A 115,343-nucleotide genomic window follows, 5' to 3' on the forward strand; every position below is an offset into this window, starting at 1 on the left:
GCATCATTGCTGATTTTTTTCTTCCTCCTCTACTGCATAACTCCTTACTTCTGTCAAATTTTCTGTTAAGAAAGATGTTTATAATGGATAGCTTATAAAGGGGGGAAACAGTAAATCCAGTTCCCTCCCCAATACATACCTCCGGTGTACACACAAGTCTTATAACCTAGCCCCACAAAGTTTTGATCCCCCCTAACCCCCCTTAAAAAAGGGGGGGAAAGAATCAAAGTCCCCCAATTTATCGGAGGATTTAGGGGGATCAAGCCACATTTTGCACTTAGGCATCATGTAAAAATAAGTTGTACAAAATTTGTTTGGAATAGCTTGCTAAATCTAGCTTTCACACAAAAATTGTTCAGGTTATTTTTACACAAATTCTTAGCACAAAGATGTGTGTACACCGTAGCTAATACATACGGGGAGGGTAGGGTGGGGTTCTTGTACCTCACAAGGGACGAGAACTGCTACATATCAAAATAAATAAAAATTGTATTCCTTTAGTTAGAGCCAAAAATACTGAGTCATAGATACTTTAAGGAAAGTAGAACATAGATTTAAGTGCCTGCGGAAAAGTTGATATTTGTAGGTACACAGATGAATCATATTTATCTGTGTCATTTCCTGTTTATATGCGGTTCAAGAGAAGGTAGAGGCTTGTCTCGCCTTGAAAGTCAAGAGTGCAAACATCGTCATCTAGTGGAGTTGCTATGTCTGAATTGCTGCAAGCAGTCTTAGATAGTGAAGAAAGAAGTGATTTGCGTTCCTTTATTAGTGAATTACGCCAACAAGAAAAGAAGTACTTGTTACGGAACGACATACTCAATGTATATAGTGAGTATTGCTCAAAATCCCAGAAACCTGAAGCTTTTTACACTTCCTCCGAGTTAGGCAAACTCATTTACTATACTCAGGAAATTATTCAGGAGGACTCCAACTTCTGTTTCATTATCCGTTCTAAGATTGCCAGCCAAGAAGTTTATTGGTTGACATCAGACTTGAGCATTCAGCCGATGACGGTGCAGGATCTGCTGGATTTGCGCGATCGCTTCGTCAATAAATCTCATCCTAATGACGGTGGCCTGCTAGAGTTAGATTTCGGGCCATTTTATGACTACACTCCAGTCATCCGCGACCCCAAAAATATTGGTAAGGGGGTGCAGTTTCTCAACCGCTATCTTTCCAGCCAACTATTTCAAGACTCCAAACAATTGCTGGACAGCTTATTTAATTTCTTGCGCCTGCACCACTACAACGGAGTTCAACTGCTAATCAACGATCGCATTCAATCACAGCAGCAACTTTCCGAGCAAGTTAAAAAAGCGATCGATTTTGTCAATAATCGTCCCAACGATCAACTATACGAACAATTCCGGCTCCCATTGCAAACAATGGGTTTTGAACCGGGTTGGGGTAACACCGCAGCGCGAGTGCGGGAAAGCTTAAATATTCTCGATGAATTGATTGATTCTCCCGACCCTCAAAGTCTAGAAGCCTTCATCTCTCGCGTCCCGATGATTTTTAAAATCGTCTTAGTGTCAGCTCACGGGTGGTTTGGACAAGAGGGCGTTTTGGGGCGACCTGATACTGGTGGTCAGGTAGTTTACGTCCTCGATCAAGCAAAGAGTCTAGAAAAGCAGCTACAAGAAGATGTCCTGCTAGCTGGTTTAGAGGGATTGAATGTCCAGCCAAAGGTGATTATTCTCACCCGCTTGATTCCCAACAGTGATGGCACCCTTTGTAATCAACGCCTAGAAAAAGTCCACGGTAGCGAAAACGCTTGGATTTTGCGAGTACCTTTACGGGAATTTAATCCCAACATGACTCAAAACTGGATTTCCCGATTTGAGTTTTGGCCTTATCTAGAAACTTTCGCCATTGACTCAGAAAGAGAACTCCGGGCAGAATTTCACGGCACACCTGACTTAATAGTTGGTAATTATTCTGATGGGAATCTAGTGGCGTTTTTGTTGGCGCGACGGTTGAAAGTTACCCAATGCAATGTTGCTCACGCGTTGGAAAAATCTAAATACTTGTTCAGTAACCTCTATTGGCAAGATTTGGAAGATAAATATCATTTTTCTTTGCAATTCACTGCTGATTTGATTGCGATGAATGCTGCCAATTTTATTGTTAGCAGCACTTACCAAGAAATTGTCGGCACACCCGATAGTGTGGGACAGTATGAATCTTACAAATGCTTCACCATGCCGGAGTTGTATCATGTCACCAATGGAATTGAATTATTTAGTCCCAAATTTAATGTCGTACCGCCTGGAGTAAATGAGAATTACTATTTTCCTTACTCCCAGACTCAAGATCGAGTGGATAGCGATCGCCAACGCCTTGCAGAAACACTATTTACCCTAGAAGATCCCGCCCAAATCTTTGGCAAACTCGACGATCCTAGTAAGCGTCCTCTCTTCTCAATGGCGCGTCTTGACCACATCAAAAACCTCACAGGTTTAGCCGAATGCTTTGGTAAAAGTAAAGAATTACAGGAGCATTGCAACTTAATTTTGGTAGCGGGTAAGTTACGTGTCGAAGAATCAGGCGACAACGAAGAACGTGACGAAATTATCAAACTCTACCAAATCATTGACCAATACAATCTCCACGGAAAGATCCGTTGGTTGGGTGTGCGTCTTTCCAAAACTGATTCCGGTGAAATTTACCGAGTCATTGCCGATCATCAGGGAATTTTTGTACAACCAGCTTTATTTGAAGCTTTTGGTTTAACGATTTTAGAAGCAATGGTTTCAGGATTACCGACCTTTGCCACACAATTTGGTGGACCATTGGAGATTATTCAAAATCAGGTTAATGGTTTTTACATTAACCCGACAAATTTAGAGGAGACAGCTACAAAAATTTTAGACTTCATCACTAAATGCGAACAAAATCCTAATTACTGGAATGAAATTTCTCAGGGAGGAATTGAGCGGGTTTACACTACTTATACTTGGAAAATTCATACTACCAAGCTGTTATCATTAGCACGAATTTATGGCTTCTGGAACTTTACCTCAAAGGAAAATCGGGAAGATTTATTACGTTATATTGAAGCTTTGTTCTATTTAATTTACAAGCCAAGAGCGCAACAACTATTAGAGCAGCATAAGCACCGTTAACAATTCCAACTCCTAACTCCTGTACAGACGCGATTAATCGCGTCTCTACTCCCAACTTCCAGCTCCTAAGCTAATCAGCATTTACAGCTATTTTCAGGTAAATAGACCACGCGGTAGGGGCACAGCAATGCTGTGCCCCTACGACAGATGTGGTTCAAATACACGAAAACTGCTGTAAGTTGCATAATCAAGGCGGGCAAGATGCCATTCAATACGGTTCGGTTAAGGGAAGAGACGCGATAAATCGCCGTCTCTACAAAGGACTGATTATTGTAAAGACGGCGATTTATCGCGTCTTTGTGATCTACGATCTGTCATGAAAAAACCTTATCCGAACCGTATTGAGATGCCATTGGTGTCAAGTTAAGCCAAAATCCCTTTAAAACCTCGTTTCCAGCCTCTGGCTGGAAATGCATCTCATTGGGCTGCCGCCTCAAGACTGGCGGCAGCAGCCCCAACGACGGGCATTCCCAGTCAGAGACTGGGAACGAGATAATCTCTAAAAGCTTGTTCTAGGCTGGCTTTCACGTTAAGTTGACACCAATGGCAAGATGCCCACCCCACAAGATGTTGAGAAAATTTTAATCTGCAAATTAGATGTGTTTTAGCTTAACTCCTAACTCCTAACTCCTAACTCCCCACTCTCTCACCGATACAGCCAAACCCGGAGTAGTGAAAGCAGTTGCTCAGGATCTACAGGTTTTGTGATGTAGTCAGAGGCTCCAGCTTGGATGCACTTTTCCTTGTCACCTGGCATAGCTTTGGCAGTTAAAGCAATGATTGGTAGTGAGCGAAACTGTTGTTGCAGGCGGATGGCGCGGGTGGTTTCGTAACCATCCATTTCTGGCATCATGATATCCATCAAAACGATATTAATTTCAGGATTAGCTTGCAGCGTCTCGATGCCATCTCTGCCATTTTCGGCAAATAGCACTTGCATTTGATAGCTTTCTAAAAAGCTGGTGAGGGCAAAAATATTTCGGAGATCATCATCGACAATCAAAATTTTCCGATTAGCCAGCACCGGATCTGTTTGATGTAGTTGCTCTAACATTTGACGCTTTGGTGGGGGCAAATTTGCTTGCACCCGATGCAAAAACAGGGCAGTTTCGTCTAATAACCGCTCTGGCGATCGCACGTTTTTAATAATAATTGTTTCTGCTAGTCCCCGCAATTGGGTTTCTTGTTGGCGGCTGAGTTCCTTGCCGGTATAGACGATGATCGGTAGTTTCAAAAGTCTGGGTTCAAGCTTGATCTGCTCAATTAGTGTAAACCCGGTCATATCGGGCAGACCGAGATCGAGTACCATACAATCAAAGTGATGCGATCGCAAAATCGAGAGGGCTTCTGCCCCCGTACCCACTGCTGTACTCTGAACATCGCCGTTACCAATTAGTTCGATAATACTTTGGGCTTGTACGGGATCATCTTCTACGACGAGGAGATTTTTTACTTGACGCTCAATAAAGCCTTTAATCTCAGTCAATACCTGAGTTAGCGCTTCTGGAGAAACAGGTTTTTGTAGATAGGTAATGGCGCCTAGCTGTAATCCCCGTTGCTTTCTTTCATCAACAGAAAGTATATGTACTGGTATATGTCTGGTATCTGGCTGATGCTTCAACCGATCCAGCACCGTCCAACCATCCATCTCTGGCATATAGATATCTAACATAATCGCATTGGGTTTAAACTGTTGTGCGAGTGCTAGACCTTGTTTGCTCTGTAAAGCAACAATCGCTTTAAAGCCCTGCTCACGCGCCATATCTAGTAAGATGCGGGCGAATTTATCATCATCCTCGATAATTAGCAAAGTGCGATCGCCCGGTTGAATTATTTCTCGGTCATCTGGAATTTCGCTGGGTAAGGTGGTAAGTACTTTCACGGATGGAGAAGTATCTAAAATCGTAGGTCTGCTTTCGACTATTGACACTTCTCTTATAGTCGATGCTGTGCGGATAGAGGTATCAAGGGATGGTGTAGTGAGAGTATTTTCACCATTTTTTTCCTGTCGCCTGGGCAAGAAAAGGGTGAAGGTGCTTCCCTGTCCTGGTTCGCTGACTAGTTCAATTCTCCCTCCCAACAGTTGAGCCAATTCGCGGCTGATGGACAAGCCTAAACCAGTTCCCCCATACTTGCGGCTGGTGGTGCCATCTGCCTGCTGAAATGCCTCAAAAATAATCTTCTGCTTCTCGGCTGCAATGCCTATACCCGTGTCGCTGACGGCAAAAGCAATCATCAGATGATCAACTTCGGCTATTCGTAACTTGACGCTTCCCTGTTCCGTAAACTTAAAAGCGTTAGCTAGGAGATTTTTCAGCACTTGTTGCAGGCGTTTGGAGTCGTTATAAATTGTCGGGGGTAACTTCTCATCCAGTTCAATAGTAAAACTGACTTCTTTGTTGTGGGCAACTTGTCGGAAAGTCTGCTCTAGAGATGTCTCCAAATCTGCAAAAGCAATTTGCTCAATATCGAGGGACATCGTACCCGACTCAATTTTTGCCAAATCTAGAATGTCATTAATCAACTCCAGCAAATCAGTACCAGCCGAGTAAATAGTCCGGCTGTATTCTACCTGTTTGTCGGTTAAGTTGCTAAGAGAGTTATCTGCTAGCAGCCTTGCTAAAATTAACAGGCTATTTAGCGGTGTCCGTAACTCGTGGGACATATTCGCCAGAAATTCAGACTTATATTTGGAAGACAACTCCAGTTGTTCAGCTTTTTCTTCCAAAGACTGCCTCGCCAGTTCAACTTCCTGGTTCTTGCGGGCAACTTCCTGATTTTGCGCTTCTAACAATTCTGCCTTTTCTTCTAGCTCCTCATTGAGTTGTTGTAATTCTTCGTTAGACTGCTTGACAAGAAATTGTGATTCCTCCAACTCCTGGGCCTGTTCTTCTAGCCGTTGATTGCTTTGCTGTAGTTCTTCTTGCTGGCTTTGCAGTTCTTCTGTTAAAGTAACAGACTCTTCAAGTAGTTGCTGGGTTTGCACTTGTGAGGCGATGTTATTTAAAAATACACCCAGATTTTCACTCAATTGCTCTAGAAATGTCAGGTGTAACTGTTTAAAAGTCCCGAAAGAGGCAAGTTCAATTACGGCATTTACTTCGGACTCAAAGAGTATAGGTAACACAATAATATTTAGCGGCGGAGCTTCTCCCAAGCCGGAACTGATGCGGATATAGTCACTGGGAACTTCCGTGAGGAGGATTCTTTGTTTTTCTAAGGCGCATTGTCCTACCAATCCCTCGCCCAAGCCAAACTGATTTGCTAAATTTTTACGTTCTTTATAAGCATAACTACTTAACAACTTCAGCACTGGTTGGTCGTTTGTAGAGTCCATCACATAAAAAACGCCTTGGGATGCTCCAACCAGTGGTGCTAAATTCGACAAGATCGTTCGAGACATACTTTCCAGATTTCGCTGCCCTTGGAGCATCTGGGTAAATTCAGCTAAGTTAGACTTTAGCCAGTTTTGCTCTTCATTTTTTTGAGTTGTGTTTCGCAGATTAAAGATCATCTGGTTGAAGGTGCGCGTCAACACACCAATTTCATCTTGGCGATCGCTATCTGGTAAACTCACCGATAAATCCCCATCCGCCATTTTTTCTGCCAAATCAGAAACTCGCTTGAGCGGTACTGAGATATGTCTAGTCAGGGCGAATCCGATCAAACCTAAGAGCAAAGAAAATAAGGGAATACTACAAACAATACTCGCGATCGTTTGGTGTCCAGCAGCTTTTGCCTTAGCAGAGCGCTTTTCCAGCAGTGTATTCTCCTCGTTTTTCATTGCCTGGATAAGTTGCTGGATTTTATCCATCAGCTGCTTACCCTGGTCTGTCAGCACAGCTTTTTGGGAAGCTTCTAAGCCCTGGCTTTGCCGTAGCTCAATGACATCTTTCATTACAGCCATTCTTTCAGTTAGGAGTGGCTGTAAAATGTCAAGCCGATTTTGTTGGTTGGGGTTATCTGCTGTTAACCTCAAAAGTTCCTTGACTTTTTGATTCATTACTTGGATGGCAGCATTATAAGGTTCTAAATAGCGCTGTTCTCCAGTAATAATGTAACCGCGTTGCCCAGTCTCAGCATTTGTCAGTTGCAAGTTGAGGTCTTCAAGCTGACTTAACACCTGGTAGGTATGGCTTTCTTGGCGCGAAGTTTCAATTAGCTCATTGGTGCTTTGGTAGGAGATTAGACCAATGGTGGTCAGAGTTGCCAAACTCAGGGCAAAACTTACTCCAATCTTGGTTCCAATCTTCAAACGGTTCAGCATTCTTCCACGCAGGTATTCAAATTATTTCGGTTTTTGAGACTATTCTGATGGTTTTTTAACTATCCAAAACAGATTTAGGATATTTCATTTTTGTGGGATATGTCTAGTTTTTGCACCCCAAATATTATTTGTATCCTAATATATTTACAAATGTCACCTAAATAAGTATGTAAATATAGCATTTCCCAAGCTATTAAGGTACACCCGTAGGGGCACGGCACTGCCGTGCCCCTACACCTTGCGATATAATGTTGTACCTCATCTGAATGGGAACAGCTATAATCTATTCCTCTAACATTCTGATAATCAAAAAGAATAACCCTTTAGATAGCATAACTTCTTTCAAAAGAAGCAATAACCTTATTTTATAATTCAATCTTGCGGTGGATGATTAAATACTTATTCTTAAACTATAAAGAATAAATTGAACATCAGACTTTAGTTACTAAAAAATCGTGGCTTTCATTATATGAGTACAGTAATTAATTTAGCAATACCCAAATTCTGCAAATTGCAAAAGGTAGAATTTATCGGTGGCTTAGGAATTATAATATGTTGCGATCGCTAAATAACTTTGGGGCTTGACAAAAAGCCTGAATAGTAAAATACAACCTATACTCGGAGAATATGTAATTTATAGGATAAGTATATTCCTAAAACCTCTTGATATTAACTTGACGTTTAACTAGAAATTTATAATAATCTGGCGATCGCTTCTAGCTGCATCAAGTTCACATTGGCTATAGATAGTAAAATGCTGGATGTTGTTACTCTCTAAAATAGCCCTCGCACCTGCTATGTAAATATCAGTGCCTTTTATAACTATTACGTAATGGTCAAGGGTGAGATGATGATCGTAATATCTAGCTAAATCATCAGGAATCCCTAAATGAGCGTACTTATCTTGGGAGTTGGTGATATTTTCTGCATAAATATCACTTAGATTGCTTGTATTTTTAGCACCTATCGATACTTGATTCATCGGAAAGCCAGCAGTTCTCAGTTCAGTAAGCGCTCTTTCGGTATCTTGGTGCGTGTAAAAAACACCAAGTGCGTGTTTATAGCGACTATTTGGGGTGGAGTATGGCTCATAAACCCCCCACTGTTGAAGATCACGGTGATTAAAAATCCTCTTAGCAAGACGAGTTTCTATGTCTATGCCGGTTACTATCACCAAATAGTAACCTTTACAGACAAGATCGCTGTAACCCCGTGCTTGGTTTTCTGGAATTCCTAAACTTAGAAGAAAAGTAGGCAAACCACCTGCTAAAGTGGTAGCGATCGCAGTTGCTTCTTTCCCGGCTAGGATGACTGGACCGATACCAGGAATTACCCAGAGGACTAAACCACCTAAAGCACTACCAGTAAAGGCTCCAGCAAGATTCTTTTCAGATGTATTGCTAGTGTCCTCTTTAACTTCAACACCAGCAATATCACTTTGTTCTTCTGTTTTCCGTGCAATTACAGAAACTTTCTGCATCGGAAAATTAGAAGCTTTTAGTTCCTGAAGTACCAATTGTGCATCGGAACATTTAGCGAAAACTCCTATAGTTTTTCGCTCTTTTTCTAATGTCATTTTATCGGTTTATTGCAGCTAGAAGTGATTCCCAAGACTGTTAGCTAATTTGGGCTAATTACACAGCTCGACGAGTCAGCAAACCCCAAATGAAAATCAGTATCATAGCACCAAGAACAGCAAATAAAATGCTTCCAAGGGATAAAGCTCCTACAGATGCGGCGGCTGCGGAACTACTTCCTAGCAATACTTGACCCAAATAACCCCCAAATACGGCTCCAAGGATTCCTAATACAATGGTGGAGAGAATACCCCCACCTTGGGTTCCAGGATAAAATAATTTAGCTAATGCACCTGCAATTAAACCCAAAACCAGCCAAGCAATAATGTTACCCATGAAATTTCTCCTTTCTTGAGAATCTGCTTTTTTTGCTTTTGACTTTTTTATATTAAAGTTTGGCTACAAAATTTCTGATCTATCTAGAGAACTAATATCAAAAATCTTTAGAGGTTGTTTGAAAAGTCCTCTTCTTGGTAGCAAAACGTTCTAGATCCCCCTAAATCCATGCCACTTGATGCCAGTCCGCTCAAGTCGGGAAACCCGCCCACGCGGCTGGCTCCTCTACTTGGGGAGACACGCCAGATCCTCCACTTGGTGAGGCAGCCCGGTCTTGTTGCCCCAACAAAGAGGGACTGCCGAACCCGGAGGGGGAAACCCCAGACGCTCTCTACGAGACGCTAAAAGCGTAGCTTGCTTCCCTGTAAGGGTACGCGGACTCGCTAACGCTTTTAGCGTCTCCCCCTGGGACAAGACCGGACTGGCTCCCCAAGACCGCAGTGGCTCCCCGATAAATTGGGGGACTTCGATTCTTCCCCCTTTTTAAGGGGGGTTAGGGGGGATCTAGAAGTGCCTAAAATCACAGCTAAATAGTTTTCAAACAACCTCGTTAGATATCATTTGAATGTTTACCAGGTGGTGAAAGCTACAGATCCCCGACTTCTCAAAGAAGTCGGGGATCTGGTTTCGGGGATCTAGTTTCTCAGAAATAATTTAGGTGTACTCCAGTTCGATTTTTGGTAAATAATATTACGTTGTTCAAAAAAACAATTTGAATCGTGCTAGCTGGTTTTCAATTGTGACTGTGAGGATGTTATTCAGTTCTGTGGTGTCTTGGAATTGGAGAATTTGTTGTGTGGGTAAGTCGAAAGGAAATTGCCCTTCTAATTCTGGGCGTTGCATTTGCGCTAAGAGAATTTGTTCAGTTCGCTTACTTTGGATGGCATAGCCAATTTCAATACAGACATTGGGACTGGGAATTAGTTGAGGAGTTTCTTTACCATCAATGCTAGCAATGGCCGTGGTGTCAGCGATAAATAACAAACTCTTACGGATTTTTCGCATGACTGTGCGGTTAATTCGGACGGTAGCACCAGTGGGACGAGAGGATTCTACTAATGTTAGGGGAAGACGCGATCGCAAGTTTAAACTATCCAAACTTTTTCGTAGTTCTTCTCTGAGAATATTTGTCGCTGCAACATACTCAGTTTGATAAGATAAAAAAATCGTTGGTTCTAACTGAGCCAACACCGCCTGCTTGGTGAAATAAATTTCATGACTAATTAAGTCAATGTTAGAGACGCAATAACCGCCACTACCTTCAATATAAAATTCAATATTTTCCCCTTCCAGATAACGCCCAAACCAAGTTGATTTCTTAACTTCGTCACTTTCTTCCAAAAAGTCTGCTCGCAATGCTGACTTCAGCAGACTTTTTTTGCTTAAGCGAATGTCTGGCGGACGTTTTTCCAGTTCTGGAATCGGCTCATAATCCTGTAGATACCACGCCCTGAGCGCAATAATTGACATAAGACGCTATTTAAACTGTTTCTCGCTATTCAACTTCGTATAATCTTACACCTAGAGGAGTGCCTATTTCGGACTTATCTTGAAAATTGGGCATTGGGCATGAGGGAATAGCACTAAGTTAGGGACTTCCAAAGAAAAAAATATCCCAAAACTGACGCAAAAACCTCTGTATTTCTCCTCTCTCTGTGTTCTCTGCGCCTCTGTGGTTCGTTTATTTGCATAATTTATTTCTTGGAAATCCCTTAAGATGCAGCCCTTGCCCCAACTGGTTCCCAGCCTGGAGGCTGGGAACCCATTCCCTGAGGGCTGCCGCCTCCTCTTTTTTGACGAGAGGCAGCAGCCCATTCAGAATACGTTCCCAGCCTTCAGGCTGGGAACGAGTCTACATAAGTCTTTGGGCTTTACAAGCGTGCCATTCGGGCATGGGGCATTAGTTATTCTTGCCGTGCCTTCCCTGTTCCCTACTCTTCTACCTTTATTTAATTATTTTAGCTAAAGGCTTAATGGGAATCTCAATCCAGAACTCTGTACCTTTACCAGGTTCTGAAATGCACTCCATTATTCCCCCATGTTTTTCGACAATAATCTGATAGCTGATTGACAATCCCAATCCTGTACCCTTGCCCACAGGTTTGGTAGTGTAAAATGGGTCAAAAATCCGCGTTTTTACCTCTTGAGTCATTCCTGGTCCATTGTCACTAATCCGAATCAACAGACGAGAGTTGTCTGTTGAGACTTTAGTGGAAATCTGGATACTTGGAATTGGGCATAGCTTGTACTCCCTGTCCCCTTGTCCTCTTGTCTCCTTGTCTCCTTGTCTCCTTGTCCTGTTGTCCCCAGTCCCCAGCGATGCACTGAGTTTGTCGAAATGTCCCCAATCCTCAGTCCCCATTTCCCAGTCCTCATTCCCCATTACTAAGGCATCTATGGCATTGCTGAAAATATTCATGAATACCTGATTCATTTGGCCGGCATAGCATTGCACCAGTGGGATGTTGCCATAATCTTTGATTACCTCAATATCTGGAAATTTAGCATTTCCTTTCAGCCGATGTTGCAAAATTAATAAGGTGTTGTCAATGCCTTCATGCAGATCAACGCGCTTGTTGTCAGCCTCATCCAAGCGAGAAAAATTGCGTAACGACAGCACTATTGAGCGGATGCGTTCGCTTCCTACTTGCATTGAGGTAATGATTTTTGGGAGGTCTTCTACTAAAAATTCAAAATCAACTGCTTCGATCGCAGCGCTAATTTCACTATGGGGATAAGGATAGTGTAACTGGTAGAGACGTAAAATTTCTAGGAGTTGTTCGGTGTAGTCACTAGCATGACACAGATTACCGTAGATAAAGTTAACAGGGTTGTTGATTTCGTGGGCAACACCCGCCACCAACTGTCCTAAGCCAGACATTTTTTCGGTCTGAATCAATCTTGTCTGTGTTTCTTGAAGTTGATGTAGGGTATGCTCTAACTTGGCAGCTTGATTTCTGGCTTGAATTTCGGACTCTGAGGTTTGTTTGTAGAGTTGTGCTTGTTGAATAGCGATCGCAGCCTGATCTGCCAGCTGTTGCAATAAATAAATCTCTGCATCCTGCCAATTTCTGGGAGCGTTACATTCATGGGCAATTAATAAGCCCCATAGTTCCATACCGATATTAATTGGAACTATTAAGTTTGCTTGGACTTGCAGACTTAGCAAAAACTCTTGATGACAATCACTTAAAGAAGCAATTGAAACGTTATTAATTGCCCGTACCCTGTCCTGAGAGTATAGACGGGTATACTCATCAGGAAAGCATTGCGATGGTGCATTCACTCCCAAGACTGACTGCCAATCGCCATTAATCTCTTCTACAATCACCGATTTACTCTTCAGTTGGAAAATCACCACTCGGTCTGAATTTAGCAGTGAGCGAACTTCCCGAACAATAGTTTGCAGGGTTGTTTGCAAGTCCAATGTGCGGCGAATATGCTCTGTGATTTGCTTGATTACCTTGGTAAACAGTAATGATTTTTCGAGTTCAGCCGTTTGCTCTTGCACCCGCAGTTCTAGGTTGACATTGAGGGATTGTACCTGTTTATACATTTGCTGCTGCTCAATTGCCATTGAGAAATGCTCACATAAAGCTTGCGCTAATGATATCTCTTCGGGCTTCCACTCAGATGATTGCCCCTTTTTCTCCTCTCGCCAAACCTCAAAGGAAAGCTGAGGTAACAGTTGTCGCCGATTTTGATCGCATCGTCCCGCCCACAAGATTTCTGTTTCAAATTCAGAGCGAAAAATACTTAATACACCGATAAATTTTTCGCGGTAATGTAGGGGAATGAGCATCAGTCCGCGAATTTGAGTAGAACGGAACGCTAAAGCCAAAATTCGCAAATGTGGTTCTTTGTAGAGGTCAGTAGTTGCCCAAATATTACCTTGTTTGCACTCAGCCATCCACTTTTGCCACATCGGATGCTGTTCGATAATACTGTTATCTAACTCGTAAGGGAGTATCGGTTGGTCGCCCCAGGTGTACACTTCCCCAGCCTGTTCAATGTAAAGCCTGCCACCTATTCCACCAAAGGCAGTAATTACTGCTTCTAGCGCTCCCTGCAATTGGATTGTTGGCAGTTTATGCAATAGTGTGGTAACTCGGTTAATAGTAGCTTCTTGCTCTTGCTTGGCGCGGGCTGTGGCGAGTAGATCGCTTTGAGCGATCGCGATCGCTACCTGGTCAGCAACTTGCTGCAATACTTTCAATTCCGGCTTCAAAATCTCTCGCGGTTCGGTGTGGTGAGATACCAACAATCCCCACAGTTTAGGCTTTGCCGATTGTTCTTGTGGGTTGCAATGTATAATTGGTACTACCAACGATGACTGCACGCCCATTGCCTTTAGATATTGAATATGACATGGGTCTACCTGCCGATAGTGGATATTAGTTTGTAGACGTTTACCAGTTTCTTTTGACTGTAGAGGCGATAGCCCGATCTTTCCGTTTGCCACATCCACAATGGAACGTTGGCCAACTAACAAAAACATCTCTCTGGCGGCTTCTGGAATATCATGAACTGGGAACCGTAACCCCAATAAAGATGGTAGACGCTCCTCATGAATAGATTCTGCAATCACTTCACCACTACCATCAGCACCAAAGCGATACACTTTCACCCGATCTGCACCCAAAAATAAACGCACTTGGCTAACGGTAGTCGTTAATATTTCTTGGAGGTCGAGCGATCGCCTGATCTGGTTGATCATCTGATGCAGTAAACTTTCTTGGTCTAAGCTTTGCTGCAAACCCTTTGGTTTATCGCTAAGTGTCATCGCCTATATACACCATGACTGAAGTATGATTTTTTATAAAATTGTCCCTAATGAAAATTTTTAACTTAGCAGTACCTTGATCTTCATCCGATTTTAAGTCTAAAGTTACAAAAATTTTAGTCTTTTAATTATTGGCACTTCTTAATTTTATATTCTCAATCATTGAAATATTCCAGTAATTTTACTTAAATTAATGTCTGAATAATTTCATGAAATTAAAAATATTTTTTCCGATTTTTGCCCATGAATTCAATTAATTAAGATTTATTCAAATCAATAACTAAATTATTGGTAACTTTTTCAAATGGGGAATTTTCTTATTCCCCGTTTAACTACTGACTTTATGTTGAATGTAACTATTTTGATTAAATTATTCGTAAATTACTGTTAAAGATAGTAAATTACGAATTTCTTCACGGACACTCATGAGAGTTTTACCGAGATGGTTTTGACCGGCTTGGTTAGCACCACAGCCCCAAAAAGAATCGGTTGGGGAGTTTTCAACCAAAATCTCATCACCTGTCATTAGGAGAATCTCTCTAATATCAGCATGAGTGAGAAACTTTTTGAATACAGCTTCTCGCATAATTTGAGTTTTCACTAAATTCCAGTCTTGACGGCATTGGCGAGTGCTACATCTTCCCAAAGCGGCAGCTTCTTCTGGGGTGGCGGCAGTATGAATAACGGGTATAATTACCGCATCTGTGCTACCTACAAATTTTTGCGCTTGATAATAATGCTCAACTGTTTGCCAGTAAGTACCCTGAATGTGGATTCCGTGAGGAGAAAAGTTAGAAAAACAGCCATAAGGCTGCCAAACCTTATAAAAGTAAATGGTCATTTGAAAATTGCTCTTTTATATATCAACTTCACTCTAGCTGAGTAGGTAAAGCCTTAACAAACTCCCTAGATGTAAGCTGAACTGACTTTTCACATGGAAAAGCCGAAGAAAAACCTAACCCCCTTCTCGCGTCGGGAAGGGAGAAAATTCCAAGTCTCTCTCCTTTGAGGATGGGTTACTTTTATGTTCGCCGATTAACCAGGGTAGCGCTGGCTTGGTCAACAGGCATTAGTAAAACTTCATTAATATTGACATGGGGCGATCGCGTCACACAAAAAAATATCACATCAGCGACATCATCTGCTGTCAGGGGTGTAACTCCCTGATAAACGTTGTTGGCGCGTTCAGTATTTCCGTGAAAACGCACCTCGCTAAATTCTGTTTCTACCATCCCAGGATCAACGGAAGTTACACGTATCCGCGTCCCCAACAGGTCTTGTTTTAAACCTTCAGAAATTGCTCTCACAGCAGCTTTGGTAGCACAGTAGACATTGCCACCGGGATAGGTTTGATGTCCGGCTATGGAACCTAAATTTACCAGATGACCGCGATCGCGATTCACCATTCCCGGAACGACATAGCGTGAGACGTAAAGTAAACCCTTAACGTTAGTATCAATCATGTCTTCCCAGTCTTGAAAGTTGGCTTCGTGCAACTTGTCTAAACCACGACTTAAACCCGCATTATTAATGAGAATATCAATTTCAGACCAGGTGGGGGGTAGAGTAGCAATGGCAGACTCAACAGCGCGGCGATCGCGCACATCTAGCTGTAATAAATGAATTTCAGTACCAAATTCTTGACTGAGAGTATCTGCTAGCTGTTGCAAACGTTCTAACCGTCGTGCCGCTAAGATCAGTTTTGCACCCGCACCAGCGAAGATTCTTGCACAAGCAGTACCAATACCACTACTTGCACCAGTGATCAAAATAATTTGATTTTTTAAGGATATCATTGTTAGTCAAAAGTCAAGAGTTCAGTGCTAATTTAAATACAGAATTTGGTAATTTAGCAAGTTAGTGAAAGAGAAAATTTAGTATCCAATAGAGTTCAGTTCATCATATTTTGCTCAGGAAGATCCCCCCAACCCCCCGATAAATTGGGGGGCTTATAACCGTCGAACTGACGTATATTTACTAGAACTCTCCGGCTAAGGCTGCAACACACCGTTCGCAAATTAGGGGATGTTCTGCTGATTCTCCCACATGGGTAGAGTAGTTCCAACAGCGATCGCACTTTTGCCCATCTGCTTTCACCACACCAATTTCCCAGTCTTCCGTCTGCGCTGTGTATTCTAATCCTTTCAATCCTTCAGCAGAATCTAATAATTCCACTTGGGAAGTCAGCAATAAATACCGAAGTTCGTCAATCCCGTTACCCTTAACTGGGTTAAAGGCTTTGATAGCATCACCTAATTGTTTGTGAGGTATATGAATCAAAGTTTTCGCTTCCAGGGAAGAACCAATTAGTTTTTCTATCCTGGCTTGTTCTAACACCTTATTAACATCGGTGCGGAGTTGTCGCAGCGCCTCCCAAAATTCCGCTAACTCTGGATTACGCCATTTTTCCTCTACTTGCACCCAACCGGCTTCAAACACTGACTTGTAAGGTGTTTTGTAAGGGAGATATTGCCAGATATCTTCGGCGGTGTGGGATAATACTGGTGCGATCGCTCGTGCTAAATTTTCTAAGGCTATCTTCAGCACTGTTTGACAACTGCGACGGCGAAAAGCATCTTTTGCACTGATGTAAAGCCGATCTTTAGCCACATCTAAATAAAAGTTGGATAAATCCACCACGCAGAAATTCTGCACCGTTTGGAAAAAGCGGAAGAATTGGAAACTCTCAAAGGCTTCCGTCACTTCCTCAAATACCTCGCTGATGCGGTGCAGCATATAACGGTCAAGTTCGGGCAATTCCTCGAAGGGGACTGCATCTTTTTCGGGGTCAAAATCATCCAAGCTACCCAACAAAAACCGCGCCGTATTCCGAATTTTGCCTCTAACATCATTCATCTGCTTGATGATGTTTTTACCAATGCGGACATCGCCGGAGTAATCTACCGATGATACCCACAATCTCAAGACATCTGCACCATAAGCCGGTTCTACTTTTTGATTTTTCCCGCCTTCAATGATTATATTTGGGTCAACCACATTTCCTTCTGACTTACTCATCTTCCGCCCTTGTTCATCCAAAGCGAAGCCGTGAGTTAAGACAGTTTTGTAAGGTGCAACATCATTTACCGCTACACTGGTGAGCAAGCTTGACTGGAACCAACCGCGATGTTGGTCGGAACCTTCCAAATATATATCAGCAGGGTATCGTAACTCTGGACGCTGTTGGACGACAGATGCCCAAGATGAGCCAGAATCAAACCATACATCCATTGTGTCTGTACCTCTGCGGTACGACTTACCATTTTGCAGATAGGATTCTGGTAATAGCTCTTCAACCGAAAGTTCCCACCAAGCATCAGAACCAATTTCAGCGATAATTCCTTGGACGTGGTTGATAATTTCTTCATTCAGCAATACTTCCCCAGTGGCTTCGTCGTAAAAAACGGGAATGGGTACACCCCAAGCCCGTTGACGAGAGATACACCAATCGGAACGTTCCGCCACCATTGGCGTGATGCGATTTTCACCTTGGGCTGGAATCCATTTTACCGTGGCGATCGCCTTTAACGCTTCTTCCCGAAATCCTTCCACCGAAGCAAACCATTGTTCAGTGGCGCGGAAAATCGTTGGCTTTTTCGTCCGCCAATCATAAGGATATTTGTGGGGATATGGTTCTTCCTTCAACAAAGAACCAGCCGCATTTAAGGCATCAATCACCGCCTGATTCCCATCACCCAGCACATTCAACCCCGCAAACTCACCCGCTTCTTCGGTAAAATTGCCATTGTCATCCACTGGCGCAAGGATGGGCAAACCGTAGCGCCCACCAACGATGTAGTCTTCTTGACCATGACCGGGTGCAGTATGTACCAACCCAGTACCCGATTCAGTAGTAATGTAATCACCACCTATAACAATCGGACTTTCTCGGTCAAATAGAGGATGACGGTAAGTAGTATGTTCTAAGTCATTCCCCTTAAAGGTGGCTTTTAGAGTTAACTCAACTCCCAATGTCGAAGATAAACGTTCGACTAAATCAGCAGCAACAATGAGATAGCGAAACCTCACTCTTTCTGTTAACGGAGAATGAGAAGAAACTTCCTCACTCCCCCTCCCTGCTTGCGGGGAGGGGGTTGGGGGGTGGGGTTCTACTTCCACCACTGCATAATTCAAATCTGCATTCACCGCCACAGCCAAATTCGCTGGAATTGTCCAAGGTGTAGTTGTCCAGATAGCCACACCCAAATCTGACTGATATTCCGCCAACAGTGGTTTTACAGCTGACGCCAAACCTGTGATTGCAAAAGCTGCATAGATACTGCGGGAAATGTGACCTTCAGGATATTCCAACTCAGCTTCCGCCAAAGCAGTTTTAGAACTGGGACTCCAGTGAACCGGCTTCAAACCGCGATAAATGTAGCCTTTTAAGAACATTTGACCAAACACGCCAATTTGAGCCGCTTCATAAGCCGGTTTCAGAGTTAGATAAGGGTTATCCCAATCACCCCAAATACCGTAGCGTTTAAAATTTTGACGCTGGTCATCTACAGTAACTAAAGCAAATTCTTTCGCTTTTTGCCGTAGTTGTAAAGGCGTTAAATTTTGCCGTTCTGCTGACTTCATGTTCTGCAAAACTTTTAACTCAATTGGTAATCCGTGACAATCCCAACCAGGAACGTAGCGAACTTTACGCCCTTGTAGCAGTTGGTAGCGGTTAATAATATCTTTGAGAATTTTATTTAAAGCATGACCAATATGGAGTGAGCCATTAGCGTAGGGAGGCCCATCGTGCAGTATAAATAATTCGCCGGGGTTATTTTTGGAGAGGCGATCGTAGATTTTATTTTCTTCCCAAAATTTCTGGATTTCCGGCTCACGCTTGATGGCGTTTGCCCGCATATCAAAGTTAGTCTTGGGTAGGTTGACAGTATCTTTGTAACTTCCTGATTCGGTCACAGTCTCATGCCTAGAATTAGGTGTGCAGGTTTTATTAATTATAGAAGATAGCCTGAAAACCAAAATTCGCTATTTTATTCTCCTTTCAATAAACCTCTCCTTTAGTTCAAGTCTTTCCCTCTCCGACTCGGAGAGGGACGGTTTTACGTAGTAAAATCTTCTTAGAAGTCTTTTTTGCTCTAGACAATCAGGAATTTTGCAGAGGTTGAGAGTTAATCAACAGAAAGTAGTACAATTTTCTGGGTTCGCCTATTGCCTATCCAAAAATTTCGTTTAAAAACAAAGAATTTTGGGGTTGCTCTAATGCTAAGTCCTGTAGTAACAGTCAGTATTTTTCAAAAACAATCCGACCCTAAAGTATTTTCAGCAGGCCAAGTCATCTTTGAAGAAGGACAGTCTGGTGATGAGATATATGGCATTCTGGAAGGAGAGGTAGATATATTAGTCAATGGCAAAATTGTAGAAACCATTGAAACGGGCGAAGTTTTTGGTGCCGGGGTACTTGTAGGAGTAAAAAATAGAACTTACACAGCTATTGCCAAGGTGGATACCAAACTGGTTTTCCTTAATGAAGAAAGGTTTCTCTTTGCCGTTGAGCAAACACCTATGTTTGCCTTAGAGGTAATGAAAAGTTACTCAGAACGTCTGACTCGCTTGCAACATCTGGTCTAAGCTAATTCCAAAAAAAATTCTCCAATGTCTCGTTCCCAGTCTCTGACTGGGAATACTTAACGGGGGGCTGCCGCCTCAAAACTTGCGCCTATGCCGCAATGAATAGCAGCACTTCAGAATCGTCAAGTCGATTAGTGTTGTGAAGTAGAATCGCATCGATTCTGTAAAACCCAACAATTAATATTATTTGTCACCAACAGATATTTGACGACACCATTAACTACAGCACGGCAATATGATACACGCGATCGCTTAACCGAATGGCACTAAGTTAAGATACAGCCCTTGCGCTGACTGGAACAAGCCTCCAGGCTGGGAACCCATTCTGGGGGGGCTGCCGCCTCCTCTTTCTTGACCAGAGGCGGAGCCTCTCGGAATACATTCCCAGCCTGGAGGCTGGGAACGAGGCTACACAGGCTTTTGGGCTTTTCTTAGTGCCATTCATCGCTTAACCCAAGTGACAACGAAGAATGTCACGGGTACAATATTCTCGGACTTTAAATATACCCTTGATGCAATAGGTAATCTCCTACTCCCCAATTTAATCATGTGGACTCAAATCGACACCCATATTAGTCAGGTGACGGGCGAAAAATTCCAGAGTCAGCAACGGCGATCAGTTGGTGGCGGGTGCATCAACCAAGGTTATGCTGTCTCTAATGGTGAGAGAAACTACTTCGTCAAACAAAACCTTGCATCCCAAGTTGCGATGTTTGAAGCTGAGGCGTTGGGTTTAGAAGAAATGCTAGCAATAGGTAGTATTCGCGTTCCCAAACCAATTTGCTGGGGTACTGCTGATAATTCTAGCTACATCGTTTTGGAATGGTTGGAACTTGGTAGCGGTAACAGCAATTTATGGCAAGAAATGGGGCGCAAGTTAGCGGCAATGCATAAAGCTAGCAACAGTCAAGGTTTTGGTTGGAAAATTAATAATACCATTGGTTCCACGCCGCAAATCAATACTTGGACAGCAGACTGGACGGAATTTTATATTAAACATCGCTTGGATTATCAATTTCAGTTGGCAAGGCGACGGGGAGCTAATTTTCCTCAGCAAGACAAATTACTAGCAGCTATCCCTGAACTCTTGGCAGATCATCAGGTGCAACCTTCCTTAGTACATGGCGACTTATGGGGCGGAAATGCTGGGTGTACTGCGTCGGGAGAACCAGTGATATTTGATCCAGCAACTTATTTTGCAGATAGAGAAGTTGATATCGCCATGACAGAATTATTTGGTGGTTTCCCAGCAGGGTTTTATAAGGGTTATAACGACGTATTTCCGTTAGATGCAGGCTATGAGCAGAGAAAAACACTCTATAACCTATATCACATTTTGAATCACTTCAATTTATTTGGGGGTAGTTACGATTCGCAAGCCAATAGGATGATTGACCAGATTTTACGATAAGTAGAGGATGGTAGAAATATATGAACACAAGATTGGTCGATTCACTGCTGCAAATCATCACCTCCCTCACTCTGGAAGAACGTCTTTTACTGCAAGAACGCCTCAACAGTATGGCAGTTCAATTAACTCCAGGTGTTTGCGGTGGACAACCACGCATTCGCAACACCCGCATTCCCGTATGGACACTAGTAGCTTTCCGTCAGCAAGGAGCAGATGATGCAGAATTGCTGCGTAATTATCCCACCCTCACTAAAGATGATTTAACGGCAGCATGGGCATACTACGCACAGCACGAGGAAGAATTAAATGGTGTGCTGGCTGCTATCAATGAGGACGATAATGTTTAAGCTTTACTCCAATGAGAACTTTCCCACAGATATGGTGCTAGAACTCCGCCAGTATGGTTATGATATCCTCACCTCCCAAGAAGCCGGACAAGCTAATCAAGGAATCCCGGATGAAGATGTTCTCACCTTTGCAACCCAAAATCAGCGAGTCGTCATTACCCTCAATCGTGAGGACTTTATCGCCCTACACCGTAGTGCTATTTATCACCAAGGCATAATCATTTGTAAAACTGATAGAGACTATGCAGGGCAAATACACGCTCTCTACGCCTATCTGCAACAAACAGAAGACTTGAAAAATCGCCTCATTCGAGTTAAAAAGCAGAATCAGCCCAAATCTAGCCAACAAGTTTTCGTCATTCAGGAATATTAACTAAATAATTAATAGAGTAGGTAAGATGCCTAACCCACAAGACTTAACTCCTGGTTTCGATATCGTATAACTGACAGAGGGTGCGGAGTTTTTGTTTAAGGCGATCGCGCACATTGTCTGGTAATATCACGACACAATCTGGCGCATACTGCATCACTTCCCGCATAAACCAAAATGTACTAGATACTCGCCTGACAACTCGCCTAACTCGCGCTTTATCTGGTAGCCACTCATTAATATTGTCTTCTGGTTTAGCTTGATAGGCAAAAGCCAAGCCAGCAAATAGATGCATTTCCACTTCTATCTGGGCTAAATTAGCTCGCCACTCACCAGAAATTGGCATGACAGCAGCTTCTGTAATCCTGTCTAATCGTAAACTCCAGTTGTGAAGCAGTTCTGGGATATCAAAGTTTCCTTCTGTCTCTTCGCACCAGCAATCAAGATATTGCCGCTTTTCGTGGGGTGTAACTTTTGCATGGCGAACGGTAAAATTAAACACACGCTCTGCTGCATCTTGATAGGAAAGCTGAAAAGGCTGTTCGCGTAAGATGTAGCGGTCTATTTCTAAGCGCCAAGGTGGGGGCAAATTCTCTAAGAAACGTTCGATTTCGCCTCGCAGGGGTAATGATAGTTCGCTGCGTTCGAGAAGTAAGTTTGCAATGATTTGGGCTTGTTCAATTTGCCCGATGTCTGTCAACGCATTGATACATCTATGTAATGCTCTAATGCGTGGTTCTTTCCAATCGTTATTGTTACCGATGAGTAACTGACGTTGAGCGATCGCTTTAATTAACTTAGAGATATTAGGGTCTTCTCCCCACATCATACCGAATTCACGAGCGATCGCTTCTAGCTCGGCTTTATCACGTTCTGATATCGACAGTGTAATAGATTGACCTTTTCGACTCATATTTTATACGGACACTTTTATACGGATATATCTTGGCAACTTCTATTTTGCATGGCATTATAGGGAATAACAACGAGTTACGGACAGTTTTTAAGCAAAGTGAAAAACTCGCACCAATGGTGCGAGAAATAGCCTGGAGATGTTTTATACCCTTCTAAAAAACTGCAACCAATGGTTGCAGAAATTTGTGGGTGGTATTTAGCACATATATAAAACTGCCACCATTGGTGGCAGAAATTGCTTTGATTCATAAGTTTTCAACGTGGCACTTTAGATCAACTAAGCATTCGCAGGGAATTTTCAAGGATATGTCCGAAAATTACAGCATAAATCTCAAACCTGTTTATTCTCAAACCGTCCCTACACCTGACGGGGTAAAATTACCCAATAATTGGTCGCTTTCTTGGCATCAAGCAGAAACCTATCAAGCATTACAAGATCCAAATATTGATGTTGTCTTTAATAGAGCCATGACAGGCGATGGTAAAAGTTTGGCTGCTTATTTGTCAGCAATGACAAATCGCACGTACACTTTGGCAATGTATCCCACAAATGAACTCGCACGAGATCAAGAAAAACAGGTTCAAGGATACAAAGATAAATTTCAACCCAAGTATGAACCTCAAATTAATCGCTTAAATGCGGCTATTTTGGAAAAATATATAGCTACTGGTAAGCTGTCTTCCAAACGAGATGGGATAGAAGATTTTTCTACTAACTATGAAATTCTGCTGACGAACCCTGATATTTTCCATTACATCCATAATTTTTATTACTTGAGAGGAAAAATAGATAATCCTGACAGGTTATTCAGACGTATAGATGAAAATTATAAATTATTTATCTATGATGAATTTCATATTTTTTCATCTCCACAAATAGCTAGTGTGATCAATACAATACTTTTAATGAAACACACTGGTGATGCTCATAAAAAATTCCTTTTTCTTTCCGCCACACCTAATGACTTATTAAAGACTTTTCTAGAAAAAGCTCAACTTAGATATAAAGAAATTGCTCCAGAGCTTGTTGGAGCTTATAAATTTTCTTTAGATGATTCAAATGATGCTTGGCGGCAGATTAGTCAACCTATTAACTTATGCCTCCCTCAAGGAATAGAGCCTAATCTTAGTTCTAGCTATAAATGGATAGAAGAAAATGCCGAAACAGTGGTTTTAAAATTTTTTCAAGACTATCCTAACAGTAAAGGTGCAATTATTCTCAATTCCATTGCCGCAGTTAAAAAGCTAATAGACAAGTTAAAATCTATTTTTGAACCGCGATGGAAGGTTAGAGAAAATACTGGCTTAACAGGGGAAACAGAAAAATCTCAATCAGTTGCCGAAGCAGACTTACTTTTGGGTACATCTACAATTGATGTTGGCGTGGACTTTCGGATTAATTTCTTAGTTTTTGAAGCTGCTGATGCAGGAAACTTTATTCAACGCTTTGGTAGACTTGGCAGACATGAAGGTTTTGAAACCTATCAAGCTTATGCTTTAATACCTAACTTTCTTGTTGCAAGATTATTTGCAGATAAATCCCATCCTTTACAAGATGCTGAAACTTATGACCGCATTACTTTTAATAATGCCATTAATGAATTTTGGACATTTAAAAATCAGTTTGAGCGATATCCTCAACGATGGGGTGGTATACAGTCAGCTTATATCTATTCAAAGCTGCAAGGAAACTATCATATCAAAGAGAAATATCCAGAGGTAGCTAAGAAATTTGGTACTAGTGTTCAAAATGCTTTGGGAATTAGCATTAAACAGATGAATGCACAGTTTTATCGCTGTCAGAGTGAAGGAAAAACAAAAATTATTGATGAAGCTAGGAGTTTTCGGGGAAGTAGCCAGTTAGATTGTGCAATTTATGACTTAACTAATCCAGATGAGCCAGAAGCAGAAAGATTTAAAATGTATAATCTTCCTGGCATTTTCAATAACTTTATTTTCGAGTTATGGGATAAAAATAGCTTTATGGAAAAGGCCGAGAAAGCTGGAGTAATTACTACTCGCTTTGATAAAGCTTTGTGTTATTTAAAGTTCAAAGGCTATCGGGATGTGCGGGAAGATTGGCACTTCTATTATCCAGGAAATCTGAGAGAATTAGCTAAATCTGGTAAGGTGCAAGTTCTACCAGATAAACAACACGAACTACAAGGTTTAGAGATTTCACAACGACACGGCTACGGTATCAACCAAATTAGTGATGCTGTGAGTAGACGTAAACTAGTGTGCTTCATTTCAGACCGCGATCGCAACTTTTTACGCGCCACTCTCGGATTACCTATGCACTTTCAAGCTTACTCCCTCACCAACGAGCCAGAGGATAGAAGTCCTCGCTACACCATTACTTTTGGACAAGATGCGCTGTTGTTGGAAACCTTAACTTGGCATTGGAAGCCAAAAGACGATGAAGGATGGATATGTTGAAGTTGCTGTAAGCGGTTACAGCTGCCAATATAAGCTAAAGGAGCATCAAAGATGAATTGGCTTAAAAGGTTGAGGAGAAAGAAGTTAGCCCGAAATCAGAAGGCAACAGTGTTTCAATCCCTAAGAGGTATTATTTTAGGCATTAATGCCTATGCAGTACTGCACTGCGTTTCTTTCTCCTTATATATAGATTACACGATCCTGTGTCCGGTATCAGATGGCTACAGTGACATCCTTAGCCAATAAATAGTAGCTTAATCAATAGGCAACAGTAACTACTTGATTTTTTGTGAGGTAGATGCCAAGATGATGAGAACACACCTCATCAGGTATTTTTATGCACATTCATCTCAATGATGACGATATCTCTCGGATGCCAGAAAGCTTACGCCATTTGTTTTTAAACTGGCTTCCAGAATACTTAAAGACAAATAACTCGTGGTTTGAGCAAATACCAGTTAATCAGATACGTCAACCGGAAGTATCCTCAACGCAGTTATTTCTCAATCTCGAAAATCAAACTCTAGAAAATAAGGCAGACAATTCTCATGTGAGGTTAAGTCAGCTATTCGACGCAGGGATGACTAAGCGAGGAATGGCTGTTAGAGTCAAACTGAAGCGGGAAGAGGCTAAGAAAAGGGGTCGTGAGTATATTAATAGTCTAGAAATTTCTGCAAGAGGAACTATTGTTTACGACGGAGAAGAATTTGATAAACCAAGTCCCTTAGCTACAAAGGTAACGGGTGGTGCAGCTAATGGTTGGGAGTATGTTGAGGTTAAGAAGAACAACGAATGGATTTGTTTAGATAAATTACGCGAAATCTGGAGGACTACCAATGACTAAAGATAATCTGCTTTCTCGAATTTCCATCGACCCCAATATTTGTTTCGGTAAACCGTGCATTCGCGGACACCGTATTTGGGTATCACTAATTTTGGATTATTTAGCTGGTGGTACAACAATTGAAGAAGTTCTTGAAGCTTATCCAAGCATAGAAAGAGAAGATGTACTGGCTTGCATCGCTTACGGTGCAGAGATGGCGCGGGATGTTTTTGTGGAACTGCCTTTGAACAAAAAAAAAGAAGCAAGTGCATGAAATTAAAGCTAGATGAAAATATCGACTTGCGCGTTGTAACTTTATTGCAATTAGCAGGACACGATGTTGCAACAGTACCAGGACAAGGCTTAAGTTCTGCACCCGATCCCGAAGTTATTGATGTTTGTCGCCACGAAGGTAGATGTTTAGTCACTTGCGATCGCGGTTTCGGAAATCGTCTGAAATATAATCCCTCTAACTATTCAGGAATTGTAATTATTCGTCTACCCTCTCGCTACACATTTGCTGATTGGCGTGAAGCTATTGAAACATTAATTACTGGGTTAGAAGCCGCAGATGTTACGGGGAAGTTGTGGATAATTGGCAACGGCAATATTCAAGAGTATCAACCAATTGATCCAGAGGATAAAGATTCATGAACGAATTTGATAATGATTTACCGGAAGAAGTGCCAGATTTTGATTCAGCAAAAGATGAGGATGATGAATCGCCTGTTAAACGCGAACTGCTCACTATTCGGTTATTTAAAGAAGCTGTAAAAAAGACAAAAGGAAATGAAGGCGATCGCATCCTAGAAAAGTTTGCCGATTATGTGTTACCTAATTTAATTCGACAGCTAGCAGGTGCAACTGCTAAGGGTGGTAAATTCTTTGAAGTAACTGTAGAAATTATTAATGCCAAACGCGCAGCAGCAGGGAAAAAACCACTTCGTAGAGACAACGCTGGCGACCAATCTATACTTGCTCACTTACTTAATGGTCTATTTCCCAGCTATCGAATTTTGAAGAAGTTACAAGCAGAAGAAATAGGCACAAATCCAGTTAAGCGTAATTGTGAAGAGTTGCAATCCTCTGTATTTATTGTTTCCTACTTGTTGCATGACTATGAAAAATTTCCTGACTATCGAGATTGGTTAGAACAAAATTTAATCATTCGCAATTGGGAAGAAGAACCACCAAAAAAAGAAGATGCTCCGAATCTGGGACGTGGGTACATTACCAAAAAGATTTTAGATTTTGGCTTATACCACTTACTAGGCGAAAAATGGGAAGAACTTATCGATGACATCATTGAGATTAGCAGCAATGCAGGAGTTAAAAATGATGCAGATTTAGGTTTAAGTACTTGTGGCTTAAAACCTTTAAATGATGAAAGACTAGATAGCAGAATTAGACAGATTTTAATTGACTTAGTTTCACTATCTGATTTATTTGCTTCAGTTATTAAACATCCGAGAGATGTAGAAAATGGGCGTTTAGCTACATTGCTTGCAAGATTAAGCAATCATCAATTACAACTTACCTATCATTCCCTTTCAGAAAATCGCGGTGTTCTTACAAATATTTTCAATAATTCTTTAATTGCAGCACATCCTGAAGATTTTTATACACCTTTACTCTATCTACCTGATGGTGTTGTCTATTTAGCTACTGTTGATGCTCCTCTGATTAAAACTGATGGAATTCCTGAACAAGTTATTGCCAAAATAAAGTACTTATGTGCAGAAAAACTGAAGGAAAGACAGACAGGTTTTAATCGTGGTGGTAAGGGATTAAAATTTGCAGATTATTACTGGTTATTTTTTGATGTAGTTGAATTAATGGAAGTTAGCATTAATGCTACTTCTCGACTACTTCCAGACTCAAAACCTGCTTCTGCTGATAAGCGAGGCGAAAGCTTGCTAAATTATCAAGCACAAGGCGAACTATCAGCACAGTTAAATTTACAAATTTCTAATGAAATCCGCATCGATCGCTTGGCAGAATTTGGTGATGTTTTGTGTCGAGGGATTTGGGGTAGTTGGTGCGAAAAAGTTAATGATTGGCAGAAACAATTAGCAAAAAATCAGAGAAAAAGTATTCCTGATTTAGATTTGACACAAAAGCTAGCTGAATATTTGGAATTATCAGCAGAAATTCCAGCTATCAGAGAAATTCAATCTTTGAAAAAAACAGGTGGTGTACCTCTTGATTGGTATTACCTAGCAGCAAAATACTTTCGCAATCATTCAGGTTTAGATTTTGCTCAAATTCTGGAAGTTATGAAAGGGATGGTGAATCATGCTGCTGCTTTTATTAGACCAATTTTAGCAGAGTTTCAGGATATGCCCGATGGTTGGAATGATTTAAAAACTTATGTCAACCAAGTTATTTCTTTACCAACAGGCGCAGTTATAGAACCAAAGCCGGACTCATTTTTAGTTGAACTTAAACGCTATAATGCCGCCAAAATTACGGGTAGAGGACGAGAAAATGTTTGTGCAATTTCTAGTTCTTCATTTACTGTGACTGAACAGATGGAATCAGCGACTTTATTTGCTCCTCAAGTCTACAGTAATCGTCAGATTTTATTTAATGCTCAAGCTGCTAAACGGCAAATTTGCTCAATTTGGTCAATTGAAATTATGTTGAGACAAATTTTGATGAACCAAACAAATGCCGTAGGAGCAGATTTTGAAGGACGCAAATATCGCTATCTCTACCTTTACCCAACTTACTTTTTTACCCCAGAAACCAATAAGTTTTTGCAAAAAGCTTACAATCAATTTTCTCGAACTCGGTTTGATGCTGAAATGCGTAAGCATTTTATCGCAGAAAATCAAGTTGCAAAGTTTCAAATTGAAGATTACCAAAAAGTTGATTCTCTCTTGATTAAAGAAAATCTAAAGCCAGAAGATGACCGCACTTTCAAAATTAGCTTTCCAGAACATGAAACTCTGACCTTTTTCTTTTTAGGCTTACCGCCTGGAAGAGACGCTACAGATACAGAATCTTGGGTAACACCAGCTTGGTTAGCATTAGCGTTACCGCTTGTTCTCGATGTGAAAGTAGTTGCATCCGAATCACCTGTACCACCTTTCATTAATGGTGCTGATTTTGAACAAACAGTTTTAATTGATGGAGAACATCAAGCGATTCGTTCTTTGATTCAAAAAGATAACTATCGTTTAGATAGCATTCTACCTCGTAGTTCAGAAAAGCGTGAATTTTCTCCTCTCAATGCTCTCACTGCTGCTTACTCTATTCACCTGGAAGTTAACCGTAAAAAAGATGGCGATCCAGATTGGGGAAAGTTAGCAGATTTGGCACGTGATTTAGAAACTAGTCCTCTCTATGTCTTCCATTACCTTAATAAATGGTTGCGAAAGCAAGACAAAATTGATTCTGTCCCTATGGCGAAAGTTCGCCTATACTTGGATTTTTATCACTATTTTGAACCAGGAGGAAAAGCTGTGAATCAACTGCGTAAGTTAACAGAACTCTATCGTCGTTTTTATCGTTCTAAAAGTCAATATGCCAAAGCTAATGCAATTCTCAAACCAATTGATGAGGCTGCTGATGTAATTTTGAAAATTGATAAATCTATGGCTAGTGATACTGAATCATTAATAGATGTGGTAGCTGCTCGTTTATCAAAGTTGATGAATAATGTGCGACGTAAAGCTGCTGAAGGAAAACCAACATTAACTTTAGTTGATGGTAAGTGGAAACCTGCTTTAACTTCCGAAGAAGAACGTCAAGCAGTTTATGAGTTTTCTAAGTATTTTGTGAAAGAAATATTTGAGGGAAGTTTTAAAAGCGATCGCGCACGTTTAGCAGGTACTCAACTCAATTTAATTAGAGATACTTGTGAATACCTTTATCGCCTAGCAGATGATGAAGAACGTAAAGCACGTCCACAAGATGAACCTGATGATATTCCTGAATTAGAACTTGAAGCATCAGTCTAATTTATTCTTTTTTTCCAACTAACTAAATCGGAGCAATCAAATCATGAAATTCTTGAAAACACTTGATTCTAAATTTTTCCACGATGTAATCCCTGCTAAACCAATGGGGAAATATGTTCATTTCATTACTATTCGCGTTACCGAGTCTTATCCTTTATTTCAGACAGATGGTGAACTCAATAAAGCCAGGGTACGTGCTGGAATTGAAAACAAAGAACCTATTAGTCGCCTGGCAATGTTTAAGCGCAAGCAGTCTACACCAGAACGTTTAACAGGTAGAGAATTACTACGTAACTACAAAATTGGTGACTGGGAAAAATGCGACTATAACGTAGATTTCAGCAAAACTACTCCTGATTGTATTCTCTACGGTTTTGCGATTGGTGATTCCGGTTCTGAGAAATCTAAAGTAGTTGTAGACACAGCGTACTCTATTACACCCTTTGATGATTCTCACCTTAACTTTACCCTCAATGCACCTTTTGAAAATGGGACGATGAGCCGTCAAGGGGAAGTAACCAGCCGTATTAATAGTCAAGACCATATCTTACCTCAAGTCTTTTTCCCCAGCATTGTCACGCTGAAAGATCCTACTGAAACTGGATTTCTCTACGTTTTCAATAATATTCTCAGGACACGCCATTACGGAGCGCAGACTACCCGCACCGGTAGAGTGCGTAATGAGTTAGTTGGAGTCATCTTCGCTGATGGTGAGATTGTTAGTAATCTTCTCTGGACTCAAAAGATATATGACGTAATGAGCAATGCAACTCCAAAGCAAATTAATCCTCCTGATCCGCTCAATGAAGATGAGGTTTTAGAGGCGGCTAGACAAGCAATTACTGCTCTAATGTCTCAAGAGTGCATTTCTCATACTGATTTTGTTGGTGCATCCTTTACACAACTTTTGAATGAAGTTAAGTCTATCACCAGTGATGAAACTCGATTGCAAGAAATGTTGACTCAAGCAAATGCTGAATCATCTGTTTATGCTCAAACATGGGTTCTTAAATCAGGCAAGAAAGACGCTAAAAAAGATACCAAGGGTAATAAGAAAGCTGCTGCTGTAGCGGAGTAAGCAAGATGGTGTTTATTTATCGCTGTCAAATAGAACTTCATGACAGTCTCTATTATGCAACTCGTGAAATCGGGCGATTGTATGAAACAGAAGCAATAATTCACAATTATGCTCTCTGTTATGCACTGGGTTTAGTTGATAGTAAAATCCACTCTACTACCGTTGCTGAAGAACATTCCTATCGCTATTTTTGCCCTGAACAAGTGCCAAAATATGAGGAGCATTTAACGCCTCTCAATCAACAGCAAATTTACGTAACTCCGGCGCGATCGCTCAATCATTCTTCCATCCTCAACACCTGGAAGTATGCTAATAACAACTACCATGTTGAAATGGAGAAAACACAGAAAAATATCCCTAGTTTTGGCAGAGCAAAGGAAATAGCAGCAGAAAGTCGATTTGAGTTTTTTGTCATATCTCAAAAAGAACTCAAACTACCAAAGTGGATTCGCTTGGGTAAATGGATGAGCAAGGCTGAAGTGACGGTTGAACCATTACCGAAACCTAAAATTGCTGAAGGTATATTCACTTGTACACATCCATTAAATCCTTTAGATGTGATGTTCACTAATCAAGTGATTAGCTATGATGTTGTGAATATGCCTCCAGTGAGCTTAATCCAGAATGTCCAAATGCGAGGTCAATACTATCAATTTGATGGCATTCAAAACTTAAAAATTCCAGTTCGGATAGAATATCGGTTTCGGAGTTAATTACTTACCGAAATCCGAACTACGCTTTTTCTTTTTCCCAAGATCCTGTAAAACTTAGGCGTAATGGTGGAACTCCAGCAATCCTTACAGCTTGAAAAATAGACCTCTTGCATGAATAAAATTATGCCCTCAGACTGGAACTCTAGGGCTACTAAAATTTAACTCCTGGTTTCGATATCGTATAAATTGCATAGGGTGAGGAGTTTTTGTTTGAGGCGATCGCGCAGACTCTCTGGTGATACAATCACGCAATCTTCCCAATAAGGCGATACTTCTCGAATCAGCCAGAAGGGGTTAGCTACTCGCCGCACTACGTGACGCACATCATTAATCATGTCATCCTCAATATCATCTTTTTTCGGCTGATAGGCTTTGGCTAGCCAACCTCTAAAGTGTAATTGCACTTTTACATAATCAAGTTCACCTCGCCAATCACCACTTGTAGGTACAACAGACTTAATTCGCTCAAAGCTTAAGCAACGATTGTGCCAAAGTTCGGGTAATTCTGGAATATCGTTTTCTACGTCTGCTGTCTCTTCGCACCAGATCATCAGATAAAAGCGTTTCTCAAAAAAGCGCACCTCAGCGTGACGAACTTTGTAATCTAATTCCTGACCTTGAGAGTTGAAATAGAGAAGGTAGAAAGGCTGTTTTGCTTTCCTCAGTTCTTCTATCCTACTCCGCCATTCTTGGATAGGTTGACTAAGTTGTTTCATCAGTAATTGACGTAGAGGCGCTTCAATATTGCCACGTTCCAGCAAAAGTGCAAGTACAGTTTGCGCTTCTCCGATGTTACCTGCATCGTTCAAAGCTTTTATTGCTTGCTGTAAGGCATTAATTTGGTTAGAGTCAAGCGTGAAGGGCTTTCCGACCTCTAGAGATTGTTGGGCGATCGCTACTATTAAGCCCGAAACACTGGGTTCTTTGCCCCAAGTGATATTGAGTAGGCGAGCGATCGCTTCTAGTTGTTCCTTAGTTCCTGGCGGAATTGACAGTGTAATTGTTTCTTTTTTTCTCGGCATTTATAAAATGTAATTGCACTTTTAATTTACTTGTGCCATATTCATAGATGTAATTATAAATAGTCTGTTTGCAAAAAAGTGTAGTGACAGAACTTGAGGACAATATTCCTGATCCAGATATATTGTGTTATCACCTTGGTACTGAGTATGGGGAGAAATCTGTTAAAAGCTGAAATGATGATTAATGATGCTGATTTAAAAATCCTCACAGCTGCTCTTGCTGCAAACTTGGCTGTTAAAGACTCAAAGACTTTAATTTCAGCATTAGCAAGTCAATCGGAGGCTGTGACTATCGCTCAAGCGTTTAGTTCATCCAAGTTGATCAGAGAACTAAGACTTGCAAAAAATGACCCAATAGATGAAAGCTTTCTGAACCTTGATAAACAAGGAAACCAAGTTTTTTATCAAAATCAATTAATTGGTAAAACTCAGCTTTTATATAAATCTCCTTTACCGGGTGAGTTACAAGCTCGATTGGCTATTGAAAGCATTACAGACCGTTTTCTGGAATATCTGCAAAAGATATATCAGATAGTTGTATTGACTGAGAGTATTTACCACGTACAAGTTTTTATTCCCCAAAAATCCATTCCAGACTTCAGGACACTTTGGGAAGATTTCTTAAATAATGTTGCTTTTTCAGCTAATGGTAATACTCAATTTCAGTTACCAGGATTAGTTCAGACTTTTATTTTGATGCTGAATGCTATTACTCTTTCTGGACGTGGCTTTAGCACTTTAGACGTGCCAATTTTAACTCAAGAACAGTCAACAGTATTAGCAGCTTGGTATCTTGCTGTTTATCGAGATGTTAGAAATCGGCAAGAAGTTCGTCAAAACCAAATCAACGATCTTCAGAAAGAACTTGCTTCACTTGATCCAAATCACAAAGATTACAAGGCTAAACAGAAGGACTTGCAAGCTAAAGAGGCTATGCAATCAAAAGAAGAGAACAAATATACTGAGTATTTTCAAAAAGGTTTTGGCAAAACTTTAGAAGAACAAAATGCTATATTGCAAGAGGTCAAAATAATTCAGGTTAAGCTAACCGATTTAGACTTAAGTCAAGTTGAGCGCGGTAAACTGCAAAAGCAACAATATAAACTGAATGGTAAAATTATATTCACTGAAAAATTTATTCAGCATAAGCTTGAGCTATTAAGGCAATCTCAGGGAAATCCTTTTAATTTTGTTGAAAAAGATAAACAGCAAAATCCTGAATTTTTTAGTCAAATTATTGCAATTGCTAAAAATTTTAATAGAACTGCAACAGACCAAATTAATTCAACTCGTGGTGATATTTTTACTCAGTGTATTTCTGAAATATACCGCTTACTAGAGAATCAGCAGAATGAACCACTACCTCCACCATTACTGACTGAACAGCTAGTTTTACCAGAAATGCGATCGCCTGGAGATGATAGTAAAGAATTTTGCTATTCCTGCGGTGTTAAAGTTGACCCAAAAACAGCACGCTGGCAAGTTCTCAGATTTATGTTTGAGCGACCTTCTCAGCGTCGTCAATCAGCATCAAGTGAGGGTAGACCTCATATTTGTGCTTCGTGTTCTGCATTAGCATTTGCTTCACCACTGAAAGTTACAGATGAAAGTATTATCTTGCGACTTGAAACTGCTGATAAAAATATTGCATCTGAATTTAAGGTTAAAGACTATATCAGAATGTTGACTAATAAAGAGTTACATCTGAGTGCAGGCCGTTATATAGTTTTAGCCTCAGACCGCACAAATGGAGGTGAAATAGCAGCTAAAAAACTAGGTCAAGTTCAGTATGCTCTCGCTAAAGTAGCTTCTATATTTCCGTCAGAAGTTATCGCAGACTTCAACTTTTTATTGATTACTCAAGGTAGTGAACCAATACCTTTATTAAGCAGACACTTGATTTTTATCAAAGGTCTAATGGAGAGCTACAGCCAGTCAATAATTATAGCTGGTAAAGATATCAATATGAATTTAGGAGATGCTATACGTTATGTACACCAAGATTTACCTTATTTGGCAGACTACACTCTTACAAAAGTTGCTAAGACTGCTAACTATTTAGAGTTAGAGCAGATTCGTGAAGCTTACTGGAAGATATTACAAAAAAACTTAGAATTAAAAGGAGGTTCTATGGGTTCAGATAATCAACTCTTAAAAAGAGCAAAGTTATACAGAGATGTAGCTGCTTTAACTGGTTTAACCTATGCTTTTGCTCACTCATTAGAAACCACAGTTAAAAGGCTAAAACCAGAAGATGCAGAACGAGAAGTCAGCAAAATAATTGAAAAAGTCGATGATGCAGTTGCTTTCTGCTACTACGCCACTTTAGGAGATAAAGAAAAAACTAGTGTAGAAGCTAGACTCTGGAAAAATCCAGATAATGACTTCATCTATGAACAAACCAACAAATTACTAAAGGAATTAGAAATATCAGGAAGAGAAGAAAAAGATGATTCAGGCAAAACTTGGCTTAAACTCTATGCTGATGATGTTTTGAAAGCTTATGCACATTTTGCGGAGAATGGCTACTCTCAAGATAAAGATTGGAAAGATTTGACGTATCAACTTAAGCTTTCTCTTTACACACGCTTTCCTGAATTAGTTCGCAAACTTAAATCAAATAGTGAGAAATAATCATGGCTACTGGACTTCCCAAGACGGATGATAATAATCCACGTTTACACTTTGATATTTATGCCATTCTAGAAGGTTCTCAAGAACTTTATTTTGGGCATGAGGTACAGGTAAATGTAAACTTAGTTGAAACGGTGAAGTTAAAGATTAAAGATGCACTTTCAACCGAACCTCGCTCAATCGAAAAATGCTATCTTTCTCCAACAAAAAGAAAAGGTGTAGAACGCCGTTGCTTAATTTGGGCACCAGTTAAAACAGGTGAACTACTCGGAGACAAACAAAAGTGTGGTATTCCTGAAACTTGCACTTTACCAAATTGTCCTATATGCGCTACCTATGGCGGTTTAATTGCTGGAAAGAAAACTTTGATTGGTCGTGTTACCCACGGTGGCGGAGTGGCCGTACAGGAAATCTATCCTGTAGAAAAGCAACGAGCTATGCACCCTGCACGTATAGCTAATCAATTAACTAACAAAGAAGATAAGCCGATACCCTTTAAACGAGAGTACAACCAGCCAGGTATTCTGTATCCAGTATCTAACCACGCATTGAGTGTAACTGACAAAGAGTTTGCTTCTGTTGGCTATGCTTTTCTAGATTCTCTACCTCGCATTGGTTCTGGTAATCCGAAGGGAATTGCGATCGCAGAATCTAGCGAACATCAACCATTGCTAGTTGTAGATCGCTATCTTGTACCAAAACGTAAACGTCCAATCATATCCCCTGCTATCAATAATCCAGAAGAAGCGATCGCAGAATTTATCCGACTTTCTAGAAAACCTGAAGATGCTACTGACCATATTCAAGAAACACATTTTGAGCGGTGGATTGGTGATGCGGCTTTAGAAAAATTGCAGGAATATTCTAGCAACTTCGTTGACAACGTTTTACAGGCATAAGTCATGTACTGCCTCAAATTTACAATTCAGCCTACGGCAGCGATGACATTTCGCATCCTGCCTGGGTCAATTCTTAACATTGCAACTTATCCTTTTGTACCGCCAACTACTCTATCGGGATTTTTACGCAGACTCGGTATGATGAGCGTCGAGTTAGAGATTCCTGAGACTCGCGTGAACAACGAAAATCCACCAATTTATGCTCTACCAGCTAGTTATATAGCTTTGGGTGCATACCCAGTCTCAGGAAAGTGGAGCGGAGTACATCGGACTTATCGGAAGGGAATGCGAGAGTTTAACCATGATTCTTTCTCCAGGCTTTACTTGGATGAAGACAAGGCAAATTTTCAACTTCACACATGGGAATATTTCATTGCAGAAGAATTAGTTGGTTATGTAATCAGCGAATCTAAAGCAGGTCTAGAATACTTTCAAAAATTGGAAGGCTACGGCTGTAAATTAGGTAAAGAAGGCTATGCCGTAGTTAAAGAAGTTTCAGGATTAATTGAGATGGAACGTCAAACAATTGCGGCTAACCCATCAACAATTGTCCCAATGGAAGACTTATTACAAAGCAATCACTTTATTAAAGGTTGCGATATCTATAACCTGTATCGCTACGACTGGTCAGAAAATATTCAACCTGTTTCTGAAAGGGAGGGTTTTCTAGATCAGAACCCCACTCATGTAAATGGATTTGTTCCTTTTGTTACTGCCTATTTTGCTCATCCAATTGGTGATCCTCCAACTTTAGATTATTACACCAATGGAAAAATTCATATTCCTGTATCTCTCATAAATATGTTGAAAGGGGAAGTTTATGTCTAAGTCAGATCGTCAGCATCCATTTAATTTTGGTCGAGTATTCTTTCCTGAAAAATCTAACCCTATACCCAGTAAAGTTTACTTCCAACCATTGGGTAATCATGTAGGTAACGTTAGAAGACTAGTCAAAGCTTGGAATATTGATGATTTCCCAGGCATAACGCTAGAAGAACGTCAAGAATCGTTTCAGCGAGTTCTAAAAGCAGCTGATATTCATGATATGGGTAAACCTCAGAAGTTTAATCTTGAAGTTAAAACTACTCAAATTAGGAAGTTTAAAGAATATGTTTATTCATTTAAAGGGCATCGATTTGCAGCTGATAGCCCGGATATTTGGGCAAAAACTCTAGCTATAGGACATCATGATTTTTCCGTAAATGATATTAGTCGAGATACTTACAAGTTAAAGCAAGAATCTCAATATTATGCTGAAATCTTAGCTAAAGACCCACTTACCTATGCTCGTGAACTCTACATTTTAGAGATGTGCGACCAGCTAGAAGCAGAATTAGCTTGTCGTGTTATTGGAGATGACGAGCAGGCAGAATCTCGCGCCTTTATGGATTACACAACTGCAAAATCTGAGTTGGATGACAAGATTTACTTGATTGATCCTTGTCCTTTTAATAAAAATAGTATTCCACTTACATTTGAATATTGGTCAATGGAACTTAGCCAAGCTGATAAAGATAGTTTGCAAAACTGTCTAAATACAGAACAAGATTATAAATTAGGTAAAGTGTTGGATAAAATTGCTAAGAACTGGTGGCAGTCTCAGCAAGGAAAACCTGAAAAATCAGAGCCTAAATCAATTACTATGAGTGCCTATCAATCAAATGATAACTTAAAACATTGGAATTGCAACTCTATTTATAAGGCATTGGGAGGAGAAAATTTTGTTCCTAATCCTATGCAAAGAGAAGTATTTGAAGCTATAGCTAATAATGAGCATCCCGCAACTCTGCTGAAATCTCCTACAGGTTCGGGGAAAATGGAAGCTATTTTATTTCCAGCATTAGCGAGAGGATATCGTCTATTTCTACCTTTACCTGCTCGTAGTTTATTAGAAGACCAAAAAGAGAGAATTGAGAAATATCTTAAGAAATTTTCAAAATTACAACCAGAACGTGAAATATCTCTGGTTGTGGACACAGGAGCGCAGATGTACAGATGGGTTTATCGCAATGGGGAAGATATCACTTCTACACTAAATATCAATTCTCGCCGTCATCTATATAAAGGGGATGTTATATTAACAACCTTGGATAAGTTTTTATATCGTTATTTTGCGTTTGGTGATAAACAAAAGTCTTTCATTTTCCCTTTAAGGATTCATCGAGAAAAAACTTTAATTTGCTTTGATGAGGCTCATACTTATGATCAAATATCATTTACAAATTTTCAAAGCTTGGTCAAATCTCTCTATGAAGCCGGACGCTCTCTTGTTTTAATGACAGCTACTATGCCAATAGAGCATTGTGAGCGATTTAACTATTTAGATTTAATCGATTTTGTAGAGAACTCTCAGTACCTAGAAGAACTCAATCAATTTCAGCAACAAACATTAAAACAACCTCATCTCAATAAAAAAGCTTTTGAATGGCATAGTCATCTTAAACGTGACCAAGATAATCCTGAACCGTTCCAAAATGAGATTGCAAAAGTTATTCTTAAAGAATGGCAATCAAAAGCTAATAGCCGAATTATTGCTGTAGTTGAAACTGTTAAAGATGCAGCAGCTATTTACCAGTATTTAATTAAAAATATTGCTTCAAATACTGATACTTCGGGAAAATTTATATTTCTCTATCATGGTAGAATTGCTGACCATATTAGGCCAGCTATCTATAAACAAATACAAGAAATGGATGCAAACAGCCAGCCTTATATTTTGGTTACAACCAGTGCAATAGAAGTTGGTTGTGACTTGAATGCTGAGGTGTTAATATCTCAAATCTGCCCACCTGAAAATTTGATTCAGAGAGCAGGACGCTGTAACCGCAAAGGTAACATTTCAGATGCCAAAGTAATTGTAGTAGGTGATGAAATTCCTGATTTTGCAAATAGCTTAGATGATTTAGGATGGCAAAAATATCAAAAAACTCTCCAATCATTAGAAAATTTTGATACTCAACTAATTGCTAAATGTATTTCTAGAACCCAACAAGTAGATGATTATCGAGTAGTAGAACTATTTTCAATGCTACATGACTATGTTTATGGGGCAGACTTAACTTGTCAACCTGCTCATGAAAAGGGTTTAGTAATTACTCGTAGCTGGAAGCCATCATCAACATTGATTTATCTTTATAAAGATGAAAATGGCAACCAACAAAAACATAAAGTAACAGTTCCTATTGATCGTCTAATCAAAAACCAAAATAATCAATATGCTAATACCTATGTTTATGAGCGTTATTACAATTATGAAAATACACAATGGCAGTCAAGAGATTTAGGGTGGGGTTCTGCGTATTCAAAAGATATATTTATTGAAATTTCACCCAATAACGAAGGTGCAGGCATGTTTGATGGTAAATATGAATATCCCTACAACTCCGAATTTGGTTTTGTTGAACTACCAGGGGTTTTTATTAAACTAAAAACATCTGACTTTGAGGAAAAGTTACTTTACCAGCATAATGACAAGAAATCGTCAATCATAACATATACAAAATCTTTAAATACTGATTAGTTCTTAACCTACTCTCCCCTGTGCTGTTGAACCTGATAAACTCTTGAACTACTCTCCCACCACATCCCCAGTGAAACACTATCAACAACAATCCAACGCCTTCCCCACTGATTACTTAAACAACTTGTGGGGAGAAATCCAAGCTTGTCCTTACTTTGCGATCAACAACCTCAACCGCGATTTTGTCGCCACTAAAGGATTTTCTGTAGTGTTTCAGCGTTCTGGATTAGCACAAGTAGAACAGCAGTTTCCCTACTTCAAACCTTATCTAGATTTGGCTCTCCAGGCGAATTGTAATGCTTTTTACCTCAATCCTTTACAGCTAAAAGAAGGCTCCCGCGTCGATCCGCATATCGATCGCTCCTTACGTTCCTACTCCAAAACCATTGAACCGCCGGCGGTTGTCAGTGTGCTTTATGTGCGCGTACCAGCAGATATGGAAGGGGGAGAATTGGTACTCAAGTCGTACAAACGCCAACTTGGGCAAATTAAGCCCCAAATCAATACTTTAGTTTATTTTCAAGGTGATTTAACCCATTCGGTTAACGCTGTCAAAACCCCCGGAAATCGCCTAAGTTTAGTTTGTGAGCAGTATAGTTTGAGTGATGCTGAACTCCAGGAAATCCCTGAGTTCACTGTAGAGTCAAGAAGCACTCAGTCTACAACCAAAAAGAGAAAGTATGCCTCATAGTTTAGTGTTGAATTTGCTACCTCAATCGCCCATTCCACCACAGTATCTTACAGGTAGACATCTCCACGCCCTATTTTTAACTCTAGTTAGTTCTGTAGATACCACATTGGGCGATCGCTTACACGATTCTACCGCAGATAAAGCTTTCACCCTCTCCCCTCTACAAATAAGGGGACAGGGGATAGGGGATAGGGAACAGGATCGGGGTAAATATAAATCTAAAATTTTTACTAGCAGTAGTTTGCAGTACTCACATCAACAACCCATTCCCGCAGGTACTCCTTGTTGGTGGCGCATCTCCTTATTAGATGACACTCTATTTGGCAAACTTACCCAACTCTGGCTAAATCTTAATCCCAATCGCCCTTGGCATCTTGGCCCAGCTGATTTGTATATTACCAGCATTCAAGGCACACCTCAATCTATTCAACCTTGGGCAAATGCCAGTACTTATGCTCAATTATACGAAGAAGCTAGCAATGGCAATTCTTCCATTAACCTTAGCTTCTCCACGCCCACCGCCTTCCGTCAAGGACAGTATGATAGTACCCTTCCTACCAGAGAATCTGTTTTTAATTCCCTACTTTCGCGGTGGAATAAATACAGTGGCATAGAATTATCTCATATTGCCATCGAGTCAATCTTCCCTTCTTTTGTCAACATTCACACAGAAATATTAGCCGACTCCCGCAGCAAATTTATTGGCATTATTGGCGAAGTTAACTACAAGATTTTGGGAGAAATTGAACCGATACAAATTAAGCAACTTAACGCTTTAGCTGATTTTGCTTTGTATGCAGGAATCGGTCGCAAAACAACAATGGGAATGGGTATGGCACGTAGGTTACAGGGAACAGGGGACAGGGGATAGTTTGTAAATAAATCGACCGGACACAGGATAGTGGATAGGTTATAAATAATGTATTAAATATAACCGACGTAATCTGTAACCTATCACCTGTCACCTGTCCCCTATCACCTATGACCTATGAAAATAGAGTCGCATCGAGATTTGATTGTTTGGCAAAAATCAATGGATATGGTAGTGCAGATATATCAATTAACTGCTACATTTCCAGCAACAGAAACTTATCGATTGACTTCGCAAATCACTAGAGCAGCAGCATCAGTACCAGCAAATATAGCTGAGGGTCATGCACGAGGAACGAAAAAAGATTATGCAAACTTTTTAGCGATCGCTAAAGGTTCGTTAATGGAAACAGAAACTTTTTTAATGCTGACTGTAAGGTTGAATTATATACCTCAATCAAAAGCAAACTCCACTTTATTTCTAATCACAGAAATCAGCAAAATGCTTACTACGCTTCGTAATCGACTAATCAATACAGAATGAGAATGAGTAAAAATATGAAAAATTATCTGTCCCCTGTAACCTCTCACCTATCCCCTTCATTAGAATATATTTCAATTGCGGCATTGAATCAATACGCCTTTTGTCCGCATCGCTGTTGGCGAATGTTTTGTGCAGGCGAGTTTACCGATAATCAATACACAATTGAAGGTACAACTTTACACGATCGCGTCCACACTACAAGCGATATACAGCGAGGAGAAACTTGGCAGATTCGAGCAATTTGGCTGAAGTCAGAGCAATACAAACTCATCGGTAAATCTGATTTGATTGAAGCCGAATCCGGTCAAATTTACCCAGTAGAATACAAGCGGGGACGCAAAGGCGAATGGGATAACGATGAGTTGCAAGTTTGTGCCCAAGCCTTATGTTTAGAAGAGATGACTGGACAACCAGTTACTACTGGATATATCTATTATGCTCACTCCCATAAACGGCAATTAGTAGAGATTAATGCAGAGTTACGACAAAGTGCGATCGCTACTATTGAATCTGTCACAAATATCCTAGAAACAGGAGTGATGCCAAAACCAGTTTACAGCAAACGCTGCCAAGGATGTAGTCTTTATTCGCAATGTTTACCCAAAGCAACCGATAAAGTCAAAACTTATCAAGAAGTCAATTAAATCATACTCTGGCCAATTCTATAGCGTTTCCTAATCATAGTCCCCTCCTCGCTTGCGGGGAGGGGGTTGGGGGTGGGGTTCTTGTACCTCACTCAACCGAGAACCGCTATATTCGCTCAAACCCCAATTATTACTAGGAATCATCAAAAATGGGAACAGTTTACGTAATGGAAACCGATGCTTTTATCGGCAAACTTGACGAACGTCTCACCGTCAAAGCTGAACAAAAAACAATCTTAGATATCCCTTTAATTAAAATAGAGGGAATTGTAGTACTTGGACGGGCTACCGTTTCTCCCTCCGTTGTCAATGAACTTTTAGAACGTCATATTTGTTTAACATTTCTCACACAAAATGGACGATATTTAGGGCGTTTAGAACCGGAAGTTACCAAAAATATCTTTGTTCGTAAAGCCCAATGGCAAGCTGTGGGAGAATCACAACCAGCGATACATTTAGTCAAAGGATTTGTGCGGGGTAAATTAAAAAATTACCGCCATAGCTTACTTCGCACTCAGCGAGAACATCCTGATATTGACTTGAATAATAACATCACTCGATTGGAAAACGCGATCGCACCAATCGAAAACACTAACAATATTGATTCCCTCAGAGGCTTAGAAGGTGCCGGTAGCGCAGCCTATTTTGGTTGCTTTCAACACCTAATCAAAACCTCAGAATTTAAATTTGAAGCCAGACGCCGCCGCCCACCAACCGATCCAGTTAATGCCCTACTGAGTCTTGGATATTCATTACTACGCCATGATGTGCAAAGTGCTTTAAATATTGTCGGCTTCGATCCCTATCTAGGATACTTACACGTCGAGCGTTATGGTAGACCTTCCCTAGCCTTAGACTTGATGGAAGAATTTCGCCCTTTAATAGTGGATGCTGTAGTATTGTCGCTGATTAACAAGCGATCGCTCACCTTAGCTGACTTTACCACCGAACCGCTCAGTGGTGCCGTAAATTTAACCAAAGAAGGATTGCGTACATTTCTTAGCGCCTACCAACAAAAGAAACTATCGAGTTTCAAACATCCAGTCCTGGGAAACAAATGTACCTACCAAGAATCCTTTGAAATTCAGGCGAGATTGTTAAGTAAGTACCTCATGAACCAAATCGATAAATATCCTCCCCTAGTTCTCAAATAACTTGTCATTTCTCCCTCACTCCCATGTATATTGTTGTCAGCTACGACATTCCAGAAGATAAGCGTCGTACAAAAATCCATTCAATTCTCAAGTCTTACGGACAATGGATGCAACTGAGTGTGTTTGAGTGCGATATCACACCCACTCAGTATGCTAAACTGCGATCGCGTTTAGCTAAATTAATAAAACCCGACACAGACAGCGTTCGCTTTTATTTTCTCTGTGGCTGTTGTCAGCGAAAAGTCGAACGTATTGGCGGAGAACAGCCACGGGACGAAACAATTTTCTTTGCTGAGTCCCCTTCTAGCTAGCTTTCTACATCTCAAATGCGCGGAGGGGTAGGTGTACAAATTTCATAGCCCCAAAAAAGTGCTTCTATCCCAACTCCAGCAAGGGTTTTACCCCATTAGTCACCTAATCCTCATCCGCGCAATCTCTGAAATGCTTATCAAAATAGGGTTTTAGCCTTTAAATTTTCCTGGCACTCTTTCCAAACGAATTCTCTAATGCTATGATTGGCCTTGAATCGCGCAACCGCACCTTGAAAACTAAATATAGCTGGGCTTTCAGGCTCCCGCCATTGCAATTCACCAAAATCCCTATTAGGGATTGAAACATGAGATGTAAGTATCGGTATCCATCTTTTGAAGATTGCAATTCACCAAAATCCCTATTAGGGATTGAAACTTTTTATCAAATCACGCAAAGGATTAGAAATAGAATTGCAATTCACCAAAATCCCTATTAGGGATTGAAACGATTGATAGGGAATTATGTGTGAGGAAAAACGAATTGCAATTCACCAAAATCCCTATTAGGGATTGAAACATATAGCCGTGGTATCTTCACGTTTGTCAGTCTACTCATTGCAATTCACCAAAATCCCTATTAGGGATTGAAACATTATTTTTGACACTTTAAAATACACCCTATCATTGCAATTCACCAAAATCCCTATTAGGGATTGAAACTATGAAGCTGAATGAGTAAGTGCTGAAAGCATCAATTGCAATTCACCAAAATCCCTATTAGGGATTGAAACCTCGTCAATGAAGCGAATACGCTCGTCAGGAAAACATTGCAATTCACCAAAATCCCTATTAGGGATTGAAACTGCAAGGTGGCTCAATTCCTTGCACTGATGAGTAGATTGCAATTCACCAAAATCCCTATTAGGGATTGAAACTATGCTCATGCTCTGGCAATGCAGATATAGTATAATTGCAATTCACCAAAATCCCTATTAGGGATTGAAACATTTCCTTAGTAGGATTGTACTCAATGCTAATCCTATTGCAATTCACCAAAATCCCTATTAGGGATTGAAACGCTGTATAGCTTTCCACATCTCCCATCTCATCAGGAGATTGCAATTCACCAAAATCCCTATTAGGGATTGAAACTAAATATTTATCTTCTAAAAATCCCAAATAATTAAATTGCAATTCACCAAAATCCCTATTAGGGATTGAAACAAATGCGAAGCAACGATAAAGGGGGGGATTGCCGGGGATTGCAATTCACCAAAATCCCTATTAGGGATTGAAACAATCCCTTACTTGATTCTATCCTGTACCCCCATTATTGCAATTCACCAAAATCCCTATTAGGGATTGAAACGTTGAGGGTACATGGCGGACAGTAAAGTACTCTGGATTGCAATTCACCAAAATCCCTATTAGGGATTGAAACGGGGCGATCGCTGGACTTGCTGCAAGTGATGTTGATTGCAATTCACCAAAATCCCTATTAGGGATTGAAACTGACTTTTGTAGTTCTTCGGTCTTTATAAATTCATTGCAATTCACCAAAATCCCTATTAGGGATTGAAACATATATAATTTTCCCAAAGGTAAAGGCGATCGCTAAATTGCAATTCACCAAAATCCCTATTAGGGATTGAAACATTCCTTTTTTCGCATCTATATAGAGCTTAAACTGCATTGCAATTCACCAAAATCCCTATTAGGGATTGAAACATGACAATTTTAATGGATATGAACTTGATATGCCTGAATTGCAATTCACCAAAATCCCTATTAGGGATTGAAACCTTAACGAGATTTCTTAGCCCAACGAAATTACCCTCTATTGCAATTCACCAAAATCCCTATTAGGGATTGAAACCCGTGATGCTTTCCATGAATTCTATTATTTCTTCTAAGATTGCAATTCACCAAAATCCCTATTAGGGGTTGAGATGATTCAGACAGTAGCTAATTGAACAAAAAACTATTACAGCAGATATCAAGTTGGGTGTTGTATACAAGCTAAATCTCAACGCCAGGTATAAAGCCTGTTTTACTTCTGAATTCTGCTGTCAGTTAATTCTTGCTCAATTATTGAGTAATTTTATCCTTAAAATTGCGATAATTCAGCTTAATATTACTAACCCTTTGGTTCAGAAAACTTTTAGTGGTATTTTGTAACCGTGTGAGCAGAGTGGGACGCTTAAAGTTTTGAGGTCTATCTGCTGAAGATTTTAAATACCGATAATGTAAAAACAAGTCTCGGTAGGCAAAACTAACATCTTCACCACTACAAAGTTTAGTAAAACTTGATGAACTTATGCTCATATAGTGTAAATATGTCAACCTCCGCCCTTGGTCGTAGAGGATATTATCTACTTCCTCAAATTGAGAACTCCAGTGATTACCAGTTGCTTGTTCGCAGTCATGAAAAGCAAAGTTATAATAGGAAATTCCACTTTTCAACACCATATAATTAAATAAAGATTGGTCAGGTGCTAAAAAAGCCATGACATCAGCTTCACCCGCTATTAATTTGTCAATTAATTCCGCTCTTATCGCTGGAGAAAAAATATTTTTCTTAGTGGCAAACCAACCAGCACAAAATACTTTGGATTGCAAATTATCTGAGTTAAAAACTTGCTGCCTAAGCTCTGGCGAACCATCAAAAATAAATTTTACGTCAGACTTATATTGAAAATCATTGACTACCCAATCATAGACATCTAATTTTTCATATACATAATCTACAGGCCCCATTAACAAAGTATCTGCATCAAAATAAATAAATCTATCAAATGGACCATCAATAGCACAAAATTTGCGGTGCATTGGTAACTCATAGAGTTCTGGAAAGCCCCATTCTCGCCAAGTTTTTTGCGCTCTAGGGTAATTTTTCCATATCTTAATAGCAAAGTTATCCCAATAAGCTATGGAATCATCATCTTCAAATAAGCTGATATTCTCTCTAGATGCAATCTCTGCTTTTACCTTGTCTAATCGCTCATTATATGGAAGTATACAAATAGGAATTCTCCTACCAGCATTAGCTTCTATACTGTTGAGCAAAGCAACTAATTGGTCATAGACAACATCATTGGCTAAGATATAAATGCCATCAATCATTGGGATACTCCTAATATTAAGTACGAGCAGCAACAAAGGGAAATAAACGGCGAGTCAGTTTGGGGATGAAAGCGAATTTACCTTCATGGAGATAACGATAGTGTTCCCACAATTGCCAATAGGGACTACCAGCTTTCATCCGCGTCCCAGCCCAGTGGAGATATTTTAGTCGTTGTCCTCGGTCATAGAGGGCGTAGTCTTGCTGTTGGAAATTTTGCGAACCCGCCCAACTACCAGGTCCTCCCCCAGGAATTTTGACGAGATTACCACGCTTGGAAATTAGTTTGAGAACAAGATAATTTAAAATTGGTTGGTCTGTAACTCCTTCAGAGAAATCAAAATATTCGCGGTGTGCTGCACATTCGCGCAAAGCTTCATCCATTTGTTGTTCGCTAATAATTCCTTTTCTCGAAGCCCAAAAACCACTGTTGAAAACATCTTGAAGTTGGGCATCAGAAAAAATTTGCTGCTCTTTCACAAATGGGGAAAAGATATTTCGCAGCTTGTCATTGGCATGATGGTAATCACAACAGAAGAAATCAACTTCTGAAAGTTTGTCTAAATTGTCGGCGATTTTTTCAAAAACCACAATATCCGTATCAATATAAATAAATTCATCTAAAGGGCCAAACCACGCCACCAGTTTACGCATCTTGTTAGGTAAGGCGAGGAAATCTCGATCAAAAATTTCTCCGATGCGTTTGGTAAATGTATCAATAAGTTCTAAATCTGGGAAAATTTGGACGTTGTGTAAGGTAGCAAGCTGTTCTGCTACTTTGTGGTAATTCTCATTAAAAGGTATGAGATAAATGGGAACTTCACGGTCATAGTAACGAATGCTATTGAGTAAAGCAATAGCATTATCAATAACGCGGTCATTGGCAACAATATAAATGCCCCTAGTCATAAATTATCCTTGGTTAATTAACTTAAGTTTTCGTAAAGCTCTGGTAAGTAAATTTGGTACTGGAGCGTCATTATAACTCTTAGGAGGATTTTGAAATAATGGGCGCTTCTCTGGTTCGTGTAAGTAACGATAATAGAGAAACAAATCTCGATAGGGAAACTCAATATTCTCTCCAGCACAGACTGCTTGATTGATATTAGGAGGAATCCCAATATAATGAAGATAAGTTAGTCGATTACCTTTGTCATAAAGAAGATGTTCTCGCTCCTCGAAGTGCTTAGATGTGGCAGAACATCCTGTTTTTTCATTATCTGGGAGTTGGCGAGCAAAGTTATAAATAGAAAGGTTAGACCTCATTACCATATAATTGATTAATGGTTGTTCACCAGCACCTTCATACAAAAGTTCCGCCTCACCCTTTTGCAAATTGGATATCAGCCAATCTCTTTGCTCTGAGTTAAATATTCCCTGTTTTGCACCATAGAAACCTGAGCAAAATATTTCGGAATCAATGCGTTTTTGCTCGAAAATTTCTAGTAATTTCGGGGAATTAACATTATATATTTTACTAACATCTTTAAATTGGAAATCGTAGACAACAAAATCATAACTATCTAGCTTGTCAAACACTGGCGCGAGTGAGTTCATTACCAAGGTGTCTGCATCTAAATAGATAAACTTATCAAAAGGTCCATCAAAAGCGCAAAAACGACGGTGAGCGCCATACAAACGCGATTTACTCCGATTCAATCGTTCTGGGGCTGCTGTGAGCATAAATTGATCCCAGCGATTGATTGATTCCTGATTATCGTAAATAAATACATTCGGGCGTTTAGCTATTTCATCAGCAATCCGTTGTGTCTGATCGTCGAAAGGATAGATACAAACAGGAATTTCTGAGCCTAAAATCACATCAATACTGTTGAGCAAAGCCACCAGTTGATCGAAAACATAATCATTGCCAAGGGTACAAATACCATTCATAATTTATGAGTGTTGATCAACAAAGTTTGACAACCAGTTAAGTAGGTTTAATTTGTGTAAGATGATTTGACGCGCTTCTGCGATCGCATCTTTGGCAGCATACCAAGCATCAGGCGTAGCTGTCACTTCTTGGATGTAGGCAATGCCTTTTTCATCTAAACTGGGCAATCTTAAAAAACTACCCGGTGGCAATAATTTATCAGCAGCCGGTCCACCATAGTAAATTGGCAGACACCAAGCAAGTAAACTATCCCAAAGTTTCTCACTTACATACCAATTATTATCAGCATAATTTTCAATTGATAGATTGTAATAGTATGGTGCCATGCCATACCATTTATTACTCAGTTCTCCCGATTTGTTCGCCCATTCTGGTAAGTTACGCCCATACAAATCAAACTTCATGCCACTAGATTGTAAGGATTGCAAAAAGTCTAAACGCTGGCGATGTTTAGCAGTGCGGCTAATACCCGAAGTAATCCAACTACATGGGGCAACCTTTTCGGGTGGTGGCATTTCATTTAAATCTTGAAATGAATTTGAGTGATACCAAATAGCAGGCATATAGTCAGGAGTGGGAGCAAAATCATCGGGTCCAGAAATGTAGCCGCAATACTTCTGGGCTTGTTGATAATTCTGATTAGTTATTTCTACAATTTCATCTAAAGGCGGTTCTCGTAGTAAATAAATAATCCGCTCTTGACTCACACCACGCAGTAGAGAATCAACATTGACTACTGGTTTTTGCTGCCCTTTGCGAAAACTATCTAACCAAGATTTCTGCGGCGATGCTTGGGGAAAATCAAATTGATACATCAGCAGGAAATCTGGTTTTGCTGCTAGCGCCTGCATTTGCATATTGCCCCAAGTTCCAAATTGATGCGGGGTTTGTTGCCATAGCCAATCGGCTCTGGTTTCTAAACCTCGATAGCTGCTAATCATTCCTACAGTTTTAAGAGTCATTTTAGTTATTTGTTATTTGTTATTTGTTATTAGTCATTTTCCTTCATCTCCTCCATTCTTCCTTATGCGATAAATAAAGGCAGCAGAGATTCATCAACATAACTAAGGATTTTTGCCGCCCGATTTTCCCAAGAAAACTGCTTGACAAACTCGATACTATCTGGATAACCTTCGATCTTTCTGGGATGAGTTTCTAAAACCTGCTTGAGACTTTCGGCAAATTTGCTGGGGTTATCTGGCTCACACCAAGCAGCGATCGCTCTAGTATCTTGAAACTGAACTAATGATGGAATTTCTGTCGAGACAATGGGAGTTCCAGAGGCAAAGTAGTCAAACAGCTTTAAGGGAGATGTGAAAGTTGCCGCCTTTCCTGAGCAATGAGGGTGAGCTAAAACATCGGCTGCTTGTAGCAAAGATGCTAACTCATTATGCAAAATATAACCCAAAAATTTAATATTACTAATCTGTTTTTCTTTGACGAATTGCTGATAATATTCGACTTCTGTCGGCTTACCACCGGCACAAGCAAATTGCACATTAGGCATTTCTTTCGCCACATCAATTAATACATCAATGCCTTTAAATTGCTGTAGCGCCCCCGCATAAACTACTAATTTTTGGCTGTCGTCTGGCAATAGTCTTTTACGCCATTCGGCGGCTTTTTCTGGTTGTCTCTCCATAAATAAGCGGTTAAAACCATTGTGCAGCGTAATTACTTTTTCTGGAGGCATCCCATTTTTAATCATGCTTTCACGGATGGTGTCTACAACAGTGACAGCAATTTGCAAAAGCGGATTTTTGACAATTTCTGTCTCAAATGGCTTCTCTTCGTGGTGGTGGTGTTCGTAAATTGCCGGAGTACCATTTTTGATGGCAGCTTTCACAAAATTCCAGTTGCGACTGTGGACAAGTTTGGCAGTTGGAAGTATGTGAAATGGTAAATAATATTTGCTAGCAATGGTGTTAGAGTCAGTAAATTTGCTCCGAAAATGGTCAATTGGCCAAGGCATCGGTAAGGGAGCAACTTTTAATTTGTCATGTAGATTGTAATATTTAATCAGTTCTGTTGGGGTTTGTCTCGGTTGAAAAGGACGAGCTAGATTAACTAGGTTCATCGCTTTTGCTCCTTTTTCAGGGTATACCAAAACTGTTGAGTATCCTAAGTTGGCGGCGGCATTAGCTGCATTTGTAGACTGCACTAGGTGAGCTTCTGGCTGGGGTAACTCTTCACCAATGAAAAAAATGTAGTGTTTTTTTAAAGTAGGATCTTTCATAATTTTAGGCATTAATATTACTCTCAAACTTTCCTAAATACTCGAGTAAATATATAGCAGATTCATAACTTTCAGTAATTAATCCATTTTGTTCTTCTGCGGTGGATGTCGAACTATCAGCTAGAGCGCGGAGAGAGCTAAGTATGAGGTTAATAGAAGTCCGAAACTCAACGGAGATATGATTAAAGGTTTGATAATGGTTACTGATAACATTCTGATTGTGATCAGAAATTGAGAGCATTTGCCCCCGGATTTGTAAGTTAATAACATCCTCAAAAACATCAATGGTGTTGAGAATTCTCAACGCTGATTTATAAGAGTCTTCTATTAATTCGTGCCGTTCTTGGGAATCGTCTACCAAATCATCAAGTAATAAACGCAGTAACCCAATCATCGAGTTCATCTGTGTCCGAATTTCGTGAGAGATGCGGAGCAAGCTTTGATTGTGTTTGGTAGCAGTTTCAGGACGTTCGGCAAATTGCATAGAGTACAAACGTGAGTAGTAACCACCCTTTTGTAAAAGTTCTTCATGGGTTCCTGTCTCTACTACTTGTCCTTGCTCTAACACAGCTATTTGATTAGCTTTTTGGACTGTGGAAAGGCGGTGAGCAATTACTAGAGTGGTGCGATCGCGGCTCAAGTCATCCAGTGCAGACTGTACTAAACGTTCGGAAACAGTATCTAAAGCGCTGGTGGCTTCATCTAAAATCAGAATTTCAGGATTTTGCAGGAGGGCGCGGGCGATCGCTAATCTCTGTCTTTGTCCACCAGATAACATCACGCCGCGATCGCCAATCAAGGTGTCAAATCCGTGAGGCAATTTGCTAATAAACTCATAAGCATTTGCCCGCTTCGCTGCTGTCAGAATTTCATCATCAGTAGCCTCTGCTCGCCCATAAGCGATGTTATTCTTCACCGAGTCATTGAAAAGAAAGGTATCTTGACTGACAATTCCCATCCGCTTTCGCAGGGATATTACATCGAACTCCCGCAAATCGATGCCGTCAATGCTAATACTGCCAGCGATCGGGTCATAGAATCTAGGTAAAAGGTCTGCTAAAGTGGATTTACCAGCACCCGAACCGCCTACCAATGCTAAGGTTGTGCCATGTGGTAAATATAAATTTACATCTTTGAGTACTAACTTCTCATGACCAGGGTAGGCAAAGCAAAGAGAATTAAAAGACACTCCCTCTTGTAATTTGGTGTAGGGAAGCTCACCTTTGCCCATGAATGGCTTATCGTGCAGGCTTAAAAACTCATTGCTAATATCCACACTGGCGGCGGTACTAGCAAAGTTGCTGCGAATAGTATTTAGCTGAGAAATCAATGGTAGCACTCGCAGTAGCACTAATAAATATGTCAGGAGTACGGTAGAAAGGGAAGAAACCTGGCTAGCAAAGAAGGTTTTGCTCAAAACTACAATCAGCAGTAAAGCTGTAATACCCATCACCTCACTCAGAGGTGCGATCGCTTCGGAATTAATCTGAGATTGGAAATCTGCTAATTCGCGATCGCGAATTAATTTTTTAATCCGTTCATATTCTTTTTCTTCATTTCCCGTCGCCTTTACCAGCCGAATTCCGTTTAGGATTTCCAGTACAGAGATTGAGTATGCCCTAGACATCTCACTAAGCTGCTTCCCAAAATTTTTAGACCGGGAAATGGCATACTGATTTACTAACGTCACCAACGACAGCAAAAGCGTAGCCACAATTGTCAACTGCCAAGAAATTGACAGCAATAAACCGACAAAAACTAAAATTGTGATTCCCAGAATAACTATCTTAACTGTACTACCTATAGCACTTGCAGCCCGACCAATTTCTCCACCAAGACGGTTAATTAAATCGCCAACCTTTGTCTTGGCATAATAATCTAGATCGATGTCTAGTAACAGCCTTAATCCGGTTTCGCGCATATCCGATGTCAGCTTTCTGGTTAAAGAACTCGATGTTAAGGCGCTGGCATAAGCAGCTAAGTTCTTTAAAAAAATTGTGAGGATAATTGCCCCAGCCATTACCACTATCCGGTAATTTTCTGGAGTACTATCAAAGGGAGATATCATCCTTTTGAGGATGGGAGGGGCAGTAGTTAAATCTACTTCTTGCCCCACGATTTTTAAAACCACCGGCACAATTAAAGCTGTGCTAATCCCATTAAATAAAGCTCCAGAAAATCCTAATAATATTGTCAGCAGAATCAAACCGGGATAGGGTTTAGCGAATCTTAGTAGTAGTTTTTTTGTAGACATTGGATATTTTTATGCCACTTTCATTTATTAATATTATTCACAAATTACTTGTCAGAAAAAGCTAATCATCAAATAAATACGGCACTCCGAGACTGGTTACTGGGTACTGGGGAAGAAAATATGATTAAGATTTGGTTGGGTTCCCAATCCCTAGTCCCTAGTCCCCAATCTCCAATCAAGATTCACAACCGAGCAATTACTGACTTGAGCGTAAAAGCCATAGCCTCTATGCTGTAGTGTTCTACACATCTTTGTCTTGCCTTGATACCTTGCTGGTTTGCTGACTCTAAATTCTGAAAAATAAATTGAATTTGTTCAGCAAGTTGTTCAGGACAAGCAGGGTCAACTAAATAACCAGTATCACCTAAAATTTTGGGAATATCTCCAACGCGTGTTGATAATATAGGTTTAGCCATTGCCATTCCATCTGTCAACTTCAGGGGAAATTGAGCGCGAGTTTCTGGAGTATCTCGTTGGGGAACGACTACAATGTGAGCCGCAGCTACCAAATCAGGCATTACATCAGCTGGATACTTTGGTAATTTGATAATCCAGCGTCCCCACTTTTGTTCAAGTTGCTGATCGTAATCATCATAAGGACTACCACCTACAATCACTAGTCTTAAGTCTGGCTGATTAATTTTATCGAGCGCTATAAGAACATCTTCTAGACCTTTATAAGGTCTAGGCGCACCAGGAAACATTAAAATACGATATTCAGATAAACCATAACGGCTTCTACTAGACTCAGCATCATATTGAGTGGGGTCAAATAAAGAGGTATCCTTGCCATTGGGAACAAATGTACCACCAAAACGTTGGTGCAAAAATTCAGTATGTACTGTAACTGCATTAGCTTGATTTACCAAAGCTTCCATCCATTTCAAGTACAAAGGATGATTAGGTAATCTCAAAACACCGTCTTTTTTAAGTAAGTCTTTTGCTAGCTGTTTGAGTGTGGGACGATATTGCCATTCATCACCGCCATACCAGCTAAGTTCCCAATCATCAATGTCTAAAATTACTGGTCGGCGAGTGTATAGTTTCTTTAGAAGTGCAACTCCAAAACTTGCTGGTTGAGGCTTAATTGCATAAATAATATCTCCATCAATATGTTTTAAAATTTTCCCTACAGATTTTAAAAAGCTGGGATAATTAATACCTTCTACAGCATATACTTCAGAACCTAAAGGAATTGCTCCATACAACTCATTACCAAATAAGAAGCCCAGGATTTTTACTTCGTATCCCAACTTAGTCAAGGCCGCTTTTAACAAGGAAGCACGAATGAAACCATCATTAGTAGATAAATTCCAGACAAGCAACGATACCTTTAATCTATCTTTCATAAATGCTAATTTACCTGCTTATAAATGCATCATTTTTTACGCCAGGGATTTGTAACTTGATTGGGTAAAAAAACTTGAGCGAATCTGTCAAAAGCCCTTGTATATAAGGAACGAGAAATGTTTTTAGCATATTGAGGCCGATAAGGATAGGTACAGTGAAGAACCTTAATTTGATCCTGAATATCATAATCCTCTTCCCACTTACTGAGATAATTATAGGTAGGTGGTAGGATTTTCATGTCAGGGCGTACAGATGCGATCGCAGATGCAAAAGCCCCTTGATCTTTTAAAAGCAATTTATCTTGGTTATTTTTGACAATCTCAAAATAGCGTTTAAATTCTTCAAAGAATACTTTGGTTACTTCTGTTTTTCTAAAAGCCATAAAACCGCCATTATATTGCACACTATCTGCTTTCAATGGTAAACCTACAGATTGCAGAATTTGCAAAACATTTGGTAAAAGTTCTTCTTGATTTCCACGCAGTAAATTTGTAGCTTTTAGAACAGAAGGTTGCACATCTTCAGTTAACAGAAAATCATATTCATCCAAATACTCAAATACGTCGTTGATATCCGAAAGTAAGCAAATATCTGAATCTAGGTAAATGGTTTTCTCAAACTCAGAGGCTGCATATAGAGCCAGTTTTGCTTCCCGTGATGCTAAAACAGTATTTTCATTTGCAGGGGCTGGCTTTAAAATTACATTTTTAAAAACCTTTAATAACGGATAGAGAACTACCGGAACTTGGTCAATTAAAATAATTATCGGCTCTTGATGAAACTTCCTAATAGCCGCTAAAAAATGAATACAATCTTGAAAAGAGTAAAGTCCGGTCAGAATGGTAATAAATCCTCTTGTTGAATTCATAAAATGGTTCCCATAAACATTTAATATAAAAGGTTTTTTACTTTTAAATAAAAATTAACCGACTTGAAATCCCACCTGTTTACTGATATTATGTTAAATATCAAAGGCTTACTCGATCTACTCAATGTAAATTTATTTATATCCTTAAATCCAAAAGAATAAGATAAATGTAACTTTGTATTTGCGGTTATTACCAGAGAAAATTCACTGATAAATTCAGATTTTCTTTGCTTTTTTTAGGTGTATTCACTGTATAATTATAGCAGTGCATTATTATGCTCAATAGTAGATTACAGTTATACTGAATAAAGTATAAATACTTGATGTAGCTTATGCAAGTAGCCCTGTGAATCGATGAGTCTTAAAATTGTTACTGAATACCAATATATGTTGTGAGGGAGGCAGAGGTAATGCAGGTAATCCGTCTGGAAGCGCTCTCAGACAACTACATATTTTTGTTACACGACTACAAGCAAAATATCGCGGCTGTTGTCGATCCAGCAGAAGCTCAACCAGTATTAGAGAAACTGGCAGAATTAAAAGCTGAGTTGGTAGCAATTTTCAACACGCATCACCATAACGATCATGTGGGTGGTAATCAGCAGTTAATAGAAGAATTCCCCAAACTGATAGTTTATGGAGGAGCCGAGGATCGCGGGAGAATTCCTGGACAGCAGGTGTTTTTGCAACAAGGCGATCGCGTCCAGTTTGCAAACCGCATAGCTGAAGTTATCTTCGTTCCCGGACATACCCGCGCTCACATCGCTTACTACTTTCCCCCCGAACAACCTGGTGAAACAGGCGATTTATTTTGCGGCGATACCTTATTTTCTGGCGGTTGCGGTCGCTTATTTGAAGGAACACCGACCCAAATGGTAGACTCTTTAACCAAACTGCGCTCTCTACCGGATAATACACGCATCTGGTGTGCCCACGAATACACCTTAAACAATCTGCGATTTGCCCTAACTGTAGATGGGGACAACGCCGACTTACAAAGGCGCTTCAATGAAGTGAAAGCTTACCGTAGTCGAGGAGAAGCTACCATCCCCTCGCTACTGGGAGTGGAGAAGCTCACCAATCCCTTTTTACGTTGGGATCAGCCATCATTACAATCAAACGTTAAGAGTAGCGATGGAGTGCAAACTTTTGCACGGATACGGGAAATGAAGAATAACTTTTAAATATTGGGCATTGGGCATTGGGCATTGGGCATTGGGCATTGGGCATTGATTATTCTCCCCCCATTCCCCATTCCCCATTCCCCAGTCTGGGAATTTTCTAGCGCTAATAGTTGCGATCGCACCCTTCCTTTCGCTACGATCTGTAAGCTCTAGGGTATTAGGCCAAGAAGCTTGGAATACAGCAATGACATTGTGAGCTACCCAAACCCAAATTAATCAGATTTTACAGGAAAAATCAAAAACGATGGCTAAACGTGTACAGTTAGTTTTAAATCAGGATATCAGCAAGCTGGGAAAATCTGGCGACTTAGTGGAAGTAGCTCCTGGCTACGCTCGTAATTATCTGATTCCCCAAAAATTGGCAACCAATGCCACCCCTGGTATTCTCAAGCAAGTAGAACGTCGTCGTGAGCAAGAGCGTCAACGGCAATTAGAACTCAGACAACAAGCTCTTGAGCAAAAAGAATCTTTAGAAAAAGTTGGCAGCTTGACAATTGCCAAGCCAGTTGGTGAAAACGAAGCAATTTTTGGTACCATCACCACTCAAGATGTTGTAGATGCAATTAAGGCAGCCACCGGTCAAGAAATCGATCGGCGTGGCATTACCATCCCCGATATTAACCACCTTGGTACTTATAAAGCCGAAATTAAGCTGCATTCTGAAGTAGCGGCGCAAGTCGATATTCAAGTAGTCGCTAGCTAACTCAGCAGAGGGACGTAAAGATCAGGGGGATGAGGGAGCGTCTCTAGTCCTGTACAGACGCGATTAATCGCGTCTCTAGCAAAATCTCAAAACTAAAATCGTTTATGGCTGAAGAACGGAGTTTTCAAGGCGATGGTAGCGATGCCTACGGCGGTAAACTACGCCTCCCACCCCAAAATATAGAGGCGGAAGAAGCGATTTTGGGGGGGATTTTGCTAGATCCAGAAGCGATTAGTCGAGTTAGCGATCGCCTCCTTCCCGAGGCTTTTTACATTAGCGCTCACAAAGATATTTATCAAGCAGCTGTTAGGCTCCATACTCAAGGTAAAGCCACAGATTTGCTCTCAGTCACAAGTTGGCTGACAGACCATGAAATGCTAACCCGCATTGGTGGCAGAAATAAATTAGCAACTCTGGTAGATCGCACAGTTTCAGCCGTCAACATCGACGCCTTAGCAGGGTTAGTCATGGACAAATACCTGCGGCGGCGCTTAATTAAAGCTGGCAATGAAATTGTACATCTTGGTTACGAGACAGAAACCGAGTTACCACAGGTTTTAGATCAAGCAGAACAGAAAGTATTTGGTGTTACTCAAGAGCGTCCCCAATCGGGTTTAGTTCACATTTCTGATACTCTAATTAATAATTTCCAGGATATTGAGGATCGAAATCAAGGCATTGCCTTACCTGGAATTCCCTGCGGATTTTACGATTTAGATGCCATGACCAGTGGCTTTCAGCGTTCTGATTTAATTATTGTCGCGGGTCGCCCATCAATGGGGAAATGCCTAAGCTTTGATTCAGAAATTGTCCTTGGAGATGGACAGATTGCCACAATTGAAGAATTGTATAACCAACGTCATGGCTCATTATTGACGTTAAACAACGACTGGAAATTTATCCTTACCCAACCGTCTGCATTTGTAGATGATGGTATCAAGCCGGTTTTTCGTGTCACTACTCGCTTGGGTCGTTCAATTGAAACCACAATCACTCATCCCTATTTAACTATTAAAGGCTGGCAAAGGCTAGAAAATCTGAAAGTTGGCGATAAAATCGCTGTCCCGCGAAAAATAGATGTATTTGGTACAAAAACCATCCGTGAGTGCGAAGTCAAGTTATTAGCTTATTTAATTGGCGATGGCGGATTAACTAACTGCAATCCACGATTTACAAATGGGAATCCATTACTGCAAGCCGATTTTTCACAAGCAGTTGCGGATTTTGGTGGTTTAAAAGGGCGTTGGGAAACTTCTCAAGGAAAACGCACACCATCACTTTGTGTTCAAGGAGATTTAGAATTTATTGCCATTCAAAGACAGGTTTTTGCTGAAAGTTTTAAACTAGCAATTCAATCGCAGTTATTGACAGGAAAAGATATAAGTCAATTAGTTGGGGTCAGCCCTACTTTACTTTGTGCTTGGAAGCAAGGAGAGTGTGTACCAAATTTAGAAACTTTTGAGCTATTATGCGAAATTTTACAATTAGAGTCAGAAGAGTTTGGATCTCATGGATTTGCCTGCATGAGCAAATCTCGGAAAAATTCGCTGACACTTTGGTTAGAAGAATTAGGTTTGTGGGGTAAAGATGCTCATTCTAAAACTATCCCAAACATAGTTTTTCAATTAGAGCGATCGCAAATCTCTTTATTTCTTAATCGTCTCTTTGCTACAGATGGATGGGCTACACTACTTACTAGCGGTCAATCACAGTTAGGGTATGCAACAGTCAGCCATAAATTAGCAAGGCAAATCCAACATCTTCTATTAAGATTTGGTATCATCGCCTCTCTGAGAAAGCGGTCTGTCAAGTATAACAACACCCGCAGAATGGCGTGGAAATTAGATATAACTGATGCCTTATCTATCAAAGCTTTTATCGCCGAAATAGGTATCTTCAGTAAAGAAGAAGCAATAGCAAAAGTTGCAGATGCAATATCTCAAAAGAGATATCAAACTAATCGTGACTTGATACCTATAGAGATTTGGTCACAAATAGCAGCAGCGAAAGGTAATGAGACTTGGAGTAGTTTAGCTAGACGTGCAGGAATTCAAGGTTATACAAATATGCATGTTGGGAAACGTGCTTTAAAGCGGGAAAGACTTTGGATACTAGCCACAGCTTTAGATAATTTACCACTTCAACAGTTAGCAACCAGTGAACCAGCGCTGCGGGAGGGTTTCCCTCCGCAGGCGACTGGTGAACCTCGAAGAGGTGATGTTTATTGGGATGAAATAGTTACGATTGAGTCGGTGGGTAACAAGCAAGTTTATGACTTAACAATTCCAGAAACACACAATTTTGTTGCCAATGATATTTGTGTTCACAATACAGCATTTTGCTTAAACCTAGCTCATAACATCGCCGCTTCTTATAAATTACCAGTTGCTATTTTCAGTTTGGAAATGTCCAAAGAGCAACTAACGCAACGTCTATTAGCTAGCGAAGCCCAAATTGAAAGTAGTTATCTGCGGACTGGCCGCCTCAGTCAAACACAGTGGGAACCTTTAAGCCGTGCTATTGGTATCCTTTCCGAGATACCGATTTATATTGACGACACGCCGAATATTACAGTTACACAAATACGTAGTCAGGCTAGAAGACTGCAAGCAGAACAAGGAACTGAATTAGGATTAATTGTAATAGATTACTTGCAATTGATGGAAGGAGCAGGTGATAATCGCGTCCAAGAATTATCAAAAATTACCCGTCAACTCAAAGGTTTAGCGCGGGAATTATCTGTACCAGTTATTGCCCTATCTCAGTTGAGTCGAGGTGTGGAAGCGCGTACTAACAAACGCCCGATGTTATCAGATTTGAGAGAGTCTGGTTGTTTAGCAGGCGATAGTCTGGTGACATTAGCTTCGGGCGGACTGCAAGTACCAATTAGAGAATTAGTAGGAAAATCTGGTTTTGCAGTTTGGGCGTTGAACGAAGCTACAATGCAGCTAGAAAAGGCAATTGTTAGCAATGCTTTTTCTACCGGTATCAAGCCCCTATTTACTTTAACAACTCGATTGGGTAGAAAAATCCGTGCCACAGGTAATCACAAGTTTCTAACAATTAATGGCTGGAAAAGACTTGATGAATTAACTCCTAAACAACATCTATGTTTACCAAGACATCTCCCCAATCGTGGTAAAGAAACCATTACTTATGCCAAAGTTGCATTATTAGGGCATTTAATTGGCGACGGTTGTACATTGCATAGTCATGCCATACAGTACACTACCAGAGAGATAGATTTAGCTCAGAATGTTGCTTTCTTGGCAACAGAAGTTTTTGGAGATTCAATTATTTCTAAAATTTCACCTGAAGGTGGCTGGTATCAAGTTTACTTATCCGCAGCACAGCATCTAACTCATGGTGTGAGAAATCCAATAGCCAAATGGCTAGACTCTCTCGGTGTTTTTGGCTTAAGGTCTGATGAAAAATTTGTACCTCAAGAATTGTTCTCACAACCCCAAGAGTCAATAGGTTGCTTTCTAAGACACCTTGTTCAATCATCTCAAATGGTTGCTCTTGCCAAAAGTGATGTTTATTGGGATGAGATACTTTCAATTGAATATAGCGGCGAGGAAGAAGTCTTTGATCTTACGGTTCCTAGTTTACATAATTTTGTTGCAAATAATATTATTGTTCACAATTCCATTGAACAAGATGCCGACTTAGTAATCATGTTGTACCGCGATGAATATTACTCGCCCGATACTCCCGATCGCGGCATTGCAGAAGTGATTATAGCTAAACACCGCAACGGACCTACAGGTACTGCGAAACTTTTGTTCAATCCCCAGTTTACAAAGTTTCAAAATTTAAAAATTTAGCCTGCCCTGGCGAATGGAATTCGGGGCTATACAGACAAAACCCACCGACCTGGGTTTCAAATTCTTTGAGTCCGCGTAGGCGGCCTACCCTTTTCCTTCGGAGACGCTACGCGAACGGGTTCCCCAACGGGGTACGTTTGTGTAGCCGCGATTTCTAATCGCCTGGTATATTTGCTTTCGCTGAGATGCTCCCAGTTATCTATGATCTATGTTACGTAATGTAAAATTAATTGAATTAGTTTGTAGTAAGCGGCTCTAGCCCTATTTTAAGGACTGAAGTTCTTACTACAAACCTTTAATTATTCACGCCCACTTACTTATCGTTAACGATTCTTACTGGGATGAAATAGAAACTGCTGCCCACTTTGGGGAACTACCTTGTAAAACCGATAGCGACCAACTTACTGATAAATTTGCGTCGCTTTCAGCATGTGGTAGGTAATTATTAACTGGGTGAGTGCTAGGGGATAACTCTGGATTGTCTCACCAGTTGTACCAGCAATTTTACCCAGTTCTGGATTGCTTTCGCGATCGCAAATATTTCGTAAATGGGGCATATCAGAACAAATAATATGCTCTAGTTTATTCACCTGTTCTAAGGTGGCATGACCATCAACTTCTAAGACATCTACAGGCTTACTCATATCCCTGTCTAGCCCCAGGCGAATCGCTGAATCAGAATTACCATAGCCAGAGTTGATAATCTCAGTAAAATCTGGGTGGGGAATTGTCGGACGTAATACCAGACGAACATTTAAATGTCCATTGGTTTCATCATCGTCCCCAATGGGTGGATAGAAACTAATGACTATATCAGACCATTGGCGTTGCGGACGAATAAATTGTGCTGAGTCTGGTTCGCGTTTTTCTAGTTCCGCTATTACCTGTTCAGCAGTGTAGCCCCGCTTTTGCGTATCCCGCTTAACTTTCCACTTAGTGCGTAATGTTTCTGGGGGTGCAAGGTAAACTTTTACGTCGTAGGAATCACGGGCAGCACGGGTAGAATAACCGAGTAATCCCTCAATAATCACGAATTTATTGGGCTTGATATACTGCGGTGGCTCGAATGTGCCGGTTTTATGGCTGTAAACTGGTTTGAGAATTGGTTGTCCTGTGCGTAGCAACGACAGGTGTTGCTGCATAATATCTAAGTGGTTGCAGTCTGGGTGGAGGGCAGTAATCCCTATTTCTGCACGTTGTTGGCGATCGTAACGGTGATAATCATCTGTACATATCAGCGTGACGTTTTCTGGTCCGAGTACCTGAGCGATTCCTCGAGTTAGTGTTGTTTTACCAGCAGCGCTGTCGCCGACAATACCAAGAATTATTGGACGGCTCATCATACCTCCCAGAATAAAAGTAAGTTTATTAATAAAATTTCCCGCAGTAGTTTCAATTCTAGAAGGGTTTAGGCGAGTAACTCAAGCAAAGACTTGGTGTGCAATATAAAAACACATAGAATGTTTGTGCGTAGGCGCAGCCCGTCGTAGACATCGCTTCTTGCATAAGGCACTTCCAAAAAAGAATACTCAACTATTTCTTGTGGAGTGGGCGTCTCGCCCGCCTTTAGCTACGAGTATCAAAGACTCATCTCCTATTCTCCATGCCCAATACCCCAATCTCATGACAACTAAAACACTAGGACTCGAACAAAACCTCTATGACTATTTATTGTCAGTGTCTCTCCGAGAACCGGAAATTTTAACCCGACTCAGGCAGGAAACATCCCAGTATCCAATAGGGAGAATGCAGATTGCTCCTGAACAGGGGCAATTTTTGGCCTTACTGGTGCAGTTGTTGGGAGCTAAGAAAACTTTGGAAATTGGGGTATTTACAGGTTATAGTTCCCTGGTGGTGGCATTGGCGTTACCGAGTGATGGTAAGGTGGTAGCCTGTGATATTAGTGAAGAATTTACAACGATCGCTCGGCGCTATTGGCAGCAAGCAGGAGTGGCGGATAAAATTCAACTGCACATTGCCCCAGCTTTGGAGACTTTGGATCAGTTAATCGCCAGTGGAGAAGTGGAAACTTTTGATTTTGCCTTCATCGATGCAGATAAGAGCAACTATGATGGCTATTATGAGCGATCGCTGCAATTAGTGCGTCCGGGGGGACTGATTGCCATCGATAATGTCCTCTGGTCAGGTAAGGTTGCCGACCCCCAAGTGCAAGATAATAGAACTAAAAGAATTCGTGCCTTTAATCAAAAACTGCATCAAGACGAGCGAGTTAATCTTAGTGTAGTAGCGATCGCAGATGGCTTAACTCTGGCACTGAAGAAGTACAGTACTTACGCACTCAAAACCACCGGAGAGAGACAGACTTGAACGGGAGCAATGCTCTAACAGTGAGGTGGGGAAGCAGGGGAGGTAGGGGAGGCAGGGGGAGAGAAAGAAATAAGTGTATTTAGAGCTATAACGGTCGTAAAAAATACTAAAGTTTTCTCTTCCCTCCCCCTGCTCCCCCTGCTCCCCCTGCTCCCCCTACTCCCCCTGCTCCCCCTGCTCCCCCTGCTCCCCCTACTCCCCCTGCTCCCCCTACTCCCCCTGCTCCCCCTACTCCCCCTGCTCCCCCTACTCCCCCTACTCCCCCTGCTCCCTACCTTCACCAAGGATTGCCAACCATTGTGAATCCAGCCCAATAATAAGGATGCATAAGCGATTCATCAGCACTATCAGCAGGTAAAGGCAAGTTCCCCACTACTCCCAAACCTTGCACTTGACCATCCTTTACATAAATCTGCCCTTTAGCCATAGCTACCTGAGCCTGTCTGAGAGCTTCTGCCTTAATCGGAGCTGTCTTTAAGTTCTCATAAAATTTCGTCATCAACGCTGCTGTACCAGCATCATTAACCGACCAAAGACTAGCAACAGAAGTTTTCACACCTGCCAGCACTGCTAAACCCGCAAATCCCAGTTCTGACTCTTCATCCCCTAAGGCTGTTCTACAAGCACTCAGCACCAGCATTTCAACTTGTGGTTCATTCAAACGCAACTGTCGTAATTGGTTCAAGCGTAACTTGTCTTCCCATAGTTGAATATAGGAATTACTCAAAGCGCCAGTGGCAAAATCGGCATGGGTTGCCATGTGAATAATCCCAAAAGGTTGTTGGCGGCGGATAGTTTTGAGATTTTCTAAGGTGGCTTGCTTGTCTAACAATAATTTGCCTTGCCAAAGTTTAGACACTAGTCTTGATAACTCAACGGGAACTGCCGGTAAAGGTTCTTGTCCCTGAGTACTTTGAGAAACCCCTAACGCTAAAACTTGAGATTTTCTAATGTCTTTATAAAGGGTGTTAGTCAAACTCAGACTGGGCATCAAACCAATACTATATTTTTCTACTAGAAACCCCTTACCATCGTGAAGTGCTGCCATTGGGGTTGAACGCAAACCGATGTCTGATAAAAAAACCAGATTGTTGATTCCTCTTGCCTGTAAATCTGCTTCTAGTGGTGCAATAATCCAGCGATAAAGTTGTTGAGATGAACGCAAATAACCAGTGCGGCGACGGTTTTGTGGACTAACGATTTGGTCACGAAATTCTTGAGCTACTTGGAGAACTTTGGCTCTGGTAGTTTCTGGGATACGCTTGCGGATCGGATCACCTTTTCCTGTTACTACGACTATTTCCAGTTGATCGCTATCCTGCTCTGCTACGGTATTTAACTGTTTAGTAGATTTTTGAGCTTTGCCTAAATTTCCCCCTGGGAGAATCTCCACAGGAACAAAACTGATGTAGATAAATGCCGGTTTAGCACCAGTGGCTTCTTCAATTTTACGAGCAATATCTTTGGCATCATCCAGTGTTTTGATTTGAGGAGTGGGTATGCCTAAATGGTTGGCAAAATCATCTGTGAATTTATCTTCGGGAGTGGAATTGGTATCAATACCACCGACACTACTAACCTGAACTGGTGGTGTTAGTGGTGGTACTGAGGTGCAAGCAAATGTGCATATTATGGGATCTGGCTTGCTGACACCGATTGCTACCTGTACAGGTGTTGAGGATGAAAGAATGCTAGGTCCTCCATTCTTGACATCGTTAGCCTTGACTGTGAAAGCATTGATTAGCCCTGTGGTATTAGTTGGTGGCGTATAATTTAATGTTTCACCGATAGTTAATGTGTCTCCCGCAGCTAAAGTGGTATTGCCTCGTTTCAAGGTTCCTGATTGGATGGCATCAATGACAACGGTGGTATTATCGAGATTCACATCACTAGTGTTGGCAGTAAATGTGAAAGAAAAGGCTTGATTGGGTTGGGCACTAGATGACAGGAGTGTATTTGTTGTGATTGTCGGCGGGGTGTTCACAGATGTAATGGTGATGCCGATTGGAGTACCAGTTGCATCTTTGCCATTAGGCAAAACTGGAAAATTAGTGGAAGCAGTGATTGAATTATCGCCTGTATTAATTGATCCTGCCGTGCCATTGACACTTGCATTGCCGACGATAAAATCTGCATTGTTTGGACCACCATCATGTCGAATTGTGACAGTACCTCCCGCAAGAGGTTGAGCGCTAGTAACTTGTTGTCTACCAGTAAAAAATCCACCAGTAGCGATCGTTATACCAGTGTCATTAATTGTCCCTATTCCTTGAACTAGCCCGTTGGTTAGCACTTGCACATTGCCACCTTTAACAGTGTTATCCTCACCAAAGTTTGCTGTGGCCGTTGTGTTGATGCTGGTAAAACCAATTGTGCTGCCAGCAGTATTGGTAGTCTGTAAAGTAACGCTGCCACCTCTAGCGTTGCCACCTTGAGTATTCCCCGCAGACGAATCAATTACCCCAGTGGTGATATTGCTTGCGGCATTGAGAGTTACTGAGCCACCAGTTGTATTGTTGTTGGTGTTGAGATTCCCTAAAGTAATTGCACCATTGGTGCTGGTGACACCTATATTGCCAGATCCATAGCCATTTCCACTGGCAATAATGTTGCCTCCACTAATATTGCCACTCGCAGACAAAGTTACATCCCCACTTTTAACGGAATTACCAGTTGTGTTTAGATTTCCTAGTGATAAGCTAGCTCCTGAAATGGCGATTTCTCTGCCGTTAGTGTTGATGTTGCTGCCTGTACCCATCGTAAATGCGCCGACACCGTTATTGTCTGCATCTGCGGTAAATGTAATTGGTTTTCCAACATTATTCACAAAGTTTAAAGATACGCCATTGTCAATTGTGATGTTGTTAGTTGCTTGTAGAGTAACAGCAGCATCCTGACTTTGTAGGGCATTTTGGGAAATCGTGAAGGTTGCTGGAGTAGCATCTTGGAAGATTACAGGCAAAGAGCCATCCTGCGGTTGTGGAGCAGTAGCCACAATATTGATATCGGTTGGGTCTAGTAACAAGTTACCAATAATACCCTTTTTAGCAGTCAGGTCAGCATTACCATTGTAAATCAGGTTTTCCTTCCCCGAAACTTCCACAAAACCACCATTTCCAGCATTTGCTCCTCCACGAGCCGAAATTTTACCAAAATATTGGGTTGTGTCGTTACCCCAAATAATTACCCGTCCGCCATTTCCATTCAATTTGCTATCGGCATTAATAACGGAGTTTGAGTCAACATAAGTCTGATTGGCGTTGGGTAAAGTCCCCTTACCTTGGTAATCGCCGCCAATTAACACGGTACCGCCGCCATTAATTCCAGAGGCGTTAATATTGCTACCAATCACCGCCACTCTTTTACCCAAAGCAGCTACCGTACCACCTGTTTGACTCGATACATCCACTTTGCCAGAAACAATTGTTGTACCTGGATTTGTGGGAATTTTGACGTCAGAACCTGTCAGTTGCACAGTTCCATCAGCATTAGCAGTTAACCCAGTGTTACCGACTGTGAGTAATTCGGGTAAAGATGCAATGGGAATTGTCCAGTTATTGGGTTGGCTGCTACTAGAGGCGAGTGGCTGAATTTCCAGACTCAAGAGATTTCCTGGTTGACTGAGACGCACCCAATTTTGTCCCGGTACGGATGTGATGGTAATCTGCCCTCCCGGTGCCGAAAGTTGCCCGGTGTTGACTACAGTACCGCCCAATAAATTCAAATTCTGCCCAGCACCTACTGCCAAATTTCCAGCATTGACGATCGCCCCCGGCTGATTACTACTAAAGGCAAATCCGTTGGGGTTTCCTACTAAACTCTTGTAGTCATTAACACCAATAGCGTTAAACCAACTGCTACCAAAACCTATGCCGTTGGCTGTTGTCACCGTGAAAGCACCAGGCACATTTAAACTGGCATTTCCTCCAAAAATAAATCCGGCTGGATTCATCAAGAAAAGGTTAGCATTGCCACCTGTCACCTGAATTAAACCATTGATCACCGAGGCATTCCCGCCTGTAATTCGACCAAGAATATTTTGCAGCGCCGGACTAGCTTGAAAGTTGGCGATTTGTCCTGGTGAAATGCCAAATTGCTGAAAGCTTTGGAAGAGGTTAAGACCATCCCGAGAAGTCGTACCGCCAGTGATATCAAATCGATTGCCGTTGGGTGTAACAATTGTGCCTGTCCCATCGGCAGCAGGGACAATTTTTTGGGCTTGGGCTAATCCTGCACTCATGGCTGCCACCAGAGGTACAACAGCTAGGACTAAAGCGGCGATGTTGGGCAGGAGAGGTTTTTTACGCCGTAATATGAAGCGACCTGTGGGCAATTCTACATCGATTTGTAACTTTTCTGCTAATCCGCGTCGCCAAAGTGCTTGAGCGATCGCTTTACCAGACCAGAGGATTTGTTCTTTTTTTCGATTAACAGAGATGCTTTGGGGATGATTTCGATATAAATACAGAGGCTGTTTGACTTGGCGCACCTGGGTTACTTCTGAAAGTCGTAGACACAGGTCGTAATCTTCGGCATAGCGGAACGACTTGTTAACACCTCCCACCTGATCGTAAACTGAACGCCGCATGAGGCGGAAGTGAAAAGTCATGAAGTTCACCAACAGACCTTCTTGGGAGTAAGGAATGTCACAACGATGACCGTAGCCGATAACTTTACCCTGTTGATCAATATTTAAGTAGTCGGTGTAAACAAATCCTGTTTCTGGGTGCTGGTTGAGGACTTTAGCGGTTTGGGCAAGGGCAGTAGGGGCGAGGATATCATCACTGTCTACGATGCCAATATAATTGCCGCTAGTTTGGCTGATCGCTGTCTTGCAAGCCGCAGCAACTCCCTGATGGTGCCCTTGGACTACCCGCACTCGCCCATCTTGTTGAGCATAAGCGTTTGCGATCGCCACTGATCTATCTGTAGAACCATCATCCCAAATTAGTAGCTCAAAATCTTGCCATGTCTGCTTTAAGACGCTGGCGATCGCTTCTTGAAGGTAAGACTCCCGGTTGTAATTGACGATGACAATGGAGATCAGTGGTGACATCGAAGTTTTCCCAAGTTTTCTACCTGTCACCACAATATAATGCTAGGGACTATCACTGAGAAGAAATCCCTGTTGATTATAGTTTTAGTTACAAATCTTCTGAAATCTGAATGTCAAAAATATGATATTGAAATATTCATACAGCCATAGCATACTCAAAAATCAAAATCAGCCCAGTCGTGAGATCAGGCATCCCACTGAGGATAAATGAGAAAAGAAACAGAAACTGGTGTTAATCCGAGAGCAACAAATCAGCAAAGAATTGTCTATTTCTCCGATCAGTTAGACACTTGGCGGAGTTTGGCAAGTAATAAATGGAGTCAGCACAGTTTCACTTTTCAGTGCGGATTGCTAATTCTACCTGCGGTGTGGATTGTAACTGCAAATGGACTTAAAGCTACAGCCAATATCTTGACACCGGACTCGGCTGAAAATAGCAGTCAGCCAAAGTTACAAATAGTACAGAAAACAGAATCTCCCCCGGTAACTAACCCCAATCAACCAAAACCGAACGCCCAACCAGAAACACCACAACGCATTCGAGTTCGCAAAATCCAGGTTGTAGGTAGCACAGTTTTTAATGAAAATGACTTGAATCGAGTCGTGAAACCCTTTGAAGAACGAGACTTGACTTTAGAAGAAATCAGACAAGCCGCCGATGCCGTTACGCAACTTTACTTAAATAAAGGCTATATAAATTCCAGAGCGATTCCAGAGACTCAGCAACCTAGTACCGCCGATGGGATTGTGGTAATTCGGGTGTTGGAAGGGCGTTTGACAGAGATTGACATCGAAGGAACGCGACGATTAAACCCATCTTATATTCGTAGTCGCATCCAATTAGGTGCTGGTATTCCTCTGAATACTGGTAAACTCGAAGAACAATTGAAACTGTTGCGACTCGATCCCTTATTTACCAATGTGGAAGCGCGTCTGCGTCCAACGGGTAAGGTTGCTCAAAGTGTTCTGCTTGTCAGAGTTGAAGAGGCAAATCCTGTAACTGGTAGCTTGGGTGTAGATAATTATTCCCCTCCCAGTATTGGCGCCCAAAGATTGGGTGTGGAACTGCGCGATCGCAATTTAACCGGTATGGGAGATGAGTTAGCAGGCTCTTATTACCATACACTTTCTGGTGGTTCCGATGCCTTTGATTTTAGTTATCAAGTCCCCGTTAACGCCATGAATGGCAAAGTGCAGATTCGAGCCGCATTTAATCGCAGTGAAATTACTGAGCCACCTTTTAATGCTTTTGGCATTCGGGCAAACCAGGATCTTTATGAAATCAATTATCGTCAACCATTAGTGCGATCGCCCAAAGAAGAATTTGCCCTATCCTTGGGATTTAGCTATCAAGATGGTCAAACTTTCCTCTTCGATAACCTCGCAACCCCCTTTGGTATTGGGCCTGATGCCAATGGTGTGAGCCGCACCAGTGTAATTAAATTTGGTCAAGATTATACCAGACGCGAACCTCAAGGAGCTTGGTTTTTGCGATCGCAATTTAATTTTGGCATAGATATATTAGACGCAACTATCAACAGTGACCCCATACCTGATGGTCGCTTTTTCAGCTGGCTAGGTCAAGTACAACGAGTGCAGCAACTCAGCAACGATCATTTATTACTCATCCAAGCAGACTTGCAGCTAACACCAGATAGCCTTTTACCATCACAGCAATTTGTGATTGGCGGTGGACAATCTGTAAGGGGGTATCGTCAAAATATCCGTTCTGGGGATAATGGATTTCGGGTAGCGATGGAAGATCGGATCACAGTGCAGCGCAATGAATCGGGATTATCTACGATTCAACTTGCGCCATTTGTGGACATGGGAGCCGTCTGGAATCAGTCTAATAATCCCAATGCGTTACCAAATCAAACTTTTTTGGTGGGTGCAGGCTTAGGATTCTTGTGGAATCAGGCATTGGGAATTGATCATCTCTTTATGCGGCTCGATTATGGATTTCCCTTTATCGATCTGAGCGATCGCGGTAATAACGCTCAGGATGATGGCTTTTACTTTAGCCTTCGCTATCAACCTTAGTAAAGCAGCGCGTTATAGCAGTTATCGTTTACGTGAGGTACACCCGTAGGGGCACGGCAGTGCCGTGCCCCTACACCTCGTGGTGTAACGTTGTACCACATCTGAATGGGAACCGCTATAGGCTTTCAGCTCTTTCAGCTAAGTAGAACGGTGTTAATAATTAGGGACTTCCAACAAATAAATTCTCCAATCTTGTGTGGTGGGCAACAATAAATAAAACTATGTTACGTAATGTAAAATTAATTAAATTAGCTTTTAGTATCTGTAGCTTCGGGTGGTGCGTTAGCCAGAGGCATAACGCACCCTACGTATATTTCAAAAATCAAATATGAGTCCTATACTTTAATTTTTATTAAAAATATCTAGATTTGCAAAACAAAAGTTTTTGTTGCATTTCTTTACATAAATCTTATTACTCTATTGAGGTTTGTAAATAATTTGTATTTCTGCAAGGAATATTCCTTTAGACTGAGTTTTAACTAGAAAATGTGGGAATAAACACAAATGCATTCCTTAAATATATTTTGTCACGAATTTGTAGTTGCTGTTTCCTTTGTGGCTTGCATTATTGGACTGGTGTTACTGTGGGACGGTAAGCAAGAAACAAATGATGTGGAAGAAACAGAGCGAATTCTATTTAGAATGAGCTTTAGTTACTGGCTAGTTTACTGTGTAGCTTTTGGCATAGAGAAAATAGTTTTACCAGGCTGGGAATCTGTGCTAATGACTTTGAAAATAACTACGGCGCTGTCATATTTCTTAACTTTTTCTTGCATCGTTAGTTTGCCGCTACACAAATTTGCAGTACATCAGGTTGAGGAATAGTCATTTGGGCATTGGGCATTGGGCACTTGTACTGAGCCTACCCCTCCGGGGATCTTGCTACGCGTAGCGTCTCGTAGAGAAGTATTGGGCATTGGGCATTGGGCATGATTAACTAACTATCTCATGGCGATCGCTAATGCCGCTTCTAGTTGATCTTGGGGCAAAGTCGTTAAAATAAACACCTCTTGTACCGTCTTTCCCTGTCGGGCGATGACTTTATAGCCGCCGCGAATTGGTACTGAGACGCGCAGTTGCATTTTTGGACAGTGACCTTTTGCCCGCCCAATGACTCCCGGTGTCACGGTTTGGATGCCATCGTGCTGACAAAGACGTTCTAAAATGGGAATCAGTCCAGAAAGGTGTGTTGAGTGATTCCAAACCAGTCTGGCAGCTTTTTGCGAAGCCGTGCGGAGGGAATCGGCGGTGGGTTTGCCCATGATGATTAAGCTGCTTCTAGAGGTGCCATTGTCAAACCTGCTCGGCGCAGCTGCTGGTGATAGAGTTCCGCAGGTTCTTGGGGGCCAACCCAGACGATCGCTTGACCTTCATAGTGTACCTGATTAGTCAGATCCCAAGCGCGATCGCCAGTCATCCCCGGAATATATTTCATCAAACATTCAGCCACATGTGGGAATGTATTAAAGTCATCGTTTAATACAATCACTTTGTAATTCGGATAAGTCTTACGGATAACTTGACTAGACCGTTCAGGAGCGATAGTTGGTGCTGTGGCCATCCCGTAAAAATCTGCTGAAAGTATCATAATCGTAGAACAATTGATCAACAATATTTTACAAAACTACACTACAAGTAACTAGTTTAGTTGATTGTTTAGGGAGTTGGGAGTGAGGGAGTGAGGGAGTGAGGGAGTGAGGGAGTAAATTCTTCCCAATCCCCAATCCCCACTCCCCACTCCCCAATCCCTATTTCCAACTATCCCAGTTTTCGTTAAAAATAGATGTATCGGGAAAAGCGGTAGGGTTGCCATTTTGTTGCAAAAGCTTTTTGAGTGCTTCTAGTTGTGGCTCTTGCTTGGGTAAGTCATTGACTAGTTGGTAAGGTGCGATCGCATTTTTGAGCGCAAAACTAGCCACAGTTCCTGCAGCTGCGCCAGATGACCATTCAAAGGAGTGTACGCGATAGGCAGCCGCAGCAATATGACTAGTAGCAATGCTTTTGCCTGCTACTAGCAAATTGTCGATTTTCTGGGGAATCATTGCCCTCAGAGCAATTTGGAAGGGATAAGCTTGTCCAGCAGCACGTCTTTCCCCTGGATGTTCTATGTTACCAGGGGCTTCTGGGGGACTATTCACCATGCAAGGATGGAAATCTATGGCGTAGTGACCAATACCCACAGCGTCGGGGAAAATGGTAGAACGAGTCCGTCGCATTGCTTTGTCTGGTGGAATTTTACCATCAATTACTGATACAGCTTCCAAACCTGCAAGGGCTGCTCGTAGCCGACGATACATATCTGCTGGCAAAGTCTTGGAATAATACTCATCATTATAATTTCGACGAGAAATATCAATTTCCCCAATACTAAAGCCTTCGGGTTGTCCCCAACTGGGGCGGCCAATGATCCGCCGTCCTTCGCGCATATAAGGATATTTCGATAACCCATGCACTGTCCCCATTGGGGAATTTAAACCGGAAACAAAGCGGTTATTGGCTTGCTGCTGCTTGACACCATCCCCAAGTTGGGAATCTGTAGTCCCAGCTACCAACCAGTAATAGAAAGAGAGGGCATTTTCCTCAGCCTTGCGGAGGGTTTCTGTCCGCAATCCTCCCATCCAACCCCCTGGGTTTAACTGCCCAGTTGCTTGTAATTGTTGACGAGTGTAAATTAAGTTATCACTAGCAGTTCCGGGGCGGTAGTCGTTACCCCAAGTCCAGTTTTGCATGGATATATCTCCCGGTGTCGGCGCAGTAAAATCTATACCGCCGAATTTTTCTGGTTTCCCTTTGTTTGGACTCCAAATACGCCGATAGGTGAAAACTAAATCAAAGTTAGCCAGTCGGGTTAATTCATAGCTGAAATATGGGGCGTATTCTAAATAAAATGGGGGCATTGTCTGCGGTTGCGGTTCCTTGGTTGCCTCCATTGCAAAGGTGTAGGTAAAGCCTTGAGGACAATATGGATCGTTGTTGGTGCTAGAAGAAGATGGTTCTAGGTAGGAACGGGCATCAATGCCTAATCGGTAGGGAACATCTGCAAGGGCGATAATTTCGCCGGTTTCGCTGGTGTCTACGACATACCATTTAGGAGCATCCCCTTTCGTTGCTTTGGGGATGAAACGGAGAATAGTTTTAGTAAACCGAGATGAGTTTTCGTAGCTATAGTCATCTTCAATAGTTTGAGATAAGGTAAAAGTATTGAGAGGTGGTGCGCCTTTTGGTGGTTGATGTTGGATGGCGATCGCACTATTAATTATTTTGCCATCAGCAGCAATTTCTAAATCCTTAATTACTGTGTTGGGGAACCATTGCAACTTACCTCTGCCCTGCTTCTCAGCATCTTTAAGCATCTGGGTCAAAATCGTGTGAGCATCGCGGGGAAGAAAGCAAGATTCACTTACCCAGCAGTCACCAGGATTAAGTTTACCGTATTTCCGCCCAATGCGGTTTCGCAATTCTAGGTAGCCGCGAGAATAGAATTTGAGAGCTCGCTGAGTTGGGCGTTCGTCTAACGCAGATGTCCCTTGAGCAGAAATTTGTCCTCCCAGCCAGTCGGTAATTTCCGTTAGGCAAACTGTTCGCCCTGCTAGTAAGCCCTCGTAAGCTGTGGCGACACCGGCAAGTCCACCACCGACAACTAAAATCTCGCAATTAACAGTTTTGTCTGGGGTTCTCGGTGGTGCTGCGTTCGTCTTTGACGTTGGCGCAGCCATCGCACCATTAAATGCAACTAAACTAGATAGTAAGTTAAAACTAATCAATGATGTCAAACTAAAAGCTACTTTGTGTCTACGCTTCATACTAAAAAAACCTTCAACTGTATTCCATCCATCTGAAAACCGCTATATAATAAAATCCCCCCTTCCTAAACTCCCTAAAAAGGGAGAATAAGGTGAGAGGGGATAACTCAGGTTAATATTAGCTTTCGGAAGTTTCCTGAGAGAACTTTTTATGAATAGTTCTTGTGGATTCCCCATCAGCAGCTACCGTGATCAGATAGTCCATTAAACCATCCGAAAAGGGAAGACGTAAGTGGAAAGTACCATCGGGTTTGGTTTTGATGCTATGTCCGCTAATGTTTACGGTTGTATTTGGTTGGGTTGCTCCGTGAATAATTAACTCTGCATCGGCTACAAACCAAAAATCTCCGTTGGAACGACTGAAGACTCGAACATTAGCGGAACGGGCGATGAGTAACCAACGTAGTTTACCGTCGTAGGCATCGCCATCAGCAATATAGCCAATTTCAACCATGTAGTCGCGATCGCTCACGGGAATAGCTACAAAGCGATCGTGTGCTACCTCTTCACATTCATACTGCTGGATCAGCTCGGGACTTTGATAACTCAAGTCAATCTCAGTTACATCGTAGAGCCGCACTACTAATTGGGAGCCGCCTTCTTGTTGCAGCGCTTGGTTCTGAGTGGGGGAAATGTACCAAGAGACATAAGCCCACTTGGGAGTGCGAGGCGTAAGGGTAATACTGCTTTCTTTTTCACTGCTCTCTTCTTTTACATCTACCAAGCCAATAGCTGTTTCGCTTGTTGACGCGACATTTTCAACTGTGGGATCTGGATGCACAGGAGTGAAGACACGAACGATCGCAGAATGGGCGATAAATAACCAGCGATTGCCATCTGCGATATAACCGATTTCCGCCATATAGTCCCGATTGGTAACAGGAATTTCTACCAGGAGATCGCGTGCTGTCTCCTCACATTCGTACTGCTGGACAATCTGGGGACTTTGATAACTCAAGTCCATCTCGGTTGCATCATAGAGCCGCACTACTAATTGAGAGCCACCCTGTTGGCGCATCGCTGCTTTTTTGGTTTCGGAAATCTCCCAAGTTACCTCAGCCGATGTGGAAGTGCGGAGTGTGAGGACAATACTGCTCTCTTCATCTGCATTTACTGAGCCAATAGCTGTTTCGGCGGCAATTGGCAGATTTTCAACGATGGGATCTGGATGGATCGGACTGAAAACGCGAACGATCGCAGAACGAGCAATGAATAACCAGTGTTCGCCATAAGCGATATAGCCAATTTCAGCTAGGTAATCGCGATCGCTGGCGGGAATTTCTACAAAGCGATCGTGTGCTGTCTCTTCACATTCATACTGCTGTACCAGCTGGGGACTTTGATAACTCAAGTCAATGCCAGTCACATCATACAGCCGCACTACCAATTGAGAGCCACCTTGTTGCCACGCTGCTGCTTTCTTGGCTGCGGAAATCTCCCAAGTTACATCAGCCGATGTATAGGTATGTGGTGTGATAACAATACTGCTCTCTTCATCTGCATCTACTGAGCCAATAGCTGTTTCGGCTGTGATTGGCACACGATCAACGATGGGATCTGGATGTATCCGACTGAAAACGCGAACGATGGTGGAACGGGCGATGAATAACCAGCGTAGTTTACCGCCGTAGGCATCGCCATCAGCGATATAGCCAATTTCGGCGATGTAGTCCCGATTAGTGATGGGAATTTCGACAAAGCGATCGTGTGCTGTCTCTTCACATTCATACTGCTGGACAAATTGAGGATTTTGATAACTCAAATCTATTCCAGTGACATCATAGAGCCGCACTACCAATTGAGAGCCACCTTGTTGGCGCAGGGCTGCTTTCTTGGTTTCGGAAATCTCCCAAGAGACATCAGCCCAATGGGAACTGCGGACTATAGTTTTCCAAGAGACGTCAGCCGATGTGTAAGTATGCGGTGTGAGGACAATACTGCTCTCTTCATCCAAACCAATAGCTGTTTCGGCGGCGATATCAGTTTTTCCTTGGGCATCTGATGCCCAAGTGGTTGCCTGGGATACCATTCCCGCCCCTGCTGCTAAAGCCGCAGCCGCGCCCAAATCTGTGGAGTTAACACCTTCTCCAACAGTCGGCGCTCCTTGAGATTGCAAATTGATCGTCGGTTCGGCTGCATCGGCCACCACATTCAAGGCGTCTTCTGGCAATTCTGGCAATTCTGGCAATTCTGGCAAATCGAGCAGTGAGGATGTTTGTGGCGCTGAGGCTTCCCCATCGCCAGACTGTGGTAAAGGCAATTCATCTACTGGAGCTGTATCTTCAGTTGAGGTGATACTCTCTAGCCAGTTCAATTCTGCCTCAAGTTCCTGATCTATCTGATCTTCATCAATTTCTGTGTCCCAATATCCAAAATCAGATGTTACTTCTAGCACATCTGGTAATTCTGGGAGTGGATCTGTCACTTCATCAGAAGGCAGTTCCACATCAGATACATCTTCTGGAATATTAGCCAGGTGAGGATATAAAGTATTTACTACAGCTGCCGGGGCTTCTGTGTCCCAGGCAACTTCATCAGACTCAGGATGGCTGGACTCCATATAATTACTTACCTCGCCTGTCTCATCAATCGCATCTGTTTCTTGGTTGGTAAAGGCAGACCAGGTAGCCGCACCCATGCCCGTTGCTAGAGCTGCACCACCGGTTAAAGCTGCGGCTCCCAAGTTGTTATTTTCTGAGGTTCTGCCTTCATAGAGGTTAGAGGTGCCATTTGTTGCCTCTTGGACTAGATTTGATGACCCCTGAGTAGCATTCTCGGTTAGGTCAGATTGTCTTTGATCGTAGATGTTGAAAGGAGTGCGATCGCGGGTTTCTTGCTCTTGAAAGTCTGGAACTGGCTGCTCTTCAAGCATCACTCCGTTCGGGGAGGGATCTGTGCTGCCATTGGGCACCGCCATTTCTCTATCTTCTGGGCTGGGTAGATGAGGATTTGGTTTTGGTAAGTCGTCTGTTTTCTCAGTGGGCGATGGGCGTTTCCCTAGAACCCACCATAGGGATGCTCCAGCGACACTAATAAAAAATAAAGGTAGCAGCAACCACAATGGGGTTTGCTTGTTTACAACTGGACTGTTTTGTGCTGGAGCCGCCACAAAAGGCTGTTCTCCAAATGCAGAACTAGTGGCACTAGGGGAAGGTGCAGCAGTTGGTGTCGTCTCAACAGTGGGAGAAGCCGTAACAATAGGTTGTAATACGCTGGCGGCGATCGCCTCGGCTTCAGTAGTTCTAGCTTGTTGTATAGCCTTCTGTCCTGGGGATGCCAAGGTAAAGCCGAGAAAATTTTGTACGCCTAAACTCGGATTTTTTTTGTAAACGTAAACTAAAGGTTGCGAGAAGGGATATTTAGTATCATCTGGCAAGGTTTGATTTAATTGCAGAACTCGCACACCTTGTAACTTCGACACCTGATTAGCTAACACATAGCTGATACCGTCTTTGCCCAGTTGTTTGATAATTTCTGCGGTATTATCGTCAGTCAGTTGGGTGGCATTTGGCCCTGTAGCAAACTGAGCACTCTTGAAGGCTGGATAAGTCCGAAAAGTATTGCGAGTTTCACTGGTGTTAGGGTGATCAATTAACCGAATCTTCCCTGGCGATCCTCCCAGTTGTGACCAATTTGTAATTTGTCCCCGGAAAATCCGGGCGAATTGCCTATTAGTCAAGCTTCCTTTGAAAGGATTATCTGCACCAACCACGATGGCAATCTTTTCACGGCGCAGGCGAACTTGCTCTAGCCCTTGGGCTTTTTCTGCTGGTGTCAAGCCACGCCCCATTGCTACTATATCGATTTTGCCATCTCGCAAATCTTTCAGTGCTGTACTGGTGCCGTTAGCAGCAACTTCAACCTTTGTGCCGGCAAACTGTTTTTCAAAACTTTCTTTCAGGCTTTGATTAATTGCACCTAAGCTACTGGAACCGTCAATCCGCACTGTCGTCCCATTCTGCACTATTTCCGGCAGTGGAAAAGAGGTAGCTTCAGGTGTAGATTGTGCCAGCATCGGTGCTGATACCACCAGAGCTGCTGCCATCGGGGTTGTAGCTAGGGCAACCCATAATACCAGCCTGACTATCGAAGTATCTTTTTTTTCTTGTTGCCACATATACACCTTATTAAAGTAAAAAATAGAAAGCCTGCCAGTCCTAAATCGCGATCTTTGGATGATGGAGGAGACGCGCTAATTATACATCTGAGTTATCTTTACTTCTAATTACAAAGAAAGGCAGGAAGCAGGAGGAAAGAGAAGAAGTATTAACAGAAACTTTAGTTGTGGGTTATTGCTCACTAGTATAGAAAGAATTGTATCTCGCCCTCCAGGTCTCGATCCAAAGCGTCCTTGTTATAATTCCACGCTTTTTAGTGTGAGTTCATCTTGCCTCCTAAATTCAACACACTTATATTAGTTTATACTTTGTCATAGTTTGGATGCTAAAGTCTGTTTACTATAAATTTTTCTCAGCTATGTTGCAACTTATCCAAGTTGGTAGTTTATGGCGACAACTATGAATTATTGAATTATTAAAGCTGGTAAAGTGTACCAAATTCAATATTATTTAACAATATTATTCTCAGTATCTGTATAAAAGCTGCCAACTATCGTAACTACCCTTTCCACATTGCGGTTGTCTCTTTTATTACCTTTTAACTAATTCTGGGTTGATAAAAGCTTATTTAGGCGAGATTTAATATTACTTGTCTTCAAAATGAAGCAACGGCGTTGTAAAAATATTTGGCGTTGCCAACTGGATGCATCTCGCCAGCGTTCATAGGTAGGAGAGGCTACGTCTGTTAAAAAGCTAGCCCACCGTGCAGTCAGTTCCTCAATCCCCGTTTCTGTTGATCGAATCCGACCATTGTCGATCATTGACTGACGTAATTTATGGTTGTCGCGCAGGCGTTTCAGAGATGCAATTATCTCGTCAACAGAAGTTACTTCTATATAATCGAGTTCGCTTTTACGTTCATATTGGTAAGCGGATTCACGACCAAGAATGATCGGAACTCCAGCTTGCCAAGCATTATATAATTTAGATGCTGGTTTAAAGTTATATGTATTGCTATCAAAGCTACGCACGGCAATGACAACATCCACATCACTGTAGTCGTGCCAGCGTTCAAAGTTCACAATACTCCAATTTAAACCTAATGCATTGACTTGGTGTTTCCAGGCAGCTGTTTGCATCTGAGAAACCAAGTTTTCTACTTGACCAAAGTAGGCAACATTTTCAAATGTATCACCACGCTGATGATTGCGAGGAATCAATCCAGACTGGGGCCAATGGGGCAGATAATAAGTTTGCCAAAGGCTTGGAGAGTATTTTGTAATTTCATCTTGAGTATTTTGGATAATATGAAGTTGTGCGTAAGGATGATGACTTCTATCTGCACGCAAACAAACAATCAATAATTGTGGTGTTGGTTGTAGGTTGTCTGGCAAAAAATCGCGATGCGCCAAAACAATTCCTTCGGTGGGTAAAGTTCCTACCAATTGACATGGAAATCCCTGATTTTTGAGGTGAAGATAGGTTTGTAGAGTCCAGTTATATCGCCCTTGACCGTAACGTAGAGAATTTTGCCATTGCCAGTAAAGATTTGAATTTTCTAATATGCGATCGCTAGGCCATTGGTTTGGGGGAATGTAAAAATAAATAGCTGGTAACTTATCATTCATGGCAATATGAAATCAGTTTTCGGTCGAGTATAACCCAGCCAAATTACTTGTGAAGAAGTTCAACTGGATAAATATTTCTGAAGCAGTGCTGAATACTCAGTATTCATTGTTCAGGACTTAGAAGAATCTACTACATCTTTGAGATAACAATGACAATCTGGCTTATCAATCAGTGACTCCACCAAGGCATTTAGGGCAGTTGTAGCTAGTGCGCCACCTCCCAAAGTTCCTTCAACTGTAATATAAGGTATCCCTTGTTGCATCAGTTGTCGCTTGGCTGCGGGAGCATGGCTAAAGCCAATGGGCATTCCAATTACTAGTGCAGGCTGAATTTTCTGGTTGGCCATCGCTTCACAAGCTTCCAGAAGTACTGAGGGAGCATAACCAACTACCAGTATGCAACCATTACTTACTTGCTGCAATTTTGATCGCCATTCTCGATGTTGCCAAAAGGCCAGTTCTGCTTCTGTGGCAGTGGTAATATGGGGGTTATCAATCAAAGTTTCGGTGCGGCATCCCAAGTGAAGTAATCGGGTTTGATCTAAAGCAGCAGCAACCGTTTGGGTATCGACAACAATTTCACACCTTGAAGATAAAGCTTCTCGACTAGCGGCGATCGCATCTCGACTCAATTTGATAAAGGACACCAAACTCACATCGCCACAAGCCAAAACCAACTGAGAAATTAAGTGTTGTTCAATTTCCGAACGTTGAGACAAATCAGGTAATAAGAGTTGTAGCGATTCGGTAAAAGCTTCCGAATGGGTATGAATTTCCCCATCCAAGCCATTCCAGAGATTTTCCAATCCGCCCAATCCAGCTTGAGTTTCGACATCGAGTAACTTCAGTTGTGCCAAAACTTCCGCTTGGATAATTTGACAATGGCGATCGCGCCCCAATAATCCTTCTAATGCTGATGCAGTTTGTCGCAGTTGAGAAATTTGTTGCATCACCGCCCGATATTGCTGCTGGAGTTGTCCCATGAGGTTAACAGTTGTGTCGGCTTCTGGTTCCACTTCCAAAATATTGCGGATATGGTTTAGCTGAAACCCTTGCTGTTTGAGTGCGACAATCCGTTGCAACCGGAGGACATCTTTTTGGGTATAGAGACGGTAATTGCTGCGCGATCGCACTGGTTGCGGTAGCAGTCCCAATTGATGGTAATGGCGCACCATCCGCGGAGTTAAACCGCCTCCTACCAAGTGCGTTAACTGCTTAATTGTCAGATCGCTACTTTTGATTTCCACGAATTAATCTGGTCTTGATAAAGGTTAATTGTTGCGGAGGGTTTAGGAAACGCGATCGCTTTTAACCTAGCTTAGATCAACTATCTGCTAGCCAATAATTTTTTCTGTCTATTAGCTGCTTGGATGACGTTGTTGTTGCTCGTAAATACCTGAATATCTGGAACAACAGCATAATCCATGTCATGTGTGATAATTTTAATTTTCCCCGCTCCTGCTCTGCTAATAGCTTCGAGAAGTAGCAAGTCATAGCCATCAACAGCTTGAGTTTGGAATCTGTTTAGTGCTGCATCAGTTGTTGCGTCATCTACTGTCAGATCAACCGGAACAGCAAGCGCCTTAACCTGACTCCAAGCTGACTGAACTTCGGCAACAACATTCATCCGTTCGTTTGGGTAATTATGACGGTATTCTTTAACTGGCAAAAACCCATAGGATTTTATATATATGTTATGTTCAGTTTTCTCAATAATATGAGCTAGTTCAGCTAAAATTAACCCAGAATATGTCAGTGTGGCTCCATTTAAAAGAGCTTGGTTGATATATTTAAGATAATTGCTGAATTTGGAGGTTTTAGTACCAAACCCAGCATTTGTATAAGTCTGCCAAAACCAGACGTTGGTATCTACAAGAAAAATATCATCCTGCTGGGGATTGTCAGTTTTGATGTCGATGATATCAGCTTGGATATTAAGGTTGACCACCATACGGTGAACTACTCCTAGTTGCCTTCGGCTGAACTAGGAGCTTCTGTAATCGCGGGGGAGTGCCTAAACCTAGACTTTCGCCCAAGAATAGGACTTACCTCCCCTCCTACAGCAGAGACGGCTGAACCTTCCGCCTTGATCATTCTGATACCCTCCGCTCTAATATTTATCGCCGCGTTTCCATCCCTGTCATGATGAGTACCGCAGTGAGGACAAGTCCATTCACGGACATCCAATGGCATCTCACTCACTTGATAGAAACAATTAGAGCAAAGTTTTGAACTGGGAAACCATCTATCAATTTCAATCAACTTCCCGCCTTTGCGTTCCAGTTTATAGGCTAAAAAGTTAGTGAATGTTCCCCAGCCAACATCAGATATTGATTTTGCCAATTTGTGATTACGAACCATGCCTAATACATGAAGATTCTCTACTATGACAGCTTGGCTATCGCTGACCAACTTATAACTAAGTTTATGCAGAAAATCTTGCCGCGAATTACTAATTCGCTCGTACACCTTGGCAACAACTTTTCTATATCTATTTCTTGACTTACTTCCTTTGACTTTACGCGCTAATTTTTTCTGTTTGTGTTTAAGGTTTTTCTCGTGCTTGGCAAGGTGCTTAGGATTATCGTATTTAGAAATATGAACACCGTCAGTTACAACAGCAAAGTGCTTCAACCCTAAATCAATGCCGTAAATCTTCCCCTCTGAGATCACAGGATTTTCACCCTCTACCGTCGGGCTTTGCCCGCCCGCTACGCTAACGGTGAGTATAGATGCAAAGTATTTACCTGATGGCGTTTTACTGACAGTAACAGTCTTTATTATCCCCACAATCGATCTATGTATTTTGGCTTTTACTATCCCGATATTACCAGGGAGCTTGAGTGAACCATCTACAATCAATACATTTTGAGGATATTGGATAGACTGTTTTCCAAACTTAGATTTGAACTTAGGAAATCCAGCACGTTTTGCAAAAAAGTTTTTGTACGCGGTGGTTAGATTGAGTGTTGTAGCCTGCAAAATTTGACTGTAACAATCACCTAACCAAATAGTTTCTTCTGCTTTCTTGAGTACAGGAAGAAATGCGTTGAGTGCTGCACGGCTAAGTCCTTTCCCCGTCTCTAAATAAGTCTCAATTGACTTATTTAGAGCGTAATTCCACCACCATCTAGCACACCCAAAAGCCTGCGCTAATTGAATTTGCTGCTGAACTGATGGATATAAACGGACTTGTACAACCTTGTGCAACACTTCACTTTCACCTCCTTAACATCTATACTTTACCACGTATATATATTCTGGTAAAGTAATCAAATAAAATAATTGGGGATTCGTCATACATCCAGTATTTGTTTTTGCTGGCGCAAAAAAATAATACTGGATGTAATCCTCATCCCCCGCTCCCTATCCCCACCTTATGAGTACATTGAAGGTGGGGACTTCCGCGACACGTTAAAAAGTTGCAGCCTGCTCTGCGATCGCTGCATCAACCGCATTCCGAAATTGCTCATCGGAATAGTAATGCTTCGCATTGGCAATCACACGCTCAAGAACAGTCCAACCCTCAGAACTGATAGCGGTGAACTCAACCAGCCGATTAAGGTTATCTGCTGGAATATCTTTTAAAAGATGACCGATCGCAAAGTTGAAAAAAGGAGAAGCAAAAACCTGAACTCCAGTAAAATCTAATTCTACAGGGTTGCCAGAAAGCAGAACTGGATGAATCTGGTCATATACCTTCTGTCCAATCTCAGCGCTGATGGCGTATTTCCCGACGAGATCAAAAATTTTGTATGCCATTCCTCTATCTCCCTCTTTAAAATAACCGCTTCTTAAGTTGATGAGCTTCAGTTGCTAGGCAGTAGCAAGATTCATCACACCGAATTGCAATATTAATCAGGGTTCCTCTAAAATTAGTACATTTGTTCTCATATATAATATTATCGCCTATATTGACATATCCGTCATTACTAAAGATTGTAAGGTTTCCATGATTTTTTACGATGAACTCCTGCAATAAATTTAAGCCTGCGCCACGGGAGATACTGATACTGTTATTTATATCTTGAACTTTAACACTGGTATCAACAAGATTTAGCACTTTTTGCGATCGCCCTGATGCCAGAGGCGATTAGTGTCAGAGCATTTTTCAGGCTAAACCTTGACATTAACATCAATGTCAAGGTTTAGCCTGAGAGAGTCCCTGTTAATTCACCTCTCATGCTCTACCCCCAACGTTTCACCCAATTCACCAGAGAACACGCAGATACCGTAGCAGCCCTTTTGTGCGGCTTACTGTTATTTTTCGGATGGTTCGCCTTGCATCTCGGTTGGTTGGGATTGGCATTCTTGCTACTACCTGCTGCTTATGTGATTGGTGGTTACGAAAGTGCGCGGGAAGGATTGACTACCCTCTTCAAAGAAAAGGAACTCGATGTAGATTTGCTGATGATTGTGGCGGCCATTGGTGCTGCTAGCCTTGGCTTATGGCGAAGAGAATATCATCTGATTATTGATGGGGCAATTTTGATACTCATCTTTGCCATCAGTGGCGCACTAGAAGGCTATGCAATGGCGCGAACTGAGCGGAGTATCAGGAGTTTGATGAGTTTGACACCAGATACAGCGAGGGTTTGGGTTCAGGGAAGGGAAGAGGAAATTCCGATCAGTCAGCTAAAGGTGGGTGATGAGATTCTCGTCAAACCCGGAGAGCTAATTCCTACTGATGGAATAATTTTATCTGGTTACAGCACTCTCAATCAAGCTGCAATTACAGGCGAGTCTTTACCTGTAGAGAAGACAGTGGGCGCAGAAGTATTTGCCGGCACACTCAACGGCTATGGTGCATTGCAAATTAAGGTACACAAACCAGCCCAAAGTAGTTTGATTCAGCGTGTGATACGCCTAGTAGAACAGGCGCAGACTCAAGCACCTCCTTCCCAAGAGTTTATCGATCGCTTTGAGAAGGGATATGCCAAAGTTATTGTAGTCGCCGGGATATTGCTGGCAACTTTACCGCCATTTCTCTGGGGTTGGGATTGGGAAACAACAATTTATCGCGCCCTTACTTTTCTGGTGGTGGCTTCTCCCTGTGCGCTGATGGCGGCAATTATGCCAACGCTGCTTTCGGGAATCGCCAATGGTGCAAGACAGGGGATTTTGTTTAAAAATGGGGCGCAATTAGAGAAGATTGGCAAAGTCCGAGCGATCGCATTTGATAAAACTGGTACTCTCACAACAGGACAGTTGCAGGTGTTCCAGGTAGTTTCAGTTAGTGAATACACTAAAGATGATGTATTAAAAACTGCCGCTAGTGTGGAATCATCTTCGGAACATCCCATCGGTAAAGCGATTGTACAGGCGGCTGGTGAAACAGTTCGAGTCTTGGCGGTTCCCGTCGAGTCGAAACTGTTGAACCCAAAGGGTGATTTAAATTGGGTTGGTGCAATGCAAGTGCAAGCTATACCAGGACAGGGAATTGTCGGAATTTTGCCAGAACAACAGGTAATTGTCGGGAATGCCATTTTTGTACAGAAGTATGTCACAAATTTACCTGAAGAATTGCGAGAAATAGTTCAATCTTGGGAGCAAGAGGGTAAAACTGTGGTTTGGGTAGCGAAGAACCCCACCCCCAACCCCTCCCCGCTCTTCGGGAGGGGAGCCGGATTTGAGGTGATGGGTGTCATTGCGATCGCAGATCAAGTAAGATCCCAAGCAGCCGCAACCATTACCCGGTTAAAAAAACTGGGAGTTGAACAAATTGTCATGTTAACCGGGGATAATCAAGAAACTGCTCACAGTGTCGCCAAAGCAGTCGGAATTGATCGGGTATATGCCCAACTTCTGCCAGAAGATAAGCTGGATGTCATCCGCAGTCTACAGCAACAATATCAAACTGTGGCAATGGTGGGCGATGGAATTAATGATGCACCAGCTTTAGCACAAGCATCTGTGGGTATAGCGATGGGAATATCTGGTAGTGATGTGGCGTTGGAAACCGCAGATATAGTATTGATGGCAGACAGGTTAGAAAAAATTGCTGTAGCGATACATTTAGGTAGGCGATCGCAACTCATCGTCAAACAAAATATAGTCGTAGCCTTGGGTTTTATTGTTTTGCTTTTAGTGGGCAACTTTCTGGGAAATATTAACTTACCCATCGGCGTAATTGGACATGAAGGTTCTACAGTATTAGTTACCCTCAGTGGACTAAGATTGCTGAAATAACAAATCACGAAAATATAGGACTCATATTTGATTTTTGAAATATACGTAGGGTGCGTTATGCCTCTGGCTAACGCACCACCCGAAGCTTTTGGTGCGTTCCGCTACGCGATAACACACCCTACAGATACTTAGATTTTTTCACGCAATCAAATCGGATTCCTATAGTACTTTGTCAAGCTACTAATAAAGAGTTTGTAGTAAGCACTAAAGTGCTTAGAAAATAAGGACTGAAGTCCTTACTACGAACTTGCTTATCCATCAATGTAAACTTGACAGACTAGCAGTAGAGTAGGGTAATGGCTTTTGCTGACTGATAAGTGCGATCGCAATCTTCAACCAATCAATATAAGTCTCTTCTCTTCGGATTACCAACTCCAGCACCAGCCTTTGCATCAACTGCTCACGGTTGGCAGACTCATCAGTGAGTGATGGCAAATTGATGATTTCACATTCAGTAAGCTTTTTGCTTCGAGCCGCCAATTGTTGCTCTAGTAGGTGAATGATGGTTTCATTTGACAACTGATCTGCAAAATGCAACTGTAAGAGCAAAGGCTCTCGTACAGTCGGTAAGGGCTGATGAATCCCCAGCCATCGGGCGAATTCGGCTTTTCCTGGCTCTGTCACACTGTAGACTTTGCGGTTGGGGCGATTGTGTTGAATCTCAATGGTACAGGTAATGCAGCCTTGCTCAACTAGCTTATCGAGAGTTCTGTAAATTTGTGCCTGATCTGCTGGCCACAAATGGGCGATGCATTGATCAAAGCAGCTGGTTTTGAGGTCGTAGCCCGTCATTTCTTGCTGCTGAAGAAGACCTAGAATTACGTATGCTAGCGACATGAAGACGGTTTTCCCATAATTGATATTTTCTCGATCGGTTTTACACTATGTACTTCTTATAAGTTTATGCTAATATATGATTAATCTTATATAAGATATAACGGTTACAAAAATATATGTTGACTATAATGCTTCTTAGCAAGAAAACCAAATACATAAAAAACTTCACTCACAAGGGCATGGAGCATGGAGAAGAGTTATCAATGCCCAATGCTTAGAAATTATTTAAGCGATTGAAGACTATTGTAACGAGAGGATGGGCAACATTGACTTCTAACACACTTCTACAAAGAATACATCAACATCAATATCTGCGTGATTTACGAAACAAATTACTCCACCTTCACAAGATGTTGCTGGAGACTGAACGCATTGCCTACGAACAGGTTAGTGGACGAGTATCAAGCGGAGAACTACTTCAGCTCGTCATCGCTCATGAACAATTTGCTTGGCTACATCGGATTTCTGAGATGGTTGTGCAAGTTGATGAAATGCTGCAAGCAGATGAACCAATATTGCTGGACGATTTCCAAAAATTGATTGCTGATGTTCGCACCCTGATTGTACCGTTAGAGACAGGCAATACCTTCGAGAGAAAGTATTACAACGCTCTCCAGCGCGAACCTGGTGCTGTGTTGGCACATGCGGAGATATCCAGATTTCTCACGTCTAAGGTTTAAGGGTAAAGGATTTCCATCAAATCTACCATTATTTACCCAAGCAGTGCTGAGTAAAAAAGTCACAATCATACTCAGCGAACAAAGTGAAACCCAACAAAATCAAGGATTATTGATGTTGGGTTTCATTCCTCAACCCAACCTACCTTTAATCACTAATAGACATCTCCAGAAATTAAATATGCGTTACCCAGAACCCTTGTAGAGAAGTAGCAGTGCTACATCTCTACATTCTTTTTCATCAGATGTCTAATGACCAATGACCAATGACCAATGACCAATAACCCATTTGCACCAGTTGTAGCACAACAGCAAGCCATAGAATTACTCACTCAGGCTGTCAGACAAAATCGGGTTCCTCCAGCCTACTTATTTGTGGGGCCAGATGGTGTAGGAAGGAGTTTAGCAGCCAGGTGTTTTGTAGAGTTGCTATTTTCTGGTGGGATGGGAGTCACTGCATCTTTACAAAACCGTCTGCGTCAAGGAAATCACCCAGCTTTGTTGTGGGTGGAACCAACGTACCAACACCAGGGACAACGATTAACAGCAGCAGAAGCAGTGGAGAAAGGACTGAAGCGTAAGGCAGCACCTGTAATTCGACTAGAGCAAATTCGGGGAATTACCGAGTTTCTGAGTCGTCCGCCCTTGGAAGCGCCAAGGAATGTGGTAGTGCTGGAGGAAGCTCAAACAATGGCAGAAGCAGCAGCCAATGCTTTACTTAAAACCTTGGAAGAACCGGGACAGGCGACGTTAATTTTAATTGCACCTACACCTGAGTCTGTATTACCCACTTTGGTTTCGCGCTGTCAACGTATTCCTTTTTATCGCTTAGATGCACAGTCTTTGGCTGTTGTACTCACACAAACAGGTCATCAGGAAATTTTGCAAAATCAGGCAGTATTGAGCATAGCAGCTGGTAGTGCCGGAAATGCGATCGCATCTTATAAGCAATTACAAGCTATTCCCCCGGAATTACTCGAAGACTTGAAAAAAGCCCCTGCTTCCTACCGCAAAGCCTTGGAGTTAGCCAAAAAAATTGATAAAGATTTAGATACAGAAGCGCAACTGTGGTTAATTGATTATCTTCAGCAATTATACTGGCAACAGTGGCATCAAACTAGTATCATAAACCAGTTAGAAGAAGCTCGTAAACACTTAATTGCTTACGCTCAACCACGGCTAGTTTGGGAATGTCTGCTTTTATCTGTGTATCAAAAATCAAATTCCATTTATCCTACTCATCGCTGAGTGCGAGTTTTGCCCTCACCCCCAGCCCCTCTCCCATTTTGGGGAGAGGGGAGCAAATTTTCTAGTTCCCCTTCTCCCATATTGGGAGAAGGGGTTAGGGGATGAGGGCAACTCTTCAACGCTTTCTCTTACCTGACTTCTACGTTACAGCAGTTTTCATGTATTTGAACCACATCTGTCGTAGGGGCAATTCATGAATTGCCCCTACCGCGTGGTATATTTACCTGAAAATCGCTGTAAGTTGACACCAATGGCGAGACGCCCACCCCACAATCAATAGTTGGATATTTTTTTATTTGGAAGTCCCTAAAGCAATCAGATAATTAAACTAGGCAAAACTCTGTGTTACTTTGCTACCCGGAGCGTTTAAAAACATTTCTTGTCTGCCCATCAGCGAGTAAAGGTATTGTAATAAAAGCGATTCCTGGATAAAACAAAAAATTTATATGACTTCAGTTTTTCCTCACAAAAAAGCCAGAGCCTTAAAACCTACCAGCCGCCGCCCTGCAAAAGAACTGTGTAGCGAGTGTGGACTATGCGATACATACTATATTCATTATGTCAAGGAAGCCTGCGCTTTTATTAATCAGCAAATAGGTGAACTTGAAGAAGAAACGCACACGCGATCGCGCCATCTTGAAAATCCTGATGAACTCTACTTTGGTGTTCACCAAGACATGATAGCGGCGCGAAAACAACAACCCATCGAAGGCGCACAATGGACGGGTATTGTAAGCAGTATTGCCATTGAAATGCTCAATCGTGGCTTAGTTGAAGGTGTCGTCTGTGTGCAGAACACCAAAGAAGACCGCTTTCAACCCATGCCCGTCATCGCCCGGACTCCAGAAGAAATACTAGCAGCGCGGGTAAATAAACCAACACTTTCCCCCAACCTTTCCGTGTTGGAACAGATAGAAAAATCGGGGATGAAGCGGCTGTTAGTAATAGGTGTTGGTTGCCAAATCCAGGCATTACGAGCCGTAGAAAAACAACTTGGCTTAGAAAAACTCTATGTTTTGGGTACGCCCTGCGTAGATAACGTTAACCGCGCCGGACTGCAAAAATTCTTAGAAACCACCAGCCGATCGCCTGATACAGTTGTGCATTACGAATTCATGCAAGACTTTCGAGTTCACTTCAAACATGAGGATGGCTCATCTGAAACTGTACCTTTCTTTGGCTTGAAGACTAACCAACTCAAAGATGTCTTTGCCCCATCTTGTATGAGTTGCTTTGATTACGTCAACTCCCTAGCCGATTTAGTCGTTGGCTATATGGGCGCACCCTTCGGCTGGCAATGGATTGTAGTTAGAAATGACACTGGCAAGGAAATGCTGGATTTGGTGAAAGACCAGTTAGATACTCAACCAGTGACATCTAAAGGCGATCGCAAAGAAGCTGTACAGCAAAGTATTCCCGCTTACGATAAAGGCGTTACCCTGCCGATGTGGGCAGCAAAACTGATGGGTGTCGTCATCGAAAAAATCGGCCCTAAGGGTTTGGAATATGCGCGGTTTTCCATTGATTCTCACTTTACTCGGAATTATTTGTATGTGAAGCGGAATCATCCACAGAAATTAGCAGCGCACGTTCCAGAGTTTGCCAAGCGTATTGTTGGGCAATATAAGTTACCAGAGTAGTGTATCGCGTTTGTGTGAAATATATCTGAGCCTGCAAAAGCAGGCTTTTTTGTTTAGTGGCAAACTTATATACTAAATAGTAAAAGCTTGTTTATAATTTTCGGCTGAGGCACACAACTTAATATTTTGTAATTATTAAGACTGCTGAGAAGCTAATCGCTTACGGGCTAGAGTTACTGCTTTGACATTCTCCGTAATTATAGCTACTTGACCACATAATCCAACTAGATTACCTATTCCTTGCGTTTTTCCACTAGCTTTACCTTCGTATGAAGCTATACCTACTATAAAAGCAGTGACAAATACATATCCAAGAATTTTCAGATTATTTACTCCTCTGTTGAGATAAATCATGCAAGCAAGGGGAAGAAAAAATGTTAACACACCAGCAACAATAGGGCTTTTTTGTGCTAGTTCTTCAGTTCTGCTTATATCTCTTTTAGTGGGGAGGAAAGGATTCCAAGGAGAATCTGTGGTTTGGTTTTGATTAAAGTCAGTTGACATTTTTCCTCAGTATTTTTAAAAAGGAAGTAGTTAATTTAGACACCTTAATTATTCAACAGAAATATCATTCTTGGCTTCAGAGTCTACACGGTTTCTATTTACAATCTTTTGTAAGATAATAAGGTAAATTACTGAGGATGAGATCAAAAAAGTATAAAGTATCATGTTGAACTAAGGAAGGCATAGGGCAAAATCTTGTTAAGCCTCTTCCATAGCTCTGATTGCCGCTTCTACGATCGCTAACCTCTCTCCACACTCAGTTATAACTACTAGCTTGACGAGTAAACATCAAGTGATACTGTCCGCCTAGTGCGATGAGTTCGTCATAAGTGCCTACCTCGATAATTTCACCGTGTTCTAGTACTACTACTCGGTCTGCTAGTTTTGCCAAGGCGAGGCGATGGCTGACTACAACGGCTATTCTTCCCTTCGCCAAGCTGTGCAAAATATTTTGACACTCCCCGGTCTGAAGACACGGGGATTCTTGAATCTAAGACATAACTTGCTCATGCAGGTTTTCACCAACAAAAGTAGAGGTTTCATCTCCCCAAGCGTTGCTTGCGTCCAGCGCAAAGGTTCCAGTATGCCCTACTGTACCCAATCCCCGACTAAGGATATTTCTAGCTGCGTTTTCATCTCTATCCATGACACATCCGCACGAACATACGTGTGTTCGGGTGGATAGTGTTTTCTTAACAACTTCACCGCAGCTAGAGCATTCTTGGCTCGTGTATTGCGGGTTAACCGCAACCGTAACCCGTTTAAATACCTTCCCAAAGTACTCAACCCAGACACGAAACTGATACCAAGATGCGTCATTAATGGACTTAGCGAGACTTTGATTTTTCACCATATTTTTAATCCTCAAATCTTCATAGGCTATCAAGTCGTTAGACTGAACTACGCACCGTGCTAATTTCACAGCATGGTCTTTACGTTGCCTACTTATTTTGAGGTGGCGCTTACCTAAAATCTGTCTAGCCTTGCCTCTGTTCTTTGAACCTTTTACCCTTCTGGAAATGCGACGTTGTGAACGTTTAAGAACTTTTTCACCAACACGAAGAAACTTAGGGTTTTCAACCATTTTCCCGTCAGAATCGGTGTAGTATTCTTTCAATCCAACGTCTAACCCCACTGTTTTACCGGTAGGTTCTATGTTTTCAAAACGGTTAACATCAATACAGAATTGAACATACACACCATCTGCACGTTTGACCAATCTAACCCGTTTTATCTGATTAATTTGGTAGAAGTGCAAATCACGAGTACCTTTGAGTTTTAATCGCCCAATACCTTTTTTATCGGTGAAGGTTATGGATTTACGATTATCTGCAAGCTTCCATCCTGATGTTTTGTACTCAACAGAACGACAATCTTTCTGGAATTGGGGATAACCCTTTAAGCCTGGAATACCTTTCTTACAGTTGTCGTAAAACCGAGAGATAGACGACCAAGCTCTTTCAGCAGAAGCTTGACGAGCCATCGAATTGAGTTCGTTGGCAAAGGGAAAGTTAGACGCAAGTACGGCACAGTATTTCTGCAAATCATTTTTACCCGTGCCTTTTACGTCCATCCATAGACGAATACAGCTATTGCGGATGAACTTGGCAGTGCGAATTGCGTCGTCTACTGCTGCAAACTGCGCTAACTTTCCATAAGCTTTAAACTCAAAAACAAGCATTTCTTTTACCTCCTCTCTTATACTACCATGTTTGGCGTAAGATTAAAGAAAGGATTAAAAAGTTTACGCAATATTTACGGTGGCTTAAAAGCCACCGAGTCGTCTTTCATCCCCGGTCTTAAGCACGGAATACGGCGCTGTGCGCCTGTTCCTCCGGGGCTTTCAGACTCCCGTTAAATTCTTGTAAATCTCATGTTCTGTCTTCGGATCAAGGTTCGCTGTTGGCTCGTCAAGTATGACTAGTTCGGCTGGAGAGAGTCGCAGCAAAGCACGAGCGATCGCTAATCTTTGCCATTGTCCCCCTGATAAATCAATACCACCTTCTAGTTGTTTGCCTCTTCCCTACAAGGAGTCAGATTCAAAGCCTCTCTCCTAAAAGGAGAGAGGTCAAAGTGTATTGCATCCAAACGAAAACCGCTATATAAGTAAGTAGGTGAGAATAAATCAAAGTAGATTAAGTAATGTAAAAAATCTTGAGATGAGTTCTTAGTGAGCGGCTCCAGCCCTCAAATTAGGACTAAAGTCCTTACTACAAACCTTGAATTATTCACGCCACTCTCAACGAAACCAAATTTTAATCTGACTGTGACTGAATCATCCACACTAAAATACCTAAGATTTGCTCTACTGGGGGAATTAAATATTCAGTTAAATCAATAGTTACAGTGCCGTCCTCTAACTTGAGGAAAGTCCATAAGTTCCCACTAGTAACACTACCGTAGATAGTAGCAATCGGTTTTTCGTATTTGGCATTAAACCTTTGGGCGGCGATCATTTCTGCGATACACTGCCCCAAACCAGCTTTAAGATTTTCCTTTTTAGCTTCCACAATTACCACTGCTGGAGCTTCAATAAATAACTGTTCTGGCGAGATGCTAATTAGAAAGTCGCAAAATCCCGCCAGTCCAACTTCTGGTTCAACATTAAATTCTTCTCCAGAAAAGAAACTGATTTGTCTGTTGAGAATTTTTCGGACTTCAAACAATATTGGACTAATAATCAATTCTGATCTAGCTTTCTCAGAACCCATTGCAATTGCTAGCTGGATACTTTCTGCTAAAAATTCAGCCAGTAAGGGACTAGGTGAAATTGGTTCTATAGGAGGTAAAAATCGCCCACCTTCTACCAAGGTGAGATTAAAGTCTTGTTTTACTTTTCTTAAAGAAAACTCTCTATAGGACATTAAGTTAAGTGTCTTTTAGTGACATCCCCTCTCCAATTCGGAGAGGGGTTGAGGTCAGGTTACGCCGGATAAATCCGTAATCTTCTATTTGGTTCTTCGCCAAAACTATGCGACTTGAGGCGATAATGTTCTACCAACTCATGTTGCATTTTGCGGACTTGAGGAGAACGCGGCAATAACTCCACTGGCTGTCCTTTGGGAATCACAATTTGCTCAACAGCAAGTCTTGCTTCTTCCAAGGCATCCATCTCATCATCGCTACCATTGTGCAAAAATAGCTGCAATTCTAGGTCATCGGCCATATCTGGGTCGTCGATGTTCAGCAACCGCCGCAAACCACGGGTAATTTGGGGAATGGTGCTGGACTTAATCACGTGGATGGGTACATGACGCGCTTTGGCCATTTGGCGTAATTTGGCGTGGTTTTTGACGTGCGATCGCAGTGCTAAAATTGCATCAGCATTATCTATATCTTTTGTCAATACCACGGGCAAAGTTAGCACGCTAATTACCTGTTCCAGTTGGTGGCGGCTAACCCCATAAGGGTAAACGTGCAATGGCAAATCTTCACCGTTGGGTCCTGGCTGTCTAGTGGCAGCATCCAAATCAATGCTTTCCGAATAATTGAAGGATTCATCCAGCAAACGATCAAACTCACTGCGTCCAGTTACCCGCTCTACAGGCAATTGTGGCAGTGCTACCATTTGTCCAGATGAACGCCAGCCATTAGACGGGCGTGCCGGTGGGAAAGATTCTTCTACTGTCCCTAGCTGTCCACCGCGACCATTGACAACAGCTAACTGGCGTGTAACACCGATTTTGCCTTGATCGTCAACGGTTCTCGTTTGTGGGCTAGGCTGACGACCCCGCAACAGATTATCTACCGTGTCAGCAACGCTTTCGTGTACTGTCCAACGTTGGCGTTCTAACATTTCCACTGCAATCTCAAAGGTAGGCGGGGCTTTACGCTCCAAAACAGTCTTTTGAGAACCTCGTCGTCTCGCTTCATCGTCTCCCAGCGTCACAGCTTGGATACCCCCAACTAAATCAGCCAGGGTGGGGTTTTTAATCAGATTTTCGATCTGATTCCCGTGGGCAGTACCCACCAGTTGTACACCCCGTTCTGCAATAGTACGAGCCGCTAAAGCTTCCAGCTCCGTGCCAATTTCATCAATGACAATGACTTCTGGCATGTGGTTTTCCACTGCCTCAATCATCACCTGATGCTGTTGATCTGGATGAGCCACTTGCATCCGCCGAGCGCGACCAATAGCGGGATGGGCAACATCACCATCCCCAGCAATTTCGTTGGAGGTGTCAATAATGACTACTCGCTTATGCAGTTCATCCGCTAAAACCCGGGCAATTTCCCGTAAAGCAGTAGTTTTGCCCACGCCTGGACGACCCAGCATGAGAATCGATTTACCAGTTTCTACCAAATCGCGGATCATGCCAATGGTTCCGAATACCGCCCGACCAACACGACAGGTCAAGCCAATAATCTTACCCGTGCGGTTGCGGATGGCGCTGATCCGATGCAATGTTTGCTCAATTCCTGCCCGATTATCTCCGCCAAAGATTCCGACTCGTTGAATACAATCATCTATTTGTTCTTGAGTAACGGGTACTTCGCTCAAATACTCGGCTTGATTAGGAAAGCGAGCCTCTGGGCGACGACCCAAATCTAAGACCACTTCTACTAAACTATCTCGTTTGGGATGACTCTCTAGTGCTTGTCGCAGGTCTTGGGGCAAAATGTCTAATAACTTTTGGAGATCGTCTGTAATCGTCATGCTTTCTATTGGTCGGTGACGTTTTTAGAGATAGCGAGGACATTTGCGTGCAGGAGAACCCGCCCTGAGTAATTTTCCGAACGAGCGATTAACGCTCCTGCTGTGACTTGATCTGGGAAACGAGAGAATGGGCAAGTTTTACAGCTTGCCAAAGTAATAGTTCATCTTCTTCTAGGCGAACAGTCGCCTTTACATCAGTGTTACTTACCTCCTTATTCTCTAACTGTTCAAGAATTGGTGACAGCAGTACACGGGCGTAGCTACCGTAGGCGACCCCAGAAATGGAGGAGGGGGGGCACTTAGCTGGGAGCAGGGGGAATAATTCTTCTCCTCTGCCCCCCGCCCCCTGCTCCCCTGCCTTTTTAAGTAGTCCCATTGCCTTTAATTTAGCAACGGTATAGCTATTAGTGCCGCCTGCTAACTGCACATATCCCGGTAACTTAGCTGTCAAAACTTTTTGCCCTAATTTCACTGCGGCTAAAGTGGTGCCATTGCCAATATCACCACTCATGGGACGACCGTCGGTTTGCCAAATTAAAGCGCCCTTGAGTGGGGCAATTAGGTCATACAGCGCTCTCAGGTAATCAGTCATCCCCTCGCCATCGGGACAACTGATGGCTAGTAACTTTAGTTGATCGGCCCACGGTGAAATTGCTTGCCATAATTGCTCAAATTCTGCTAACCGCCCGACTTGTGTATGGATTTCTACGGCATCTACTCCCGTTGATATCACTAATGGCGCGATCGCTCCTGGCGTGGAAATGCATGATGATGTATAAATTATCTCATACGGACACACGGGTAGGCAACGACCGCAGCCATAGCATTTTTCGGATATTACTCCCGAAAAGTCTTCTTTTGTACTGTTAAACACGATTGCTTGTGCCGGACAAATCCGTTCACAGGGTCTAGGGCAGTCTGTAGGACACTCAGTAGGATTAAATTCAGCTTTCCGAAAATGCGGGTCTTCTCCATCGTTTAGGCTGACCATCAAAAAGGGTGAATTGCCTTTATAGTCAAAGCCTCGCTTTTGGGCATCCATAGCCAGAGATTTGGCTGCTTGTAGCCCTGCTTGCGCTGCTGCAATCACCGCCGGATCAGCTGCAACATCTATGCAGTCAGCGCCCGCCAGAGTATAGGCTAACGTTAAACTTCTGACTGCCGGCAAATGCTGGAAGCTGGCTCCGCAGATCAGCTTGAACCAGTCACCTTGTTTGAGAGATTGTAAAGGGGCGAACAGATCAGTCACTATTCTATTATGCGTTTATACGACTAAAAATAGTAGTCTGCGATCAAAAAAAGTCCAGATTTCCTGATTCGGGGATTAGGGATTGCGCCATCTCTCTACTTTCTTAGGAGGCCGAACGGTATGACAGTCCAGCCAATAACTGTGTTTTTCGTAGAAGACTTTGCTGAAGACAAAGCTTTGTATCGCCGTTTCCTGGAGCAGGACGATCGCTACACTTATGATATTTATGAGTTTGAGTTGGGAAATAAGGCGCTGCAAGCTTGTCAAGGGAAAATACCGGATTTGATTTTGTTGGACTATCAATTGCCAGATTTAGATGGGCTGGAATTTCTCACTCAGCTACAGAGGCAAAGTTCCAGCAGCCACATTTCAGTAATTATACTGACTGAGCAGGGGGACGAAAGCATCGCAGTTCAAGCTATCAAGAGTGGGGCGCAAGATTATCTAGTCAAGGGAAAACTGACCTGTGACAATTTCTGTCGGGCGGTTCATGGGGCAATCAAGGAGATGCAGCTAATGCGGCAGCTAAAACAACAACAGGAGCAACAAAAGTTAGTCGGAGCGATCGCTCTTGATATTCGCCAGTCCTTGAAGCTTCAAGATATCCTCGCCACTAGTGTCAAAGAAGTCCGTCAGTTACTCAATACCGATCGCGTGCTGGTGTATCAATTAATCTCACAGATGCAGGGTTGCATCGTCGCGGAGTCGATATTACCCCAATGGACACCATTCTTGGGATTTCAGGTTGAAGATACCTGTTTTCAGAGAACTCAGGGGGAAGAATACCGCCGAGGAAAAATCTGGACAGCGACGAACATCTACGAAGCGGGTTTAAGTGATTGCCATATTCAACTTTTAGAGCAGTTTCAGGTGAAGGCGAATTTAGTTGTCCCGATTTTATTAAAGAACAAGGAGACTCTAGCAGTTGATCTTTGGGGGCTATTTATCGTCCATCAATGTTCTGCCCCCCGACAATGGCAAACCTTTGAGGTGGAATTGCTCAAGCAACTGACGGTGCAATTAGCGATCGCTATCCAACAAGCCGAACTTTACCACAACCTCCAAACTCTTAATACCCAGTTAGAAGCCAAAGTAGAGGAACGCACTGCCAAGTTGCAAGAAAGCGATCGCCGATTCCGCGCCATTTTCAATAACACTTTCCAGTTCACAGGATTGCTAAGGCCAGATGGCATTTTATTAGAGGTGAACCACACAGCGCTAAGTTTTGCCGGACTTCAACTTGAAGATGTGATCAATCGCCCTTTTTGGGAAGCGCACTGGTGGACAATTTCACCGCAAATTCAAGAAGAATTAAAACAAGCGATCGCCCGCGCTGCTCAAGGAGAGTTTATCCGCTATGAAGTTGATATTCTCGGTGTAAATAACCGAGTTGCAATCATCGATTTTTCACTACGTCCGCTTCTAGATGAGACGGGTCAAGTTGTTTTGTTGATTCCAGAAGGGCGAGATATCACCGATGTCTACGACGAGCTTCGCTTACGCAAACAAACCGAAGCAGCCCTGCGAGAAAGTGAAGCCCGGTTTCAGGCATTTATGAACAACAGCCCAGTGTTAGCTTGGATTACTGATACAGATGGACGTGTACTCTATCTAAACCAAACATATTTGCGGACATTTAAATTATTAGCCGAACAGGTGATTGGGCAATCGATTTTTGATCTCTATCCAACGGAAATTGCTCGGCAACATTTCGATCACATTCAGACAGTCTCTCAGACAAATCAGGTACTTGAGGTGATCGAAGTTGCTGTCCGTCCAGATGGCACCCTTGGGGAGTTCTTAGTATACAAGTTCCCGATTTTCGGATTGTCTGCACAAAAGTTAGTGGGTAGGGTAGCAATCGACATTACAGAACGTAAGATTTTGGAGCGAGAACTAGCTCACAAGCAAAAATTATTGGATACCTTCATCAATAACGCACCCGTTGGTATAACCATTATGGATCGAGAACTGCGTTATTCATTCATTAATGAAGCATTAGCAGAAATTAATGGCATTCCCGCAGCCGCGCATATTGGCAAAACACCGTGGGAAATTGTCCCTGATTTGGCACTAAAGCAGAAGCAAATATTTCATCATGTCTTGACAACGGGTGAATCGATTCTGGATTTGGAAATCAGTGGAGAAACCCCAAAATTTCCTGGTGTCATCAGGACTTGGCTAGCTTCCTACTTTCCAATTCAGTCTGAACCCGATGAACCGATTAGTATGGGTATTGTGGTAGTTGAAATCAGCGATCGCAAACGTGCTGAAAAAATGTTACAGTTACAAGCAGTAATTGCCCGCAACATGGCAGAGGGAATTTGCCTAGTTCGTACCACAGATGGCGTGTTTGTCTACGCCAATCCTAAATTTGAGCAGATGTTTGGCTATGAACCTGGTGAATTAATCGGTCAGCATGTTTCAATTGTCAACTACGGAAATGAACATACCACACCTGAAGAAGTTAATCAGGGAATTACCACTGCTGTCCTTCAACACGGTGAAATCACCTATGAAGTCCATAATCTTAAAAAAAATGGCACTCCATTCTGGTCTATCGCTACCGCTTCTGTTTTTGAGCATCCTGAGTATGGAAGCGTCCTTGTAGCTGTCCAACAAGATATCACCGAGCAAAAGCAAGCGGAGGAAAAAATCAAAGCCTCTCTCAAAGAAAAGGAGGTATTACTCAAAGAAATTCATCATCGTGTTAAGAACAATTTAGGAATTGTCAGCAGTTTGCTGCAAATGCAGTCCAGACGCACAGAAGATCCTGTGGTGACAGCAATTCTGCGCGATAGCCAAAACCGCATTGCTTCCATTGCCCTAGTTCATGAAAAACTATACCGCTCTGATGACCTTGCTGATATTGATTTTGCTCAGTATATTCCAGATTTAACAACTCATTTATTTGATTCTTATAACGTCAGTTCTAGCAAAATTAAACTGAAGATTCAAGTTGATAATGCTAGCCTCGACATTGAAACCGCCATTCCTTGCGGCTTGATTATCAATGAACTGGTTTCCAATGCTTTGAAATACGCCTTTGTTGGTAATCGTGCAGGGGAAATTGAGGTGAGGTTTTTTCAAGAATCCGAGTCCACCTTGATGCTCATTATTCGAGATAATGGTATCGGTTTACCTGAAAATTTCCATAGCAAGAAAGCTAAAACGCTGGGTATAACACTTGTCCAGGGCTTAGTCAAGCAGTTAAGGGGAAAGCTGGAAATTGACTCTCAACAGGGAACACAGTTTAAAATTACTTTTAGAAACAGCCGCACATAAACATGATTAGTATCCCATCAAACAAACCGACAAAGGAGAAAGTTAGAGTTCTTGTTGTTGAAGATGAATATATTCTTGCCATCAACTTGCAAGAAAATTTAGAGTCTCTGGGATACACTGTTTTAGATATGGCTGATTCAGCAGAAGCAGCAATTGAAAAAGCAACTCAATTGCTCCCAAACTTGATTTTAATGGATATCAGGTTACGGGGTGAGATGGACGGCATTCAGGCAGCAGATCAAATTTGGCATCGTCTGCAAATCCCCATTATTTACCTCACTGGTCATTCTGACAAGAATACTGTGGAGCGGGCAACGCTAACATCCCCCTTTGGATATATTCTCAAACCTATTAAAGAGCAAGAACTCTACGTTGCCATTCAAACAGCACTTAATCGCTACGATCGCGAACAATTTTTGAGTTCTGTGCTTCGAGGAATGGGTGACGGAGTAATTGTAGTAGATACTGAATTACATATAAAATACATCAATCAAGTAGCTGAAGTCCTAACAGGGTGGCGATGGAATGAAGCGAAAGACAAAATGTTAATTAAAATTATCAAACTCATTGATGAAAAAACTCGGCTGACCGTAGAAAATCCAATTATCGCAGCCCTCCAACAAGAAAGTATTATCTATCTAAGCAGTGGTGTCTTACTCGTTGCCAAAGATGGGACAACTATACCGATAGCTGATAGTGCTACTCCTCTGAGAGATAACAGTGGTGTAATTACAGGAGCCGTCTTGGTTTTTCGGGATGACACGCAACGACGACTAATAGAAGAACGCAATCTCGCTGCCGAACGTGCCCAACAACTAGAAATTCAAGTGGCAGAACTTCAAAGACTGAACCAGTTGAAAGAGGATTTTCTGGCAACCACTTCTCATGAAATGCGAACGCCCTTGTCAAACATCAAAATGGCAATTTCCGTGCTAGAAAATCTTCTTGATCAGCAGGGAATTTTAAATTTAAAAGCATCTTCTCCATCTGAATCTGTAGGCTATTACTTAACTATTCTGCGTGAACAGTGCGAACAACAGCTAGATTTAGTAGACAATTTGCTGCATATACGAATGCTTGATGCAGATGTCTATCCGTTAGAATTAACTTCAATTCAACTCCAAAACTGGCTGCCTCATGTTGCCGAGTATTTTCAAGAACTTGCTCTAGCTAGACAACAGACTTTACAAGTTAGCGTTCCTTCAGATTTACCCCCTTTAGTTTCAGATTTGGCTAGCCTGACTGAAATTGTCTCAGAGTTACTCAACAATGCTTGTAAGTACACTCCACCTGATGGAGAGATGACGCTGGATGTTCGAGTAATTTACACCACAAAAAGTTTAATAAATGACAATGGGGAATCAGGTGTATTAGATAATCTTCAAGTTCCCTACTTTCAAATTACAATTAGCAATTCCGGGGTGATAATCCCCAAAAAAGAACAATCTCGAATCTTTGAGCCGTTTTACCGAATTCCTCAGAGCGATCGCTGGCAACAGAGCGGCACAGGATTAGGTTTAGGATTAGTGAAGAAGTTAGTAGAATATCTCGAAGGCACGATTGAAGTTACCAGTTTTCAAGGCTGGACAAGGTTTATAGTTAAAATGCCGTTAAGCCTATGAGGGCATGGGGCATCCCTGATTCCAGTTCCCCCCTTTTGAAGGGGAGCCTGCGCGGTCTTGGGGGTTTCCCCCATGAGCGACTGGCGTGGGTTAGGGGGGATCAACAAGTTCCTAAAATCATAGCCAACCACTTTTCAAACAACCTCTTACCAACAATGCAGATTACCCGAAGTCTCCATACAGCCATTCTTGTGACTGACTTAGAACGCTCTGAACTCTTTTATGGCAAAGTCTTGGGATTAGCCAAAATAGATCGTTCCCTGAAATACGCTGGTGCATGGTATCAAGTTGGCGATTACCAACTTCACTTGATTGTTGCACCTACTGTCCCCACCGAAAACCAAAACGAAAAATGGGGACGCAATCCTCACATTGCTTTCTCCGTTGCTGACTTAGACACCGCTAAACAGGAATTGCTCAATCATAATTATCCCATTCAAGCCAGCGCCTCCGGTCGCCCTGCCCTCTTCACTCAAGATCCCGATGGGAATATTATCGAATTGAGTCAGCAGTAAACGGGAGATGAGGAAGATGAGGAAGATGAATTAATAACCAATGCCCCATGCCCCATACTTCTCTTCTTAGGCTGCGCCAACAGCTACGCTCAGTACAAGTGCCCAATGCCCAATACCTCTCTTCTTAGGCTGCGCCAACGGCTACGCTCAGTACAAGTGCCCAATGCCCAATAAATAATGAAAATAATTGCCTACTCTTACACCGATCCTCTACTAGAATCTTCTCCCGATCATGCCGATTGGGGATGGGAGGTGGATCGGGTTTATGAAGATTTGGGCAAGCAAGAGTCTTCTGGACGATCGCAATTACAACAATTATTCACCGATTGCCAAACTGAACGAGCAGATTATCTTTTAATCCGTCGGTTGGAAGAATTGGGGGATACTGTAGAGGAAATTAGCGATCGCTTGAATCAACTTGAAGTAATGGGAGTAGCAGTAATCGCCACTGAACAGCCCTATACTTCCGAAAAGTACCCTCTGGGCGCTGACTTACTAAATTTGCTACACGCAATCCAACGTCAACAACGCAGTCGTCGTATCCGCCAAGGACACGCCCAAAATCGTCTCGATGTTGCACCGCCACCCGGCAAAGTTCCCTACGGCTATCGCAGAGGTAAGGGAAAATATACCATTGACCGCAGTACTTCACCAGTAGTCAAAGATTTTTTTGAACACTTTTTACTCTATGGTTCGCTGCGAGGTTCAGTTCGTTACCTGGCGAAAAAATACGGCAAAAAAATCTCTGTAACTACCGGAAGACGCTGGCTGACTAATCCAGTTTATCGCGGCAATACTGCTTACCAAAATGATGAAATTATCTCCAATACCCATATTCCCATCATTTCTAAGGAAGAAGCTGCCCAAGTTGACCGACTTTTACGCCGTAACAGCCGTTTACCATCCCGAACTGCTAGTGCTAGGCGTTCTTTAGCTGGGTTGGTTGTCTGTAGCGAGTGTCAGTCACATCTAACAGTTACTCGTGTCACCCAACGCAACCAAGACAAAGAATATCTTTATTTACGTTCTACTAGCTGTCCCCAACGCCCCAAGTGTAAGGCTATTCCCTATCAAGAGGTGTTGGAACATACAATTGAAACGGTTTGCCATGATTTACCTCTGGCTGTCGCTGGGGTGAATTTTCCCCAGTTGGATGCAATTAAGAATAGTTTAGGGCAAGCGATCGCCCGTCAGCAAGAAATACTTGCTCAGTTACCCGCTTTAATTGAAACTGGGATTTTAGATGCCGAAACAGCAAAGTTAAGAGCTTACACACTCCGCACAGAAATTTCTGCACTCGAAGCAAAGTTGGCGACTCTCCCCCCAGTTAACTTGCGTTCTGTTGCCCAAGCTGTTTCAATACCACAATTTTGGTTAGATTTGTCGGAAACAGAGCGAAGATTTTACTTTCGAGAATTTATCAGGCAAATTGAGATTACTTTTCAGAATAAAGAATTAAAACTCCAAGTTATTTTTATTTTTTAGAGGATGTATTAAAAGTGGTTGGCTATAATTTTAGGCACTTGTTGATCCCCCCTAACCCCAAGGGAGAAGGGCGCATTCGCGTAGCGTCTCGTAAGAGTTGGACACAAAGAAAGAAAATCTGGCGCAGCCTCACAAACAATCCCCTAAAAAGTCCCCGCAGGCAGACTTCTTTGAACCATGTTAAATTCAACTTCTTCTTTAGAAATGCATTTAGAAACGCAAACAATTCTCTATCCAACACTGCGGCAGTTGGTGCAAAACTACTGAAGCTGCGATTTGGAATAGCGATCGCCCGTCGCACTGTCGTTAAATACCGTCAACTAGCCGGAATCGATTCTTCCCACATTCGTAAACTCAGTAAATCCAAAAATAGCTGAGTACCACAGTTACAATAGTCAACGGTAGTCCAAATCGCAAATGCTCCCTAAATGTCAGCCGATATCCTTCCTTAGCAACAGCTTCTGCTACAATTAAGTTGGCCACAGACCCCAACAGCGTCAAATTACCTGCCAGCGTGGAAGCAGCCGCTAGTAGTAGCCAAGTCTGCGTGTCGGGATGAGGAATTAGGTGATGTAGCAGCAGTACCGCCGGGACATTGGATACCAAATTCGACAGCAATACCGTCACTCCCAGAATGCTCAAAGGATCGTGAACAAACCCGGAAAACCATTGCAGCGAACCGAGTTTCAGCACACCTTCAGTTAGGATAAATAGCCCACAAAACATCACCAGCAAATCCCAGTCCACTTTTTTTAAAATTCGTTCTGGCTTGATGCGGCGTGTTATTAATAATAGTCCAGCCGCAATTAACGTTGCTTCCGCAGTGGGAATGCCAATCAAAAAAGCTACCAACAATCCGGCGGTAATTAGCAGACTTTTAATTAGCAGTGGTTTAAAGATGCGGTAATGGGGTGGTTCTACTTTTAGATAAGGATGCAGCGAACGCACTTCTGGATACAACCACCACAGCCAAGCCACCTGAATTACCAAGCCGATCAAAGCTAGTGGTGTCAAAGCTTTAGCAAAGTCTAGATAACTAATACCAGAGAAGGAACCAATCAAGATATTTTGAGGATTACCACTGAGGGTAGCCACAGAACCGAGATTAGTTGCGCCAGCCAGCGCCAGCAAATAGGGGATAGAGTTGAGATTGAGTAATTGGGTAACACTAATTACTAAAGGTGTGAGAATTAGGGCGATGGTGTCATTGAGGAACAGCGCTGAGAGGATACCGCTACCAAAAGTTAGTACTATTAATAACCCCAATGGACTGTGGATATTGCGGATTGTGTAATCGACAGCCAGCCGGAAAAAACCGGAAGCCGTCAGATTAGCACTAATGATCATCATCCCGAACAGGAAGATCAGGGTTTTATAATCGATCGCCCTCCACGCCGTCGATAAATCCAGCAATCCCAATGCGATCAACAAAGCCGCACCCACAAGGGCGATGGTGGCACGATTCATTCGCAGTCCCGGTAAGTAGCCCAACCCCAACCCAACGTAACTGACTAAAATCACCAGGTATCGAAGAATTACCATTGCCTATTCTCCCACCGTCGCTAACTCCGAGTTAGAGCCGACTGAATGGGATGTAGATTTAGTTTCCGGCATAAAGAACCAAAAGAAAGCCAAAGCAGAGGCAGCGATCGCCGCCATAGTCAAAAAGCTAGCATTGTACCCCCATTCTTTAGCGACAAAGCCAGCCAAAGAGTTACTCAGGGAAGCACCAATCCCAACAGCAGCCCCAATTGCTCCCTGTGCTAAATTGAAGTGTCCAGTTCCCTTGGTCAAATCGGCTATTACTAAAAGCTGCATTACGCCAAAAATTCCTGCGCCTATACCATCCAATAATTGCACAGATACTAAGAAGAATGGGTTGTCGCTGAAAGTATACAGTACACCACGAATCGGCAATACTAGAAAGGCCAGTAAAAAGATTGGTTTACGCTTGCTGCGACTCGCCCCTCGACCAACTAAAATTCCCAGTGGAACCATCACTAGCTGGGCTGTGATAATACAGGCAGACATGAATAAAGGTGGACTGCCGCCTTTGTGGTGAGACAGTACTTCACCCACTAAAGGCAGCATCGCGGCGTTGGCAAAGTGAAATAATACCGCGCTGATCGCAAAGATTAGCAAACGGCGATCGCTCAAAATCTTGGTAATTTTAGAGACATGAACCTGACTATCGCCATCATCGCCCCCTCGCGCTAATCGATAGTCAATGTCATTTTTACGAATTCGTAACACACAAACAATTACTATTACCGACATCAGGGCAATAAAGTAAAAAATAACTGCTTGACCGACAAACTGACCGATTAATCCTGCCAGCAATGCCGCCCCCACATTTCCAGTCGAACTCAGGGTTTGGTTACGTCCGATGCGGCGCTCAATTCCCTGTCGCCCAACTAATCCTAGAGAAATAGAAGCAAGGGCAGGGGCAAAGAATGCTCCCGCAACAGCAGTAAAGGATTGCGCTGTCGCAACGGCAGTAAAGGATGGAATAGTGGCAGTAACAAGTGAACTGATGGCAATTAGCACAGCCGCCATGACAATAAGCGATCGCTTCTGACGAACCTGGTCAATTAACGCTCCAGCAGGTGCTTGAGCTATTACTCCTGCCAATCCAGAGATAGTCATTACCAAACCCACTTGAGCCGGGTTCCAATGCAGACTCGACGTGAGGTAGACAACCAAAAACGGACCGACACCACCTTGAATATCTGCGAGAAATACATTCAACCAATCGAGTGCTAATAGACTCTGCCTGCGAGATGCCAAGTTCTGTCCCATATCTCCTCTTATTGCCATCGCCTTACACATACCTTAGTGCAAAAACTATGCCAAACCAGAAAAAGGTAGTAACTAAAACTTTCAGAGGACTTTGAGGAGTTGGGATTTTTGCCCCCCTTTTTTAAGGGGGGTTGGGGGGATCAAAAGCCTGTCGGGTAAATCTCAATACTGCTCGTTTAATAAGATAGGACTTAATACCATTTCTTTGTGAGGCTGCGCCAAACCCTTTTAACTTCTTTCTTTGTGTCCAACTCTTACGAGACGCTGCGCGAATGCGTCCTTCTCCTTTGGCGTTAGCGTCTCCCAATGTGAGAAGGGGAGACGCTAACGCGAATGCGGTTCGTTTTTCTTTCTTGTACTTAAATATGGTTGAGCGCATCTTCATACAGAATTGGTATTACGCAAACAATAGCTAAAACCCTGATTTTTAGGTAGGGGCAATTCATGAATTGCCCCTACAGCGTGCAGTTTTGCATAAGTCCTAAAGATTTGTAGATTTGTCGGTTGGGTTTCATTCCTCAAATCACAACCTCTTGACGCTGTAAAATCAGATGATTACATTTAGTTAATCTCGCTTGCCAGTTAGGTTCAACTACAATCGTGCTAATTTTTTCGATAACGATCGCAGGTCCATTAATACTATCCTCTGGCTGCAAATCTTCCCGCCGATAAACAGGGGTATTATACCATCTATCAGTACTAAAAAGCCTTACTGTCTCAACAGATGTCGGAGCTTCATTTAAGGGGCGAGTCTGAATAATTAAAGGTTCTTCGGGAGTATCCATTTTCTGAATTACTTCCACTGAGGCAGATTCGACAATTAAGCTTTTCTCTAATTGAATAAAACCATAACGAGATTTATGTTCAATCTCAAATTCTTGTCGCATCACTACGATATCATCAGCGAAATTAACGGTCAATATAGAGTTAGTCCCCTCATATTTTAAGTTAATTTTTCTGACTCTTTCTAATTGACTATCTGCTTCATTTATTTCACTTCTAGCTTGAGTTTCTAAATATTCCATTAACTGCTGTAGTTCAGGAATTAATGCTTGAGTTAAAGATTGTTCAACTCCTCCTTCTCGAATTGCCCGCACATCAGCTAATCCCATTCCATAAGCCGAAAGAACGCCAGCATAAGGATGTAGAAATATTTTTTTCATTCCCAAGGTGTCGGCAATTAAACAAGCAACTTGCCCGCCTGCACCACCAAAACAACAAAGCACATATTGTGTGACATCATAACCGCGTTGCAGACTGATTTTTTTAATTGCATTCGCCATATTTTCCACTGCGATCGCAATAAATCCGGCAGCTACTTGTTCGGGTGTACAATGATTTCCTGTAGCAGATGCAATGTCTTGAGCTAATTGTGTAAATTTCTGAATGACAATATTTTTATCTAAAGGTAAATTGCCATCAATTCCAAAAACTGAGGGAAAATATTGTGGGTGAATTTTACCTAACATCACATTGGCATCAGTAACCGCTAATAACCCGTCGCGCCGGTAACAAGCAGGCCCAGGATTTGAACCAGCAGATTCCGGTCCGACACGATAACTAGAACCATCAAAAAAGAGAATTGAACCACCGCCAGCAGCAATGGTATTAATTGCTAATACAGGAACTCGCATTCGCGCCCCAGCAATTTCTGAATCTAATTGTCGTTCATACTCTCCTTTAAAGTGGGCAACATCTGTACTTGTTCCTCCCATATCAAAGGTAATAACTAACTCGAAACCAGCCCTTTTACTAGTTTGGACTGCGCCAACAATTCCCCCAGCCGGTCCACTTAGAATACTATCTTTTCCTTGAAATTGTTCGGCTGCGACTAAACCCCCGTCAGATTTCATGAACATTAATTTGATCGGGGAGTAGGGACTAGGGAGTGGGGAGTGATTATTTTCGCCATTCCCCATTTTCAATTCACTCTCTACCTGGTTGACGTAGCGACGCAAAATCGGAGTTAAATAAGCATCGACTACTGTTGTATCCCCTCGACTGACCAACTTCATTAACGGGCTAACTTGATGAGATACGGATATCTGTATAAAGCCGATTTCTTGGGCAATCTGGGCTATTTGTCGTTCGTGAGCAGGATAGCGATCGCTATGCATAAAAACAATAGCACAACTCCGAATTCCTGTATGGTAAACTGCTTGTAAGTCACTTTTGACTTGTTCAACATTTATGGGTATTAATTCATTTCCTCTAGCATCGTAGCGTTCATCTATCTCAATCACCTGCTCATAAAGCATGGTTGGTAAAACGATATGACGGGCAAAGATATTAGGACGATTTTGGTAGCCAATTCGCAGTGCATCTTTAAACCCTTTAGTGATGAGAAGAACGACGCGATCGCCTTTTCTTTCTAAGAGCGCATTTGTTGCTACTGTTGTCCCCATTTTCAGCACTTCTATTGCTTCAGTAGGAATGGGTTCGTTGCTAGAAATACCCATGATATCCCGAATACCTTGGATGGCTGCATCTTCATATTGTTCGGGATTTTCTGAAAGTAGTTTGTAGACTATAATCCATTGCTGATTAGGCAAAGTCACAATTAAAAAACGTTCAGGATGTTTTGAAAGTCCATCGATAATTGCTTGATTATTAGTAACAGCAACAATATCTGTAAATGTACCACCACGGTCAGCAAAAACCTTCAACATTACTCTCTTTCCTCAATACTATAGAGGTAGCAGTGGGCAAAAAGCACTCAGCACTCCTGAACCACTGTCAAAATCCTAGCAGTTGAGTTTTGTAGAAATTACCCAAACGCTTGCGATTATTTATATCTTGTGGTACATTTGTACTTACAAAAGAAACCCTAATTAAATCAACTCCACTTCACCCGTGGAGTTTTTGTTTTTTCCTGGGCTATCTCTTGACTTGGCGCTTCTTTTATGCGTCTGGCAGTTCATCATCTAGCTGCCGTAGAGGTTGGTATAGATAGCCAATAGCAGCTTTCTCCCATCCTGGGTACGAGCAAATGGTAGGCTGGGTTTATAATTACTATACTGTAATAGTTAATAATATTTTAAACTGGCTATTAACCACTTTTCATGGTTATATAACTATATACACATTATATAAATTCTCATATATATAATGAAAAATTCATTTGCAAAAACAACAGGATTGCTTCACCAAAAGCTGAAAGAATACTTGCGATCGCTTAACCATTGGTATTTAGATACACCAGAAAGGGCACTCTTAGAAGCTTACCAAGCAGCTCAGAGAATTAAAAACATTGAAATTGAACATTTTGATCACAAAAAAATATCTTCACAATCAGTAAGATATACTGAAAATATGATGTCTTATTGGCAAGCTTATCTTAATAAGAACTTAACTATTATTAAAATCAGGCTTGCAGAATTTCAACTTAGTCGTGGAATTGTCAATATATCTAATTCTGTTTTATTAGAGAAACTGAAGGTTATTGATGAAGTCGTAGAGAAGTACGCCATCAAAGATGAACTAATTAGCGATAGCGCATTAATACCAACTTCTCAACCCCCACAAATCAACCGCAGCGAAATTAATAACCAGTCAGAATTATCTAACATCAATGATATTAATGCAACATCTCCATCTCAAAATCCTGAAGTGTTTCCGAGGTCTATAGGCAAAACAGTTAATAGAATCAAAGCAGATTTTGCACCCCAGGCAGAAGAAGAATTTATCAGAAATTACCGAATTTCTCGAAATAGGACAAAAACTGCTATAAGATTTTTAATAGTTCTAATTATTGTACCACTTTTAACTCAATATTTATCTAAAGAATTTTTAGTAACTCCCATATTAGAAAAAATTAGAGGAGAGAATAAAATTCAAATCCTGATCAATTCTGATATGGAGAAAGAAGCTCTGCACGAATTACATAATTTTGAGCAAGAATTGAGATTTGAATATTTACTCAATCAAGCGCCTTCACTTTCTTCAGAGATAACCAAAGAAAAAATTAAAGACAAAGCAATGGAGATAGCTGAGGAATTTCACATTAAAAGTAGTAGTGCTATTAGCAATATTTTTGCAGATTTAATATCACTAATTTCTTTTGGGATAATTATCGCTCTGAACAAAAGAGAAATTTTGATTCTCAAGTCTTTTATGGATACCATTGTCTATGGTCTCAGTGATAGTGCTAAGGCTTTTTTAATTATTCTGTTTACAGATATATTTGTCGGATTTCACTCACCAGATGGGTGGGAGGTAATTCTTCAAGGATTCGCAGAACATTTAGGTTTGCCAGCCAGTAGAAATGTCATCTTTTTCTTTATTGCTACATTTCCTGTGATTTTAAACACTATCTTTAAATACTGGATATTCCGCTATCTGAGTCGTTTATCTCCATCGGCATTAGCGACATTAAAAGAGATGGATGAATGATTTTTCACCCTTACGGGTTCGCCAGTCGCTTCTCCCAGGGGGAGACGCTGCGCGAACAAGTCGGGGAACCCGCCCAACGCGCTGGCTCACCATGTTTTTAATCCTCAAATCTTGCTAGGCTATCAAGTCGTTAGAGGTTGTTTGAAAAGTTTTTTTGTATACGCCTAACCCTTGGAGATCCCCCTAAATCCCCCTTAAAAAGGGGGACTTTAACAAAGTTTGGGGGTTTAAGTCCCCGTCACAAAATGTAATTGCGTTAGCGTAGCGGTAGCGAGTCCGCGTTCGCTTTTAGCGTCTCGTAGAGAGCGTCATTGCGAATTGGTTTAATTCCGGTTCCCCCCTTTTTAAGGGGGGTTAGGGGGGATCAATCAGTGCCTAAAATTCCAGTCAACCACTTTTCAAACAACCTCTTAGACTGAACTACACACCATGCTAATTTCACCCTATGTGCGAAGGGCAATAGCACAGCGTTAGCGAGTGTCAAGAGAGTCATTACGAATTATTTTGACCCATTTGTTTCCTGATTCGCTAGGCTATGTATATCCTGGTTCTTCACAAGCGTGCTATGGATTTTGAAAGCAAAGCCAATGCCAATACCCCAACTCCTACAGACAACATAGAGTTTGCTCAACCAACTACTAACCGTAAGCCACTGAAATTGCTGCGAGATACTGAGGCTTTGCTACGTCGCCCAACTGTAGCAACACTGTCGCCGATTTTGCCACCAACACTGAGCAATAGATTCCAAGCGATTTCATCTTTGGCAGATGACTCATTGAAGGAACTGGCAGAAATTGACCTAGACACTATTAGTGATTTTGAACTGCGTCCTACACGAATTTTTGTTGGCTTGAGCTTTGTTGGTTTTGGAGCGCTCATGATATTGGTGCTGTTGCTTTACTTAAACACATTGCATCGAGAACTCAATACAGTTGAGCAGATTCGGCAATACTGGTATCAATATATTTGGTTTGTCAGTTTAGGTATCGCGGGGATGTTTATCTTAGGTCGTGAAGCGATGCGTCCTATGCCAAAGCGACGGAAATTTTGAACAATTTTGCTCATAAAGTTATGTTGAGTTATGTTGAGTAAGTTGAGAAACCTAGAGAATAATTACTGCTTTAAAATATTGCCAATACCACTAGCTTCCAAATGGTAAAAAAGGGTAATCAATCTCTCCCTTCTATTTTCAAACCAGTCATCATTTATACCTGCCCATAAACAACTAGGAAGATGTCCTCTTAGTGCAATAGTGTCGCCAATCAAAAAATACTTCTCCCGGTCGTTTTCCATAAACTTTAATAGTTTTGATTGCACTAGCACCCAAGCTTGTGAAAGACTTACGGAAGTATTCAACTATAATCTGTTGTGGCGGCAATTGAATTGCTTCTATAAGAATTTGTAAGCAGTTATCTTTTAAATCAACTTGAGCAACGATACCTTTAGGCTCTAGTTGTCTGTTTATTATAGTCGCAATAGCTTTTGGGTTTCCTTGTTTAGCAAGCTGTAATATATTAGGTTCTGGTTGTGACATAAAGACCTTCTTTCCCGGTAGCAGATTTTGCCTTACATCTTATGTTTCCCAGTTGCAGTTGTTAAATAACGTATGGAAATTAGAAATTTTCTGACATTTGTGTATTAAGAGTACCGTTTCCTTTGGATTCCCTAGCAAGCATAAAAAGTTGATGAGAATATATTGAAGTATGCAAAGTATACAGTTTTTGCATCCAGAAGCGTATAAATTAATACAAGTAATATTGTGCTAACCCAGAAGCAGCACTACTATGAAATCAAAGTATTTTCTATAAGCAAAATATCAAAAAAGTCAAGCTTACAGCAGTTTTCATGTATTTGAACCACATTTATCGTAGGGGCACAGCAATGCTGTGCCCCTACCGCGTGGTCTATTTACCTAAAAATAGCTGTAATATAAATTCTTTAGTTTTTTAAACTATTGGCGATAGAGGCTATATAACACGCCACCTAATAATTAGCAATCGACTATCTAAAAGCTGAGACTAATTTTTAAGCAAATAGGACTTACGCAAAACTACACGCGGTAGGGGCAATTCATGAATTGCCCCTACCGGAAAATAAGGGTTTCAGCTATTGTTTGCGTAAGTCCTAGCAAAGATAACTGAAATCCCTTGTCTAGTAAGTTCTTAGGAATTATCAAAGACAGTTTTTATAGATAAACCGTAATCCAAAATTATATTAATAGGCATTAATTATAATTTTTTTATATCCCATCTATCCACCCTCATTTCCTTTCATAGGGTAAATTGGGTTTATCCCTTGAGAGAAAATAACCCTTCGATTTTGCGATTAGTGTTGTAAAGGTAACGAGCGCGGAGGGATTTGAACCCCCGACCCACAGAACCGGAATCTGTTGCTCTATCCACTGAGCTACGCGCCCTTAGTCTTCAGCATTATAACACGTCTAGGATAGAATTTGCAGCCTGAAAAAACTTGCTTTGTGGCTTAAAGATAATTAGCTGGATCTACCGGTGTACCATTTCGACGCACTTCAAAGTGGAGGTGAGGGCCAGTTGAGAAACCTGTAGAACCGACAGCACCGATCGCTTGTCCGCGTTCAACTGCTTGTCCTTCGGTAACATACAACCCACTGGTATGTCCGTACAATGTCGTTATGCCATTGCCGTGGTCGATAATTAAAGCTCTACCATAACCACCATACCATCCAGCAAAAATCACTCTGCCCGAATCGGCTGCCCGAATTGTACTACCATAGCTAGCGGCAAAATCTAACCCGGCGTGAAAGCGACGATAGCCAAGGATTGGGTGTATCCGCCAGCCGAAGGGACTGCTGGTAGGAGCATCGCTAGGATATGCCATTACACCTGTTCCCCGAATGATCGCACTTGTTCGGCTATTGGTTTTTGTTTGCGCCGATTCTGTTGCTCTGCTTTCTGCTACCTTTTGTTGAATCAATATTTCCAGATTTTTGGAATCTCTCTCTAGCTGGTTTTGCGCCGCTTCTAGGGCGAGGCGATCGCTATTGAGGCGTAGAATCAATTCTGATTGCGATTGCGCTTGGGTTTGATAATCGGCTTTTTCTGCTAAGAGTTGCTCACGAATCAAAGCAATTTCGTTTTTTTGCTGTTCTAATTCTGTCTTCTGTTTATTGATCAGGTTTGCTTGGGTGTTGAGTTTTACCAAAATTTGCTCGTCTGCCTGATACACTAACTTCAACTGATGACGACGGCTGAAAAAGTCGCTAATATTTTCACTTTCGAGCAAAACTGCCCATCCCACAGAAGTTGGCGATCGCTGGAGATAACGCAATCGTGCTACTGTTGCTACTTGACGCTCCTGATATGAACTTTCCGCCACAGCTAAATCAGCTTCTAACTGCTGAAGGCGTTGGGTAGCGACTTGTAATCGTGATTCGCTCTCTTGAATGTAGCCATCTGTAGTTTGCACATTTTGCTTTAAACCAGTGAGGTTTTTTTGGGCCTCTTGTTGAAGATTAGTTAAGCGATCGCGTTCGTTAACTACACCCTGATGTTGCTGGTTCATTTGTTGCTGCTGTTGTCGCAGAGTATCAATAGAGCCTGTGGATGTTGCCTGGGCTGGAATGAATGCCAAACATATCCACAAAATGCAGCAAAATGCAACCAATAAAGTGTAATAAATCTGCTTTTTTTCAAGAAATCGCCCTCTCATAGTGTGTAGCCCAACCACAAAGATGCTTTCAAACACTATGAGGATTATTCCCAAAATCTGATTAAAGAATAGATACGGAGTGGGGAGAAATCAATTCAAAATTCACGCATTCAAAATTAAAGAATTTTTTTCTGCCCCATGCCCCATGCCCCATGCCCTATACTTCTCTACGAGAGGCTGCGCCAACGGCTACGCTCAGTACAAGTGCCCAATTCCCATTAATTATCAGCTTTCCAGTTTGCCAAATCAGCTAAAGAGCGATCGCGGTAACGTCCATAACGCTCCGGTTTACTT

Annotated in this window: 84 protein-coding genes, 1 tRNA gene and 1 CRISPR repeat array (1 of these 86 running past the window's edge); of the genes, 41 read left to right on the forward strand and 44 right to left on the reverse strand. The window is 41.9% G+C overall.

The window, feature by feature from the left end; all coding sequences use genetic code 11:
* Window positions 1-707: 707 nt before the first annotated feature.
* Entirely contained in the window at window positions 708-3,128 is a 2,421-nt protein-coding gene (locus V7K97_RS13845) for a sucrose synthase (protein WP_334801611.1), read from the forward strand.
* 149 nt (window positions 3,129-3,277) lie between these two features.
* Entirely contained in the window at window positions 3,278-3,448 is a 171-nt protein-coding gene (locus V7K97_RS13850) for a hypothetical protein (protein WP_334801612.1), read from the forward strand.
* Between the two features lie 326 nt (window positions 3,449-3,774).
* On the opposite strand, the gene V7K97_RS13855 is transcribed toward V7K97_RS13850, so the two are convergent.
* The 8 genes from V7K97_RS13855 to ileS form a co-directional block, all read right to left on the reverse strand.
* A complete protein-coding gene (locus V7K97_RS13855; RefSeq protein WP_334801613.1) occupies window positions 3,775-7,395 on the reverse strand; it encodes a response regulator in 3,621 nt (1,206 codons plus the stop codon).
* A 685-nt stretch (window positions 7,396-8,080) separates the two neighbouring features.
* Window positions 8,081-8,971 (reverse strand): hypothetical protein, encoded by an 891-nt coding sequence (locus V7K97_RS13860; RefSeq protein ID WP_334801614.1) that lies wholly within the window; start codon window positions 8,969-8,971, stop codon window positions 8,081-8,083.
* Window positions 8,972-9,029: 58 nt separating this feature from the next.
* Window positions 9,030-9,308, reverse strand: coding sequence for a GlsB/YeaQ/YmgE family stress response membrane protein (locus V7K97_RS13865; protein WP_334801615.1), 279 nt, complete (start codon window positions 9,306-9,308; stop codon window positions 9,030-9,032).
* A gap of 699 nt (window positions 9,309-10,007) precedes the next feature.
* The gene (locus V7K97_RS13870; protein WP_334801616.1) at window positions 10,008-10,778 is read right to left on the reverse strand and encodes a hypothetical protein; all 771 of its coding nucleotides are present in this window, start codon (window positions 10,776-10,778) and stop codon (window positions 10,008-10,010) included.
* A 475-nt stretch (window positions 10,779-11,253) separates the two neighbouring features.
* Window positions 11,254-14,091, reverse strand: a complete 2,838-nt coding sequence (locus V7K97_RS13875) for a GAF domain-containing sensor histidine kinase (RefSeq protein WP_334801617.1) — start codon at window positions 14,089-14,091, stop codon at window positions 11,254-11,256.
* A 370-nt stretch (window positions 14,092-14,461) separates the two neighbouring features.
* Window positions 14,462-14,932 (reverse strand): NADAR family protein, encoded by a 471-nt coding sequence (locus tag V7K97_RS13880; protein WP_334801618.1) that lies wholly within the window; start codon window positions 14,930-14,932, stop codon window positions 14,462-14,464.
* A gap of 181 nt (window positions 14,933-15,113) precedes the next feature.
* Window positions 15,114-15,887 (reverse strand): SDR family oxidoreductase, encoded by a 774-nt coding sequence (locus V7K97_RS13885; RefSeq protein WP_334801619.1) that lies wholly within the window; start codon window positions 15,885-15,887, stop codon window positions 15,114-15,116.
* A 181-nt stretch (window positions 15,888-16,068) separates the two neighbouring features.
* The gene (gene ileS, locus V7K97_RS13890) at window positions 16,069-19,008 is read right to left on the reverse strand and encodes an isoleucine--tRNA ligase (protein ID WP_334801620.1); all 2,940 of its coding nucleotides are present in this window, start codon (window positions 19,006-19,008) and stop codon (window positions 16,069-16,071) included.
* A 303-nt stretch (window positions 19,009-19,311) separates the two neighbouring features.
* On the opposite strand from ileS, the gene V7K97_RS13895 reads away from it, so the two are divergent.
* The 4 genes from V7K97_RS13895 (at window position 19,312) to V7K97_RS13910 (ending at window position 21,811) form a co-directional block, all read left to right on the forward strand.
* On the forward strand, window positions 19,312-19,680 hold the full coding sequence (locus V7K97_RS13895) for a Crp/Fnr family transcriptional regulator (protein WP_334801621.1): 369 nt from the start codon (window positions 19,312-19,314) through the stop codon (window positions 19,678-19,680).
* Between the two features lie 547 nt (window positions 19,681-20,227).
* Window positions 20,228-21,091, forward strand: coding sequence for a fructosamine kinase family protein (locus tag V7K97_RS13900; protein ID WP_334801622.1), 864 nt, complete (start codon window positions 20,228-20,230; stop codon window positions 21,089-21,091).
* Between the two features lie 20 nt (window positions 21,092-21,111).
* Window positions 21,112-21,438: a DUF433 domain-containing protein gene (locus V7K97_RS13905; RefSeq protein ID WP_334801623.1), complete on the forward strand. Its 327-nt coding sequence runs from the start codon at window positions 21,112-21,114 to the stop codon at window positions 21,436-21,438.
* Window positions 21,431-21,811 carry a DUF5615 family PIN-like protein gene (locus V7K97_RS13910; protein ID WP_334801624.1) on the forward strand — a complete coding sequence of 127 codons (381 nt, stop codon included), beginning with the start codon at window positions 21,431-21,433 and terminating at the stop codon, window positions 21,809-21,811. The genes V7K97_RS13905 and V7K97_RS13910 overlap by 8 nt, the downstream gene beginning before the upstream one ends.
* 43 nt (window positions 21,812-21,854) lie before the next feature.
* Here V7K97_RS13910 and V7K97_RS13915 read toward each other — a convergent pair whose 3' ends face one another.
* Window positions 21,855-22,721: a WYL domain-containing protein gene (locus V7K97_RS13915; RefSeq protein ID WP_334801625.1), complete on the reverse strand. Its 867-nt coding sequence runs from the start codon at window positions 22,719-22,721 to the stop codon at window positions 21,855-21,857.
* A gap of 308 nt (window positions 22,722-23,029) precedes the next feature.
* Here V7K97_RS13915 and cas3 (V7K97_RS13920) point away from each other — a divergent pair, with 308 nt between their 5' ends.
* The 7 genes from cas3 (V7K97_RS13920) to cas5d all read left to right on the forward strand — a co-directional run bounded on the left by cas3 (V7K97_RS13920) (window position 23,030) and on the right by cas5d (window position 31,741).
* Entirely contained in the window at window positions 23,030-25,162 is a 2,133-nt protein-coding gene (gene cas3, locus V7K97_RS13920; RefSeq protein WP_334801626.1) for a type I-D CRISPR-associated helicase Cas3', read from the forward strand.
* A gap of 337 nt (window positions 25,163-25,499) precedes the next feature.
* The gene (locus tag V7K97_RS13925; protein WP_334801627.1) at window positions 25,500-26,006 is read left to right on the forward strand and encodes a hypothetical protein; all 507 of its coding nucleotides are present in this window, start codon (window positions 25,500-25,502) and stop codon (window positions 26,004-26,006) included.
* Complete coding sequence (locus V7K97_RS13930) at window positions 25,999-26,259, forward strand: DUF433 domain-containing protein (RefSeq protein WP_334801628.1); 261 nt, start codon at window positions 25,999-26,001, stop codon at window positions 26,257-26,259. Before V7K97_RS13925 ends, V7K97_RS13930 begins: the two co-directional genes overlap by 8 nt.
* A complete protein-coding gene (locus V7K97_RS13935; RefSeq protein ID WP_334801629.1) occupies window positions 26,256-26,639 on the forward strand; it encodes a DUF5615 family PIN-like protein in 384 nt (127 codons plus the stop codon). The genes V7K97_RS13930 and V7K97_RS13935 overlap by 4 nt, the downstream gene beginning before the upstream one ends.
* Window positions 26,636-29,950: a type I-D CRISPR-associated protein Cas10d/Csc3 gene (gene cas10d, locus V7K97_RS13940; RefSeq protein WP_334801630.1), complete on the forward strand. Its 3,315-nt coding sequence runs from the start codon at window positions 26,636-26,638 to the stop codon at window positions 29,948-29,950. The genes V7K97_RS13935 and cas10d overlap by 4 nt, the downstream gene beginning before the upstream one ends.
* Window positions 29,951-29,993: 43 nt before the next feature.
* Window positions 29,994-31,028, forward strand: coding sequence for a type I-D CRISPR-associated protein Cas7/Csc2 (gene cas7d / locus V7K97_RS13945; protein WP_334801631.1), 1,035 nt, complete (start codon window positions 29,994-29,996; stop codon window positions 31,026-31,028).
* 5 nt (window positions 31,029-31,033) lie between these two features.
* Entirely contained in the window at window positions 31,034-31,741 is a 708-nt protein-coding gene (gene cas5d / locus V7K97_RS13950) for a type I-D CRISPR-associated protein Cas5/Csc1 (protein WP_334801632.1), read from the forward strand.
* A gap of 158 nt (window positions 31,742-31,899) precedes the next feature.
* Here cas5d and V7K97_RS13955 read toward each other — a convergent pair whose 3' ends face one another.
* Window positions 31,900-32,763 carry a helix-turn-helix transcriptional regulator gene (locus V7K97_RS13955; protein WP_334801633.1) on the reverse strand — a complete coding sequence of 288 codons (864 nt, stop codon included), beginning with the start codon at window positions 32,761-32,763 and terminating at the stop codon, window positions 31,900-31,902.
* A 147-nt stretch (window positions 32,764-32,910) separates the two neighbouring features.
* Here V7K97_RS13955 and V7K97_RS13960 point away from each other — a divergent pair, with 147 nt between their 5' ends.
* From V7K97_RS13960 to cas2, 10 genes are all read left to right on the forward strand, one after another.
* Window positions 32,911-35,397, forward strand: a complete 2,487-nt coding sequence (locus V7K97_RS13960; RefSeq protein ID WP_334801634.1) for a hypothetical protein — start codon at window positions 32,911-32,913, stop codon at window positions 35,395-35,397.
* 2 nt (window positions 35,398-35,399) lie between these two features.
* On the forward strand, window positions 35,400-36,296 hold the full coding sequence (locus tag V7K97_RS13965; protein ID WP_334801635.1) for a hypothetical protein: 897 nt from the start codon (window positions 35,400-35,402) through the stop codon (window positions 36,294-36,296).
* Between the two features lie 3 nt (window positions 36,297-36,299).
* The gene (locus tag V7K97_RS13970) at window positions 36,300-37,124 is read left to right on the forward strand and encodes a hypothetical protein (RefSeq protein ID WP_334801636.1); all 825 of its coding nucleotides are present in this window, start codon (window positions 36,300-36,302) and stop codon (window positions 37,122-37,124) included.
* A complete protein-coding gene (gene cas3, locus V7K97_RS13975) occupies window positions 37,117-39,816 on the forward strand; it encodes a CRISPR-associated helicase Cas3' (protein WP_334801637.1) in 2,700 nt (899 codons plus the stop codon). The genes V7K97_RS13970 and cas3 (V7K97_RS13975) overlap by 8 nt, the downstream gene beginning before the upstream one ends.
* 70 nt (window positions 39,817-39,886) lie before the next feature.
* A complete protein-coding gene (locus V7K97_RS13980) occupies window positions 39,887-40,507 on the forward strand; it encodes a 2OG-Fe(II) oxygenase (RefSeq protein WP_334801740.1) in 621 nt (206 codons plus the stop codon).
* Window positions 40,497-41,378 (forward strand): CRISPR-associated endoribonuclease Cas6, encoded by an 882-nt coding sequence (gene cas6, locus V7K97_RS13985; RefSeq protein WP_334801638.1) that lies wholly within the window; start codon window positions 40,497-40,499, stop codon window positions 41,376-41,378. Before V7K97_RS13980 ends, cas6 begins: the two co-directional genes overlap by 11 nt.
* A gap of 117 nt (window positions 41,379-41,495) precedes the next feature.
* Window positions 41,496-41,861 (forward strand): four helix bundle protein, encoded by a 366-nt coding sequence (locus V7K97_RS13990; RefSeq protein WP_334801639.1) that lies wholly within the window; start codon window positions 41,496-41,498, stop codon window positions 41,859-41,861.
* 14 nt (window positions 41,862-41,875) lie between these two features.
* The gene (gene cas4 / locus V7K97_RS13995; protein WP_334801640.1) at window positions 41,876-42,505 is read left to right on the forward strand and encodes a CRISPR-associated protein Cas4; all 630 of its coding nucleotides are present in this window, start codon (window positions 41,876-41,878) and stop codon (window positions 42,503-42,505) included.
* Between the two features lie 149 nt (window positions 42,506-42,654).
* Window positions 42,655-43,659, forward strand: a complete 1,005-nt coding sequence (cas1d, locus tag V7K97_RS14000; protein ID WP_334801641.1) for a type I-D CRISPR-associated endonuclease Cas1d — start codon at window positions 42,655-42,657, stop codon at window positions 43,657-43,659.
* Window positions 43,660-43,682: 23 nt separating this feature from the next.
* Window positions 43,683-43,970, forward strand: a complete 288-nt coding sequence (gene cas2, locus V7K97_RS14005; protein ID WP_069070563.1) for a CRISPR-associated endonuclease Cas2 — start codon at window positions 43,683-43,685, stop codon at window positions 43,968-43,970.
* Window positions 43,971-44,238: 268 nt separating this feature from the next.
* Window positions 44,239-45,861: direct repeats of the CRISPR family, unit length 37 nt; unit sequence ATTGCAATTCACCAAAATCCCTATTAGGGATTGAAAC.
* A gap of 137 nt (window positions 45,862-45,998) precedes the next feature.
* On the opposite strand, the gene V7K97_RS14010 is transcribed toward cas2, so the two are convergent.
* The 8 genes from V7K97_RS14010 to V7K97_RS14045 form a co-directional block, all read right to left on the reverse strand.
* Window positions 45,999-47,033, reverse strand: coding sequence for an Npun_R2821/Npun_R2822 family protein (locus V7K97_RS14010; protein ID WP_334801642.1), 1,035 nt, complete (start codon window positions 47,031-47,033; stop codon window positions 45,999-46,001).
* A gap of 16 nt (window positions 47,034-47,049) precedes the next feature.
* The gene (locus V7K97_RS14015; RefSeq protein WP_334801643.1) at window positions 47,050-47,940 is read right to left on the reverse strand and encodes an Npun_R2821/Npun_R2822 family protein; all 891 of its coding nucleotides are present in this window, start codon (window positions 47,938-47,940) and stop codon (window positions 47,050-47,052) included.
* A 3-nt stretch (window positions 47,941-47,943) separates the two neighbouring features.
* Entirely contained in the window at window positions 47,944-48,924 is a 981-nt protein-coding gene (locus V7K97_RS14020) for an Npun_R2821/Npun_R2822 family protein (RefSeq protein WP_334801644.1), read from the reverse strand.
* A gap of 3 nt (window positions 48,925-48,927) precedes the next feature.
* A complete protein-coding gene (locus V7K97_RS14025) occupies window positions 48,928-49,887 on the reverse strand; it encodes a glycosyltransferase family 10 domain-containing protein (RefSeq protein ID WP_334801645.1) in 960 nt (319 codons plus the stop codon).
* A gap of 62 nt (window positions 49,888-49,949) precedes the next feature.
* Window positions 49,950-51,161 (reverse strand): glycosyltransferase, encoded by a 1,212-nt coding sequence (locus V7K97_RS14030; protein ID WP_334801741.1) that lies wholly within the window; start codon window positions 51,159-51,161, stop codon window positions 49,950-49,952.
* Window positions 51,162-51,165: 4 nt separating this feature from the next.
* The gene (locus V7K97_RS14035) at window positions 51,166-53,415 is read right to left on the reverse strand and encodes an ABC transporter ATP-binding protein/permease (RefSeq protein ID WP_334801646.1); all 2,250 of its coding nucleotides are present in this window, start codon (window positions 53,413-53,415) and stop codon (window positions 51,166-51,168) included.
* A gap of 182 nt (window positions 53,416-53,597) precedes the next feature.
* Window positions 53,598-54,764, reverse strand: a complete 1,167-nt coding sequence (locus V7K97_RS14040) for a glycosyltransferase family 4 protein (protein ID WP_334801647.1) — start codon at window positions 54,762-54,764, stop codon at window positions 53,598-53,600.
* Between the two features lie 29 nt (window positions 54,765-54,793).
* Entirely contained in the window at window positions 54,794-55,633 is an 840-nt protein-coding gene (locus V7K97_RS14045; RefSeq protein WP_334801648.1) for a hypothetical protein, read from the reverse strand.
* 410 nt (window positions 55,634-56,043) lie between these two features.
* On the opposite strand from V7K97_RS14045, the gene gloB reads away from it, so the two are divergent.
* The 3 genes from gloB (at window position 56,044) to dnaB (ending at window position 61,347) form a co-directional block, all read left to right on the forward strand.
* Entirely contained in the window at window positions 56,044-56,817 is a 774-nt protein-coding gene (gloB, locus tag V7K97_RS14050) for a hydroxyacylglutathione hydrolase (RefSeq protein ID WP_334801649.1), read from the forward strand.
* 244 nt (window positions 56,818-57,061) lie between these two features.
* A complete protein-coding gene (gene rplI / locus V7K97_RS14055; protein WP_334801650.1) occupies window positions 57,062-57,520 on the forward strand; it encodes a 50S ribosomal protein L9 in 459 nt (152 codons plus the stop codon).
* A 104-nt stretch (window positions 57,521-57,624) separates the two neighbouring features.
* Window positions 57,625-61,347, forward strand: a complete 3,723-nt coding sequence (dnaB, locus tag V7K97_RS14060; RefSeq protein WP_334801651.1) for a replicative DNA helicase — start codon at window positions 57,625-57,627, stop codon at window positions 61,345-61,347.
* 401 nt (window positions 61,348-61,748) lie between these two features.
* On the opposite strand, the gene V7K97_RS14065 is transcribed toward dnaB, so the two are convergent.
* The gene (locus V7K97_RS14065; protein WP_334801742.1) at window positions 61,749-62,687 is read right to left on the reverse strand and encodes a phosphoribulokinase; all 939 of its coding nucleotides are present in this window, start codon (window positions 62,685-62,687) and stop codon (window positions 61,749-61,751) included.
* A 283-nt stretch (window positions 62,688-62,970) separates the two neighbouring features.
* Between V7K97_RS14065 and V7K97_RS14070 the strand changes: the two genes are divergently transcribed.
* Window positions 62,971-63,675, forward strand: coding sequence for a class I SAM-dependent methyltransferase (locus V7K97_RS14070; RefSeq protein WP_334801652.1), 705 nt, complete (start codon window positions 62,971-62,973; stop codon window positions 63,673-63,675).
* A 277-nt stretch (window positions 63,676-63,952) separates the two neighbouring features.
* Here the strand turns inward: V7K97_RS14070 and V7K97_RS14075 are convergent, their stop codons facing one another.
* Entirely contained in the window at window positions 63,953-68,731 is a 4,779-nt protein-coding gene (locus V7K97_RS14075) for a CHAT domain-containing protein (RefSeq protein ID WP_334801653.1), read from the reverse strand.
* 207 nt (window positions 68,732-68,938) lie between these two features.
* Here V7K97_RS14075 and V7K97_RS14080 point away from each other — a divergent pair, with 207 nt between their 5' ends.
* Window positions 68,939-70,774, forward strand: a complete 1,836-nt coding sequence (locus tag V7K97_RS14080) for a ShlB/FhaC/HecB family hemolysin secretion/activation protein (protein ID WP_334801654.1) — start codon at window positions 68,939-68,941, stop codon at window positions 70,772-70,774.
* 504 nt (window positions 70,775-71,278) lie between these two features.
* Window positions 71,279-71,599 carry a hypothetical protein gene (locus V7K97_RS14085; protein ID WP_334801655.1) on the forward strand — a complete coding sequence of 107 codons (321 nt, stop codon included), beginning with the start codon at window positions 71,279-71,281 and terminating at the stop codon, window positions 71,597-71,599.
* A gap of 116 nt (window positions 71,600-71,715) precedes the next feature.
* Here the strand turns inward: V7K97_RS14085 and V7K97_RS14090 are convergent, their stop codons facing one another.
* The 9 genes from V7K97_RS14090 to V7K97_RS14130 all read right to left on the reverse strand — a co-directional run bounded on the left by V7K97_RS14090 (window position 71,716) and on the right by V7K97_RS14130 (window position 84,025).
* A complete protein-coding gene (locus V7K97_RS14090) occupies window positions 71,716-72,036 on the reverse strand; it encodes a DUF2103 domain-containing protein (RefSeq protein WP_334801656.1) in 321 nt (106 codons plus the stop codon).
* 5 nt (window positions 72,037-72,041) lie between these two features.
* Window positions 72,042-72,362, reverse strand: coding sequence for an ATP-dependent Clp protease adapter ClpS (clpS, locus tag V7K97_RS14095; RefSeq protein WP_334801657.1), 321 nt, complete (start codon window positions 72,360-72,362; stop codon window positions 72,042-72,044).
* A gap of 160 nt (window positions 72,363-72,522) precedes the next feature.
* Window positions 72,523-74,577 (reverse strand): FAD-dependent oxidoreductase, encoded by a 2,055-nt coding sequence (locus V7K97_RS14100; protein ID WP_334801658.1) that lies wholly within the window; start codon window positions 74,575-74,577, stop codon window positions 72,523-72,525.
* Window positions 74,578-74,695: 118 nt separating this feature from the next.
* Window positions 74,696-78,694: a DUF4912 domain-containing protein gene (locus V7K97_RS14105; protein ID WP_334801659.1), complete on the reverse strand. Its 3,999-nt coding sequence runs from the start codon at window positions 78,692-78,694 to the stop codon at window positions 74,696-74,698.
* Window positions 78,695-79,237: 543 nt separating this feature from the next.
* A complete protein-coding gene (locus V7K97_RS14110; protein ID WP_334801660.1) occupies window positions 79,238-80,263 on the reverse strand; it encodes a glycosyltransferase in 1,026 nt (341 codons plus the stop codon).
* Window positions 80,264-80,373: 110 nt separating this feature from the next.
* Complete coding sequence (locus V7K97_RS14115; protein WP_334801743.1) at window positions 80,374-81,504, reverse strand: precorrin-8X methylmutase; 1,131 nt, start codon at window positions 81,502-81,504, stop codon at window positions 80,374-80,376.
* 86 nt (window positions 81,505-81,590) lie between these two features.
* Window positions 81,591-82,214 carry a hypothetical protein gene (locus tag V7K97_RS14120; RefSeq protein WP_334801661.1) on the reverse strand — a complete coding sequence of 208 codons (624 nt, stop codon included), beginning with the start codon at window positions 82,212-82,214 and terminating at the stop codon, window positions 81,591-81,593.
* A gap of 14 nt (window positions 82,215-82,228) precedes the next feature.
* Window positions 82,229-83,476 carry an RNA-guided endonuclease InsQ/TnpB family protein gene (locus V7K97_RS14125; RefSeq protein WP_334801662.1) on the reverse strand — a complete coding sequence of 416 codons (1,248 nt, stop codon included), beginning with the start codon at window positions 83,474-83,476 and terminating at the stop codon, window positions 82,229-82,231.
* 201 nt (window positions 83,477-83,677) lie between these two features.
* The gene (locus tag V7K97_RS14130) at window positions 83,678-84,025 is read right to left on the reverse strand and encodes an STAS-like domain-containing protein (protein WP_334801663.1); all 348 of its coding nucleotides are present in this window, start codon (window positions 84,023-84,025) and stop codon (window positions 83,678-83,680) included.
* Between the two features lie 420 nt (window positions 84,026-84,445).
* Here V7K97_RS14130 and V7K97_RS14135 point away from each other — a divergent pair, with 420 nt between their 5' ends.
* Window positions 84,446-86,452, forward strand: a complete 2,007-nt coding sequence (locus tag V7K97_RS14135) for a heavy metal translocating P-type ATPase (protein WP_334801664.1) — start codon at window positions 84,446-84,448, stop codon at window positions 86,450-86,452.
* A gap of 258 nt (window positions 86,453-86,710) precedes the next feature.
* Here the strand turns inward: V7K97_RS14135 and V7K97_RS14140 are convergent, their stop codons facing one another.
* Complete coding sequence (locus V7K97_RS14140) at window positions 86,711-87,289, reverse strand: PadR family transcriptional regulator (protein WP_334801665.1); 579 nt, start codon at window positions 87,287-87,289, stop codon at window positions 86,711-86,713.
* Between the two features lie 266 nt (window positions 87,290-87,555).
* Between V7K97_RS14140 and V7K97_RS14145 the strand changes: the two genes are divergently transcribed.
* The 4 genes from V7K97_RS14145 to V7K97_RS14160 all read left to right on the forward strand — a co-directional run bounded on the left by V7K97_RS14145 (window position 87,556) and on the right by V7K97_RS14160 (window position 90,854).
* Complete coding sequence (locus V7K97_RS14145; RefSeq protein WP_334801666.1) at window positions 87,556-87,969, forward strand: hypothetical protein; 414 nt, start codon at window positions 87,556-87,558, stop codon at window positions 87,967-87,969.
* A gap of 43 nt (window positions 87,970-88,012) precedes the next feature.
* Complete coding sequence (locus V7K97_RS14150; protein ID WP_334801667.1) at window positions 88,013-88,171, forward strand: hypothetical protein; 159 nt, start codon at window positions 88,013-88,015, stop codon at window positions 88,169-88,171.
* Between the two features lie 68 nt (window positions 88,172-88,239).
* A complete protein-coding gene (locus tag V7K97_RS14155; protein WP_334801668.1) occupies window positions 88,240-89,214 on the forward strand; it encodes a DNA polymerase III subunit delta' in 975 nt (324 codons plus the stop codon).
* 446 nt (window positions 89,215-89,660) lie between these two features.
* Window positions 89,661-90,854 (forward strand): Coenzyme F420 hydrogenase/dehydrogenase, beta subunit C-terminal domain, encoded by a 1,194-nt coding sequence (locus V7K97_RS14160; protein WP_334801669.1) that lies wholly within the window; start codon window positions 89,661-89,663, stop codon window positions 90,852-90,854.
* 135 nt (window positions 90,855-90,989) lie between these two features.
* Here the strand turns inward: V7K97_RS14160 and V7K97_RS14165 are convergent, their stop codons facing one another.
* The 7 genes from V7K97_RS14165 to ldpA form a co-directional block, all read right to left on the reverse strand.
* The gene (locus V7K97_RS14165; protein WP_334801670.1) at window positions 90,990-91,358 is read right to left on the reverse strand and encodes a hypothetical protein; all 369 of its coding nucleotides are present in this window, start codon (window positions 91,356-91,358) and stop codon (window positions 90,990-90,992) included.
* A 256-nt stretch (window positions 91,359-91,614) separates the two neighbouring features.
* On the reverse strand, window positions 91,615-91,794 hold the full coding sequence (locus V7K97_RS14170) for a hypothetical protein (protein WP_334801671.1): 180 nt from the start codon (window positions 91,792-91,794) through the stop codon (window positions 91,615-91,617).
* Window positions 91,795-91,848: 54 nt separating this feature from the next.
* Window positions 91,849-93,039, reverse strand: a complete 1,191-nt coding sequence (locus V7K97_RS14175) for an RNA-guided endonuclease InsQ/TnpB family protein (RefSeq protein WP_334801672.1) — start codon at window positions 93,037-93,039, stop codon at window positions 91,849-91,851.
* A gap of 162 nt (window positions 93,040-93,201) precedes the next feature.
* The gene (locus tag V7K97_RS14180; RefSeq protein ID WP_334801744.1) at window positions 93,202-93,354 is read right to left on the reverse strand and encodes an ATP-binding cassette domain-containing protein; all 153 of its coding nucleotides are present in this window, start codon (window positions 93,352-93,354) and stop codon (window positions 93,202-93,204) included.
* 259 nt (window positions 93,355-93,613) lie between these two features.
* On the reverse strand, window positions 93,614-94,222 hold the full coding sequence (locus tag V7K97_RS14185; RefSeq protein ID WP_334801673.1) for a hypothetical protein: 609 nt from the start codon (window positions 94,220-94,222) through the stop codon (window positions 93,614-93,616).
* Between the two features lie 59 nt (window positions 94,223-94,281).
* Entirely contained in the window at window positions 94,282-96,015 is a 1,734-nt protein-coding gene (locus V7K97_RS14190) for a R3H domain-containing nucleic acid-binding protein (RefSeq protein WP_334801674.1), read from the reverse strand.
* 88 nt (window positions 96,016-96,103) lie between these two features.
* Window positions 96,104-97,264, reverse strand: coding sequence for a circadian clock protein LdpA (gene ldpA / locus V7K97_RS14195; RefSeq protein ID WP_334801675.1), 1,161 nt, complete (start codon window positions 97,262-97,264; stop codon window positions 96,104-96,106).
* Window positions 97,265-97,384: 120 nt separating this feature from the next.
* Between ldpA and V7K97_RS14200 the strand changes: the two genes are divergently transcribed.
* The 5 genes from V7K97_RS14200 to V7K97_RS14220 all read left to right on the forward strand — a co-directional run bounded on the left by V7K97_RS14200 (window position 97,385) and on the right by V7K97_RS14220 (window position 104,548).
* Window positions 97,385-100,549 carry a PAS domain S-box protein gene (locus V7K97_RS14200; protein WP_334801676.1) on the forward strand — a complete coding sequence of 1,055 codons (3,165 nt, stop codon included), beginning with the start codon at window positions 97,385-97,387 and terminating at the stop codon, window positions 100,547-100,549.
* Between the two features lie 2 nt (window positions 100,550-100,551).
* On the forward strand, window positions 100,552-102,171 hold the full coding sequence (locus V7K97_RS14205; protein WP_334801677.1) for a hybrid sensor histidine kinase/response regulator: 1,620 nt from the start codon (window positions 100,552-100,554) through the stop codon (window positions 102,169-102,171).
* Window positions 102,172-102,326: 155 nt separating this feature from the next.
* A complete protein-coding gene (locus V7K97_RS14210; protein ID WP_334801678.1) occupies window positions 102,327-102,686 on the forward strand; it encodes a VOC family protein in 360 nt (119 codons plus the stop codon).
* A 177-nt stretch (window positions 102,687-102,863) separates the two neighbouring features.
* Complete coding sequence (locus tag V7K97_RS14215; protein ID WP_334801679.1) at window positions 102,864-104,171, forward strand: recombinase family protein; 1,308 nt, start codon at window positions 102,864-102,866, stop codon at window positions 104,169-104,171.
* 170 nt (window positions 104,172-104,341) lie between these two features.
* Window positions 104,342-104,548 carry a hypothetical protein gene (locus tag V7K97_RS14220; protein WP_334801680.1) on the forward strand — a complete coding sequence of 69 codons (207 nt, stop codon included), beginning with the start codon at window positions 104,342-104,344 and terminating at the stop codon, window positions 104,546-104,548.
* Here the strand turns inward: V7K97_RS14220 and V7K97_RS14225 are convergent.
* The 3 genes from V7K97_RS14225 to V7K97_RS14235 all read right to left on the reverse strand — a co-directional run bounded on the left by V7K97_RS14225 (window position 104,526) and on the right by V7K97_RS14235 (window position 109,639).
* A complete protein-coding gene (locus V7K97_RS14225) occupies window positions 104,526-105,713 on the reverse strand; it encodes an anion transporter (RefSeq protein ID WP_334801681.1) in 1,188 nt (395 codons plus the stop codon). The genes V7K97_RS14220 and V7K97_RS14225 overlap by 23 nt on opposite strands.
* A gap of 3 nt (window positions 105,714-105,716) precedes the next feature.
* Complete coding sequence (locus tag V7K97_RS14230; RefSeq protein WP_334801682.1) at window positions 105,717-106,970, reverse strand: MFS transporter; 1,254 nt, start codon at window positions 106,968-106,970, stop codon at window positions 105,717-105,719.
* A gap of 518 nt (window positions 106,971-107,488) precedes the next feature.
* Window positions 107,489-109,639 (reverse strand): hydantoinase/oxoprolinase family protein, encoded by a 2,151-nt coding sequence (locus tag V7K97_RS14235; RefSeq protein WP_334801683.1) that lies wholly within the window; start codon window positions 109,637-109,639, stop codon window positions 107,489-107,491.
* A gap of 439 nt (window positions 109,640-110,078) precedes the next feature.
* Here V7K97_RS14235 and V7K97_RS14240 point away from each other — a divergent pair, with 439 nt between their 5' ends.
* Both V7K97_RS14240 and V7K97_RS14245 read left to right on the forward strand, forming a co-directional pair.
* Entirely contained in the window at window positions 110,079-111,362 is a 1,284-nt protein-coding gene (locus tag V7K97_RS14240; RefSeq protein ID WP_334801684.1) for a proton extrusion protein PcxA, read from the forward strand.
* Between the two features lie 565 nt (window positions 111,363-111,927).
* On the forward strand, window positions 111,928-112,413 hold the full coding sequence (locus V7K97_RS14245; RefSeq protein ID WP_334801685.1) for a hypothetical protein: 486 nt from the start codon (window positions 111,928-111,930) through the stop codon (window positions 112,411-112,413).
* Window positions 112,414-112,587: 174 nt separating this feature from the next.
* Here V7K97_RS14245 and V7K97_RS14250 read toward each other — a convergent pair whose 3' ends face one another.
* The 4 genes from V7K97_RS14250 to trmFO form a co-directional block, all read right to left on the reverse strand.
* On the reverse strand, window positions 112,588-112,896 hold the full coding sequence (locus V7K97_RS14250; protein ID WP_334801686.1) for a hypothetical protein: 309 nt from the start codon (window positions 112,894-112,896) through the stop codon (window positions 112,588-112,590).
* Between the two features lie 809 nt (window positions 112,897-113,705).
* Window positions 113,706-113,778 (reverse strand) — tRNA-Arg (locus V7K97_RS14255).
* A gap of 65 nt (window positions 113,779-113,843) precedes the next feature.
* Window positions 113,844-115,049: a murein hydrolase activator EnvC family protein gene (locus V7K97_RS14260; RefSeq protein WP_334801687.1), complete on the reverse strand. Its 1,206-nt coding sequence runs from the start codon at window positions 115,047-115,049 to the stop codon at window positions 113,844-113,846.
* A gap of 218 nt (window positions 115,050-115,267) precedes the next feature.
* Window positions 115,268-115,343 carry the 3' portion of an FADH(2)-oxidizing methylenetetrahydrofolate--tRNA-(uracil(54)-C(5))-methyltransferase TrmFO gene (gene trmFO / locus V7K97_RS14265; protein ID WP_334801688.1) on the reverse strand. It continues 1,238 nt past the right edge of the window, so 76 of the gene's 1,314 nt are visible here — the last part of the coding sequence; its start codon lies off the right edge, out of view; the stop codon is at window positions 115,268-115,270.

This window comes from Nostoc sp., from assembly GCF_036917815.1.
Classification (GTDB): Bacteria; Cyanobacteriota; Cyanobacteriia; order Cyanobacteriales; family Nostocaceae; genus Nostoc.

Bases quoted from the DNA above. Each gene is read 5' to 3' on its own strand.
- V7K97_RS13845 (WP_334801611.1), top strand. From the start codon at position 708: ATGTCTGAATTGCTGCAAGCAGTCTTAGATAGTGAAGAAAGAAGTGAT.
- V7K97_RS13855 (WP_334801613.1), bottom strand. From the start codon at position 7,395: ATGCTGAACCGTTTGAAGATTGGAACCAAGATTGGAGTAAGTTTTGCC.
- V7K97_RS13860 (WP_334801614.1), bottom strand. From the start codon at position 8,971: ATGACATTAGAAAAAGAGCGAAAAACTATAGGAGTTTTCGCTAAATGT.
- V7K97_RS13865 (WP_334801615.1), bottom strand. From the start codon at position 9,308: ATGGGTAACATTATTGCTTGGCTGGTTTTGGGTTTAATTGCAGGTGCA.
- V7K97_RS13870 (WP_334801616.1), bottom strand. From the start codon at position 10,778: ATGTCAATTATTGCGCTCAGGGCGTGGTATCTACAGGATTATGAGCCG.
- V7K97_RS13875 (WP_334801617.1), bottom strand. From the start codon at position 14,091: ATGACACTTAGCGATAAACCAAAGGGTTTGCAGCAAAGCTTAGACCAA.
- V7K97_RS13880 (WP_334801618.1), bottom strand. From the start codon at position 14,932: ATGACCATTTACTTTTATAAGGTTTGGCAGCCTTATGGCTGTTTTTCT.
- V7K97_RS13885 (WP_334801619.1), bottom strand. From the start codon at position 15,887: ATGATATCCTTAAAAAATCAAATTATTTTGATCACTGGTGCAAGTAGT.
- V7K97_RS13895 (WP_334801621.1), top strand. From the start codon at position 19,312: ATGCTAAGTCCTGTAGTAACAGTCAGTATTTTTCAAAAACAATCCGAC.
- V7K97_RS13900 (WP_334801622.1), top strand. From the start codon at position 20,228: ATGTGGACTCAAATCGACACCCATATTAGTCAGGTGACGGGCGAAAAA.
- V7K97_RS13905 (WP_334801623.1), top strand. From the start codon at position 21,112: ATGAACACAAGATTGGTCGATTCACTGCTGCAAATCATCACCTCCCTC.
- V7K97_RS13910 (WP_334801624.1), top strand. From the start codon at position 21,431: ATGTTTAAGCTTTACTCCAATGAGAACTTTCCCACAGATATGGTGCTA.
- V7K97_RS13915 (WP_334801625.1), bottom strand. From the start codon at position 22,721: ATGAGTCGAAAAGGTCAATCTATTACACTGTCGATATCAGAACGTGAT.
- cas3 (WP_334801626.1), top strand. From the start codon at position 23,030: ATGTCCGAAAATTACAGCATAAATCTCAAACCTGTTTATTCTCAAACC.
- V7K97_RS13925 (WP_334801627.1), top strand. From the start codon at position 25,500: ATGCACATTCATCTCAATGATGACGATATCTCTCGGATGCCAGAAAGC.
- V7K97_RS13930 (WP_334801628.1), top strand. From the start codon at position 25,999: ATGACTAAAGATAATCTGCTTTCTCGAATTTCCATCGACCCCAATATT.
- V7K97_RS13935 (WP_334801629.1), top strand. From the start codon at position 26,256: ATGAAATTAAAGCTAGATGAAAATATCGACTTGCGCGTTGTAACTTTA.
- cas10d (WP_334801630.1), top strand. From the start codon at position 26,636: ATGAACGAATTTGATAATGATTTACCGGAAGAAGTGCCAGATTTTGAT.
- cas7d (WP_334801631.1), top strand. From the start codon at position 29,994: ATGAAATTCTTGAAAACACTTGATTCTAAATTTTTCCACGATGTAATC.
- cas5d (WP_334801632.1), top strand. From the start codon at position 31,034: ATGGTGTTTATTTATCGCTGTCAAATAGAACTTCATGACAGTCTCTAT.
- V7K97_RS13955 (WP_334801633.1), bottom strand. From the start codon at position 32,763: ATGCCGAGAAAAAAAGAAACAATTACACTGTCAATTCCGCCAGGAACT.
- V7K97_RS13960 (WP_334801634.1), top strand. From the start codon at position 32,911: ATGGGGAGAAATCTGTTAAAAGCTGAAATGATGATTAATGATGCTGAT.
- V7K97_RS13965 (WP_334801635.1), top strand. From the start codon at position 35,400: ATGGCTACTGGACTTCCCAAGACGGATGATAATAATCCACGTTTACAC.
- V7K97_RS13970 (WP_334801636.1), top strand. From the start codon at position 36,300: ATGTACTGCCTCAAATTTACAATTCAGCCTACGGCAGCGATGACATTT.
- cas3 (WP_334801637.1), top strand. From the start codon at position 37,117: ATGTCTAAGTCAGATCGTCAGCATCCATTTAATTTTGGTCGAGTATTC.
- cas6 (WP_334801638.1), top strand. From the start codon at position 40,497: ATGCCTCATAGTTTAGTGTTGAATTTGCTACCTCAATCGCCCATTCCA.
- V7K97_RS13990 (WP_334801639.1), top strand. From the start codon at position 41,496: ATGAAAATAGAGTCGCATCGAGATTTGATTGTTTGGCAAAAATCAATG.
- cas4 (WP_334801640.1), top strand. From the start codon at position 41,876: ATGAAAAATTATCTGTCCCCTGTAACCTCTCACCTATCCCCTTCATTA.
- cas1d (WP_334801641.1), top strand. From the start codon at position 42,655: ATGGGAACAGTTTACGTAATGGAAACCGATGCTTTTATCGGCAAACTT.
- cas2 (WP_069070563.1), top strand. From the start codon at position 43,683: ATGTATATTGTTGTCAGCTACGACATTCCAGAAGATAAGCGTCGTACA.
- V7K97_RS14010 (WP_334801642.1), bottom strand. From the start codon at position 47,033: ATGATTGATGGCATTTATATCTTAGCCAATGATGTTGTCTATGACCAA.
- V7K97_RS14015 (WP_334801643.1), bottom strand. From the start codon at position 47,940: ATGACTAGGGGCATTTATATTGTTGCCAATGACCGCGTTATTGATAAT.
- V7K97_RS14020 (WP_334801644.1), bottom strand. From the start codon at position 48,924: ATGAATGGTATTTGTACCCTTGGCAATGATTATGTTTTCGATCAACTG.
- V7K97_RS14025 (WP_334801645.1), bottom strand. From the start codon at position 49,887: ATGACTCTTAAAACTGTAGGAATGATTAGCAGCTATCGAGGTTTAGAA.
- V7K97_RS14030 (WP_334801741.1), bottom strand. From the start codon at position 51,161: ATGAAAGATCCTACTTTAAAAAAACACTACATTTTTTTCATTGGTGAA.
- V7K97_RS14035 (WP_334801646.1), bottom strand. From the start codon at position 53,415: ATGTCTACAAAAAAACTACTACTAAGATTCGCTAAACCCTATCCCGGT.
- V7K97_RS14040 (WP_334801647.1), bottom strand. From the start codon at position 54,764: ATGAAAGATAGATTAAAGGTATCGTTGCTTGTCTGGAATTTATCTACT.
- V7K97_RS14045 (WP_334801648.1), bottom strand. From the start codon at position 55,633: ATGAATTCAACAAGAGGATTTATTACCATTCTGACCGGACTTTACTCT.
- gloB (WP_334801649.1), top strand. From the start codon at position 56,044: ATGCAGGTAATCCGTCTGGAAGCGCTCTCAGACAACTACATATTTTTG.
- rplI (WP_334801650.1), top strand. From the start codon at position 57,062: ATGGCTAAACGTGTACAGTTAGTTTTAAATCAGGATATCAGCAAGCTG.
- dnaB (WP_334801651.1), top strand. From the start codon at position 57,625: ATGGCTGAAGAACGGAGTTTTCAAGGCGATGGTAGCGATGCCTACGGC.
- V7K97_RS14065 (WP_334801742.1), bottom strand. From the start codon at position 62,687: ATGAGCCGTCCAATAATTCTTGGTATTGTCGGCGACAGCGCTGCTGGT.
- V7K97_RS14070 (WP_334801652.1), top strand. From the start codon at position 62,971: ATGACAACTAAAACACTAGGACTCGAACAAAACCTCTATGACTATTTA.
- V7K97_RS14075 (WP_334801653.1), bottom strand. From the start codon at position 68,731: ATGTCACCACTGATCTCCATTGTCATCGTCAATTACAACCGGGAGTCT.
- V7K97_RS14080 (WP_334801654.1), top strand. From the start codon at position 68,939: ATGAGAAAAGAAACAGAAACTGGTGTTAATCCGAGAGCAACAAATCAG.
- V7K97_RS14085 (WP_334801655.1), top strand. From the start codon at position 71,279: ATGCATTCCTTAAATATATTTTGTCACGAATTTGTAGTTGCTGTTTCC.
- V7K97_RS14090 (WP_334801656.1), bottom strand. From the start codon at position 72,036: ATGGGCAAACCCACCGCCGATTCCCTCCGCACGGCTTCGCAAAAAGCT.
- clpS (WP_334801657.1), bottom strand. From the start codon at position 72,362: ATGATACTTTCAGCAGATTTTTACGGGATGGCCACAGCACCAACTATC.
- V7K97_RS14100 (WP_334801658.1), bottom strand. From the start codon at position 74,577: ATGAAGCGTAGACACAAAGTAGCTTTTAGTTTGACATCATTGATTAGT.
- V7K97_RS14105 (WP_334801659.1), bottom strand. From the start codon at position 78,694: ATGTGGCAACAAGAAAAAAAAGATACTTCGATAGTCAGGCTGGTATTA.
- V7K97_RS14110 (WP_334801660.1), bottom strand. From the start codon at position 80,263: ATGAATGATAAGTTACCAGCTATTTATTTTTACATTCCCCCAAACCAA.
- V7K97_RS14120 (WP_334801661.1), bottom strand. From the start codon at position 82,214: ATGGTGGTCAACCTTAATATCCAAGCTGATATCATCGACATCAAAACT.
- V7K97_RS14130 (WP_334801663.1), bottom strand. From the start codon at position 84,025: ATGGCATACAAAATTTTTGATCTCGTCGGGAAATACGCCATCAGCGCT.
- V7K97_RS14135 (WP_334801664.1), top strand. From the start codon at position 84,446: ATGCTCTACCCCCAACGTTTCACCCAATTCACCAGAGAACACGCAGAT.
- V7K97_RS14140 (WP_334801665.1), bottom strand. From the start codon at position 87,289: ATGTCGCTAGCATACGTAATTCTAGGTCTTCTTCAGCAGCAAGAAATG.
- V7K97_RS14155 (WP_334801668.1), top strand. From the start codon at position 88,240: ATGACCAATAACCCATTTGCACCAGTTGTAGCACAACAGCAAGCCATA.
- V7K97_RS14160 (WP_334801669.1), top strand. From the start codon at position 89,661: ATGACTTCAGTTTTTCCTCACAAAAAAGCCAGAGCCTTAAAACCTACC.
- V7K97_RS14165 (WP_334801670.1), bottom strand. From the start codon at position 91,358: ATGTCAACTGACTTTAATCAAAACCAAACCACAGATTCTCCTTGGAAT.
- V7K97_RS14175 (WP_334801672.1), bottom strand. From the start codon at position 93,039: ATGCTTGTTTTTGAGTTTAAAGCTTATGGAAAGTTAGCGCAGTTTGCA.
- V7K97_RS14185 (WP_334801673.1), bottom strand. From the start codon at position 94,222: ATGTCCTATAGAGAGTTTTCTTTAAGAAAAGTAAAACAAGACTTTAAT.
- V7K97_RS14190 (WP_334801674.1), bottom strand. From the start codon at position 96,015: ATGACGATTACAGACGATCTCCAAAAGTTATTAGACATTTTGCCCCAA.
- V7K97_RS14200 (WP_334801676.1), top strand. From the start codon at position 97,385: ATGACAGTCCAGCCAATAACTGTGTTTTTCGTAGAAGACTTTGCTGAA.
- V7K97_RS14205 (WP_334801677.1), top strand. From the start codon at position 100,552: ATGATTAGTATCCCATCAAACAAACCGACAAAGGAGAAAGTTAGAGTT.
- V7K97_RS14210 (WP_334801678.1), top strand. From the start codon at position 102,327: ATGCAGATTACCCGAAGTCTCCATACAGCCATTCTTGTGACTGACTTA.
- V7K97_RS14215 (WP_334801679.1), top strand. From the start codon at position 102,864: ATGAAAATAATTGCCTACTCTTACACCGATCCTCTACTAGAATCTTCT.
- V7K97_RS14225 (WP_334801681.1), bottom strand. From the start codon at position 105,713: ATGGTAATTCTTCGATACCTGGTGATTTTAGTCAGTTACGTTGGGTTG.
- V7K97_RS14230 (WP_334801682.1), bottom strand. From the start codon at position 106,970: ATGGGACAGAACTTGGCATCTCGCAGGCAGAGTCTATTAGCACTCGAT.
- V7K97_RS14235 (WP_334801683.1), bottom strand. From the start codon at position 109,639: ATGTTGAAGGTTTTTGCTGACCGTGGTGGTACATTTACAGATATTGTT.
- V7K97_RS14240 (WP_334801684.1), top strand. From the start codon at position 110,079: ATGAAAAATTCATTTGCAAAAACAACAGGATTGCTTCACCAAAAGCTG.
- V7K97_RS14245 (WP_334801685.1), top strand. From the start codon at position 111,928: ATGGATTTTGAAAGCAAAGCCAATGCCAATACCCCAACTCCTACAGAC.
- V7K97_RS14250 (WP_334801686.1), bottom strand. From the start codon at position 112,896: ATGTCACAACCAGAACCTAATATATTACAGCTTGCTAAACAAGGAAAC.
- V7K97_RS14260 (WP_334801687.1), bottom strand. From the start codon at position 115,049: ATGAGAGGGCGATTTCTTGAAAAAAAGCAGATTTATTACACTTTATTG.